The 112215-nt window shown below is 60.0% G+C and carries 111 protein-coding genes, 5 tRNA genes and 1 riboswitch (1 of these 117 only partly in view); of the genes, 69 read left to right on the forward strand and 47 right to left on the reverse strand.

The features are described 5' to 3' along the window. Positions 1 to 134: 134 nt before the first annotated feature. Positions 135 to 773: a TrkA family potassium uptake protein gene (locus tag ACIQTS_RS00005; RefSeq protein ID WP_105657082.1), complete on the reverse strand. Its 639-nt coding sequence runs from the start codon at positions 771 to 773 to the stop codon at positions 135 to 137. A gap of 25 nt (positions 774 to 798) precedes the next feature. Beyond that, positions 799 to 2232, reverse strand: coding sequence for a potassium transporter TrkG (locus ACIQTS_RS00010; RefSeq protein WP_332485933.1), 1434 nt, complete (start codon positions 2230 to 2232; stop codon positions 799 to 801). Positions 2233 to 2437: 205 nt separating this feature from the next. On the opposite strand from ACIQTS_RS00010, the gene ACIQTS_RS00015 reads away from it, so the two are divergent. From ACIQTS_RS00015 to ACIQTS_RS00035, 5 genes are all read left to right on the forward strand, one after another. Next, entirely contained in the window at positions 2438 to 3607 is a 1170-nt protein-coding gene (locus ACIQTS_RS00015) for an acetoin utilization protein AcuC (protein ID WP_400288764.1), read from the forward strand. A gap of 101 nt (positions 3608 to 3708) precedes the next feature. Beyond that, complete coding sequence (locus ACIQTS_RS00020; protein ID WP_402470377.1) at positions 3709 to 4146, forward strand: ArsR/SmtB family transcription factor; 438 nt, start codon at positions 3709 to 3711, stop codon at positions 4144 to 4146. 190 nt (positions 4147 to 4336) lie between these two features. Next, positions 4337 to 5680, forward strand: coding sequence for an NADP-specific glutamate dehydrogenase (gene gdhA, locus ACIQTS_RS00025; protein ID WP_105656957.1), 1344 nt, complete (start codon positions 4337 to 4339; stop codon positions 5678 to 5680). Positions 5681 to 5936: 256 nt separating this feature from the next. Next, positions 5937 to 6161, forward strand: coding sequence for a helix-turn-helix domain-containing protein (locus ACIQTS_RS00030; RefSeq protein WP_013349804.1), 225 nt, complete (start codon positions 5937 to 5939; stop codon positions 6159 to 6161). Positions 6162 to 6300: 139 nt separating this feature from the next. Then, on the forward strand, positions 6301 to 6399 hold the full coding sequence (locus ACIQTS_RS00035; RefSeq protein ID WP_005504750.1) for a 30S ribosomal protein bS22: 99 nt from the start codon (positions 6301 to 6303) through the stop codon (positions 6397 to 6399). A gap of 102 nt (positions 6400 to 6501) precedes the next feature. On the opposite strand, the gene ACIQTS_RS00040 is transcribed toward ACIQTS_RS00035, so the two are convergent. Further along, positions 6502 to 7308, reverse strand: a complete 807-nt coding sequence (locus ACIQTS_RS00040; RefSeq protein WP_105656956.1) for an HAD family phosphatase — start codon at positions 7306 to 7308, stop codon at positions 6502 to 6504. A 62-nt stretch (positions 7309 to 7370) separates the two neighbouring features. Here ACIQTS_RS00040 and ACIQTS_RS00045 point away from each other — a divergent pair, with 62 nt between their 5' ends. Together ACIQTS_RS00045 and ACIQTS_RS00050 are read left to right on the forward strand one after the other, a co-directional pair. Then, on the forward strand, positions 7371 to 7616 hold the full coding sequence (locus ACIQTS_RS00045) for a glutaredoxin family protein (protein WP_332485935.1): 246 nt from the start codon (positions 7371 to 7373) through the stop codon (positions 7614 to 7616). Between the two features lie 27 nt (positions 7617 to 7643). Next, complete coding sequence (locus tag ACIQTS_RS00050; protein WP_332502783.1) at positions 7644 to 8318, forward strand: redox-sensing transcriptional repressor Rex; 675 nt, start codon at positions 7644 to 7646, stop codon at positions 8316 to 8318. Between the two features lie 106 nt (positions 8319 to 8424). Here ACIQTS_RS00050 and ACIQTS_RS00055 read toward each other — a convergent pair whose 3' ends face one another. Then, on the reverse strand, positions 8425 to 9201 hold the full coding sequence (locus tag ACIQTS_RS00055) for a hypothetical protein (protein ID WP_402470383.1): 777 nt from the start codon (positions 9199 to 9201) through the stop codon (positions 8425 to 8427). 174 nt (positions 9202 to 9375) lie between these two features. Between ACIQTS_RS00055 and ACIQTS_RS00060 the strand changes: the two genes are divergently transcribed. The 5 genes from ACIQTS_RS00060 to ccsB are packed head-to-tail and all read left to right on the forward strand — an operon-like array spanning position 9376 to position 14117. Beyond that, positions 9376 to 10038 carry a histidine phosphatase family protein gene (locus tag ACIQTS_RS00060; RefSeq protein ID WP_332485936.1) on the forward strand — a complete coding sequence of 221 codons (663 nt, stop codon included), beginning with the start codon at positions 9376 to 9378 and terminating at the stop codon, positions 10036 to 10038. Between the two features lie 6 nt (positions 10039 to 10044). After that, complete coding sequence (locus tag ACIQTS_RS00065) at positions 10045 to 10668, forward strand: TlpA disulfide reductase family protein (RefSeq protein WP_105656952.1); 624 nt, start codon at positions 10045 to 10047, stop codon at positions 10666 to 10668. A gap of 8 nt (positions 10669 to 10676) precedes the next feature. Continuing rightward, positions 10677 to 11432: a cytochrome c biogenesis CcdA family protein gene (locus ACIQTS_RS00070; protein ID WP_332485938.1), complete on the forward strand. Its 756-nt coding sequence runs from the start codon at positions 10677 to 10679 to the stop codon at positions 11430 to 11432. Next, entirely contained in the window at positions 11432 to 13060 is a 1629-nt protein-coding gene (locus ACIQTS_RS00075; protein ID WP_402470386.1) for a cytochrome c biogenesis protein ResB, read from the forward strand. Before ACIQTS_RS00070 ends, ACIQTS_RS00075 begins: the two co-directional genes overlap by 1 nt. After that, on the forward strand, positions 13053 to 14117 hold the full coding sequence (gene ccsB, locus ACIQTS_RS00080) for a c-type cytochrome biogenesis protein CcsB (RefSeq protein WP_105656949.1): 1065 nt from the start codon (positions 13053 to 13055) through the stop codon (positions 14115 to 14117). Before ACIQTS_RS00075 ends, ccsB begins: the two co-directional genes overlap by 8 nt. A gap of 266 nt (positions 14118 to 14383) precedes the next feature. Here ccsB and ACIQTS_RS00085 read toward each other — a convergent pair whose 3' ends face one another. After that, positions 14384 to 14827, reverse strand: a complete 444-nt coding sequence (locus tag ACIQTS_RS00085; protein ID WP_332502784.1) for a PLD nuclease N-terminal domain-containing protein — start codon at positions 14825 to 14827, stop codon at positions 14384 to 14386. 53 nt (positions 14828 to 14880) lie between these two features. On the opposite strand from ACIQTS_RS00085, the gene ACIQTS_RS00090 reads away from it, so the two are divergent. Then, positions 14881 to 15171, forward strand: a complete 291-nt coding sequence (locus tag ACIQTS_RS00090; RefSeq protein WP_332727162.1) for a DUF4229 domain-containing protein — start codon at positions 14881 to 14883, stop codon at positions 15169 to 15171. 134 nt (positions 15172 to 15305) lie between these two features. Here the strand turns inward: ACIQTS_RS00090 and ACIQTS_RS00095 are convergent, their stop codons facing one another. The 3 genes from ACIQTS_RS00095 to ACIQTS_RS00105 all read right to left on the reverse strand — a co-directional run bounded on the left by ACIQTS_RS00095 (position 15306) and on the right by ACIQTS_RS00105 (position 18383). Next, positions 15306 to 16190, reverse strand: a complete 885-nt coding sequence (locus ACIQTS_RS00095; RefSeq protein ID WP_332502785.1) for a 1,4-dihydroxy-2-naphthoate polyprenyltransferase — start codon at positions 16188 to 16190, stop codon at positions 15306 to 15308. A gap of 75 nt (positions 16191 to 16265) precedes the next feature. Further along, positions 16266 to 17393, reverse strand: coding sequence for an AMP-binding protein (locus ACIQTS_RS00100; protein ID WP_332728230.1), 1128 nt, complete (start codon positions 17391 to 17393; stop codon positions 16266 to 16268). 27 nt (positions 17394 to 17420) lie between these two features. Next, positions 17421 to 18383, reverse strand: coding sequence for a 1,4-dihydroxy-2-naphthoyl-CoA synthase (locus ACIQTS_RS00105; RefSeq protein WP_181148809.1), 963 nt, complete (start codon positions 18381 to 18383; stop codon positions 17421 to 17423). 185 nt (positions 18384 to 18568) lie between these two features. Here ACIQTS_RS00105 and ACIQTS_RS00110 point away from each other — a divergent pair, with 185 nt between their 5' ends. Continuing rightward, a complete protein-coding gene (locus tag ACIQTS_RS00110) occupies positions 18569 to 20008 on the forward strand; it encodes an amino acid permease (protein ID WP_402470390.1) in 1440 nt (479 codons plus the stop codon). A gap of 72 nt (positions 20009 to 20080) precedes the next feature. On the opposite strand, the gene ACIQTS_RS00115 is transcribed toward ACIQTS_RS00110, so the two are convergent. Next, the gene (locus ACIQTS_RS00115) at positions 20081 to 21508 is read right to left on the reverse strand and encodes an MFS transporter (protein ID WP_402470393.1); all 1428 of its coding nucleotides are present in this window, start codon (positions 21506 to 21508) and stop codon (positions 20081 to 20083) included. A gap of 336 nt (positions 21509 to 21844) precedes the next feature. On the opposite strand from ACIQTS_RS00115, the gene ACIQTS_RS00120 reads away from it, so the two are divergent. Genes ACIQTS_RS00120 through ACIQTS_RS00130 form a run of 3 tightly spaced genes read left to right on the forward strand, consistent with a single transcriptional unit; the run spans position 21845 to position 24739 of the window. Beyond that, positions 21845 to 23068, forward strand: coding sequence for a thiolase family protein (locus ACIQTS_RS00120; RefSeq protein ID WP_402470396.1), 1224 nt, complete (start codon positions 21845 to 21847; stop codon positions 23066 to 23068). 1 nt (position 23069) lies between these two features. Next, the gene (locus ACIQTS_RS00125; RefSeq protein ID WP_402470399.1) at positions 23070 to 23864 is read left to right on the forward strand and encodes an enoyl-CoA hydratase/isomerase family protein; all 795 of its coding nucleotides are present in this window, start codon (positions 23070 to 23072) and stop codon (positions 23862 to 23864) included. Positions 23865 to 23866: 2 nt separating this feature from the next. Next, positions 23867 to 24739 (forward strand): 3-hydroxyacyl-CoA dehydrogenase family protein, encoded by an 873-nt coding sequence (locus tag ACIQTS_RS00130; protein ID WP_013349785.1) that lies wholly within the window; start codon positions 23867 to 23869, stop codon positions 24737 to 24739. Positions 24740 to 24819: 80 nt separating this feature from the next. Here ACIQTS_RS00130 and ACIQTS_RS00135 read toward each other — a convergent pair whose 3' ends face one another. Beyond that, a complete protein-coding gene (locus ACIQTS_RS00135) occupies positions 24820 to 25722 on the reverse strand; it encodes a serine protein kinase RIO (protein WP_013349784.1) in 903 nt (300 codons plus the stop codon). A 140-nt stretch (positions 25723 to 25862) separates the two neighbouring features. Between ACIQTS_RS00135 and ACIQTS_RS00140 the strand changes: the two genes are divergently transcribed. The 3 genes from ACIQTS_RS00140 to ACIQTS_RS00150 all read left to right on the forward strand — a co-directional run bounded on the left by ACIQTS_RS00140 (position 25863) and on the right by ACIQTS_RS00150 (position 30926). After that, positions 25863 to 26585 (forward strand): tyrosine-protein phosphatase, encoded by a 723-nt coding sequence (locus tag ACIQTS_RS00140; RefSeq protein WP_402470403.1) that lies wholly within the window; start codon positions 25863 to 25865, stop codon positions 26583 to 26585. Positions 26586 to 26700: 115 nt separating this feature from the next. Then, on the forward strand, positions 26701 to 28824 hold the full coding sequence (paaZ, locus tag ACIQTS_RS00145) for a phenylacetic acid degradation bifunctional protein PaaZ (RefSeq protein WP_402470406.1): 2124 nt from the start codon (positions 26701 to 26703) through the stop codon (positions 28822 to 28824). 326 nt (positions 28825 to 29150) lie between these two features. Next, the gene (locus ACIQTS_RS00150) at positions 29151 to 30926 is read left to right on the forward strand and encodes a carbohydrate-binding module family 20 domain-containing protein (protein WP_402470408.1); all 1776 of its coding nucleotides are present in this window, start codon (positions 29151 to 29153) and stop codon (positions 30924 to 30926) included. 51 nt (positions 30927 to 30977) lie between these two features. Here ACIQTS_RS00150 and ACIQTS_RS00155 read toward each other — a convergent pair whose 3' ends face one another. From ACIQTS_RS00155 to ACIQTS_RS00180, 6 genes are all read right to left on the reverse strand, one after another. Continuing rightward, complete coding sequence (locus tag ACIQTS_RS00155; RefSeq protein WP_402470411.1) at positions 30978 to 31691, reverse strand: nicotinamide mononucleotide transporter; 714 nt, start codon at positions 31689 to 31691, stop codon at positions 30978 to 30980. 216 nt (positions 31692 to 31907) lie between these two features. Further along, positions 31908 to 32525, reverse strand: a complete 618-nt coding sequence (locus ACIQTS_RS00160) for a TetR/AcrR family transcriptional regulator (protein ID WP_013349779.1) — start codon at positions 32523 to 32525, stop codon at positions 31908 to 31910. A gap of 31 nt (positions 32526 to 32556) precedes the next feature. Further along, positions 32557 to 33876 (reverse strand): phenylacetate--CoA ligase family protein, encoded by a 1320-nt coding sequence (locus ACIQTS_RS00165; protein ID WP_402470414.1) that lies wholly within the window; start codon positions 33874 to 33876, stop codon positions 32557 to 32559. 32 nt (positions 33877 to 33908) lie between these two features. Further along, positions 33909 to 34355 carry a hotdog fold thioesterase gene (locus tag ACIQTS_RS00170; protein ID WP_402470417.1) on the reverse strand — a complete coding sequence of 149 codons (447 nt, stop codon included), beginning with the start codon at positions 34353 to 34355 and terminating at the stop codon, positions 33909 to 33911. Positions 34356 to 34471: 116 nt separating this feature from the next. Continuing rightward, positions 34472 to 35485 carry a GNAT family N-acetyltransferase gene (locus ACIQTS_RS00175; RefSeq protein WP_402470420.1) on the reverse strand — a complete coding sequence of 338 codons (1014 nt, stop codon included), beginning with the start codon at positions 35483 to 35485 and terminating at the stop codon, positions 34472 to 34474. Positions 35486 to 35505: 20 nt separating this feature from the next. Then, positions 35506 to 37659, reverse strand: a complete 2154-nt coding sequence (locus tag ACIQTS_RS00180; RefSeq protein WP_402470422.1) for a S9 family peptidase — start codon at positions 37657 to 37659, stop codon at positions 35506 to 35508. Positions 37660 to 37861: 202 nt separating this feature from the next. Here ACIQTS_RS00180 and ACIQTS_RS00185 point away from each other — a divergent pair, with 202 nt between their 5' ends. The 9 genes from ACIQTS_RS00185 to ACIQTS_RS00225 all read left to right on the forward strand — a co-directional run bounded on the left by ACIQTS_RS00185 (position 37862) and on the right by ACIQTS_RS00225 (position 45498). Next, the gene (locus ACIQTS_RS00185; protein ID WP_105656928.1) at positions 37862 to 39328 is read left to right on the forward strand and encodes an amino acid ABC transporter substrate-binding protein/permease; all 1467 of its coding nucleotides are present in this window, start codon (positions 37862 to 37864) and stop codon (positions 39326 to 39328) included. Beyond that, a complete protein-coding gene (locus ACIQTS_RS00190) occupies positions 39325 to 40080 on the forward strand; it encodes an amino acid ABC transporter ATP-binding protein (RefSeq protein ID WP_105656927.1) in 756 nt (251 codons plus the stop codon). Before ACIQTS_RS00185 ends, ACIQTS_RS00190 begins: the two co-directional genes overlap by 4 nt. A 195-nt stretch (positions 40081 to 40275) precedes the next feature. Continuing rightward, complete coding sequence (locus ACIQTS_RS00195) at positions 40276 to 40725, forward strand: DoxX family protein (RefSeq protein ID WP_332489071.1); 450 nt, start codon at positions 40276 to 40278, stop codon at positions 40723 to 40725. 141 nt (positions 40726 to 40866) lie between these two features. After that, complete coding sequence (gene paaA, locus ACIQTS_RS00200; protein WP_105656925.1) at positions 40867 to 41853, forward strand: 1,2-phenylacetyl-CoA epoxidase subunit PaaA; 987 nt, start codon at positions 40867 to 40869, stop codon at positions 41851 to 41853. Position 41854: 1 nt separating this feature from the next. Next, the gene (gene paaB / locus ACIQTS_RS00205; protein WP_105656924.1) at positions 41855 to 42145 is read left to right on the forward strand and encodes a 1,2-phenylacetyl-CoA epoxidase subunit PaaB; all 291 of its coding nucleotides are present in this window, start codon (positions 41855 to 41857) and stop codon (positions 42143 to 42145) included. Continuing rightward, a complete protein-coding gene (gene paaC, locus ACIQTS_RS00210) occupies positions 42142 to 43002 on the forward strand; it encodes a 1,2-phenylacetyl-CoA epoxidase subunit PaaC (protein ID WP_402470426.1) in 861 nt (286 codons plus the stop codon). The genes paaB and paaC overlap by 4 nt, the downstream gene beginning before the upstream one ends. Positions 43003 to 43039: 37 nt before the next feature. After that, on the forward strand, positions 43040 to 43537 hold the full coding sequence (gene paaD / locus ACIQTS_RS00215; protein WP_402470429.1) for a 1,2-phenylacetyl-CoA epoxidase subunit PaaD: 498 nt from the start codon (positions 43040 to 43042) through the stop codon (positions 43535 to 43537). Further along, positions 43534 to 44694, forward strand: a complete 1161-nt coding sequence (gene paaE / locus ACIQTS_RS00220) for a 1,2-phenylacetyl-CoA epoxidase subunit PaaE (protein ID WP_402470432.1) — start codon at positions 43534 to 43536, stop codon at positions 44692 to 44694. Before paaD ends, paaE begins: the two co-directional genes overlap by 4 nt. An 18-nt stretch (positions 44695 to 44712) precedes the next feature. Next, a complete protein-coding gene (locus ACIQTS_RS00225) occupies positions 44713 to 45498 on the forward strand; it encodes an enoyl-CoA hydratase/isomerase family protein (protein ID WP_332489067.1) in 786 nt (261 codons plus the stop codon). Positions 45499 to 45574: 76 nt separating this feature from the next. Here the strand turns inward: ACIQTS_RS00225 and ACIQTS_RS00230 are convergent, their stop codons facing one another. Further along, entirely contained in the window at positions 45575 to 46027 is a 453-nt protein-coding gene (locus ACIQTS_RS00230) for an Lrp/AsnC family transcriptional regulator (protein WP_013349765.1), read from the reverse strand. 226 nt (positions 46028 to 46253) lie between these two features. Between ACIQTS_RS00230 and pdhA the strand changes: the two genes are divergently transcribed. The 4 genes from pdhA (at position 46254) to ACIQTS_RS00250 (ending at position 51171) form a co-directional block, all read left to right on the forward strand. Next, positions 46254 to 47417: a pyruvate dehydrogenase (acetyl-transferring) E1 component subunit alpha gene (pdhA, locus tag ACIQTS_RS00235; RefSeq protein ID WP_105656919.1), complete on the forward strand. Its 1164-nt coding sequence runs from the start codon at positions 46254 to 46256 to the stop codon at positions 47415 to 47417. A 1-nt stretch (position 47418) separates the two neighbouring features. Continuing rightward, positions 47419 to 48501, forward strand: a complete 1083-nt coding sequence (locus ACIQTS_RS00240; RefSeq protein ID WP_105656918.1) for an alpha-ketoacid dehydrogenase subunit beta — start codon at positions 47419 to 47421, stop codon at positions 48499 to 48501. After that, the gene (locus ACIQTS_RS00245) at positions 48502 to 49911 is read left to right on the forward strand and encodes a dihydrolipoamide acetyltransferase family protein (protein ID WP_332489066.1); all 1410 of its coding nucleotides are present in this window, start codon (positions 48502 to 48504) and stop codon (positions 49909 to 49911) included. A gap of 234 nt (positions 49912 to 50145) precedes the next feature. Next, the gene (locus ACIQTS_RS00250; RefSeq protein WP_332498871.1) at positions 50146 to 51171 is read left to right on the forward strand and encodes a hypothetical protein; all 1026 of its coding nucleotides are present in this window, start codon (positions 50146 to 50148) and stop codon (positions 51169 to 51171) included. A gap of 25 nt (positions 51172 to 51196) precedes the next feature. On the opposite strand, the gene ACIQTS_RS00255 is transcribed toward ACIQTS_RS00250, so the two are convergent. Continuing rightward, positions 51197 to 52060, reverse strand: a complete 864-nt coding sequence (locus ACIQTS_RS00255; protein ID WP_402470438.1) for a phosphatase PAP2 family protein — start codon at positions 52058 to 52060, stop codon at positions 51197 to 51199. An 80-nt stretch (positions 52061 to 52140) separates the two neighbouring features. Between ACIQTS_RS00255 and ACIQTS_RS00260 the strand changes: the two genes are divergently transcribed. The 3 genes from ACIQTS_RS00260 (at position 52141) to menD (ending at position 57232) form a co-directional block, all read left to right on the forward strand. Continuing rightward, positions 52141 to 53136: an o-succinylbenzoate synthase gene (locus ACIQTS_RS00260; protein WP_402470440.1), complete on the forward strand. Its 996-nt coding sequence runs from the start codon at positions 52141 to 52143 to the stop codon at positions 53134 to 53136. A gap of 125 nt (positions 53137 to 53261) precedes the next feature. Further along, positions 53262 to 55385 carry a PhoX family phosphatase gene (locus ACIQTS_RS00265; RefSeq protein ID WP_332595038.1) on the forward strand — a complete coding sequence of 708 codons (2124 nt, stop codon included), beginning with the start codon at positions 53262 to 53264 and terminating at the stop codon, positions 55383 to 55385. A gap of 155 nt (positions 55386 to 55540) precedes the next feature. Next, on the forward strand, positions 55541 to 57232 hold the full coding sequence (menD, locus tag ACIQTS_RS00270; protein ID WP_402471205.1) for a 2-succinyl-5-enolpyruvyl-6-hydroxy-3-cyclohexene-1-carboxylic-acid synthase: 1692 nt from the start codon (positions 55541 to 55543) through the stop codon (positions 57230 to 57232). A 71-nt stretch (positions 57233 to 57303) separates the two neighbouring features. Here the strand turns inward: menD and ACIQTS_RS00275 are convergent, their stop codons facing one another. The 4 genes from ACIQTS_RS00275 to ACIQTS_RS00290 form a co-directional block, all read right to left on the reverse strand. After that, positions 57304 to 58086 carry an amino acid ABC transporter ATP-binding protein gene (locus ACIQTS_RS00275; RefSeq protein ID WP_105656911.1) on the reverse strand — a complete coding sequence of 261 codons (783 nt, stop codon included), beginning with the start codon at positions 58084 to 58086 and terminating at the stop codon, positions 57304 to 57306. A 13-nt stretch (positions 58087 to 58099) separates the two neighbouring features. Continuing rightward, complete coding sequence (locus tag ACIQTS_RS00280) at positions 58100 to 58891, reverse strand: amino acid ABC transporter permease (protein ID WP_105656910.1); 792 nt, start codon at positions 58889 to 58891, stop codon at positions 58100 to 58102. A gap of 98 nt (positions 58892 to 58989) precedes the next feature. Then, positions 58990 to 59778, reverse strand: a complete 789-nt coding sequence (locus tag ACIQTS_RS00285) for a transporter substrate-binding domain-containing protein (RefSeq protein ID WP_402470444.1) — start codon at positions 59776 to 59778, stop codon at positions 58990 to 58992. 166 nt (positions 59779 to 59944) lie between these two features. After that, on the reverse strand, positions 59945 to 61282 hold the full coding sequence (locus tag ACIQTS_RS00290) for an isochorismate synthase (protein WP_332503580.1): 1338 nt from the start codon (positions 61280 to 61282) through the stop codon (positions 59945 to 59947). A 290-nt stretch (positions 61283 to 61572) separates the two neighbouring features. Here ACIQTS_RS00290 and ACIQTS_RS00295 point away from each other — a divergent pair, with 290 nt between their 5' ends. After that, the gene (locus ACIQTS_RS00295; RefSeq protein WP_332489060.1) at positions 61573 to 62670 is read left to right on the forward strand and encodes a polyprenyl synthetase family protein; all 1098 of its coding nucleotides are present in this window, start codon (positions 61573 to 61575) and stop codon (positions 62668 to 62670) included. Between the two features lie 83 nt (positions 62671 to 62753). Here ACIQTS_RS00295 and ACIQTS_RS00300 read toward each other — a convergent pair whose 3' ends face one another. The 4 genes from ACIQTS_RS00300 to ACIQTS_RS00315 form a co-directional block, all read right to left on the reverse strand. Next, positions 62754 to 62924: a hypothetical protein gene (locus ACIQTS_RS00300; protein ID WP_332728445.1), complete on the reverse strand. Its 171-nt coding sequence runs from the start codon at positions 62922 to 62924 to the stop codon at positions 62754 to 62756. Between the two features lie 183 nt (positions 62925 to 63107). Beyond that, the gene (locus ACIQTS_RS00305; protein ID WP_332730741.1) at positions 63108 to 63620 is read right to left on the reverse strand and encodes an HIT family protein; all 513 of its coding nucleotides are present in this window, start codon (positions 63618 to 63620) and stop codon (positions 63108 to 63110) included. After that, on the reverse strand, positions 63620 to 64054 hold the full coding sequence (locus ACIQTS_RS00310) for a hypothetical protein (RefSeq protein WP_105656905.1): 435 nt from the start codon (positions 64052 to 64054) through the stop codon (positions 63620 to 63622). Before ACIQTS_RS00310 ends, ACIQTS_RS00305 begins: the two co-directional genes overlap by 1 nt. Positions 64055 to 64072: 18 nt before the next feature. Next, positions 64073 to 65476, reverse strand: a complete 1404-nt coding sequence (locus ACIQTS_RS00315; RefSeq protein WP_402470448.1) for a PucR family transcriptional regulator — start codon at positions 65474 to 65476, stop codon at positions 64073 to 64075. A gap of 114 nt (positions 65477 to 65590) precedes the next feature. Between ACIQTS_RS00315 and ACIQTS_RS00320 the strand changes: the two genes are divergently transcribed. The 3 genes from ACIQTS_RS00320 to gabT all read left to right on the forward strand — a co-directional run bounded on the left by ACIQTS_RS00320 (position 65591) and on the right by gabT (position 68894). After that, positions 65591 to 67198: a sodium-dependent transporter gene (locus ACIQTS_RS00320; RefSeq protein WP_402470450.1), complete on the forward strand. Its 1608-nt coding sequence runs from the start codon at positions 65591 to 65593 to the stop codon at positions 67196 to 67198. Positions 67199 to 67200: 2 nt separating this feature from the next. Then, positions 67201 to 67344, forward strand: coding sequence for a methionine/alanine import family NSS transporter small subunit (locus tag ACIQTS_RS00325; protein ID WP_105656902.1), 144 nt, complete (start codon positions 67201 to 67203; stop codon positions 67342 to 67344). Positions 67345 to 67550: 206 nt separating this feature from the next. Further along, positions 67551 to 68894: a 4-aminobutyrate--2-oxoglutarate transaminase gene (gabT, locus tag ACIQTS_RS00330; protein WP_402470453.1), complete on the forward strand. Its 1344-nt coding sequence runs from the start codon at positions 67551 to 67553 to the stop codon at positions 68892 to 68894. A 94-nt stretch (positions 68895 to 68988) separates the two neighbouring features. Here gabT and rarD read toward each other — a convergent pair whose 3' ends face one another. Further along, positions 68989 to 69927 (reverse strand): EamA family transporter RarD, encoded by a 939-nt coding sequence (gene rarD / locus ACIQTS_RS00335; protein WP_402470455.1) that lies wholly within the window; start codon positions 69925 to 69927, stop codon positions 68989 to 68991. 238 nt (positions 69928 to 70165) lie between these two features. On the opposite strand from rarD, the gene htpX reads away from it, so the two are divergent. Together htpX and ACIQTS_RS00345 are read left to right on the forward strand one after the other, a co-directional pair. Continuing rightward, positions 70166 to 71044: a zinc metalloprotease HtpX gene (gene htpX / locus ACIQTS_RS00340; RefSeq protein WP_402470457.1), complete on the forward strand. Its 879-nt coding sequence runs from the start codon at positions 70166 to 70168 to the stop codon at positions 71042 to 71044. Positions 71045 to 71238: 194 nt separating this feature from the next. Further along, positions 71239 to 71859, forward strand: a complete 621-nt coding sequence (locus ACIQTS_RS00345) for a hypothetical protein (protein WP_402470459.1) — start codon at positions 71239 to 71241, stop codon at positions 71857 to 71859. Between the two features lie 115 nt (positions 71860 to 71974). Here ACIQTS_RS00345 and ACIQTS_RS00350 read toward each other — a convergent pair whose 3' ends face one another. Then, complete coding sequence (locus ACIQTS_RS00350; protein ID WP_105656897.1) at positions 71975 to 72463, reverse strand: YajQ family cyclic di-GMP-binding protein; 489 nt, start codon at positions 72461 to 72463, stop codon at positions 71975 to 71977. A 182-nt stretch (positions 72464 to 72645) separates the two neighbouring features. Between ACIQTS_RS00350 and ACIQTS_RS00355 the strand changes: the two genes are divergently transcribed. Both ACIQTS_RS00355 and trxA read left to right on the forward strand, forming a co-directional pair. Continuing rightward, positions 72646 to 72727: transfer RNA gene (locus tag ACIQTS_RS00355), tRNA-Tyr, on the forward strand. 141 nt (positions 72728 to 72868) lie between these two features. Further along, positions 72869 to 73243 (forward strand): thioredoxin, encoded by a 375-nt coding sequence (gene trxA / locus ACIQTS_RS00360; protein WP_105656896.1) that lies wholly within the window; start codon positions 72869 to 72871, stop codon positions 73241 to 73243. Positions 73244 to 73268: 25 nt separating this feature from the next. Here the strand turns inward: trxA and ACIQTS_RS00365 are convergent, their stop codons facing one another. Continuing rightward, positions 73269 to 74231: a DNA-3-methyladenine glycosylase family protein gene (locus tag ACIQTS_RS00365; RefSeq protein WP_402470462.1), complete on the reverse strand. Its 963-nt coding sequence runs from the start codon at positions 74229 to 74231 to the stop codon at positions 73269 to 73271. 139 nt (positions 74232 to 74370) lie between these two features. Here ACIQTS_RS00365 and ACIQTS_RS00370 point away from each other — a divergent pair, with 139 nt between their 5' ends. Both ACIQTS_RS00370 and ACIQTS_RS00375 read left to right on the forward strand, forming a co-directional pair. After that, positions 74371 to 75735: a pyridoxal-phosphate dependent enzyme gene (locus ACIQTS_RS00370; RefSeq protein ID WP_402470464.1), complete on the forward strand. Its 1365-nt coding sequence runs from the start codon at positions 74371 to 74373 to the stop codon at positions 75733 to 75735. A 27-nt stretch (positions 75736 to 75762) separates the two neighbouring features. After that, the gene (locus ACIQTS_RS00375) at positions 75763 to 76920 is read left to right on the forward strand and encodes a cystathionine gamma-synthase (RefSeq protein WP_402470466.1); all 1158 of its coding nucleotides are present in this window, start codon (positions 75763 to 75765) and stop codon (positions 76918 to 76920) included. 88 nt (positions 76921 to 77008) lie between these two features. Here ACIQTS_RS00375 and ACIQTS_RS00380 read toward each other — a convergent pair whose 3' ends face one another. Beyond that, on the reverse strand, positions 77009 to 77425 hold the full coding sequence (locus ACIQTS_RS00380) for a hypothetical protein (RefSeq protein ID WP_133833604.1): 417 nt from the start codon (positions 77423 to 77425) through the stop codon (positions 77009 to 77011). Positions 77426 to 77733: 308 nt separating this feature from the next. Between ACIQTS_RS00380 and ACIQTS_RS00385 the strand changes: the two genes are divergently transcribed. Next, complete coding sequence (locus tag ACIQTS_RS00385) at positions 77734 to 79653, forward strand: DEAD/DEAH box helicase (protein WP_402470468.1); 1920 nt, start codon at positions 77734 to 77736, stop codon at positions 79651 to 79653. A 92-nt stretch (positions 79654 to 79745) separates the two neighbouring features. Here ACIQTS_RS00385 and thiC read toward each other — a convergent pair whose 3' ends face one another. Beyond that, entirely contained in the window at positions 79746 to 81488 is a 1743-nt protein-coding gene (gene thiC / locus ACIQTS_RS00390; protein ID WP_402470471.1) for a phosphomethylpyrimidine synthase ThiC, read from the reverse strand. Next, positions 81485 to 81592: riboswitch (TPP riboswitch) on the reverse strand. (Overlaps the previous gene by 4 nt.) Before the next feature lie 273 nt (positions 81593 to 81865). After that, positions 81866 to 81937: transfer RNA gene (locus ACIQTS_RS00395), tRNA-Thr, on the reverse strand. 533 nt (positions 81938 to 82470) lie between these two features. Between ACIQTS_RS00395 and ACIQTS_RS00400 the strand changes: the two genes are divergently transcribed. Both ACIQTS_RS00400 and ACIQTS_RS00405 read left to right on the forward strand, forming a co-directional pair. After that, a tRNA-Thr gene (locus tag ACIQTS_RS00400) sits at positions 82471 to 82542 on the forward strand. 47 nt (positions 82543 to 82589) lie between these two features. Then, positions 82590 to 82666: transfer RNA gene (locus tag ACIQTS_RS00405), tRNA-Met, on the forward strand. 82 nt (positions 82667 to 82748) lie between these two features. Here ACIQTS_RS00405 and ACIQTS_RS00410 read toward each other — a convergent pair. After that, positions 82749 to 83525, reverse strand: a complete 777-nt coding sequence (locus ACIQTS_RS00410; protein WP_402470473.1) for a GTP pyrophosphokinase family protein — start codon at positions 83523 to 83525, stop codon at positions 82749 to 82751. Between the two features lie 241 nt (positions 83526 to 83766). On the opposite strand from ACIQTS_RS00410, the gene ACIQTS_RS00415 reads away from it, so the two are divergent. The 7 genes from ACIQTS_RS00415 to ACIQTS_RS00445 all read left to right on the forward strand — a co-directional run bounded on the left by ACIQTS_RS00415 (position 83767) and on the right by ACIQTS_RS00445 (position 88759). Next, a complete protein-coding gene (locus ACIQTS_RS00415) occupies positions 83767 to 84708 on the forward strand; it encodes a DUF2797 domain-containing protein (protein WP_402470475.1) in 942 nt (313 codons plus the stop codon). Between the two features lie 86 nt (positions 84709 to 84794). Further along, a complete protein-coding gene (locus tag ACIQTS_RS00420) occupies positions 84795 to 85070 on the forward strand; it encodes a hypothetical protein (RefSeq protein ID WP_332487064.1) in 276 nt (91 codons plus the stop codon). Between the two features lie 101 nt (positions 85071 to 85171). After that, positions 85172 to 85618, forward strand: a complete 447-nt coding sequence (locus ACIQTS_RS00425) for a MaoC family dehydratase N-terminal domain-containing protein (protein ID WP_105656888.1) — start codon at positions 85172 to 85174, stop codon at positions 85616 to 85618. Between the two features lie 2 nt (positions 85619 to 85620). Then, complete coding sequence (locus ACIQTS_RS00430) at positions 85621 to 86061, forward strand: MaoC family dehydratase (RefSeq protein ID WP_133833607.1); 441 nt, start codon at positions 85621 to 85623, stop codon at positions 86059 to 86061. Continuing rightward, a complete protein-coding gene (locus ACIQTS_RS00435) occupies positions 86037 to 87263 on the forward strand; it encodes an MFS transporter (RefSeq protein WP_402470477.1) in 1227 nt (408 codons plus the stop codon). The genes ACIQTS_RS00430 and ACIQTS_RS00435 overlap by 25 nt, the downstream gene beginning before the upstream one ends. 52 nt (positions 87264 to 87315) lie before the next feature. Next, positions 87316 to 88377 (forward strand): UDP-N-acetylmuramate dehydrogenase, encoded by a 1062-nt coding sequence (locus tag ACIQTS_RS00440; protein ID WP_402470480.1) that lies wholly within the window; start codon positions 87316 to 87318, stop codon positions 88375 to 88377. Between the two features lie 46 nt (positions 88378 to 88423). Beyond that, the gene (locus ACIQTS_RS00445) at positions 88424 to 88759 is read left to right on the forward strand and encodes a hypothetical protein (protein WP_402470482.1); all 336 of its coding nucleotides are present in this window, start codon (positions 88424 to 88426) and stop codon (positions 88757 to 88759) included. Positions 88760 to 89027: 268 nt separating this feature from the next. Here the strand turns inward: ACIQTS_RS00445 and asd are convergent, their stop codons facing one another. From asd to ACIQTS_RS00490, 9 genes are all read right to left on the reverse strand, one after another. Continuing rightward, positions 89028 to 90146 (reverse strand): aspartate-semialdehyde dehydrogenase, encoded by a 1119-nt coding sequence (asd, locus tag ACIQTS_RS00450; protein ID WP_402470484.1) that lies wholly within the window; start codon positions 90144 to 90146, stop codon positions 89028 to 89030. A gap of 112 nt (positions 90147 to 90258) precedes the next feature. Then, positions 90259 to 90486 carry an NF038396 family protein gene (locus ACIQTS_RS00455; protein WP_105656882.1) on the reverse strand — a complete coding sequence of 76 codons (228 nt, stop codon included), beginning with the start codon at positions 90484 to 90486 and terminating at the stop codon, positions 90259 to 90261. Between the two features lie 7 nt (positions 90487 to 90493). Further along, a complete protein-coding gene (locus tag ACIQTS_RS00460) occupies positions 90494 to 91069 on the reverse strand; it encodes a dihydrofolate reductase (protein ID WP_332498260.1) in 576 nt (191 codons plus the stop codon). Continuing rightward, the gene (locus tag ACIQTS_RS00465; RefSeq protein ID WP_105657074.1) at positions 91066 to 91875 is read right to left on the reverse strand and encodes a thymidylate synthase; all 810 of its coding nucleotides are present in this window, start codon (positions 91873 to 91875) and stop codon (positions 91066 to 91068) included. Before ACIQTS_RS00465 ends, ACIQTS_RS00460 begins: the two co-directional genes overlap by 4 nt. A 109-nt stretch (positions 91876 to 91984) precedes the next feature. Then, positions 91985 to 92314, reverse strand: coding sequence for a GNAT family N-acetyltransferase (locus ACIQTS_RS00470; RefSeq protein ID WP_332594902.1), 330 nt, complete (start codon positions 92312 to 92314; stop codon positions 91985 to 91987). A gap of 139 nt (positions 92315 to 92453) precedes the next feature. Beyond that, positions 92454 to 93461 (reverse strand): NUDIX hydrolase, encoded by a 1008-nt coding sequence (locus ACIQTS_RS00475; protein ID WP_332502983.1) that lies wholly within the window; start codon positions 93459 to 93461, stop codon positions 92454 to 92456. After that, the gene (locus ACIQTS_RS00480; RefSeq protein ID WP_105656878.1) at positions 93461 to 95677 is read right to left on the reverse strand and encodes an RNA degradosome polyphosphate kinase; all 2217 of its coding nucleotides are present in this window, start codon (positions 95675 to 95677) and stop codon (positions 93461 to 93463) included. Before ACIQTS_RS00480 ends, ACIQTS_RS00475 begins: the two co-directional genes overlap by 1 nt. A gap of 84 nt (positions 95678 to 95761) precedes the next feature. Next, positions 95762 to 96718 carry a mycothiol synthase gene (mshD, locus tag ACIQTS_RS00485; protein WP_332727211.1) on the reverse strand — a complete coding sequence of 319 codons (957 nt, stop codon included), beginning with the start codon at positions 96716 to 96718 and terminating at the stop codon, positions 95762 to 95764. 52 nt (positions 96719 to 96770) lie between these two features. Beyond that, positions 96771 to 97439 carry a response regulator transcription factor gene (locus ACIQTS_RS00490; protein WP_332487083.1) on the reverse strand — a complete coding sequence of 223 codons (669 nt, stop codon included), beginning with the start codon at positions 97437 to 97439 and terminating at the stop codon, positions 96771 to 96773. Positions 97440 to 97637: 198 nt separating this feature from the next. Here ACIQTS_RS00490 and ACIQTS_RS00495 point away from each other — a divergent pair, with 198 nt between their 5' ends. The 3 genes from ACIQTS_RS00495 to ACIQTS_RS00505 all read left to right on the forward strand — a co-directional run bounded on the left by ACIQTS_RS00495 (position 97638) and on the right by ACIQTS_RS00505 (position 100272). Further along, complete coding sequence (locus ACIQTS_RS00495; RefSeq protein ID WP_105661542.1) at positions 97638 to 98306, forward strand: hypothetical protein; 669 nt, start codon at positions 97638 to 97640, stop codon at positions 98304 to 98306. A gap of 266 nt (positions 98307 to 98572) precedes the next feature. After that, entirely contained in the window at positions 98573 to 99187 is a 615-nt protein-coding gene (locus tag ACIQTS_RS00500) for an FABP family protein (protein ID WP_133833614.1), read from the forward strand. 2 nt (positions 99188 to 99189) lie between these two features. Next, positions 99190 to 100272 carry a folate-binding protein YgfZ gene (locus ACIQTS_RS00505; RefSeq protein ID WP_133833615.1) on the forward strand — a complete coding sequence of 361 codons (1083 nt, stop codon included), beginning with the start codon at positions 99190 to 99192 and terminating at the stop codon, positions 100270 to 100272. 74 nt (positions 100273 to 100346) lie between these two features. Here the strand turns inward: ACIQTS_RS00505 and ACIQTS_RS00510 are convergent, their stop codons facing one another. The 4 genes from ACIQTS_RS00510 to ACIQTS_RS00525 all read right to left on the reverse strand — a co-directional run bounded on the left by ACIQTS_RS00510 (position 100347) and on the right by ACIQTS_RS00525 (position 103491). After that, the gene (locus ACIQTS_RS00510; RefSeq protein ID WP_400288553.1) at positions 100347 to 101375 is read right to left on the reverse strand and encodes a 6-phosphofructokinase; all 1029 of its coding nucleotides are present in this window, start codon (positions 101373 to 101375) and stop codon (positions 100347 to 100349) included. A 254-nt stretch (positions 101376 to 101629) separates the two neighbouring features. Further along, positions 101630 to 101872: a PspC domain-containing protein gene (locus tag ACIQTS_RS00515; RefSeq protein WP_105656871.1), complete on the reverse strand. Its 243-nt coding sequence runs from the start codon at positions 101870 to 101872 to the stop codon at positions 101630 to 101632. Positions 101873 to 101907: 35 nt separating this feature from the next. Continuing rightward, the gene (locus ACIQTS_RS00520; protein WP_133833616.1) at positions 101908 to 102156 is read right to left on the reverse strand and encodes a hypothetical protein; all 249 of its coding nucleotides are present in this window, start codon (positions 102154 to 102156) and stop codon (positions 101908 to 101910) included. Between the two features lie 12 nt (positions 102157 to 102168). Then, the gene (locus tag ACIQTS_RS00525) at positions 102169 to 103491 is read right to left on the reverse strand and encodes a PspC domain-containing protein (RefSeq protein ID WP_402470492.1); all 1323 of its coding nucleotides are present in this window, start codon (positions 103489 to 103491) and stop codon (positions 102169 to 102171) included. A 126-nt stretch (positions 103492 to 103617) separates the two neighbouring features. On the opposite strand from ACIQTS_RS00525, the gene ACIQTS_RS00530 reads away from it, so the two are divergent. Further along, the gene (locus ACIQTS_RS00530; protein WP_402470495.1) at positions 103618 to 104871 is read left to right on the forward strand and encodes a PspC domain-containing protein; all 1254 of its coding nucleotides are present in this window, start codon (positions 103618 to 103620) and stop codon (positions 104869 to 104871) included. Positions 104872 to 104875: 4 nt separating this feature from the next. Then, the gene (locus ACIQTS_RS00535) at positions 104876 to 105544 is read left to right on the forward strand and encodes a LuxR C-terminal-related transcriptional regulator (RefSeq protein ID WP_402470497.1); all 669 of its coding nucleotides are present in this window, start codon (positions 104876 to 104878) and stop codon (positions 105542 to 105544) included. A gap of 74 nt (positions 105545 to 105618) precedes the next feature. On the opposite strand, the gene ACIQTS_RS00540 is transcribed toward ACIQTS_RS00535, so the two are convergent. Continuing rightward, positions 105619 to 106818: a pyridoxal phosphate-dependent aminotransferase gene (locus ACIQTS_RS00540; protein WP_402470500.1), complete on the reverse strand. Its 1200-nt coding sequence runs from the start codon at positions 106816 to 106818 to the stop codon at positions 105619 to 105621. 268 nt (positions 106819 to 107086) lie between these two features. On the opposite strand from ACIQTS_RS00540, the gene ACIQTS_RS00545 reads away from it, so the two are divergent. From ACIQTS_RS00545 to ACIQTS_RS00580, 8 genes are all read left to right on the forward strand, one after another. Then, a tRNA-Trp gene (locus ACIQTS_RS00545) sits at positions 107087 to 107159 on the forward strand. 114 nt (positions 107160 to 107273) lie between these two features. Beyond that, positions 107274 to 107522 carry a preprotein translocase subunit SecE gene (gene secE, locus ACIQTS_RS00550; protein WP_038992215.1) on the forward strand — a complete coding sequence of 83 codons (249 nt, stop codon included), beginning with the start codon at positions 107274 to 107276 and terminating at the stop codon, positions 107520 to 107522. 72 nt (positions 107523 to 107594) lie between these two features. Further along, positions 107595 to 108464: a transcription termination/antitermination protein NusG gene (gene nusG, locus ACIQTS_RS00555; RefSeq protein WP_332487099.1), complete on the forward strand. Its 870-nt coding sequence runs from the start codon at positions 107595 to 107597 to the stop codon at positions 108462 to 108464. 130 nt (positions 108465 to 108594) lie between these two features. Beyond that, positions 108595 to 109026 carry a 50S ribosomal protein L11 gene (rplK, locus tag ACIQTS_RS00560; RefSeq protein ID WP_105657674.1) on the forward strand — a complete coding sequence of 144 codons (432 nt, stop codon included), beginning with the start codon at positions 108595 to 108597 and terminating at the stop codon, positions 109024 to 109026. A 135-nt stretch (positions 109027 to 109161) separates the two neighbouring features. Beyond that, positions 109162 to 109866, forward strand: a complete 705-nt coding sequence (gene rplA / locus ACIQTS_RS00565) for a 50S ribosomal protein L1 (protein WP_105661540.1) — start codon at positions 109162 to 109164, stop codon at positions 109864 to 109866. Positions 109867 to 110423: 557 nt separating this feature from the next. Further along, positions 110424 to 110945, forward strand: a complete 522-nt coding sequence (gene rplJ / locus ACIQTS_RS00570) for a 50S ribosomal protein L10 (RefSeq protein ID WP_105657672.1) — start codon at positions 110424 to 110426, stop codon at positions 110943 to 110945. Between the two features lie 73 nt (positions 110946 to 111018). Next, entirely contained in the window at positions 111019 to 111393 is a 375-nt protein-coding gene (gene rplL / locus ACIQTS_RS00575; RefSeq protein WP_133833621.1) for a 50S ribosomal protein L7/L12, read from the forward strand. Between the two features lie 147 nt (positions 111394 to 111540). Next, a protein-coding gene (locus ACIQTS_RS00580) for an acyltransferase family protein (protein WP_400288541.1) crosses the window boundary here: on the forward strand, positions 111541 to 112215 show its 5' portion. The gene runs 495 nt beyond the window's last position; 675 of the gene's 1170 nt are visible here — the first part of the coding sequence; it begins with the start codon at positions 111541 to 111543; the stop codon falls past the right edge of the window.

Consider the following 112215-nt stretch of genomic DNA (forward strand, 5'->3'; position numbering starts at 1 on the left):
GGGCCCCCCGCCGGGCGCCGCCCCCGCGCGGTGGGCTGGTGGGGGTGCGGGCCGATCCCCCCCCCCCCCGGGGGGGGGGGGGCCCCCCCCCGCCGGGCCCCCCCCCCCACCGCCGTATTCCCGATCCTCGTGCCCTACGGGCGTGCTGCGAAACGCTCGAGCAGGTCCACGTGCCCCGAGACGATCAGGACATCTCGGCGAGTCACCATGGTATCCGGCATGGCGTAGGTGAAATCCTCGCCCGGGGACTTCACACCAACGATCGTCACCCCGTACTTGGAGCGGACTTGGGACTGGGCCAAGGTGAAGCCCTGGGTCTCCTTCGGAGGGTACATCTTCACGATGGCGAAGCCGTCATCGAATTCGATGAAGTCGAGCATGCGGCCACCGACCAGGTGCGCGGCACGCACACCGGCATCGGCTTCCGGGTAGATGACGTGGTTGGCACCAATGCGGGTAAGAATCTTGCCATGGGAGGGCGTAATGGCCTTGACCCACAGATGCTCGATGCCCAGATCCACCAGGTTCACGGTGATCAGCACGGATGATTCGATGGAGGTACCCACGCCCACGACGGCAGAGGAGAATTCCTGGGCGCCGAGCTGGCGCAGGGCGTCAATATTGGTCGCGTCGGCCGCGACCACGTGGGTCAAGGTGCTGGCCCACTGCTGAACGAGCTCCGGGCTGCGCTCAATGGCCAGCACTTCGCGCCCCTGCTTGACCAGCGTTTCAGCGACAGATGCACCGAAGCGGCCCAGGCCGATCACCAGCACCGGGGCATTGTGGTCTATGTTCTTGTCAGCCAATGAGCGGCCTTTCTTCTGGGAGTCTGAACAGCGTATTGCGGTGGCGCATGGTCAACGCGCTGGCGAGCGTAATACTGCCGATGCGTCCGGCAAACATCAACGCGCTGAGCACATACTTGCCGGCCGGAGGCACTTCTTGCGAAACCCCGCTACTCAGGCCCACGGTAGCAAAGGCCGAGATCGACTCGAACAGGGCTCGCGAGAAGCCCACCGATTCGTCGATGGTCACGAGCGCGCCGGTAGCGACCATCACCAGCGAAGCACCCATGGCGACCACGGAGATGGCCACGCGCATGGTGCCCTGCGGAATCTGCCGGCCAAAGGCCTTCGCGTCAGTATCGCCACGGACCTCGGCCAAGATCGCCAAGAACATCACGGCAATGGTGGTGACCTTGATGCCGCCAGCAGTAGAAGCTGAACCGCCACCAGCGAACATCAATGCGTCGGTCAACAAGATGGTCACCTGGTGGATGTCGTTCTGATCCACCAGGTTGAAGCCGCCAGAACGGGTCATGGTGGAGGCGAAGAAGCCATGAATGAGCTTGTCGCTGATGGATAAGCCGCCGATGGTCTTGGGATTGGCCCATTCGAAAATCAGCCACAGGAAGGATCCGGCAAAGAGCAGGATGGTGGTGGTGAGCATGGTCAGCTTGGTGTGCAGGTTCCACTTCTTCATATTGAACTTGTGCGCCAGCAGCACCATGATCACCGGGAAACCCAAGGAACCGGTGAACACGCCGGCCATCAATGGGCCCAGGATCCACAGGTCGGTTTCGTAGGGAACCAATCCGTCGGAGTGCGGGGTGAAGCCTGCATTGTTGAAAGCCGAGACGGCATAGAAGATTCCATGCCAGATGGCGGACAGGACGCTTTCACCCAGCATGTAGAAGCGCGGGATCAGAAAGAGCGCGATGACCGCCTGCAGGCTGATCGCTGTGAGGATCACGATGCGCAGCAATGAGCTTACTTCACCCAGGGCTGAGGCTCCAGAACTGTTCATCGAATTCTGCGCCATCAGCTTGGCTCGCACGCCCAGCTTGCGGGATACCGCCAGGGACATGATGGAGGCCAGAGTCAAAATGCCCAGGCCGCCCATGAACGTTGCGACCAGCATGATCAGCTGACCGGCGAATGACCAGTGCACAGCGGTGGAGACGGTCGTTAGGCCAGTAACGCAAACTGCCGACACAGCGGTGAATAATGCGTCATGCAGCGCGGTGGCTTCCCCCGTGGCCGAGGAAAACGGCGCCGCGAGCAGGGAGGTGAACAACGTGATTGCCAGCAAGAAGGCGCCAAGAGTCAAGCGCGCGGGGGAGCGCACGGTGAAGTCCGCAACTGCGATGCGAACGGTCAGCCATTTCTTGCGTCGCTGTTCGCGCATTTCAGCTGCCCGGGCGCTGGGGCCCGATGCACTGGCTGTGCTCATTTATTACTCGCCGTTTCCTGGGGAACAGTTCTTTGCCATGAGGATTTGAAGTCCTTCTAGTAATTTACGCGTTTCCACCGCTAAACGCTTGTGTTGCCCGGCTAAAGACCCGACAAGCCGCGCAAACTGCCATGAATTCATGAGTTGGGTCACTATCGGGTAGCCTGAAATCGTGTTAGATCCGCAGCATGCCCCACGGCCCACCATGGTGATGTGGGATGAAGAGTATCTGAAGTACAAATTCAGCGACTGGCATCCCATGCACCCTTCACGGCTAGAACTGACCTATCGGCTCAGCGATGAGCTGGATATCTTCGATGCGCCGAACGTCACGATACAGGCTCCGGATATTGCCGACGATGCGGTCATCGGCTCCGTCCATGACCAGAGCTATATCGATCAGGTGCGGCGGGTGAGCAAGGATCCAACACTCGTTGCCGAAGAATTCGGCTTGGGCACCGAAGACGACCCGGTATTCGCCGGGATGCATGAAGCCGCCGGGCGCATTGTTGGCGGTTCGGTAGCAGCGGCCCAAGCCATCATGGACCAAGACGTGGTCCGTGCGGTGAACTTCGCCGGTGGCATGCACCACGCCGCGAAAAGCAAGGCCAGCGGTTTCTGCATCTACAATGACGCTGCTGCCGCGATCCATCGCATGCTGGAACAGGGTGCCCAACGCGTGGTCTACATCGATGTGGACGCGCATCATGGGGATGGCACCGAGTCGATCTTCTGGGATGACGAACGCGTGCTGACCATTTCCATCCATGAATCCGGGCTGTCGCTGTTCCCCGGTACGGGATTCGCCAATGAAATTGGCGGCAAGAACGCCGAAGGCAGCGCAGTAAATGTTGCTCTGCCGGCAATGACCGGGGACTCCGGGTGGATGCGTGCCTTCCATGCGATCGTTCCGCAGCTGGTACGCGCTTTCAAGCCGGAAATCATCGTCTCCCAGCACGGTTGCGATGCGCACCGCGATGATGACATGACCAATTTGAAGCTGTCTGTTGATGCGCAACGCCAGGCGGCCCTGGACATATCCCAGTTGGCAGATGAGCTGTGCGAAGGCCGGTGGTTGGCTACCGGAGGCGGGGGATACAACGTCACCGCCGTCGTGCCGCGTACCTGGACCCACCTGACGGCGATTGTTGCCGGCAAGCCGGTGCCGTTGCGTACCTATGTTCCCGAGACCTTCCGCCGCTACGTTCTGGAAAGGTACGGCCGTGCCATGCCTTACCTCATGGGCGATGACGCTCAGCTGTGGTGGCGCAATTGGGAAGTCGGCTTTGATCCGGCCGATCCGGTAGACCGAACCATCATTGCTACACGCAAGGAGATATTCCCGCTTTTCGGGCTCGATCCATGGTTCGACTAGCCTCGCATGGCTGCGGCCACCGGAGACAGAGGCGAGACTTCACAGCATTTTAGGCATGGAAATCGATTGCCAACCGTTCATATGCCGTTAGGGTTATGTGTGTGGCAATTGATGAAGTGTTTTCGGCGTTGGCTGAACCAACCCGACGAAAGATTATAGAAGCGCTCAAGAACGAGCCGAAAGCAGTGGGCACTCTGGTCACTGAACTGGAGATCTCGCAGCCGACTGTTTCCAAGCACTTGAAGGTGCTGCGCGAAGCTGAACTCGTGAGCATGGCCGCTGCCGGGCAGCGGCGCATCTACAGCATTGATACCTCAGCGCTGGAAGACCTCGTGCGCTGGTGCGCCGATTTGGTACCTGCCCAACCGGAGGGCCAAGAGCTGGTAACCACGCAGGCCGAAGCCGAGGGGCAGCTGGCAGCGGTATCGAATCCAACGGCTCAGCAGATCGGGCGGCGCGTTGGCCAAGGCCTGGAACAAGTTACTGGACGTGCGCAAGAGTTTTTCGAGAAACTTCCGCGGTTCGGGCGTCGGCGCTAGCTCTTGTCCAGTCATCGGCGCTGCAACCGTGCAATATGGTCAATCTTTTAAGTTACGCGCGCAATCCTGTTTTATAACATGAAAATTTTGTTCAGAATGCCCAGCATGGCATTCTCGTGTGCGGGGCAGTGACGCCGGCAATGAGGCCCCTTGTGCGCCTGTGCCTGCCCCAAGTGATGAGGAGAAAAACTTGGATAAGCACTTAGCGACGATTCGCGACGAAGTCTTCCGCCGCAATCCCGGCGAAGCAGAATTCCACCAGGCCGTCACGGAAGTATTCGACAGCCTTGAAGCTGTATCGGTCAAGCATCCTGAATACGCCGAAGCCGCAATCCTGCAGCGTTTGTGCGAACCTGAACGCCAGATCATCTTCCGAGTGCCATGGGTTGACGACGAAGGCCGCGTGCAGATCAACCGCGGCTTCCGCGTTGAATTCAACTCGGCTCTGGGCCCATACAAGGGCGGTCTGCGTTTCCACCCATCGGTTTACCTTGGCATCGTCAAGTTCCTGGGCTTCGAGCAGATCTTCAAGAACTCCCTGACCGGCATGCCCATCGGCGGCGGCAAGGGCGGCTCGGACTTCGACCCGCGCGGCAAGTCCGATGGCGAAGTCATGCGCTTCTGCCAGTCCTTCATGACTGAGCTCTACCGCCACATTGGCGAATACACCGACGTGCCAGCCGGCGATATCGGCGTTGGCGGCCGCGAAATCGGTTACCTCTTCGGCCAGTACAAGCGCATCACCAACCGCTACGAGTCCGGTGTGCTGACGGGCAAGGGCTTGAGCTGGGGCGGTTCCCTGGTTCGCCCGGAAGCCACCGGCTACGGCGCAGTGATCTTCACTGAAGAAATGCTCAAGACCCGCGGCCAGACTTTCGATGGCCAGCGCGTGGTCGTTTCCGGTTCGGGCAACGTGGCAATCCACGCCATCGAGAAGGCGCAGGCACTGGGAGCGAAGGTCGTTACGGCTTCCGACTCGGCCGGCTTCATCGTTGACGAGGGCGGCATCGACCTGGATCTGCTGCGTCAGATCAAGGAAGTTGAGCGCGGCCGCATCTCCGAGTATGCCGAACGCCGTGGCACCAAGAAGGTGAAGTACGTTGCCGGTGGCAGCGTCTGGGACGTTGCAGGCACCGTGGCGCTGCCCTGCGCAACCCAGAACGAATTGGGCGCTGAGGCCGCAAAGAAGATGGTTGCTGCTGGCACCATCGCAGTGGCCGAAGGCGCCAACATGCCTACTACCGCTGAAGCGACCTCGATCTTCCAGGATGCAGGGGTGCTCTTCGGCCCGGGCAAGGCTGCCAACGCTGGTGGTGTTGCTACCTCGGCTCTGGAGATGCAGCAGAACGCCAGCCGCGATGCATGGAGCTTCGAGCACACCGAGCGTCGCCTGACTGAGATCATGGTCGGCATCCACACCAGCTGTGCTGCTACTGCAGACGAGTACGGCATGCCGGGGAACTACGTCGCCGGCGCCAACATCGCGGGCTTCGTGAAGGTCGCAGACGCAATGCTCGCACAGGGCGTCATCTAATAATCTGCAGCGCTGCAATCCGCGTGAATTCATTGGGGACCCGGTGAAATCACGCGGATTGTCTCGTTCAGGCATCAAAAAATGTGATTCAGATGGTCACGTGTGTGTTTCGTGATGCAAAAGTTACAAAAGTGCGATTAGACTAGTACAAAGCGAACGTGAACCTGAACCGCCGATGTTGATCCAAAGTCGTGTAAGTTCATCTTCGCAAAATTAACGCGACGAATAAGAGATCAGCGTCAGGAGAATATCCCGCATGACGGATAAACAGAATTTTGCCGGAGCCCGTTTCATGACTGTGGCCGAAGTGGCCGACATGATGCGCGTTTCCAAAATGACCGTTTATCGGCTGATCCACGCCGGTGATTTGCCTGCTGTTCAGTTCGGTCGCTCCTATCGCGTTCCGGAAAACGCCGTGGAATCATATCTGAATGCCGCGGCCATTGATCCGCAGCACGGTACCGGTTCTTACGGTCGATAGTCCGCGCGATGGTCAGAGCATGACCGAAAAGCGGGTAATCTGTTAAGGAACGTTTAACGTCCGGTCAACCTTGTCCTTGGGCTCGCGCGCAAGCAGGCATTTGGGGTTGACGCATTTATTTAGTTTGTGAGGAACCACTATGGGCTCTGTTATCAAGAAGCGCCGCAAGCGTATGTCGAAGAAGAAGCACCGCAAATTGCTTCGTAAGACCCGCCACCAGCGTCGTAATAAGAAGTAAATCTACTTCTGAGCATTTGCCGCTTGGCAATCATCGCCACCGCTTCACAGTGAAACTGTTGAACGGTGGCGATTGCTTTAGCCAAAGCCGCCCAGCGCCGGCCTAAGAGCCGGAACGGCGCAGAATGGACCGTCGCGCCGCCCAGAGCGCACCAAGCACTCCAGCGGCCTTCAGGCCTAGTTTGGCGGCTCGCTGGCCGGTGCGGAAATCGTAGACCTGCCAGCCGCGGCGCTTGGCGTAGGCGCGAAGCCGCGCATCGGGATTGATGCATACGGGGTGTCCCACAGCTTCAAGCAAGGGAACATCATTGTAGGAATCCGAGTATGCCCATGATTTCGACAGCGAGATGCCGCGAGCCTTCGCCAGGGTGCGCACCGCTTGCGCTTTTTCCGCAGCGTGCAGGATCGGGCTGGCCAGCGCTCCGGTGTAGAAACCGTCTTCGCTGGCCACTACAGTGCCCAATGCACCGGTAAGTTCGAGACGTTGCGAGATGACATTCGCCACTTCCAGGGGAGTGGCAGTGACTAGCCAGACTTCACGGCCCACCGTCCGATGCTGGCGAGCAATGGCTACCGTACCGGTCCATAGCTTGGGTTCGATGTATTCGTCATAGATCTCGTTGCCGATCTTCTCGATCTCGGACACCGGGATCCCTCGGACCATCATCAACGCACGGTCGCGAATCTGGTGAATGTCCCCTAGGTGCTCACCGCGCGCGGCGAAGCGCAACTGCTTGAGCGCGAACCAGAGGATTTCGCGGAATTGGAAGAAGCGGCGCTCATGCAGTTTCCGGGCCAGCAGATACAGCGATGCACCGCGCACAAGGGTGTTATCTACATCGAAGAAAGCGGCGACCGTGTCCGGAGCCAGGGCGGAATTCGGGCTGGGGTGATGATCGATGGAAGACATTTGATCCAGTTTATTTCATTGCCAAGTTTAAGGGCGGTTACGGCTCGTGAGATTATAGGCAGGTGAGTACTTTGAATCAGATCCAGCTGTTGGTTCGAGAAGGCTGCCACCTGTGCCAGGCCGCACGCGCAACCGTGGCCGAGGTGACTGGCCGGTTGAATATGGAGTTTTCCGAACTGGATATTGACCAGCACCCTGAATTGCTGGCCAAGCACCACGAGGAAGTGCCGGTTCTGCTGATCAACGGAGAAGTCCGCGACTTCTGGCACATCGACGCACAGCGTCTGGAACGACTACTGAGCAGCTAGCCGCTGCCGAATAAATGAAAATGCGTTGTGCTCTTCAAGAGCACCGAAAAGTGCGGGAGAACGAAGATGTCAGAGCTTGAAGCCCGGGTCCTGCCTGAGGCCACGCTGGCTCGACTGACCCAGTACTTGCGCGCGCTGAACGCCTTGGAAGCCCAGGGCCTGGAACGCACCAGTTCCGGGGTGCTGGCCAAGGAAGCTGGAGTGAACCCCTCCATCCTGCGCAAAGACCTTTCCTGGTTGGGTTCTTACGGAACCCGCGGGGTGGGCTACGTGGTCCGCGAACTGGCAGAACATATCAGCCGCACCCTCGGCCTGAACCAGGACTGGCGTGTGGCCATCCTCGGCGCCGGTAACCTGGGGCGCGCGCTCAGCGGATATGCAGGCTTCAGGACTCGTGGCTTCAACGTCAAGGCGATCCTGGATATCGACCCCGCACTGGTCGGCAGGCCGGTCGGCGAGCTGCACGTGGAAGCGATCGCGGACTTGGCCGCAGTGGTTGAACGCGAAGAAATCAACATCGCTGTTCTGGCAATTCCGGGCGATGCTGCGCAGGACCTGGTCTACGAACTGGCCGCGCTTTCGGTCCGCTCGGTGCTCTCGTTCGCACCGATGCCGCTTCGCGTACCCGCGGGCATGAACCTGCGGCGCGTTGATCTTTCCACTGAATTGCAGATCCTGGCATACCTCGCCGTTCAAGGCTGAAGCCGCGCAGACGAGAAAAGGCGTAGCCGCGTTATCCTTTGGGTGGATGGAGCGGCTACGCCTTTATTGTCCCTGCAGGGCCTCGCGAAGAGGCTCGGCCATGCGTTTAGCGGAAGCCGGCCAGGCGAGCCTGGCGGCGCTGCGCAATGTATTGCGAAGAAGGGCGCAACCAGGCGAAGACCACGCCTGCAATGCCCAACAAGATGCCCACAACGTAGACAGCGTTGATAATTCCGGCTTGAGTGTCAGCGAACATGCTGATCATTGGAACGATAGTCACCAGATTCAGCAGTGAAAGCGCACCGAGGATCGTGGCGATAATTCGCATGGCGCCCACGCCGCGGCCAACGAAGAAGCCCACCAGGAAATACAGGGCCAAGGTGATGATCATGGAGATAATCACGAAGGTCGACATCATGGAATTGACCTGGGCCATGAAGGCCTCAGGGCTTGCCATCATCTGTTCAACCAGTGGATCCTGCTCCATGCCCGGGGTGCTCTGCATCTGGTTCTGGAACTCTTCTTGCACCAGCGACCACTGCTGGCCAATCATGTTGGCCATCATGTTGGAGTTGGTCATCAGCCAGCTGGCGAGGGCACTGAAGATGCCCGCGAGCATGATCAAGCCAAAGGCGATAGCCAAGGTCCGTGGCCGCTCGGTCGGCGGCTGCACGCCGGCGTAACCTCCCTGCTGGGCATAATGGTCGTAGCCCGGTGCCTGCGGTTGCCCGTAAGGATTCGGATTCTGGCCGTACGGGTTCTGGCCGTACGGCGAGGGCTGCTGGCCGTAGGGGTTTTCGCCGTACGGGTTCTGCGATGAACCCTGGCCGGAAGGGCCCGGGTTGTAGGGCTGGCCCGGCTGGTTAGGATCGTTGTCGCTCATGATGCGTCCTTCTGGGTCGAACAGTCTTATTAACTAAGCGTAGTGGCAGTCGGTTGTGAGCAACCCCTCCGAAAGGATGGTTTTTCCATATGGGATTCCAATGCGTGTCCTGTGAATAGTTGACGGTGGCCACAATATGGCTAATTTGCACCGAATATTTGAGACACTGGAGGCATGCCTTTATCGACCGTCCATTTGTTGCGCCACGGGGAAGTTTTCAACCCTGACCGTATGCTCTACGGCAGGATCCCCGGCTTCGGGCTCTCGGAACTCGGATTCCAGATGGCCGATGGGGCAGGAGAATATTTTGCCAAGCGCCAAGCAGAAGGCGGCAACGTAGTGCGCCTGGTGGCCTCACCGCTCCTGCGAGCCCAGCAGACAGCCGCGCCGACCTCCAGCGCTCTGGATCTGCAGGTCCACACCGACGAGCGGGTTATCGAAGCCGGCAACAAGCTGGAAGGGCTGTCCAAGGTTGCGGAGCACCTGCGTCAGCCGAAGTACTGGCCGCTGCTGGTCAACCCGCTGAAGCCTTCATGGGGCGAACCATATGCCCAGCAGGTTGCTCGCATGCGCCTGGCCATGGATGAGCACCGCAAGGCCGCCCTCGCCGAGCACGGCGAAGGAGCGGAAGTCATTATCGTCAGCCACCAGCTGCCGATCTGGGTTACGCGCCGCGCCGCCGAGAAGAAGCCGCTGTGGCACGATCCGCGCCAGCGCGAGTGCACTCTGGCTTCCATCACCAGCTTTGATTTTGAGGGAGACGAATTGGTCTCCGTGCGTTACACCGAGCCGTGCCCCGAGCTGCTTGCCGGCGCGGCGAATATCCCTGGAGCCTAAAGCAAAATGACAGATCCTGTGCCTAATCCTCGCCACTTGAGCCGCCGCACCATGTTGCGTTCGCTCATGGTTGCCGCCGCCGTGGTGCCCTTGGCTGCCTGCAGCGGCAAGGAAGATGCGCTGACCGCGCAAGCAAACAGCGGCGACGGCAAGAACTACATCGCTGGCGACGGCGCCGTGGAAGAGTACGAAGTTTCCAAGCGCAGCGAACCGGTTGCCCTCAAGGCCACCACCTACCATGGCACCGATATCGACTTCACGCAGTGGCAGGGCAAGCCCGTAGTCATGAACTTCTGGTATGCCGCCTGCGCTCCGTGCCGCATCGAGGCACCGGATCTGAAGGAAATCGCTGAAGGCTTCGGCGAGAAAGTCGAATTCATTGGCGTCAACGTACGCGATGAAGCCGAAGCGGCGAAGGCCTTCGAGCGCACTTTCGAGATCCCCTATGAGTCGGTACAGGATACCTCCGGGGACATCCAGCTGGCGATGACCAAGTACGTCCCGTTGCAAGCGGTTCCATCCACCTTGGTGCTGGACCGCCAGGGCCGTGTCCGTGCCCGCGTGATCGGTGCCGTAGAGCCTGGCACCCTGAAGTCATTGATCGACTCCGCTCTGACCGAAGAGTTGTGAGCTGATCAGTGACCACTAATCCCTTTGCCGACATCGTCCTGGACGGGTCGTTGCTGCTGGCTGCCCCAGTAGCACTGCTGGCCGGGCTGGTCTCCTTCCTTTCGCCTTGCGTCCTGCCGCTGGTGCCGGGCTACCTCGGTTACGTCACCGGGTTGACTGGTGCGGATCTGAAGGAGCACCGGCGCGGGCGCGTGGTCTCCGGCGTACTGCTCTTTGTCCTGGGATTCTCCGTGGTCTTCATCGCAGCGGGCGTGCTTTTCAGCCAGGCCTCCGCGTGGCTCAGGTTCAACGGCTCCTGGGTCACCCAGGCGTTGGGCCTGGTCGTGGTCTTCATGGGCATCGTGTTCATGGGCGGCTTCTCCTGGATGCAGCGTGACCGCAAGATCCACAGGAAACCGCCTGCAGGCCTGTGGGGTGCCCCGGTTCTGGGGCTGACCTTCGGCCTGGGGTGGGCACCGTGCATCGGCCCCACCTTGAGTGCGGTACTGATCATGTCCACCGGTGTGGACGCGAACGTAGGGCGTGGAACGCTGCTGACTGTGTTCTATTGCCTCGGATTGGGTTTGCCCTTCATCCTGATTGCGATGGGGTTGCAGCGCGGCATGCAGGCGCTGGCGTTCTTCCGCAAGCACCAGGTTTTCATCATGCGTTTGGGCGGGGGACTACTCATTGCCTTGGGACTGGTCATGGTGACCGGTCTGTGGGGAACATGGGTAGCAGAACTGCAAAACTGGTTTGCCAATGAAGTGAGGTTGCCAATTTAATGGCGAAACAACAACGGAATTCCAAGGGAACTGGCGACGCGCCTGCCCTGGGATTCATGGGTTCCATGCGTTGGATCTGGACCCAGCTGACATCGATGCCGACAGCTTTGTTCTTGCTGTTGCTGCTCGCCGTTGCTGCGGTACCGGGATCGATCTTCCCGCAGCGCGACGCCAACCCCGAATCTGTAGCCCAGTACCTGGAACAGCACACCACCGCTGGTCCATGGCTGGATCGCTTCCAGATGTTCGAAGTGTATTCATCGGTGTGGTTCTCCGCGATCTACATCTTGCTGTTCGTCTCGCTGATTGGCTGCATCATCCCGCGTGTGAAGAAGCACGCCAAAGCCTTGCGCACCCCGCCGCCGAGGACCCCGGTGCGCCTGGAACGACTTCCCCAGTACAGCTCGCATGAAATTCTGGAAGGCGAGACGGATACGCCCGATGACCAGCAGGTCATCGAGGATTCGTTCAGGATCCTGAAGAAGCGCGGCTACCGTGTCGAACGCCGCGAGGATGCCACCGGGGCCTCGGTTGCCGCAGAGCGCGGGTATACCCGCGAAATCGGCAACCTGCTCTTCCACATCTCGCTGATGGGCGTACTGGCTTCGGCCGCGATCGGCGGGGCCCTGGGCTACACCGGGCAGCGCGTGGTTGTCGAGGGGGAGACCTTCGTGAATTCGCTGGTGGCCTACGACTCCTTCACCCCGGGCACCGGCTTCAATGCCGATAATTTGCCGCCCTTTGCTGTGACTCTGGACAAATTCGACATCATCTTCGACCGCGAATCCGAATCGCATTTCGGACAGCCGCTGGACTTCACCGCCCACGTCAAGGTGCGCGAATCGGCAGATGCCGAGCCAGTGAAGCAGGAACTGAAGGTCAACCATCCGCTGCGGATCAGCGGCGGTGACGTGTACCTGGTCGGCAATGGCTACGCCCCGGTGATCACCGTCAAGGATGGCAACGGCAACGTCTCCTATTCCGGCCCGGCGGTTTCCATTCCGCAGGATTCGGTCTACACCTCGATGTTCGTGCTGAAGGTTCCGGACGCCGAGCCATCGCAGCTGGGCTTCCAGGGCTTCTTGCTGCCAACCGCACTAGTGGATGAGAACGGCTTCGGCATCTCGGGCGACCCCAACGCCATCAACCCCCAGCTGCACCTGAACTCGTACTCCGGGAATCTGGGCCTTGACGACGGCAACCCGCAAAACGTGTTCGTGCTGGACACGGAGAAGATGGAACCGCTGAACAGCCGTGATTTGGATGCCGGCGGCATCATCCTCGAAGCGGGGCAGACCTACGAACTGCCCGACGGCAAGGGCTCGATTACCTTTGAAGACCTCAAGCGCTTCGTCGCATTGGACATCAATCATGACCCGGGTAAGCTGCCAATCGGCATTTTCTCAGGTCTGGCGCTAATCGGCCTTGCGGTCTCGCTGTTCACCCCGCGACGCCGCGTCTGGGTGAAGCTGAAACAAGAAAACGGCAAGCGTAGTATCGAGTACGCACTGCTGGCACGTGGCGAGGATCCGCGTCTGGAACGCGAAGCTGCAGAAATACAGAAGATCTTTGACAAGGCTTGGCCATTGGCAAGCCAGGAGCAGAACCAAGGAGCAGTAAATGGATAACGCTGGGGCATTAGCGCCAATCAATGAAACGCTGGGTGAATACAGCCAGTTGTTCATGCTGCTGGCCGCCATGGTCTACGGAGTGGTCTTCATCATTTTCGCCTTGGACCTGGCAAAGACCAACAAGTCCATCAGCGAAATGGATTCCGAAGCGCTCAAGCGCGACGAGGAACTGCTGGTTAGCGCCGGTGGCGCCGTGGGCACCAAGCCCCGTTCGCGCCGGGGTGCCGCTGTGCGTGCCGACAACGTCGGCGAGCATATCGTGACCGACAAGATGGAGTACACGCAGTTGTCGGCCAAGCGCCCCACGGCTCGCATTGCCGTGGTGCTGATGTGGCTGGCCGCTGCCCTGCACGGCGGTGCCGTGGTTTCCCGTGCGATAGCCGCGCACCGAGTGCCCTGGGGCAACATGTACGAGTTCCTGTCCACCGGTGCATTCCTGGTGGCTCTGGTCTTCTTGCTGGTGCTGATCTTCAAGGACCTGCGCTTCATGGGATCCTTCATCTCCGGCCTGGTCACCTTGATGCTGTGCGGTGCCACCATCGGCTTCCCGACACCGGTTGGCCACCTCGTTCCTGCCCTGCAGTCGCCATGGATCGTCATTCACGTCTCCATCGCCGTCCTGGCGTCGGCACTGTTCGCCATCAGCTTCGCCATGAATGTGCTGCAGCTGGTACAGCATGCTCGCATGAACCGGCTGGCCGCTGGCCAGGACGACAAGCTGCCCTTCATGCGCGTGGTGCCAGGTGCCGGCGCATTGGAGAACTTCGCCTACCGCATCAACACCATCGGCTTCGTGATGTGGACCTTCACTGTCATCGCTGGTGCGATCTGGGCAGAGGCCGCTTGGAGCCGCTACTGGGGCTGGGATCCAAAGGAAGTCTGGTCCTTCGTGATCTGGGTTGTCTACGCAGGCTACCTGCACGCCCGTGCCACCGGTGGCTGGACGGGCCCACGCTCGGCCTGGTTGTCGATCATCGGCTTCCTGTGCGTGGTCTTCAACTTCACCATCGTGAATATCTTCTTCGACGGTCTGCACTCCTACGCCGGAGTCTAGTTCCTAAGAATCCAGCACTGCGAGCGGTTTCCCTTTAGCGGAGAGGCCGCTCGCAGTACTTTAAGCGTTCGTTGCAGGCCCTGGTACTCAAGTGCGGGGCACTGACGGGCGCCTGCCCCCGTCCGTCCCTCCAGCGCCCGTAGAGGAAGCCCCGCGCCCCGGGCCGCCTGCAAGAATGCCCGAAGCTCCCACGAGGCATGAAAAAAGCCCAGCGGCGCTGGCACGCGTGCTGGGCTGGTTGCCGGAATCCCGGCAGAACTAGGTGGTTATTCGGTTTCAGACGAAGAGCTGTCGGTGCCTTCTGGCTTGTTCTTGCGTTCTGCACCTGGCTTCGGTTCCTTGGCCTCAGGCTTGGCTGGTTTCTCGCCATCGGCCTTCTGCACGTCTTCACGTTTAGTGAGGTCTTGCTCACGCGCCTTCGAGTCGGCTTCACGCTGCTGCTGGCGGCGCCAGACCTCCAGCTGGCGCAGGAAATCCTCATCGTCGTCCGGAGCCATGGACTTCTGCGCAGGGGCTCCATTTGACGCAACAGGGCGACCTAGGAGGAACCACAAACCGGCTCCGATTAGCGGAAGGAGGATGACGACCGCAATCCACGCAGGCTTAGGCAATGAACGAATGCTGCGGCGCTCTGCACGAGCGCATTCGATCAGGGTATAAATCGTCAAAGCAACCGAAACCACTGCGGCGAAAATCAATAAGCGGACCATGCTTCCATTCTAGTGATAATCCTGTTCACAGGTTCACCGGTAGAATTGAGACTATGCAGTTTGTGAAATATAGCGTTATCCGCCTAGGCATATTCCTAGCCGTTTTCTTGGGCCTCTGGTTAGGTATGAAGTGGCCAATCTTCGTTTCCGGAATTATTGGCCTGGTCGTGGCCTTCGCGGTGGCCTACCTTTTCTTCAATAAACTTCGGCTAAAGGCGAACGAAGATATCCGCAACGCTTTCAGCAAGACCTCGGCAAACAAGACCAGGATGCAGCTAGCTGATGAAGCCGTTGAGGATGAATTCGACGAATCACAGCGCAAGCAGACCCCTGGCGCCGAGTAAATTTCCCCACGCAGGTTCACCTCGAACTGCATAGCCCAGCCATTAGCGCATGGCCGGCATGACAATTAACGAGATGGGCTGGCCGGATCAATTGATCCGGCCAGCCCATCTCGTTTTTCCTTCTGCAGCGGTGGCTAGGCCAAAACCTCGATGGCGATAGCCAAGGAGAAGAGCACCGCATATACGACATTGACCATGCCGGTCTGCTTAAGCACCAGCACCAGCTTTGGCAGCTGCTGCTCGCGAAGCATCAGCAGCGATGGAGCCACTGCAGGAACGAAGGTGAGCAGGACCAGCCACATCCATGGGAAGGCGCTGGTGGCCAGCAAAGGGAGGAGGATGGCTACCGCCAGCATCAGCACGTAGCTCAAGCGGGCATTGTGTTCGCCAAGGCGCACCGCCAAGGTAATCTTTCCCACCTCTTTATCGGTAGGAATGTCTCGCACATTATTGGCCATCAGCAGAGCGCAGCCAATCAGGCCGGTGCCGATGGCACCCCACAGCGAAGCCATGGTCAGCTGGTTGATCTGGGTGAAGGTGGTACCCAAGGTGGCGACCAAGCCGAAGAAGATGAAAACGTAAATATCGCCCAAGCCGCGGTAGCCGTAGGGGTTCTTGCCGCCGGTGTAGCCCCAAGCGGCGAAGATCGCGGCGACGCCTACCAGCAGCAGCGGCCACGAGGAAGAAATGATGACCAGCACGAGGCCGAAGATGGCGGCTAGCCCGAAGCAGCCGAAAGCGGCATTGCGCACGTTCTTCGGCTCGGTGAGCTTGGAACCGGTCAGGCGCAGCGGGCCGACGCGTTCGTCATCGGTGCCTCGGATGCCGTCCGAGTAGTCGTTGGAGTAGTTCACTCCGACCTGGAGCAGCAGGCCCACCAGCAGAGCCAAGACGAAACGGAACCAATGAACGGTTCCAGTTTCGCCCAGCGCGGCTGCGGTACCGATGACAACCGGGGCAATGACGATAGGCAAGGTGCGCAAACGCGCCCCAGAAACCCACTGGGAAAGTGTGGCCACTTTCTGTCCTTTCAGGGCAAGCGGAAACTCGTACCCTCTAGTTTCCCGCGATTAGGCGTGCAAGGCGAATCGAGACTAGTCGCGAACGCCTAGTTCTTCGATGACCAGCTGTCGATTGAACTTGCCATTAGGCAGCTGCGGCAAGCCAAGAGGGTAGTGGCGCACGTGCTTGGGCACCGCTTCCTTGCCCAAGGTCCGGCGCACCGCTTCGAAGGCATCGGCGGTATTGGTCGGGCCCGCATAGGCCAGGCCAACGCTGTGGCCCCATTGCGGATCGGGCACCGGGACCACGATTGCCTGCGTGAAGAATTCTTCCAGCAGCCCTTCAATCTTCGATGCCGAAAGCTTGATGCCCCCGGTATTGATCACATCATCGATGCGTCCAATGATCTTCAACCGCTGTTTTTCAACGGTGCCCAGGTCATCGGTGACGTACCAGCGGACACCATCGCGTTCAATGAAGTGCTCGGCGGTGGCTTCGGGGGAGTTGGCGTATCCGTCGGCGAGCATGGGGCCGGCGACCCAGATGCGCCCCTCATGCGCTGCCAGCTGCACGCCGGGAAGGGCCGTGCCGTTGTAGACCAGGCCGCCGGAAGTTTCCGAGGACCCATAGGTCTGGAAAATCTTCAGCCCATGATGGCGGGCGCTGACCAGCAGGTCCTTGCTGGCTCGCGCGCCGCCCAAGAGGATGGCGTCGAAACGCTTCAGCGCCTGCAAGGTTTCCGGCGCCGGGTTATCCAGCAGCCGGGCAAGCTGGGTTGGAACCAGCGAGGTGATCCGGCGGGAGTCGATCATTTGATTGGCGGCTTCGGTGAATGCCGTGGCCGAGAAACTGCCCTCGGTGTCCATCACCACGGGCTTGGTGCCGGCGAACAATGAACGCGTCAGCACGCTCAGTCCCGCGACATAGTGCACCGGCAAGGCCAGCAGCCATTGGCCTTCGAAGCCGAGGAACTCGGCCGTGGCCTGCGCACTGGATGCCAACGCCGAAACGCTGAGCACCGTGCGCTTGGCCCGGCCGGTGGAACCGGAAGTCCGCACCACTGCCATGGGCTGCTCGAAACCTGGCAGGTCCTGTGGCGCCAAGTACTCGATGCGCCAGCCGTTGGGGTTGGCCTCATCGAGCAATACCTCAACGGCCGGCCCCCCGTCGTTGGCCGCCGTGGCCAACGCTGCGAGCAGTTCAGAGAGTTGTTCGTGCATATCCGGTCCTCGTTCCGTCGCGGAAGATTAGAAGTAGTAAGGGTAGTTGGACCAATCCGGGTCGCGCTTGCCCAGGAACGCGTCGCGTCCTTCTACTGCCTCATCAGTCATGTACGCCATGCGGGTGGCTTCGCCAGCGAAGACCTGCTGGCCGGCCAAGCCGTCATCGGCCAAGTTGAAAGCGAACTTCAGCATGCGGATGGCCTGCGGGGACTGGCGGGCGATGTCGGCTGCGTACTCCAGGGCCACCTCTTCGAGGCGTTCGTGCTCTACCGACTCGTTGACGGCGCCCATGCGGACCATGTCATCGGCCGAGTACTCGCGGGCAAGGAAGAAGATTTCGCGGGCGGTCTTCTGCCCGACCTGGCGGGCGAGCAATGCCGAACCGTATCCGGCATCGAAGGAACCGACGGTAGCGTCGGTCTGCTTGAACTTGCCGTTCTGCTTCGAGGCAATGGTCAGATCCGAGACCACGTGCAGCGAATGGCCGCCACCGGCAGCCCAGCCGTTGACGACGCAGAGGACAACCTTGGGCATGGTGCGCATCAGGCGCTGGACTTCCAGGATGTGCAGGCGCCCGGCACGCGCCGGGTCGATGGATTCGCGGGTCTCGCCTTCGGCATAGCGGTAGCCGTCACGGCCGCGGATGCGCTGGTCGCCGCCGGAGCAGAATGCGTGTCCGCCGTCCTTTTCGGAGGGGCCATTGCCGGTCAGCAGGACGGTGGCCACGTCGCTGGTCATGCGGGCATGGTCCATGGCGCGGAACAGCTCGTCCACGGTGTGCGGGCGGAAGGCGTTGCGCACCTCGGGGCGGTCGAAAGCGATGCGCACGGTCGGAAGGTCGCGCACGATGCTTCCATCCGCCGCTCGCTGGACTTGGCGATGGTAAGTGATGTCGGTGAAGTCGAATCCCTCGACCACGCGCCAGCGCGTTGGGTCGAAGACATCGGAGACCTTCTCGGGCAATGCGGAATTATTCAGGCTACTCACCCTATGAATGCTAGTCGGTTTCGTCCGGAACTCTAAGAAAGGAGGAGTAGACTTTTCACGGCCCGACTCGCGGTTGCGCGTGGAATCCCCGCCCGTACGACTTGGACCATCCAGTGAATCACCGGATTCATTTCACGATTTTTGCACGGATCCATTGAACGCGTCCGTAGGTCAGGAGTTCATCTATGCCATCTGGTCAGCATCGCCCGGCAACCCCGGAAATCAGTGCCGAGGGCTACAAGAAATCCCTGAGCCGCCGCCACGTCCAGATGATCGCGATCGGCGGAGCCATCGGTGTAGGCCTGTTCATGGGCTCCGGCGGGCGCCTGGCCTCGACCGGTCCGGCGCTGGTGCTGTCCTATCTGGTAGCTGGCGCCTTGGCTTACCTGCTGATGCGGGCACTGGGCGAACTGATCATGTACCGCCAGACTTCCGGTTCCTTCGTCTCGTACGCGGCTGAGCTCTTCGGTCCCAAGGGCGCCTTCATCTCCGGATGGATGTACGTGCTGAATTGGATCATGACCGGCATTGCCGAGCTGATCGCCATCGGCCTGTACTTCCAGTATTTCTTCCCGAATGTTCCGGTAACCGTTTCCGCGTTCTGCGCGTTGCTGCTGCTGGTGGCCATCAACCTCTTCAGCGCCAAGGCTTTCGCAGAATTCGAGTTCTGGGCAGCTTGCATCAAGGTGGCCGCGATCGTCCTGTTCCTGGCCGTGGGTACATACATGGTGGTGACCAACGCACAGGTGGGAGACCACACCGCGTCGGTGGCCAACCTCTTCATCGGCGATGAGAACGGCGAGGGCGGTATGTTCCCCCGTGGTTTCTTCGTCAGCATCCTGGTCCTGAACTCGGTGATCTTCGCCTATAACGCCATTGAACTGGTGGGCATTGCCGCCGGCGAGATGGAGAACCCGGAAAAGGAAGTTCCATCGGCAATCCGTGCGGTGGTTGTTCGCATCCTGGTCTTCTACGTAGGCAGCGTCTCCCTGCTGGCCATGGTGCTGCCATGGAACGAATACGAATACGGGGTCAGCCCGTTTGTCACGGTCTTCGAGAAGATGGGCCTGGGCTGGGTTGGCAGCGCGATGAACCTGGTGGTGATTACCGCTGCGCTGTCCTCGTGCAACTCGGGCCTGTATTCCATCGGCCGCATCCTGCGCACCATGAGCGGCAATGGGCATGCTCCGCAGTGGCTCGCGAAGATGAACAAGCACTTTGTTCCCTCCACCGGCATTATCACCGTGGGCGTGGTCTATCTTGCCGGCGTTATCCTGAACATCTGGCTCGGTGATTCCTTCGCCTTCGACCTTGCCTTGAATACCGCATCCATCGGCGTGCTGTTCACCTGGGCCTCGATTTTCGGATGCCAGCTCATGCTGCGCAAGAAAAAGGGCTCTGTTTCCTCGCTGCCCATGCCCGGGTCGCCTATTACCGGTTGGGTCGGATTGATTTCCTTGCTGGTTATCACCGTCCTGATTTCTTTCGATACCTTGACCGGGGAAAGCGGCGAGGTCTTCCCGGTGGGGCTGTACACGATCGCCACAATTCCGGTGTTCGCCTTGCTGTTGTGGGGCGGATGGCTTTTTGCTCGCAAGCACGCCCGGGTGGGCATCGATTTCTAGGCCGCCAGCGATTATGCGCCAGCCGCCAAGGGGAGCAGTGCAACTGATGCGCCCCCTTGGCGGCTGGATGGCTCAGGACGTTCGGTTTTCATCGCGCTGCACCGCAGCGAGGATGCCGGTGTCCAAGGCATCGGGAATCGCGGTGCCGCGCAGCGACGCGCCGGCGGTCTCCGGCATGAACTTGATGGCGATCGCACCAATCACGCACGCTGCCATCATGTAGATGGCCGGGAAGAGCAGGAAACCGGTGGCATTGATGGCCGCTTCATTGACCATCGCGGCGGTGCCGCCGAAGACCGCCGTAGCGATGTTGTAGGTAATCGCGAATCCTGCGAAGCGCACCTGCGAAGGGAACATCGCCGGGAACGTCGCGGTAATCGTGGCCAACTGCGGAATGTAGAGCAGACCCAGCACGGCGAAGCCGACAATGGCCCAGGCGAAGGACTTGCCCATCAGCCAGAACATCGGTATTGCCAAGACGAACAGGCCAATGACTGAGGCGTACCACATTGGCTTGCGTCCGACCTTGTCCGAAAGCGAGCCCGCAAATGGAATTACGGCCATCATGGCCACCTCGCCGATCAGGATGGTGGCCAGCGAAGCGTTGGGGTCCAGCCCCAACTGGGTTTCCAGGTACGTCGGCATGTAGCTGAGCAACGTGTAGTTCACGACGTTCAGCGCGATGACCAGTCCGGTCATGGTCAGCATGGGGCGCCAGTAGGTGAACACCAGTTCCTTGAGCGACCCGCCCTGCTGGGCTTCGCCGGATTCTTCCATCTCCTGGAAGACCGGCGTGTCCTCCAATCTGCTACGCAGGTACAGGCCGATCAGGCCCATGGGCAAAGCGAGGAAGAATGGGATGCGCCAGCCGTAAGCCATCATGGCTTCCTCGCTGAGCACCACCTGCAGGCCCAGCATCACGGCGGTGCCGAGGGCGAAACCGCCCAAGGTGCCGAATTCCAAGAAGGAACCGAAGAAGCCGCGTTTGCGATCCGGCGCATACTCTGCCATGAAGGTTGCCGCGCCGCCGTACTCGCCACCGGTGGAGAAGCCCTGGATCATGCGCAGCAGAACCAGCAGGATTGGCGCGGCGACGCCAATGGCTTCGAAGGTTGGCAGGATGCCGATGAGGAAGGTGGCCAGCGACATCATGATGATGGTCAAGGCCAGGATCTTCTTGCGGCCCAGCTTGTCGCCCAGCGGGCCCCAGACCAGGCCGCCAATCGGGCGGACCAGGAAGGAGAGGGCGAAGGTGGCCAAGGCCATGAAGGTGCCGCCCTCGGTGGGGAAGAAGTGGGCGGTGATGTAGGTGACGGCCACGGCATAGACACCGTAGTCGAACCACTCGGTCATGTTGCCCATGGCCGATGCCGCAGTGGCCTTGCGAACTTCTTGCCGGCCTTCTTGCGTGTTCATGTCCGGCCCGATGTCATGGTCCAGGTCGGGAGTGAAATTATGTGCATTCGAGTTGTCGTTTGGCTGGCTATGTTCCGGTTGCATTGCTGCTCCGTTGTTTTCAGCTTTCCGTCGACCGATCGCCCTAAGGCCAGATAGGAATTCATCGCCTTGGCCGCGGTCCACGATCCGGGAGTTCCCCGGAGTCGGTTAAATACCAGAGGCTATTCGAATCAATTTCTAAAATCAACCACTGACATGGAATTGATTGCCCGCAATTGCGGACAGAACGGGGGTTGGCCCGTGGCCCGGCCATGTGGTCTCGGCGGCCTTGAAATGCTCAATTGTGAAAATCCGGCGACCCGCGACTTTATTATTGAACGAATGGTCGGTAAGTTTAGGTGTTGAGGGTCACTAACCATTTTGGCATAAGGAGCACAGATGACCGAGGCATTTCTCGTAGGTGGAGCACGCACGCCGGTAGGCCGTTATGGAGGTGCGCTCAGTGCCGTGCGCCCCGATGACCTGGCAGCGCTGACTATTCGCCGAGTCATTGAAGACGCGGGCATCGATCCGGCCGACGTTGATGAAGTCATCTACGGAAACGCCAACGGCGCGGGCGAAGAGAACCGCAATGTTGCCCGCATGGCTGCGCTGCTGTCCGGCCTGCCCGTGACCGTCCCGGGCATCACGGTCAACCGCCTCTGCGCCTCGGGCATGAGCGCCATTACGATGGCCAGCCATATGATCAAGGCAGGAGCTGCGGACATCGTGATCGCCGGCGGCACCGAATCCATGTCGCGCGCCCCCTGGGTGATGGAAAAGCCATCCAAGGCCTTCGCCAAGCCAGGAGCAACCTTCGACACCTCCATCGGCTGGCGCTTCACCAACCCGCAGTTCCTCTCCGGCGAATACTCGCGTGATGGCAAGGCCACCTTCTCCATGCCGGAGACCGCTGAGGAAGTCGCCCGCGTGTACAACATCTCCCGCGAGGACTGCGACCAGTTCGCCGTGCAGTCCCACGAAAAGGCCATCGCCGCCATTGAAGCTGGCCGCTTCGTCGATGAAATCGTCCCGGTGACCGTCAAGCACCGCAAGGGCGAGAGCATCGTGGACACCGATGAAGGCCCGCGCCCCGGCACCACTATGGACGTGCTGTCCGGACTGCGCCCGGTCGTCAAGGGCGGCAGCGTAGTTACCGCCGGCAACGCCTCCACGCTGAACGACGGCGCCTCGGCCATCCTGGTGGTTTCCGAACGCGCCCTGAAGAAGTACGGGCTGACCCCGCGCGCCCGCATCGTCGATGGCCAGGCCGCCGGCCTGGAGCCGGAAATCATGGGCATGGGCCCAGTTCCAGCCACCCGCAAGGTGCTGGAACGTGCCGGGCTGGGCATCGAGCAGATCGGCGCCATGGAGATCAATGAAGCCTTCGCCAGCCAGTCGCTGGCCAGCATGCGCGAGCTCGGCGTGGATCCGCAGATCGTGAACCGCGACGGGGGAGCCATCGCATTGGGCCATCCGCTGGGATCCAGCGGTTCACGCATTGTGATCACCCTGCTGGGCCGCATGGAACGCGAACTGGTCTCAGCGCAGCGCAAGCTGGCGGTCGCCACCATGTGCGTCGGCGTGGGTCAAGGCTCGGCCATCTTGCTGGAAGGAGCCTAGAGTGGAAAGCCTCGCTAGCGAATTCCAGACCCTCAAGGTCAGCGAAACCGATGATCGACTATGGGTCCGGCTCCACCGGCCCGAGGTGCGCAATGCGATCGACCAGGCGATGGTCGACGAACTGCATGCCGTCTGCGATTACCTGGAAAGGAATCCCAAAATCCTGATCTTAGCCGGCACTGCCAGCCAAGCGCCCAGCGCCGCGAATCCCAAGGGGAGCAAGGGGATCTTTGCTTCCGGTGCCGACATTTCGCAGCTGCGAGAACGCCGCCGCGATGATGCACTCGCCGGGATCAACTCTGGGATCTTCGATCGCGTCGCCAAGCTGCCGATGCCCGTGATCGCCGCCCTTGACGGATTTGCTTTGGGCGGGGGAGCAGAACTGGCCTACGCCGCGGACTTCCGCATCGGCACCGAAGAGCTGCGCATGGGCAATCCCGAAACCAACCTCGGCATCATCGCCGCGGCCGGCGCGACCTGGAGGCTCAAGGAGCTGGTGGGTGAACCGATGGCCAAGGAGATCCTCCTGACTGGCAAGGTGCTCACCGGCCGGCAGTGCCTGGAAACAGGACTGATCACGGAAATGCATCCGGCCAACGAACTGGATGCGGCGGCTGAGGCGCTGGCTGATCGCATTGCGGCCCAGGATCCCTTGGCTGTGCGGATCACCAAGTCGGTATTCCACGCTCCGCGTGAAGCCCATCCGGTCATCGACACTTTGGCCCAGGGGATGCTGTTCGAATCCCAAGCCAAGTTTGAACGCATGCAGGCATTCCTTGATCGAAAGAAGAAGTAACCATGAGTGCAACCAATGAAATTGTGATGGGCCAGCTGCCTAAGTACAGCGGAGTACTCGGCGGCGGCCGCATGGGCGCGGGAATCGCCCACGCCCTGCTGACCAGCGGCAGCACGGTGGTTGTCGTTGAGCGCGATGAGGCCTCTGCGCAGGCTGCCTATGAGAGGGTCGCCGAGTCCGTCGACAAGTCCATCGCGCGCGGCGTCGTGTGCGAATCCAAAGATGAGCTCATGCAGCGTTTCTCGGTGAGCACGGACTACGAGCAATTCGCCACCGCTCAATTGGTGATCGAGGCAGTTCCGGAAATCTGGGATTTGAAGGTCTCCTCGCTGCAGGCTGTGGAGCAGGTGCTGGACGCCGAGGCCGTGCTGGCCTCGAATACGTCCTCCCTGTCGGTCAGCGGGCTGGCTAAGGAACTGGCTCGGCCCGGCAAGTTCCTCGGGCTTCATTTCTTCAACCCGGTGCCCGCCTCGACGCTCATCGAGGTGGTCATCGGCGAGCAGACTGATAAGAACCTAGTTGATGCATCGCGCAGCTGGGTACAGGCGCTGGGGAAGACCGCCGTGGTGGTCAATGACGCTCCGGGCTTCGCTTCTTCGCGCCTGGGCGTGGCAATCGCCCTGGAAGCCATGCGCATGGTGGAAGAAGGCGTAGCCAGCGCCGAAGACATCGATAATGCCATGGTCCTGGGTTACAAGCACCCGACCGGACCGCTGAAAACCACCGACATTGTCGGCTTGGATGTGCGCCTGGGAATCGCAGAATACCTCCATGAGACCTTGGGTGACCGGTTTGCTCCACCGCAGATCCTCAGGGATATGGTGGCCGAGGGCAAGCTGGGGCGCAAGAGCGGCCAAGGCTTCTACAGCTGGTAGGAAACCCGCCATATAACCTTCAGCGACAATGGCCTCCGCCGGTCAGGAATGACTGGCGGAGGCCATTGTCCCTCTGGATCCTAGAAGAGATGTCCTAGCAGTGAAGCAAAGAGCTCATCTGGATCATGTGACAGTCCCTTGGAATCAAACCACTCGCACAAATTGACGCAGTCGCGGTGCAAGAAGTCCATGCCTTGCGGATTGCCCGCCAAATCCACGCACTGCGGAACATCGATGACCACTAGGCGCTCGCCAGAAACCAGGAGGTTGTAGGCGGACAGGTCGCCATGGGCAATGCCCAATCCAGCGAACTTCTCAAGGGCGTCAGTGAGTTGATCCCATAGTGCGGGAAGCCGTGGATCAAAGCGCGCAAGCTGTTGCAGGCGGGGTGCTGCCGCCAGCGAATTGTCCGGGTCGGCAATGAATTCCATGAGGATTTCGGTGCCGTCAATCTGTACCGGATACGGCACCGAAATGCCGGCTTCGTAACAGCGCAAGAGGTAGGTCCATTCCGCGTTGGCCCACTGCAAAGCGGCGATGTCCCGGCCGTAGGCGGAATTGTTGCTGATGGCTCGATTATCGCGCGAGCGCCGGGCAGACCTGCCATCGCTATAAGCTTGCGAACGGCTGAATTGAAGGTGGTCGCGGGAGCGATAGCGTTTGGCGGCCAGTAAGCTTGAGCGCTCCTGTGTTGCTCGTTCCAACAGGAAGACGTCGCCTTCTTTGCCGGTTTTGAGGATGCCTAATTCGGTGTCTACGGCACCGGCGTCCTCAATCAGCCATAGCGGGTATGGTTGCGGCCCGCGCATGCCCTTTTCGATAAACGGCCAGGTGGAGTAGCGCTGGCCAGCCGGTGGCTCATCCGAGGATGATTCGTTCCATACGGGCTTGTGCCTGCGGAATTTGAGTTTGGTATCTGCGTCAGCGAAGTTGGACGAGGTTACCTGTGAGCTGGTGGTTGGTTCTCCAGCAGGAAAATGCATGGGGATAAGTCCTTAGAAAAAGAGATCAATGACCGGGAACTGCGGTAAGCAATCATCGTTACCCCTCCTTCAATAGACTGATTGGCAGTTGCCAATGAGTAGAACTCTACAACAGAGAATCAATATGTTGCAATGGGTAAATGAGCCAGGGCCTGAACTATCAAAAGCAAAGCGGAGATCTGGAATGGGAAGGATCCGTGAATGCGCGGCATATTTGCGGAGCCTTTTATCGAATGGGTCGCCACGAGTGGCTTAGTGCCCGGGGCTGGCAGCAAATGCACGAGGGCGGAGTCAGCAAGGTCGTGGACCTGCGCAACCCCAACGAGATCCGCCGGCGGGAGCATGACCCCGCCGTACCCCAGGCAGCGTTCTCCGGCATTGAACTGGTGAACCTGCCGCTGGAGACGCCCGGCAATCCGAGGTTCGAATCGATTGCCGTGCCATATATGAATCACACCGCCATGTACAGGTTGGTGTGCGAAGAATTCGGCGACCAACTGCGTGCAGTCTTCGAGAATTTGGCGAACTCCCAAGGATCAACCGTGATCCACTGTTCGGCAGGCCGCGACCGCTCCGGCTTGATTGCCACCATGCTGCTGGATCTCGCAGGTTCCCGGGATCAGATTCTCGTCCATGATGAGCTGGCGGTGCGGGGTATCAATGAATGGCATCGTGTCTCGCCGCGAAAGCATCCCTACGAGAGCTATCGGGGTGAAGAAGAGCTGCGGGAAATCATTCAAGAAAGAGCCACGGCCCTGTCGGAATTCTGTGCATGGCTTGGTACGGTCCGCTCCTATCTGCTGTCCCAGGGCATGAGCGAGGAGGGTCTCGATCACCTGAGTGATCTCGCACGGAATTCCTGAGTAGCGGGCGGGGTGGAGAATTCTCGCGAACAACAATTTGAGGTGTTCCCGGTCACGCTCTTGCTGATAAGGTTAAGGTTAATACTGACCGACCGTTCAGAAAGGAATTATGTCGATGTCGACAAAACAGATCAGAGTGGTACCCAGCTTTATCGCCGGAGAATGGCGGACCCCGCAGTCCGAGTGCGGAACAGAAGTCCGCGACGCCAACACCGGAGAACTTCTAGCCACTGTCACCAATGACAAGCTGGATGTTGCAGCGGCGGTGGACTATGGCCGTGGCACCGGGCATCAGGAGCTGGCCAAGCTCTCCTTGCATGAGCGCGCACTCAAGCTCAAGGAACTCGCGCTGTATCTGAACGAGCGACGCAAAGACCTTTACGAGATTTCCTTCAAGACCGGGGCCACCAAAATCGATTCCATGGTGGATATCGATGGCGGAATCGGTGTTCTGTTCACATTCTCATCCAAGGGCCGCCGTGAACTTCCCAATAGCAATGTCATCCTGGACGGGCCAACGGAACCGCTGAGCAAGGACGGCTCTTTTATCGGCACGCATATCTACACCGCAATGAGTGGTGTCGTGGTGCAGGTCAACGCGTTCAACTTCCCGGTATGGGGCATGCTCGAAAAGTTTGCCCCGGCGTTTATCGCTGGTGTTCCCACCATCGTCAAGCCAGCGACTCCAACGGGGTACCTCACCGAGGCAGCCGTGAGGATGATGCTGGAATCAGGCATCCTTCCCGAAGGGTCCCTGCAGCTTCTCTCGGGATCAGCCCGCGACCTGATGGACCACCTCGACTACCGTGACATGTTCGCCTTCACCGGCTCGGCCGCCACGGCCAGCAAGCTGAAGTCCCATCCAAATGTCATCGACGGGGGAGTGCGCTTCGCAGCAGAAACCGACTCCCTGAACGCGGCCATCCTCGGCCCTGATGCAGAGGAGGGAACAGCGGAATTCGAGGCCTTCGTCAAGGTCGTCGTCACCGAGATGACCTCCAAGGCCGGCCAGAAATGCACCGCGATCCGCCGCAATATCGTGCCTTCCCATCTGGTAGAACCGGTCATTGCCGCCATCGGCCAGCGAATCGAGCAGCGTGTTGTCATTGGCGACCCCCGCGTCGAGGGCGTGACCATGGGTGCCTTGGCTTCCCTGGAACAGCTGGCTGATGTGCGTGCTGCAGTGCAGGACATGATTGACGCTGGTGGCGAGCTGGCCTTTGGCCGCCTGGATGCCCCAGCCGTACGCGTGGCGCCAGAACGCGACGCCGTGGCCGAATTCGGTGCCTTCATGTCTCCGGTGGTTCTGCGATGGGCCGATGCCCGCAACCCGCTTGTGCACTCCCGCGAGGCGTTCGGACCGGTCAGCTCCGTCATCGGCTACGACAATCTTGACGAAGCCGTGCGGCTGGCCGCCATGGGTGCAGGGTCGCTGGTAGCCACCGTGTGCAGCAATGACACCGACACCGTGCGTTCACTGGCCCTGGGAATCGCCGCCCACCATGGCCGCGTGCACATCCTGAACCGGGAAACCGCGCGATCAACGACCGGTCACGGTTCACCAGTGCCACACCTGGTCCATGGTGGCCCAGGGCGCGCCGGCGGCGGCGAGGAGCTAGGCGGAATCCGATCAGTGAAGCACCATATGCAGCGCACTGCCGTTCAGGGCTCGCCGAATATGCTCACTGCGCTCAGCGGCGTGTGGCATGCCGGTGCTGAACAGCGCCTGGCCGGATGCGAAAAGTTCGGCGGCCAGGAGCAATACACGCACCCGTTCCGCAAGTCGCTGGCCGAGCTGCAAGTAGGCGATGGCTTCGCCTCTGATCTGCGCGTAGTGAACCTTGAAGAGATCAGCGAATTCGCCAAGAAAACTGGCGACACCTTCTACGCCCACACCGATGCAAAGGCAGCCGAAGCGAACCCGTTCTTCCCGGGAATCGTCGCCCACGGGTACCTGCTCGTGTCGTGGGCTGCCGGCCTCTTCGTAGAGCCAGCGCCGGGGCCAGTGTTAGCCAACTACGGATTGGAATCCCTGCGCTTCATCACCCCGGTGGCTGCCGGAGATTCAATCCGCGTGACCCTGACGGCCAAGAAAATCACGCCGCGAGTCACCGATGAATATGGCGAGGTCGCATGGGATGCGATCTTGCACAACCAGAATGATGAGATTGTCGCGACCTACGATGTCTTGACCTTGGTGGAGAAAGAAAACCTCACCTACGCCAACTTCGAAGGCTAAAACGCAACTTCAGCAAGGGTGGATGCCGTCAACCACGGCATCCACCCTTTTGCGTGCTCGGAGCCAGGACAGCTTTGCCGGATATCTATGAAAGCGTTTCCAATTTTGGCAAGATTTGACGTGGAGTGAAAAAATTTTAGGGCAATTTACGCGGACAGTTTCGCGGGTTTAATGTATTTACAGAAATTTACTTATTGGAGAGAGCTAAGAAAACGCTTACAGTTGTGTCGCAGGTCACGCGTTGATGGGGAACGTGTGGTTGAGCGATCCCGACGCTGTCGCGTCGAGCTATCGCAGCCCGATCATCACAACAAAGGAGTTTTTCTGTGGAACTTTTGCCATCACGCGCCAAATCAACACAACGCCAGCACGGAGCCAGGACGGTGAAGCCGGTGGCAGCACTCGGCGCCTCGCTCGCCCTGCTCGCCGCACCGTTGTTCGCAGCACCCGCCCAAGCCGCCACCCCATCCAACGACGGCAAGGATGTCATCCTCAACCTGTTCCAATGGAACTGGAATTCGGTAGCCCAGGAATGCGAGTCCAGCATCGCCCCAGCAGGATATGGCTACGTCCAGGTCTCGCCTCCAGCTGAGCACCTGCGCGGCACTGCATGGTGGACCTCGTACCAGCCGGTGAGCTACAAGGTGGACTCGAAACTGGGCAACCGCGAGGAATTCTCCGCCATGGTCAAAAGTTGCAACGACGCAGGCGTGAAAGTGATCGCAGACGCCGTGGTCAATCACATGACCGGAGCCGGGCAGACCGGTACTGGAACCGCAGGCTCGGCTTTCTCCGATGACAACTTCCCAGAGTATTCGGCCCAGGACTTCAACGATTGCCGCACCAACATCACCAACTATGCCGACCGCTGGCAAGTGCAGCACTGCCGCCTCGTGGGCTTGCAGGATCTGAAAACCTCCAGCAGCTACGTCCAGCAAAACATCGCCGACTACCTGGATGATCTCGTTTCGCTCGGCGTCTCCGGCTTCCGCATCGATGCCTCGAAGCACATCCCGGCAACAGACCTGGAAGCCATCAAATCAAAGATGAAGAACTCCGGTGCCTACTGGGTGCACGAAGTCATCGGCGCCTCGGGAGAGCCAATCCAGGAAAGCGAATATTTGGGCAGCGGCGACTCCCACGAATTCGACTACTCGCGACAGCTCAAGCATGATTTCGACGCGCAAATCGCCAACTTGCGCTTCATCGGCGACGGCAAGCTCACCAGTGACCGGGCCGGGGTTTTTGTCACCAACCACGACACCGAACGCAACGGCGAATCCATGAACTACAAGTGGGGCGCCAAGTACCTGCTGGCCAATGTTTTCATGCTGTCCTGGCCCTACGGGTCACCCACCGTGTATTCCGGATTCGCGTTCACCGACAAGGAAGCAGGCGCTCCGGACGCCAGTGACGCATCGGTACCCAATGCCGACTGCGACTCCTCCGCCTGGACCTGCGAACAGCGGCAAGATGAAATCACCGGAATGGTGGGCTTCAACAACGCCGTCGGCGACGCGGCTGTCAGCAATTGGTGGGACGATGGCGGCAACCAGATCGCATACGGCCGCGGCAATAAGGGCTTCGTAGCCATCAACAACACCTCGGCGGCAACCACCCGCGAATACACCAGCTCGCTGGCCGGTGGCACCTATTGTGATGTGGTGTCCGGAGGCGATTGCTCGAAGACCATCACTGTGGGCGCCGACGGCAAGTTCACCGCGACACTGCCTGCCTACGGTGCCATGGCCCTGCACATCGGTGCCGTATCCGATGGCGGATCAGGAACGCCGGATCCGGTCGAGGACACCACTGATGTCAGCGTCGCGGTCACCGCCCAAACCGTCATGGGGCAGAACATCCGCATCGTCGGCAACCAGCCGGAACTAGGCAGCTGGGATCCGGCCAAGGCGCCACAGCTATCAGCTGCCAGCTACCCGAGCTGGAGCGGAACGGTGGACCTTCCGGCAGGAACGCAGTTCGAATACAAGTACGTCAAGTACGACCAGAGCGGCAATGCCACGTGGGAATCAGGGGCCAACCGCATCGCGACCGTGAATGCGGACGGTTCCCTGAACCTGAACGACAGCTGGCGCAATTAGCCACAAAAAAATGATCCCGCCCCAGTTTACACTGGGGCGGGATCATTCTAGCTACTTTTCGGTTTTGGCATTCAGCTTGTCCAAGGTTGCCTGCTTGGCTTTTTGCAAGGCCAGCTCTTCCTCGTCCAGCTCGACCTGCACCGGCTCGGCAGCCTGGGCAGGAAGGCCGCGCCACAGGAAGAAGCCATACACAGCTCCCAGAGCGATGAATACGAACAGGCCCATCATGCCCAGCATTGGGGAGATCAGGAAGTAGATCACCAGATCGGCAATGGCGGCCAGAGCCAAGACCAGCCAGCCGGTGCGCACGCCGCGAGCGATCATCACGAAAGAGGCGAAGATGGCTGCATCAGCGAAGTAGAGGACCCAGATTTCAGGGGTTGCGCTCATGAAGCCGCCGTTGAAGAGGAACGGGCCGAAGCGCAGGGCAACGAGCAGGATCAAGCCCATGAGCAGGCCGACCGCTGACCAAATGGTTACCGGGGTGCTGGTGACTATGCGGGTGAATTTGCCGTTGAGCTTGAACAGCGAGAAGCGCCACAGGCCGAAGACAGCGATCAACAGCAGCGGCACGGCGTAGAGCAGGCCCATCAGGTCGTACTGCAGCGAGGTGATGACGGGGCCGGTGAAGGCGCCCAGGATCAAGGTCCACCAGCCCAGGTCATTGCGGTGCGCCAGCAGTACTGCAGAAATGAAAACTAGCAGCATGCTTGCCGCAGAGAGCAAGATCTGGACATAGGAACTACTGCTTTCGGCGGTAGCCATGAAAAGGGTTTCTAAGAGGGAATCCACAGCGCTCTTCACTTGGTTGATCGAGAATGACTGGTGCTAAAGCACCCCTTCGATGCTAACGGCGATTTCTGTGAGGAAGACAAGATTACAAGGAGGCATACGCCACATTGCCGCTTGCCCTGTGGCACGCTTAAACGACGCTGGCTCCCACCGATCAGGTGGGAGCCAGCGCAAGATGCAATCCAGCGATTAAGCCGCTGTGGTGTGCAATCCGTTGAAGAGCAATGAAATGGCTTGGTCTTCCAATTCTGGTCCGTTGATCGGACCGTCAGCGCGGTACCAATCCACTACAGAGTTGATCAGGCCGAACAGCAACCTGGCCGTGGCCCGCGGTTCCAAGTCCGCGCGCAGCTTGCCGTCGGATTGGGCTGCGGTGACCAGCTCAGCGAGCTGGCGGTCCATCGCCCGTCGGCGCTGAAGAGCTTGGCGTTCCAGTTCGGTGTTGCCGCGCAAGCGCAGCAGCAGTGTCACGTAGGAACGCTTGGCCAACAGGATCCGGAAGGTAGCGCGCAAGAAGAATTCCAAACGCTCATCGGCGCTGCCCTCATGGGAGCGGACCTCGGCGATCACCGCTTCCAGGGGAATGAGCGCTTCATCCAACGCCAGACGCAGCAGGTCCTCTTTGGAAGGGACGTGGTGGTAAATCGCGGACTTGCTGATACCCAGCCGGTCAGCGAGCTTGCCCATGGAGGTCGCGTCGTAGCCGTATTCGTTGAATGCCTCTACGGCAATGCGCAATACGGTTTCCTGATCGTACCCGGGGCGGCCACGCTTGGCCGGACGGTTCACAATATCGGTAGTTTCCATGATTTATCGATTATCCCATGTGCTCACTGGGTTAGCTGTTGCGCAGATCAAAGATGCGCTTGAGCTTGCCCATGGAACGCTCCAAGGATTCTGGCTCGACCACGTCGATGGCGCAGGAAGAACCGACGTGGATCTTGATCAGCTTGGCCAGCTCCTTGGCCCCGTTGGCGGCGTCCCCGGATGAGGCATCCATGCGGCGCTCCACCTTCACTGCCAGCTGGTCCATGCGGTCTGGACGGGAAAGGATGAGCTGGAAGTGCGGCGAAAGCGATGGCACCTTCAGGATCAATTCCTCGATCTGGCTTGGGAACAGGTTCACCCCGCGCAGGATGATCATGTCATCGCTGCGTCCGGTGATCCGGCCCATGCGACGGTGACCTGGGCGGGAGGTACCTGGCATCAGGCGGGTCAGATCATGGGTGCGGTAGCGGATGATTGGCAGTGCCTGCTTGGTCAGCGAGGTGAAGACCAGCTCGCCGTGTTCGCCGTCCGGCAGCACCTTGGTCTCGTCGAAGGCGTCAATGATTTCTGGGCGGAAGTGGTCTTCCCAGATGTGGCTGCCGTCCTTGCGTTCGCCGTTCTCACCAGCCACGCCAGGGCCCATGACTTCGGACAGGCCGTAGATATCGCAAGCGGTGATGTTGAACATCTCTTCCAGCTCGTGGCGCATTTCCTCGGTCCACGGTTCCGCGCCGAGCACGGCAACCTTCAGCGAGGTGGCACGAGGGTCCAGGCCCTTGCGCTGCATGGCATCGCCAATGGTCAGCAGGTAGGTCGGGGTGCACAAGATAGCATCCGGCTCGAAGTCCTGGATCAGGGAAATCTGCTTATCGGTCTGTCCGCCGGACATCGGAATGACGGTGGCACCGAGGTATTCAGCTGCCGCGTGGGCACCGAGGCCGCCGGTGAACAGGCCGTAGCCGTAGGCGTTGTGCACCTTCCAGCCTGGCTTCACGCCGGCCATGCGCAGGCAGCGGGCACCGAGCTTGGCCCAGTCTTCCAAGTCCTGCTTGGTGTAGCCGACCACGGTCGGCTGCCCGGTGGTGCCAGAGGAGGCATGGATGCGGGCGATCTCATGCTGCGGTACCGCGCACATGCCGAAGGGGTAGTTCTTGCGCAGGTCTTCTTTGTCGGTGAACGGGAACTTGGCCAGATCGGCCAGTTCTTTCAGATCATCCGGGTGCACCCCAGCGGCATCGTACTTCGCCTTGTAGTACGGAACGTTGTTATAAGCATGGTGCAGCGTTTCCTTCAGGCGGGTCAGCTGGATCGCTTCGATCTGCTCGCGGCTCATGGTCTCTTCTGGATCAAGCGGATTCGGAAGGCTGTCGCGGTCGGTGTTCTGAGACATGCTGAAACTTTCGTGTGGAGTGGGCTGGGTGCTTAGCGGCTTTGAGGCTTTGGGACCGTGCGCGAACGTCCGCGGAACTGCGCCACGGTTTCAATTGAGCCGTCGGCCGCTGGCTGGGTCACCGTGATGTCATAGATCCCGCTGCGTCCTTGCTGCGAGACTCGGTTGCCGGTGGCGGTCAGCACTCGTCCGGGTATTGCTGGCTTGAGGAAGTTGACGTCAGCGCCCGAAGCGACCGTGATGGTCTCATCGGAGCCCTCCTGCGGATTGCAGGTCAACGCAAATGCCGTGTCTGCTAAAGCGAAGATCATGCCACCGTGGCCAATACCAAAGCCGTTGAGCATTTCCTGGCGCAGCGTCATCGTGATGACTGCGTGCCCATCGGAGACCTCGACGACTTCGATTCCCATCCACTGGGTCGCGTAGTCATTGTGGAGAATGGCGTGTGGGACCGTATTCTCTACCTGTGTTTCGCTCATCGTCTTCCTTCGCCGAATTATTTACCGAACGATCATTAGGTAATAACATTATGTGAGCTAAGTCAAGTTATGCGACCGTATTGGCGGTACTGTTTCAGCGATGAAGCGCAGCGGATTCAGGCAGTGAATATCCCTTGATGGACGTCAAGGATGAAAGGTTCCTTGATCCGGTTGTAGTCCATGACCAGGCCGTTCTCGCCGTCGCTTGCAGCCAGTGCGCGGGCGGCTTCCCGCTTTACCGCGGCGTATGCCAAACGGTCGGCTTCATGGTGTTTCAGATGCTCGCGGAAAAGCACGAGCCGCAGATACTCGGGGCTTCCTGCACTGAAGACATGGATATTGGCCTCGGGGAGCCGCGAACCGGCAGCGGGCTTGAGCATGCGGTGGCCATACCAGCCAGGTTCACGGTGCCAAAGAAGCATGCCGCTGGATTCCAGCGCCGGAACGTAGGACGCTTCCTGATCCGCGTCGGGGACCAGCAAGACGATGTCGATGATCGGCTTGGCGGGCAGGTCCGGAACGGATGTCGAGCCGGTGTGTTCAATGGCCAACGCGGTGGCCCCCAGGACACTGGCGATTCGATGGTGCAGGCGGTGGAAGTCCCTGGCCCATTGCTTCGATGGCTCGGCAATCTCTATGAGGCCGCGCATCAGCTCTCCACCCACGGCCTCGTATTCCGGATCTTCATCTGGCTGGCCGGTGAGCAGCGGGTAGAAGGGCAAGGTGCACAGGTACCGCCGGGCATCCGGCCAGCGCGGGTCGGCAGAAGACTGCGAAACAACGCAACCCAGCGAGCGGTAAAAACCCACCGCATCCTCTGCAGTGGTGGCCCAAACGTTCTTCTCATGGCAGTCGCGCAGCTCAGCGAGCAGCCTCGAGCCCAGCCCCCGGCCCTGGTGGGATGTTTCCACGGCCAGGTATTCAACGCACACCGCGTATTTGCCGCTGTGCCGGTAGGCGGCCAGTGCCGCAATATCGCCCGCGGCAGTGGCGATGGAAAGCACCTCAAGGCCTTCGCATTCATCGAGCAGCGCTTCGAGCGCCTGCTCGTTGGCAGGTTCGGCGGCCAGCACCAGCAAGCGGCGAATCGCAGGGTCATTGCGGTAGTCGCTGATCTTGATGTGGTGCATGGCCGCCGTTCCTTTGCTACTTAGATTTCGTCGGTGCATCCCAGGGCGTCCAAGGCGAAGGCGTAGTCCCACGCGCGGGCCTTCCAGGACTCGTAACGTCCCGAAGCGCCGCCGTGACCGCCATCCATTTCGGTCTTCAGCACAATCGGGGCCTGTCCGGTACCGACTTCCCGCAGCTTGGCCACCCATTTGGCTGGCTCCACATACAGTACACGGGTGTCATTGAGCGAGGTGACCGCCGCGATCTTCGGGTAATCCTGTGCTGTGACGTTTTCGTAGGGAGTGTAGGACTTCATGTAGTCGTAGACCTCCTTGCTCTCGATCGGGTTGCCCCATTCTTCCCATTCCAGTGCCGAGAGCGGAAGCTCTGGATCCAGGATGGAGGTCAAGGCATCGACGAACGGCACCTGGGCGATGATCGCGGTATACAGCTGCGGAGCCATGTTCGCGACAGCGCCCATCAGCAGTCCGCCGGCCGAACCGCCCAGGGCGGCGATGCGCTGCGGATCGGCCCACCCGGAATCGAGCAGGTACTGTGTGGAATCAATGAAGTCGGTGAAGGTGTTCTTCTTGTGCAGCTTCTTGCCCTGCAGGTACCAGTTGCGGCCCAGCTCGCCGCCGCCGCGCACGTGGGCAATGACAAAGACCACTCCGCGATCCAGCACGCTCAAGCGAGGGATGCCGAAACCAGGATCCATGGAGGCCTCGTAGGAACCGTAGCCGTAGATCAGCACCGGCTGGGGAACCGAGGTATCCAGGTCGGCACGGCGCATGATGGTCAAGGGGATCTTGGCGCCATCGGCCGCGGTGGCCCACTCGCGGGTGGACAGGTACTTGGCAGGATCGAAGTTGTTCACCGGGGTCTGCTTGCGCAGCACCAGCGACTGGTTCTGGAGCCACAGGTCGTATACGCGGGCCGGGGTGAAGTCTGCGGTGTAGCCGATGCGGATCAACGGAGCATCCAGCTCGGCAAAGGTCGCCGAGGCAGTGAACAGCTCATCATCGAAATCCGGTTCAATGGCCGGCTGCTGGGCTTTGGTGCCCAATCCGTCCAAGGCGATCAGCTGCACGCGCTCGCAGGTATCTCGGCGCACCGAGAGCACCACGTGCGAACCGGTCAGCGCGGTGCCTTCGATCTTGACCGTGTCCTCGTGGGCCACCACGGTCTGCCAGTGCGCCGGGTCGGCGTTTTCGCCCAGCTGGTCCAGGGATGCCAGCGACACCATGTTGTTCGGTGCCTGGTGGTCGTGGGTGATCAAGGCCTGGTCGGCGCCCGGCATCAGGTCGATTCCGTGCAGCAGGCGCAAGGAGCGCGGCACCAGCAAGGTCACGGCAGCCGAAGGATCGGCCAGATCCAGCATGCTGGTTTCGGCGTATTCGGAGTTGCCGCTGGAGATCATCAGGGTGTTGCGGTCCGGGCTCAGATCGAAGCCGAGCCACATGCCAGGATCATTTTCCTCGAAAATGATCTTGTCCTGCGTTGGGAGGGTCCCCAGCAGGTGAGCACGAATCTGGTGTGGCCGCCAGGTTTCGTCAACCACCGTGTAGAAGACAGTTGAAGAATCGGGGGAGAAGGCCAGGCCGTAGAACACTCCTTCAATGGTGTCGCTCAGCAGCAGGCCGGTGTTCAGGTCCTTGATGAAAAGGGTGAATCGCTCATCGCCCGCATTATCGACACAGTAGGCAAGCAAGTTGCCTGCTTCATTCAACGCCATGCCGCCGAGCGAGAAGAACGGCTGCCCTTCGGCTAAGGCGTTGCCATCAAGCAGCACCTCTTCGGCAGGCAATGCAGTTTCCGCGTCGATGACCGGGGGAGTCCAGTCGGCAACAAGGTCCCCGGTGTCCGATGCCTTGACGCGGCACTGGATGGTGTAGGGCTTGCCTTCGGCCGAACGGGTGAAGTACCACCAGCCGCGGCGGCGCACTGGAACCGACAAGTCGGTTTCAACGGTGCGTGCCTTGATATCGCTGAACAAGGCATCGCGCAGCGGCTGCTGGCTAGCGGTAATGGTGTCGGTGTACTCGTTTTCTGCGGTCAGATGCGCGATGACATCCGGGTTGGCTTTCTCCCGCAGCCACTCGTAGTTGTCGATGAAGTCATCGCCGTGGAAGCTGCGGGTGGTGGGCAGCTTTGCGGCACGCGGTGCATTGGCGGTCAACGATTCTGGAGTCATACCCCTATTCAATCCCACTACCGTGCTATGCCGGTGCAGCTATGCTCAGCGCGGACAGAACAGCGGTTTCAAACCGATAACGATGCAAGTGCAGGCGAGTCGCGGGGTACCGGCTAGGCTTTATAAGTCCTAGGCTTGCAGGCAGAACGTATCATCTGCACCTTGGGCCATTCGCCCTTCAGTACGAGAAAGCGATACATCAGTGGAAAAGAAAAGAACAGCTGCCCCCACAGGGCGCCTGGCCCGATGGATAGCCGCGGCTGCCATCGGTTTGATGGCCCTGGTCGTCGGGGCACCCTCGGCCGTGGCCCAAGGCAGTGAAAGCGTCGAGGGCCAGACCTACGTCATCGGCACGGATACGACTTTCGCGCCCTTCGAGTTCCGCCAGAACGGCGAACTGACCGGTATCGACATGGATCTTCTGCGCGCCATTGCCGAAGACCAGGGTTTTGAAGTCGAGATCAGGTCCCTGGGCTTCAACGCCGCTTTGGCCGCCCTTTCCTCCAACCAGGTGGATGGCGTGATCGCCGGCATGTCGATTACCGACGAGCGCAAGGAGATCTACGACTTCTCCGAGCCGTACTTCGAGTCCGGCGTGCAGATGGCTGTCGCTGCCGGCAATGACGAGATCACCGGTTACGAGGACTTGGAAGGCAAGACCGTTGTCGCCAAGACCGGCGCCGAGGGCGAAAGCTATGCAAAGTCCATCGCCGAGGAATACGGCTTCGAGGTCAAGTCCTTGGACCAGTCGGCCACCATGTACGAATCGGTCAAGGCCGGTTCTGCAGTTGCCGTCTTCGACGACTACCCGGTGCTGGCCTACGGCATTGCCCAGGGCAATGGCCTGAAGACCGTCACCGACAAGGTCCCGGGCGGTTCCTATGGCTTCGCCGTGAACAAGGGCGAGAACACCGCGCTGCTGGCAGCGTTCAACGACGGCTTGGCCGAGCTGAAGGCCAACGGCGAGTACCAGCAGATCCTGGACTCCTACCTTGCCGACCCGACCGCAGCGGCGCCAAGCAACTTCTTCGACCTGCTGGTCAAGTCCATTCCCGCATTGATGACCGGTCTGTGGCACACCCTGCTGGTGACCGCGATTTCCTTCGCCATTGCCATGGCATTGGGCCTGGTCTTCGGCTTCATGAAGATCTCCGGGAACATCGTGCTGCGCGGCATCGCCACGACCTTCGTGAACATCTTCCGCGGCACCCCGTTGCTGCTCTGGGCCTTCATGTTCTACTTCGGCCTGCCGCAGCTGACCGGCTGGGAGATCAGCGTCTGGACCGCAGGCGTGCTGACGCTGTCGCTGAACGCCGGTGCCTATGTCGCCGAAATCGTTCGCGGCGGTATCCAGTCGGTGGATCCAGGGCAGCTTGAAGCATCCCGTTCGCTGGGCCTGGGCTATGGCAAGTCGATGCAGAAGGTCGTGATCCCGCAGGCTTTCAAGATGATGACCCCGTCACTGATCAACCAGTTGATCATCAGCCTGAAGGACTCCTCGTTGCTGCTGGCTATCGGCTTCACCGAGCTGCTCTACCAGGGCCAGCAGATCTACGCGGCGAACTTCCGTGTCACTGAGACGCTGCTGATCGTGGGCATTATCTACTTCATTGCCATTATGGCGCTGACCAAATTGGCAAATTATGCCGATCGGAGGTTCAACAAGTGAGCACCGTAACCGAGCAAAGCTCCAACGTGAAGATCCAGGTCAAGGACTTGCATAAGTCCTTTGGCTCCAACAATGTCCTCAAGGGCATCGACATGGATGTCCGCGAAGGCGAAGTGGTGTGCGTGATCGGCCCTTCGGGGTCCGGCAAGTCCACCTTGCTGCGTTGCCTGAACAAGCTTGAGGACATTACCTCGGGCAAGGTGGTTGTCGATGGCTTTGATGTCACCGACCCCAAGGTGGACATCAATGAGGTGCGCCGCCATGTAGGCATGGTGTTCCAGCACTTCAACCTGTTCCCGCATATGAGCGTGGCAGAGAACATCATGCTGGCGCCGGTCGAGCTCAAGAAGATGAGCAAGGCGGAAGGCCGGGAGCGCGCACTTGAGCTGCTGGAACGCGTGGGCTTGCGCGAGAAGGCCAACGCCCGTCCCGCCTCGCTCTCTGGCGGCCAGAAGCAGCGTGTGGCCATCGCCCGCGCGCTTGCCATGGCCCCGGGCATCATGCTCTTCGACGAGGCTACCAGCGCTCTTGACCCGGAGATGGTCGGCGAGGTGCTGCAGGTTATCAAGGAGCTGGCCGACACCGGCATGACCATGGTTCTGGTGACCCACGAGATGGGCTTTGCGCGCGAAGTCGCTGACCGCGTGGTCTTCATGGCTGATGGTGTTGTCTGCGAGCAGGGTGCGCCCGAACAGCTGTTCGGCAACCCGCAGCAGGCGCGTACCCAGGACTTCTTGTCCAAGGTTCTCTGAGCCGTACCGCCAAGCCAGCGGAAAACCGTGCTGTCCACGACCAGATGAAACTGGTTGCGGGCAGCACGGTTTTTTCGTGACGAAGCTAACGGGACAAGAACCTTCATATGCTTGAAGGTTCAACTTATCCCCTTGTAGGGTTGGAGCAGTAGCAACACGGGATCTTCCCGTGCCCCAATCCCTAGGAGTTAAAATATGTCCGCTCTGGAAAACAACCCGGGTCTGCAGACCGCTGCGCGTACCCTGCTTCGCTTGGCCTTCGGCTTCCTCTTCCTGGCCCATGGCTGGCAGAAGTACTTCCAGTTCACCATCGAGGGCACCACTGCGGCCTTTGGCCAGATGGGCGTTCCTGCTGCCGGTTTGATTGCTCCAGTGGCGGCAACCCTGGAGATCGCCGGCGGCGCCGCGATCATCCTTGGCCTGCTGACCCGCGTCTTCGCTGGCCTGCTGGGCCTGCAGATGATTGCCGCCCTGTTCATGGTTCATGCCTCAGGTGGCGTGTTCGTGGAAAATGGCGGCTTCGAGCTTGTCCTGGCACTGGCTGCCGGCGCGCTGGCACTGCTCTTGACGGGCCCAGGCCGCATCTCGCTTGATGCGCTGATATTCAAGGGCAAGAACTCGGAAAAGGCTCTGGCTAACGCCTAATCCCCAGCTTCAAGGAAACCCCGGGAATTCTTTTCCGGGGTTTTGTTGTGCCTGGAGGGGGTTGGTGTTGACGTGATCGAACGCACTCTGACATACTGAACGAACGGTCAGTATGTAATTTGTTTTCGATGAGGTGAACCCATGGCCCCGACCACACCGCAGGAGCCGGGACTGAGTGCCGTCCCGAGCTACGAAGAAGAGCAGTCCCAAGCGCGTTTCGACGCCTTGATCGATCAGGACTCCCGCGTCGAGCCACGCGACTGGATGCCTGAGAAGTACCGCAAGACCCTCAGCCGCCAGATCTCCCAGCACGCGCACTCCGAAATCATCGGCATGCAGCCTGAGGCCAACTGGATCACCCGCGCTCCCTCGCTGAAGCGCAAGTCCATTCTGATGGCCAAGGTGCAGGATGAAGCCGGGCACGGGCTCTACCTCTACTCGGCTGCCGAGACCCTGGGCACCACCCGCGACGAGTACAACGAGCAGCTGCTCTCCGGCAAGGCCAAGTACTCCTCGATCTTCAACTACCCTGCACGCACCTGGGCGGATATGGGTGCTATCGGCTGGCTGGTCGATGGCGCGGCCATCGCCAACCAGGTTCCGCTGTGCCGCGCCTCCTACGGCCCCTACGGCCGTGCGATGGTGCGCGTGTGCAAGGAAGAATCCTTCCACCAGCGCCAGGGCTTCGAAATCCTGCTCTCGCTCTCCCGCGGCACCGAGGCGCAGAAGAAGATGGCCCAGGACGCCATCAACCGCTTCTACGAACCCTCGCTGATGATGTTCGGTCCGCCAGATGACCAGTCGCCGAACTCCCAGCAGTCCATGGCCTGGAAGATCAAGCGTTTCTCCAATGACGAACTGCGCCAGCGCTTCGTTGGCATGATTGCCGAGCAGGTCAAGGTCCTTGGCCTGACCCTGCCGGATCCCCAGCTGCACTTCGATGAAGAAAAGAAGCAGTGGATCCACAAGGATTTGAACTGGGATGAATTCATGGCAGTGATCAAGGGCAACGGCCCGGCCAACGCGCAGCGGCTGGAACGCCGCCGTGAAGCGCACCGCGAAGGTGCTTGGGTCCGAGAAGCAGCCGCAGCATACGCAGCAAAACAAGCACGAAGTGAGGTCGCCTAGCATGAGCCAACAGAGCAATTGGCCCCTGTGGGAAGTATTCGTCCGTTCGTCCCGAGGACTCTCGCACGTCCACGCCGGATCCCTGCATGCACCGGATCAGCAGATGGCACTGCGCAACGCCCGCGATCTGTACACCCGCCGCAATGAAGGCGTCTCGCTATGGGTCGTAAAGTCCTCGGACATCATCAGCTCCGACCCCGGTGAAAAGGATTCCTTCTTCGAATCCCCGCAGGGCAAGGACTACCGCCACGCGACCTATTACAAGGCCAGCGAGGGAGTGAAGCACCTGTGAAGCACGAAGAACTCGACGAAGCGCTCGATAGCTTCGGCGACGCGCTGGCCTCGGCCACCCGCGTCACCCCGGGCAATGCCCTGCGTCCGGAGGACATCGCAGTAGACGGCGTCAAGCCAAGCGAAGAGGTCGCGCGCTACGCGCTGACCCTGGGCGACGATGCCCTGATCCTGGCGCAGCGCATGTCGCACTGGATTTCCCGCGCTCCGGAACTGGAAGAAGATGTTGCCCTGGGCAATATCGCCCTGGATATCCTGGGCCACGCCCGCTCGTTCCTGACCTACGCCGGACTGGCCTGGGGCAAGACCGAAGACGAATTGGCCTACTGGCGCGAGGAAGAAGAATTCACTTCGCTGTGGATTGTCGAACAGCCTAACGGCCACTTCGGCGTGACCATCATCCGCCAGCTGATCGTTTCGATCTTCCAGAACCTGCTCTACAAGCAGCTGGCGCAGTCCAAGGACGAAACCCTGGCCGCCGTCTCGGCCAAGGCAGTCAAGGAAGTCGACTACCACCGCGACCACGCCATCCAGTGGACCATCCGCCTGGGCATGGGGACCGAGGAATCAGCGTCCAAGATGCGCCATGCCCTGGAAATCCTCTGGCCGTACGTCGATGAGATGTTCCGCGATGAGGAAGTCCACCAGGACCTTGCGGGCATCGCCGTGCTGCCCTCCACCCTGCGCGGTGCATGGGATGAAGAAATCACTGCGGTACTGGCCGACGCCGGACTGGAGATTCCTGCAACCGGACAGGCCATGGCCTACGGACGCCGCGGCGAGCATTCGGAGCACCTGGGCTACCTGCTGGCAGAGATGCAAGTTCTCGCCCGCAAGCATCCCGGTGCCAGCTGGTAACTACGCAACATTTTTGCCCGAAAAGGGGGAAGCAGTCTTGAGCAAGACGATCGCTGGCGCCAAAGACCTGTTCGCTATCGCCTCCCAGGTGACCGACCCGGAAATTCCGGTGCTATCCATCGCGGACCTGGGAATCCTGCGCGAGGTGGACATGGCCGAGGACGGAACCGTGCAGGTAGTCATCACCCCGACCTATTCAGGTTGCCCGGCGATGGATGCCATCAATGGCGACCTGTACACCGCTTTCGCAGACGCCGGATATGAAAAGGTGGACGTCAAGCTGGTGCTGAGCCCGGCGTGGTCAACGGACTGGATGACCGCGGAAGGCAAGGCCAAGCTCGAACAGTACGGGATTGCCCCACCGACCGGCCAGGGCCACGCAGGCCGCGTCACCCTGGGCATGAGCGTGAAATGCCCGCGGTGCCACTCGCTGAACACCCGGGAGTTGGCCCGCTTCGCCTCGACTTCCTGCAAGGCGCTCTACACCTGCAAAGACTGCTTGGAACCCTTCGACTACTTCAAGGTGCTCTCATGACCGAACAAACCACTCCCACCCGACGCCGGGCATCCTTCCATCGGCTCACCGTCTCGAATGTGCGCCGGTTGACCAAGGACTCAATTGAAGTCAGCTTCGCCATCCCTGGCGACTTGAGCGAGGAATACGACTACGTCGCAGGCCAGTACGTGGCGTTGCGCAAGGAAATCCCCAACGCCGAAGGCGAGCTGGTCGAATTGCGCCGTTCGTACTCGATCTGCGCCGCCCCGACGGGCGACGAGATCAAGGTGGCGATCAAGCGCGACCTGGGCGGCCTGTTCTCCACCTGGGCCAACGAGTCCCTGGCCGCAGGGGACCAGATTGATGTGATGAGCCCTGCCGGCGCTTTCATTTCCAAGCACAAGCTCACCCAGATCAATAACCCGTCGACCATCGACACTAAAGCGCAGGACCGTTTCGTGGCCGTCGCCGCCGGCTCGGGCATTACCCCGGTGCTGGCCATTGCCCGCACGATCCTCGAAGCCAATGACCACACCCGCTTCGACTTGATCTACGCGAACAAGGCCGCCATGGACGTCATGTTCCTGGAGGAACTGGCCGACCTGAAGGACCGCTACACATCCCGGCTGGCACTGCACCACGTGCTCAGCCGCGAACAGCGCATTTCCCCATTGCTTTCGGGCCGCATCGACGCCGAGAAGCTCACCACGCTGCTGACCAGCGTGGTCCAGGCACCGAATGTTGACGAGTGGTTCCTCTGCGGCCCATTCGAGCTCGTCCAGTTGGTCCGCGACCAGCTGGCCAGCTTGGAAGTTCCCGCCGAGAAGGTCCGTTTCGAGCTATTCACCACCGGCGAGCCGACGAAGCCGCAAGGGCATATCGGCCGTCCCGTGGTGGCGGACGAGAATGAGGAAAGCTACGAGATCAGCTTCAACCTCGACAGCCTGAAGGGCGAGGTCAAGTCGCCGGTGCGTGCCAACGAAACCGTGCTGAACGCTGCCTTGCGCGTGCGTCCGGATGTGCCGTTCGCTTGCGCTGGCGGCGTGTGCGGCACCTGCCGTGCCAAGGTCACCTGCGGTACGGTCACCATGGCCGAGAACTACGCGCTGGAACCCGACGAAGTCGAAGCCGGCTACGTACTGACCTGCCAGTCGCACCCAACCAGCGAAAAGCTGAGCGTCGACTTCGACGCCTAGAAAGGCCAGGACGAATCCATGATCGAACTGACGATTGAAGATTCCATCGCGCGGGTGGTGCTCAACGCTCCGCAGAAAATGAACTCGCTGGATGAAGCGGCCTTGGCGCAGCTCTCGGAAGCCTATGACAAAGCGGCTGCCGCAGTGGCTGCGGGCACCGTGCGCGCGCTGGTACTGACCGGCGAGGGACGCGGATTCTGCGCAGGTCGCGACATCTCCGGGGTAGATCCCGCGGACGATGACGTGATCGGCTATCTTGACGGCAAGGTCCAGCCGCTGCTGGAGAAGATGTCCAGCTTCCCTGCGCCAACCTTCGCGCTGGTGCAGGGTGCCTGCTTGGGCGTGGGTTTGGGGCTGGCGATCGCTACCGACGTAGTCTACGTCGCGGAAAACGCCAAGATTGGTTCCCCGTTTGCGAACCTTGGCGCGACCCTCGACTCCGGCGGGCACTGGCTGTTCACCGAGCGTCTCGGGGCACACCGCACGCTGGATCTGATTTACACCGCCGAACTGATCTCCGGTGCTGAAGCGGTGCGTTCCGGGCTTTTCTCCCGGGCATTCCCAGCAGAGGAACTGGCAGAGCGCAGCGAAGAAATCATTGCCAAGGTAGCCCAGGGTGCAACTCAGGCATTCGTCGCTTCCAAGCAGCTGGTCAAGGAAATCCGTGACCAGCGTGCGGGACTGTGGGAATCGATGCGTACCGAGAACCGGGCGCAGGCAGCCCTGTGCGACACCGCTGACTACGCCGAAGGTTTCAAGTCCTTCCAGGAGAAGCGCAAGCCGGTGTTCACCGGCCAGAAGTAGTTTCGCAGCAGACACGAGAAGAGCACCTGGAAATGGTATCCAGGTGCTCTTCTCGTATCTTCTGGTGAACTGCTGCCTATCGGGTGTCGGTGTCTTCGAAGATCAGCAGGGTCTGCGTATCCAGGACCGTTGGCAAAGACTGCAATTGCTCGAAGACCACGCGGCGCAGATCCAGATTGTCCTTGGCTCGCACCAGCAGGATCACATCGAAATTGCCTCCGACCAGGCCCACATGATGCACCTCGGGAATGGACGCCAAGTGATCGCGCAGTTCGCGCCAGGAATGCTGGCGGAGTTTCAAGGTCACGTAGGCGCTGGCCTTGAGTCCTGCCTTCACCGGATCAATCACCGCCGTATAACGAGTGATCACCCCGGCATCTTGGAGCTTTGCGATACGGGAATAGGCGTGGGCACGCGATACATGCACCTTTTGTGCCACGGTGGTGACCGACTGGCGCCCGTCGCTGGTTAGCTCAGCGAGGATCGCATGGTCGACATCATCGAGTTTTAACTCCGCTTCCGCGGCCATTGGTACTCCTTGTTGACGTGTCGGACGTCTCTGTTCCAAACACAATCTATCGAAACTTTTCGTCTACGAGTATAAGGATACCAATCGCAACTTTCCACGATTCCACGCCGGACTGGATACAGAATGCCACGCATACCCATAATTGATTGCAAATGATGTTTAGGTGAAGTGAGTCACAAGCAGTTGTGCTCATGGACCGAGCCAGAACCACGAAAGGTGGGAGAACATGAGCACTGAAGCGCATGCAGATCGCATCTCTGATGTCAGCAAGAAGTTCGGGATTACCCCCGAAGACTACATGCTGCCAGCACGCCACATGATCAACCTGTTGAACCCGGACGGAACCCTGCGCCCAGAGGACCAACAGGGTACTGAACCTGGCCACGAGTACCCGCTGCCAAGCCCGGCCCGGCTGCTGGAAGCCTATGCGGCCCTGGTCACCGGCCGCCGCGTCAACGACCAGAACTCCGCACTGGTCCGCCAGGGCCGCATGGCTGTCTACCCCTCCAGCCACGGGCAGGAAGCCTGCCAAATCGCAGCAGCCCTGTGCCTGGGCGAGAACGACTGGCTTTTCCCAACCTACCGCGACACGGTAGCGGTGCTGACCAAGGGCGTAGCCCCGATGGAAGTCATGACCAGCTTCCGCGGCGAATGGCACTGCGGCTACGACCCGAAGGCGTATAACTGCGCACCGATGTCCACCCCGCTCACGACCCAGCTGCTGCACGCAGTGGGTGTCGCCCACGCTGCCAAGCTGCGCGGCGAAGACACCGTAGTGGTGGCCATGTGCGGCGATGGCGCCACCAGCGAGGGCGACTTCCACGAAGCGCTGAACTTCGCCGCGGTCTTCAACCTTCCGGTGATCTTCTTCGTGCAGAACAACAAGTACGCCATCTCGGTTCCGCTCTCGCAGCAAAGTGCCGCCCCGTCCCTGGCCCACAAGGCTGTTGGCTACGGCATGGCCGGCGAGCGCGTGGATGGCAACGACCTGATGGCCTTGATGGCAATCATGACCCGAGCGGTGCGCATGGCCCGCGAAGGCAACGGCCCGCTGCTGATCGAGGCCCACACTTACCGCATGCAGGCGCACACCAACGCAGATGACGACAAGCGCTACCGCGAGGACTCCGAAGTCCAGGAATGGATCGCCAAGGATCCGGTGACCCGCATGAAGGCGTACCTGGACGATGCCGGGCTCTTGACCGATAGCACCGTCGCCAAGATCACCGCAGACGCCGAGTCGGTCGCCAAGACCTTGCGTGATGGCATGAACCAGGAAGCCAACACCGATCCACGTGAGCTGTTCGAGCACGTGTACTCGGCCAAGACCCCGCAGCTGGCTGAACAGCAAGCCATGCTCGTCGACGAACTAGACCGTGAGGAGGCCTAGGATGACTGCCACTACTTCGCGCTTGAACCCGAACGTCAGCGCTGCCACCGCACGAGCCGCAGCCAAGGCCGCCAATGAGCACCAGCCGGTGACCTTCGGCAAGGCGCTGAATACCGCCTTGGCTGATTCGCTGGTTGCCGACAACTCGGTAGTGATTTTCGGCGAGGATGTGGGAACCCTTGGCGGCGTTTTCCGCATCACCGACGGGCTGACCGCACGCTTTGGTTCCGAACGCTGCTTTGACACCCCGCTGGCCGAATCCGGCATTGTCGGCATGGCCGTGGGCATGGCCATCAACGGCATGCGCCCGGTTATCGAGATGCAGTTCGATGCATTCGCCTACCCGGCGTTCGAGCAGATCGCTTCGCATGTCGCCAAGATGCGCAACCGAACCCAGGGCAAGCTGAACCTGCCGATGGTCATCCGCATACCGTACGCCGGCGGCGTGGGCGGCGTGGAGCACCACTGCGATTCCTCGGAAGCCTACTACGCCCACACTCCAGGGCTGAAGGTCTTCACGCCCTCGTGCGTAGAGGATGCCTACCTGATGCTGCGCGAAGCCATCGATTCGGATGATCCGGTGGTCTTCTTCGAGCCGAAGAAGCTGTACTGGTCCAAGGAGCAGGTGGACTTGGCGCAGCTGGCCGAGCAGTACGAGGCCAAGAAGAGCGCTAGGACCGAGGGCCAGGCGCGCATCGCCCGTCCGGGCAGCGATGCCACGCTGATTACCTATGGTCCAAGCGTTTCCACCGCATTGGAAGCTGCCAAGTTGGCAGCCGAGGAAGGTATCAGCCTGGAAGTTCTCGACATCCGGAGCATTGTGCCCTTCGATGACGAGACCGTCTGCGCATCGGTGCGCAAGACCGGACGCGCTATCGTGGTTGCCGAAGCCCAGGGCTTCGCCTCGGTAGCCAGTGAAATCGTGGCCCGGGTGCAGGAGCGCTGCTTCCACTCGTTGGCCGCTCCAGTGCTTCGCGTGACCGGATTCGACATTCCATACCCGGCCCCAACGCTGGAAAAGTTCCATCTTCCAAGCGCCGAACGCATTCTCGACGCGGTTGACCAGCTTCAGTGGGAGGCGTAAATGAGCATCAAGACTTTTCTCTTGCCAGACCTTGGCGAAGGCCTGACCGAAGCCGAGCTGGTGCGCTGGATGGTTGCCGCCGGTGACGTTGTCGCAGTTGACCAGCCCATAGCGGAGGTGGAAACCGCGAAGTCGCTGGTGGAGATCCCTTGCCCGTTTGAAGGCGTAGTGTCGACCCTGCATGGGGACGCTGGCCAGATGATGCTGGTGGATGAGCCTTTCATCTCCGTGAACACCGGTGGCGAAGAAGCTGAAGCGCCTGAAGCCGAACGTGCGCAGTCCTACCGCGAGGAAGAGCGTGCTGGCACCCAGGCTCCTGCCGAAGAATCAGCAGAAGCCGATGAGGGTAGCGGCAATGTGCTCATTGGCTACGGCACTTCCTCTGCCCAGCGCAAGACCAGCCGTCGGCGCAAGCCGCGCGGCGGGGTAGCCGCGCCAGCGGCACAGGCACCGGCCGAAGCGGCCCGCGTGATCAACCCGCTGGTACGCAAACTGGCGCGGGATAACGCCTTGGATATCAGAACGGTTCGAGGCTCTGGTCCAGAAGGGCTGATTCTGCGCACCGACGTGGAAGCTGCCTTGTCGGCTGATGCGGGGCTGCCTGCAGCTGCGGCGGCCGCTGCCCCGGCAGCACCGACCCCGGCTTCCGCAGCCGCGGTGCCCGCTGCACCAGCCCAGGCTGGCGGGGCGGATTCGAAGACCGGCCTGCCGGTCGCATCTTCCCAGGTGCTCTCGGGCGTGCGCAAGACCATCGCCACCGCGATGAGCACTTCGCGCCGCGAGATCCCCGAGGCTACCGTGTGGGTGGATGTCGATGTCACCAAGCTGCTGAAGCTGCGATCGAAGATCAAGGAAGCCGAAGGCCAAGCTCCAAGCGTCATGGCACTGATCTCCCGTTTCGCGGTGGCCGGCTTGCGGCGCTTCCCTGAACTGAACAGCCGCATTGAGGCTGAAGCTGATGGGGGCTTGCGCCATACCCTCTTCGAGGGCGTGAACCTCGGGTTCGCAGCCCAGACCGATCGCGGCCTGGTTGTGCCAAATGTGCGCAACGCCCACAAGCTGAACGCCAAGGAACTGTCAGCCGAGTTCGCTCGACTGGCTACGGTGGCCCGCGAGGGCAAGGCCGGTGTCGCCGACCTGTCCGGCAGCACCTTCACCATCAACAACTACGGCGTGTTCGATGTTGATGGCTCCGCGGCCATCATCAACTATCCGGAAGCGGCCATTCTGGGGCTGGGGCGCATCATCGAGAAGCCGTGGGTGGTCAATGGCAAGATCAAGGTCCGTTCCATCTGCGAGATGACACTGAGCTTTGACCACCGGGTCTGCGATGGCGGAACCGCTGCCGGCTTCATGCGCTATGTTGCCGACGCGATGACGGATCCAAAGACTGCGCTGGCTTCGCTCTAGCGCCTACTGTGCGCAGTGCTCGCTCTCAAGAGTGATCTTGATGCCCGTCGAACCTCACGAGGATTGACGGGCATCACCCTTTTTGCTGATATTTCATCTATGTTCGATCATTTATCAGCATGTCAAATATAGGTTGCTAGAATCGAACCAATTATTATTTCTATGCTGGAAATATGTTGGGTTGCTTTCCAGCCGCTTATGACGCGGGCTAGGCAGCAGGAACAGGGGATTGAGATGTCAACAGCGGGGACCGGAATCAAGAACCGGCCATTCATCTACCTGCTGCTCCTGCTACCGACGGCCATTGTGCTGGGCGCCTACGCCCTGCTCGCCGGCAAACTGCCGGAAATGACCGCCACTCACTGGAGTTCGACCTATCCGGACGGGTTTACCCGCACCGCGGTGTTTGTTCCCGTCTGCATCGGGCTATGCATTCTTGGTGCCATCACCGGAGTGATTTCCTTGGCGCTGCGCAGCAAACCGGCACTGTTCATGGTGCTGCTCTTCGCCGGCGGGTTGCTCTCCTGGAGTGCAGCTGGCGTATTCGTCGGCTCGGCGGTGCCTACAGCGCTCGCCGAGACACCTGAAACCGCAGTGCTGGGCGGCATGATGGTTGTGCTGATTGCCTGCTCGCTGCTGGGCATTGCGCCACTGTGGGTCAGCGGCATCTACCAGCAATACACCAGGCAATCCGTTGAGGCCCGCCAGGCACGAAGTGATGCAGCGCAGGGCATCCAGCGGCCTGTTGCGGCGGGGACACCAGTCATGGCACGGCAAGAATTCAATCAAACGATGGCAGCACCGTGGTGGATGCGGCTGCTATGCCTGGTGGTGTTCGCGGCGCTTTTCATTGCTGTTGCGTTGCCGCTGCTGACCGGTGACAGCCAAGATGGCGACTGGGTGGGCTTCATCGTTGCCATGACCCTGTCGGCCGTGGCGTGCGTATCGATTCTGGGTTTGATCTGGATTCGGGTATCGATCAGCGGTGATCGCTTCCGGGTATCATCAGCGGTCTTGGGGTTCCCGATGCGAACCATCAAAATCGACGAAATTGAATCTGCGACCAGCGAAAAGATCGTTCCCATGATGTGGGGAGGCTGGGGCTGGCGAATCATTCCAGGCGGTTCGGCCATCGTGATGAAAGAACACGAAGGCCTCGTTTTCGAACTCAAGAACAAGAAGCGTTTCGCCGTGACCATCCCGGAATCGCAGCAAGCCGCAGACCTGCTCAATGCCCGCATGGCCTGCGGTAAACAGTAGCGAACAACGTTTCTGGGCCTGCGCCCTACTTATTGAAGGTGCGCATGGGCCCGATAACCACCGAGCGCAGCACCAAGCCGGATACCAGCGAAGCGGCCACGACATGGATGATCCCCAATGCCGCGTAGACCAATTGCAGGAACTCCGGGATCTTCTGGATATGCGGGTGCGGCAGGAGGAACGAGAGCCCGATTACCGCAGCCCAGACAACCAGGCTGCCGGCCCCAACTTTCCTCGACCAGGTGCCCTTTGGCAGTTCATGGCTCAGCGGCTGGATGCGTTGGAGCACTACCGAGGCCAAGACCATCCAGAATCCGGCCACCACGAAACCAGCTGCAATGTCACTTGGACGGTGCCAACCGCAGATCAAAGTGGCCACCCCGGTCACCGTCGCGAACAACCACGCGATCGGCTGGACTACCGGACGCAGTTTCGGTGGTGAAACCAGGTACATCAGTCCCATTGCGGCGGCAGCGGCGGTGGTGTGTCCTGACGGAAAAGAATTTCCTGTGGTGCCGAAGTTGAAATCCGGGCGAGACAAGATCTCGTGCTTGAGCAATTGCGTGCTGCCCGCTGCGGCTGCGGCCGCGATGACCGCCACGATGGCCCGCAGGAAGCGCCGGTCGCGAATCACGCGATACAGCAGGAAAACTGCCGCAATGATGCCGCAGATTGCCGGCAAGAGATTCAGGAATTCACGGATCGGATTAATCAGGTCCGTCCGGGGCCACCATTGCGACCACGCTATGAATCCAGCCTGATCGGCCCATTGCCCCACACGCTGCTGGACGAAAAATAAGTATTCGAGGCAGAACAGCGAAATCAGCAACAGCAGAGCCCACCACCACCTGATATGGTGCGGGCGCGCGGATGCTGGATTGCGAGGCATATCTCTAGGGTGTCATATCCGGCACGGGGAACGGCACAGTTCAGGCATGTAACTATGCCCACCCTCGATAGGCTTAGAGCATGAGTGTTGAACTTCCGCCCCTTGAAGATCTGCTGGCAAATTCCCATGTTGTCCGGTTGCCGATGCGTGTGAAATTCCGTGGTGTCACCCAGCGTGAAGCGCTGCTGATCAACGGGCCGGAAGGTTGGGGCGAGTTCTCTGCATTTACCGAGTACGGACCGGCCGAAGCCTCACGGTGGCTAGCCGCCGGAATCGAGGCCGCTTACCAGCCGTTCCCGGAACCGTTGCGCACCAGCATTCCGGTCAACGCCACCTTGCCTGCAGTTGCGGTCAAAGATGTCGGAGCGGTTCTCGAACGCTATGACGCGCCGCACACCATCAAGATCAAAGTGGCAGAAAAAGGCCAGGGGATTGAGCAGGACCTGGCGCGTGTAGCTGAGGCCCGTCGACTCTACCCGCAAGCAGCGCTGCGCGTGGACGCGAATATGGGATGGGATATTGCCCAGGCGGTCCCGGCCTTGAAGGCCCTGAGCGAGTACGACCTGCAATACGCGGAGCAACCAGTGCCTGGCATTACCGGGCTGGCAGAAGTCCGCGAGCAACTGCGCAACGCCGGCAACCCCTTGAAGATCGCCGCTGATGAAGCGGTGCGGAAGCACACCGACCCCTTGGAAGTCTCGCGGTTGGGCGCAGCAGATCTAATGGTCATCAAGGCCCAACCGCTGGGCGGCATCGGTGCGGTGCTGCAAATTGCCAAGCAAGCCGAACTGGATGTTGTCGTGTCCAGCGCCCTGGATACTTCGGTAGGGCTGGCCCAAGCCGCCGCCTTAGCCAGCGCGCTGCCAGAACTGCCCTATGCCTGCGGCCTTGCGACGGGCACCTTGTTCGCCGAAGACGTATGTGCCGAGCCGTTGCTGGCCACCGCTGGGTACTTGCCGGTGCGTCGCATTGAGCCGGATCACCAGAATTTGGATGGCTTGCGTCCGCAAGAGGCGCGCGTGCGCTGGTGGCTGCAACGCCTGGAGTCCTGTTATGCCGAGCTGACTAGGGGATAACCCCAGGCAAGAATCTATTTCCCCGGCGTTAACCTTTGCGTTGCATTTAGAACACTTCCAAGTGAAAACCTCAGTTCGAGTCATTCCCCTGACAATGAGCCACATACTGAGGAAGTGAGCGGATCATGAATCCAACCCGTACCCTTTTGCCAATGCTGGGCCACACCCGCGGCGGTCGTTCTGCAGCTACTTGCCACTTCAAGTGCGCCGACGCCTGCACCAAGCCAGATTGCAACACTTCGTCCAACGGCTACTTCAAGGACATTGCCGACAAATCGCTCTCCCGCCGCAGCATGCTGGGCCTGGGAGCCGTCGGTGCTTCAGCGCTGGTCATCGGCCCGCAGCTTTTCGGTGCAGCCGACGCTACCGCGGCACCACTGGTGCCAATGAAGCCGGGCAAGGGCGGGCACCTTTCATTCGATGCCATTGAGCCGGTGTCGCGTTCGGTGGATACTGTTTCCGTTCCCGAGGGCTACGACTGGAATGCCATCATCCGCTGGGGCGACCCGCTCTTCAAGAACACCGCGGAATTCGATGCTTCCAAGCAGTCCGCCCGCAAGCAGGCTGAGCAGTTCGGCTACAACTGCGACTACCTGGACATCATTGTCGACAAGTACTCGGGACGCACCGGCGTGCTGGTTGCCAACCACGAATACACCAATGAAGACATGATGTTCGACTCGGCTTGGTTCGAAGCGAACCAGGAAGAAGCCCGCAAGATCGCGATGAACGCGCATGGCTTCTCCGTGGTCGAGGTCAAGCGCAAGAAGAATGACAAGAAGTGGAGCTACGTGCAGGGCGGCGAACGCAACCGCCGCATCACCGCCAGTACTGAATTCCGGGTCGATGGCCCAGCCGCAGGCAGCGACCTGCTCAAGACCGCCGCAGATCCAACCGGTACCAAGGTTCTTGGCACCTTGAACAACTGCGCCGGAGGCACCACCCCATGGGGCACCGTACTCTCCGGTGAAGAAAACTTCGACCAGTACTTCCGCGGCAAGGGCACCGCCGAGGAATCCCGCTACGGCATTGGCGCCGCCGCGACCGGCCGTGGCTGGGAAGAAAGCGACCCGCGCTTCGGCCTGCACAACGAAGGCTTCGAAAACGAAGCCAACCGTTTCGGCTGGGTAGTCGAAATCGATCCGCAGGACCCTTCGTCCACCCCGGTCAAGCACACCAACCTGGGCCGTTTCAAGCACGAGGGCGCCAACGTTCGCATTGCCAAGAACGGCAAGGCTGTTGCCTACTCCGGCGATGACTCGCGCTTCGAGTACCTGTACAAGTTCGTCTCGAAAAACACTTTCTCCAAGCACGATCGCAAGCACAATATGGGCTTGCTCTCCGAAGGCGACCTGTACGTTGCCAAGTTCGCCGGCAACTCTCCAGCAAGCGAGATCGACGGCAGCGGCGCAGTTCCGTCTGATGGTGCTTTCGACGGCATGGGAACCTGGCTGCCACTGGTGAAGAACGGCGAATCCAAGGTGGAGGGCATGGGCATCGACGAGGTGCTGGTCTACACCCGCCAAGCAGCTGACAAGGTCGGCGCCACCAAGCTGGACCGTCCCGAAGACGTAGAGCCAAGCCCGGTATCCGGCAAGGTCTACGTGGCACTGACCAACAACACCGACCGCGGCAAGGACGGCAAGGAAGGCGCAACCGAGGTCAGCCCACGGGTACGCAACCGCGACGGCCACGTTCTGGAAATCACCGAAGCCGGCAACGACGCCACCGCCGCGAAGTTCACCTGGAACATCTTGCTGGTTGCCGGCGATCCAAATGTGAACGGATCGACCTACTTCTCCGGCTACCCAACGGACAAGGTCTCGCCGATTTCCTGCCCGGATAACCTGGCATTCGATTCCAAGGGCAACCTGTGGATCTCCACCGACGGCGCCCCTGGCACCATCGGCTACTCCGATGCACTGCACAAGGTCACCCTGACCGGCAAGGATCGCGGCCGCGTCGAGCAGTTCCTGGCCGTGCCAACCGGCGCAGAGACCTGCGGCCCGCTGATCCATGACAAGGACAACTCGGTCTTCGTCGCGGTGCAGCACCCGGGTGAAGGCGGCAGTTTTGCCAGCCCTACCTCGCTGTTCCCGGACTTCGTGAAGAACGCAGGAGGAGCCGGCAAGGGCGAGTTCTACGGCCCGCGCCCATCGGTCGTCCAGGTCTTCAAGCAGGATACGAAACCGGGCAATGGCAACGGCAAGGGCAAGGGACACGACAAGGGCAAGGGTCACGACAAATAAGTCGGACTAGCCTGCAGTGCAAGGGCGTCGGCAGGATCCTCTCCGGGATCCGGCCGGCGCCCTTTGCCGTTCCAAGTCGGTTGACCGGCAGGTCAAGGCATAGACTTGGATCATTGCCTTCAGCTTTGGAATCTAAGGAGTCACGCGGCGTGGGAATGCAGCAACCTGGCGAGCAACGCGCCATCACTACAGCTCGCCATGTGCTCTCCGCCCTGATCAGTGCCGGGATCAGGGATCTGGTGATTTCTCCCGGCTCGCGCAGCGCACCCTTGGCCTATGCTGCAGCCGAGGCAGAAGCCGCGGGGATCCTGGATATCCATGTGCGCATCGACGAACGCTCCGCGGCCTTCATGGCACTGGGCCTCGCCCAAAGCACCATGCGGCCGGTCGCCCTCGCCGCCACCAGCGGCTCGGCCATCGGGCAAATGCTGCCGGCAGTAATGGAAGCCAACCACACCGCGACACCACTTCTGGTCCTTTCTGCCGACCGTCCCGATGAACTGCACGGCACCGGAGCCAGCCAGAGCACGCGCCAGAAAACCCTCTTTGGCGAGCACGTTCGCCTGGCCGCCAATGTCCCCGCTGGGACCGATCCGCAACACGAGGTCCAACGCGCATTACTGGCCTTGGCCGGTGACCAGCACACTGCCGCAGGTCCGGTCCAATTGAATCTGCAGTTCCGGGATCCGCTCACCCCCGCACAGGACGAGAGGATCGAGAGCCAAAGCTGGACGGCAGTTGAGCCGGGGCAGTGGCAGGCACACGACCAGCTGGACAGGGCGAGCTTGCCGGTCCAGCAGCTGGAGCCACGCCGGAGCGTTGTCATCGCCGGGCATGGCGCCGGAGAAGAGGCGCAACGTTTCGCCCAGGCTTTGGGGCTGCCATTATTTGCCGAACCATCTTCTAACGCACGCTTCTCGGCCAATGCCATCGGCCACTATCGTCCGCTGATAGCGGTGGGCCTGGACCGCATTGAACGCGTGGTGCTCTTTGGCCGTCCGACGTTGAGCCGCCCGGTGGGCCAGCTCCTGGCCAACCCGGCGATCGAATCGGTGATTTGGCAGCCTGCGCCAGTGGCCTGGTATCAAGCGGGACGGCGACGCGAGACACCGGTCAGCTCGTGGAGCGAATTGCGGGAGTTCGCCGGAACCGGTGCAAAGGGGTGGCTGGAAGCGTGGCAGCAGCTTGATGCCCAAGCTTTGGAAGTACGGCAACGCCTGAGCCGCGAATCGCTGATTAACGGGGTAGATGTTGCCGAAGCTATTTGGGATCACGCGCCGGAAGTCCTGCTGCTGGGCTCATCCAACATCGTTCGCGACTTCGACCTGGCGGCCCGACCAGCACCCGAACCAACTATGACCGTGCATGCCAACCGCGGTCTTGCCGGAATCGATGGGACCATTGCCACCGCCCTAGGCCTGGCCCGGGGAAGCAAAAAGCGGACGCTTGCGGTGATGGGAGATATTACCTTCGCCCATGACGCCAGCTCGCTGTCCTGGACCCCCGGCGAAGAGCAGCCAATGGTGGATATCGTGGTCTACAACGACGGGGGAGGAGCAATCTTCTCCACCCTGGAGCATGGTGCCGTGGATGCCTCAGGCCGGTACGCCAATGCGGTGGAACGGTTCTTTGCCACACCGCAGCAGCTGAGCCTGCCTGCGCTCGCCGAAGCTTATGGCTGGCAGTACGCCAGGGCCGCAAGCAAGGAAGAGCTCAGCGCCGTCTTGACTTCAACGCAGCCGGCGAACCTGCGCCTGATTGAAGTGCCTGCATCGCGGAGCAGCCTGCGCGCTGAGAATCTTGAATCAAATCAACAGATCGGGCAGCTAGCCTGGCCAGAGCTGTAGGGAAAAAAGAAATTCCCCTGCGTCGACCATCGGCAACGATGGGCAACGCAGGGGAATTTTTGCAGTTGAACTCAGATATCCACGTGCGTGGGATCGAGCACGCGACGCAGGAAGTCCTGGGTACGTGGCTGCTGCGGATTGCCAATGACATCCACGGCCTTGCCTTCTTCCACCACGACGCCACCGTCCATGAAGAACACGCGGTCAGCAACTTCCTTGGCGAAAGCCATCTCGTGGGTGACCACCAGCATGGTCATACCCGCTTGGGCCAGATTCTTCATAATGGACAGGACCTCGCCCACGGTCTCCGGATCCAATGCACTGGTTGGCTCATCGAAGAGCATCAGCGTTGGTTCCATGGATAGCGCTCGGGCAATGGCCACGCGCTGCTGCTGGCCACCGGAAAGCTGGTCAGGGTAGCGATCGCCGAAGTCGCCCAGGCCTACACGCTCCAGATTGCGCAACGCGACCTTCTGGGCTTCGGCCTTCTTGCGCTTGAGCACCTTGATGGGGGATATCGTGCAGTTCTCCAGCACGGTCAGGTGCGGGAACAGGTTGAACTGCTGGAAGACCATGCCTACCTGCTGGCGCATCTTGTCCAGGTTCACATCGGGATCGGTGACGTTGAAGCCACCGACCATAATGGTTCCTCCGTTTGGCTGCTCCAGCAAATTCACGCAACGCAGCAGGGTGGACTTGCCTGAACCGGAGGGGCCGATCAGGCAGACAACCTCGCCCGGAGCAACATTCAAGTCAATGCCCTTGAGCACTTCGTTGCTACCGTAGGACTTGCGCAGTCCGGTGATTTCCACGCCCGAAGCATGGACTGAAAGTTCATTGGTGTCAGTCGACATTTTCAAGTCCTATCTATCGCTTGGTCTTGGCGGCGCGGGATTCAAACTTGCGGGCCACCAAGCTCAGCGGGATGGTGATCACCAAGTAGAACAGGCCGGCGACAACCAGCGGGGTGATGCCGGCATCGATTTGCGAGATGCCGTCACGGCCAAACTTGGTCATTTCGTACTGGGCCATCGACGCACCGAGGATGAATGCCAACGAGGTGTCCTTGGTCAGCAAGATGATTTCGTTGGTCATGGGCGGCAATACGATCTTGAACGCCTGCGGAATCACGATGGTGACCATGGCACGCCACGCTGGCATGCCCAACGAACGTGCAGCTTCGGTCTGTCCCTTTGGCACCGCCTGCAGGCCTGCACGCAGGGTTTCCGCGATGTAGGCGGCGGAGACCAGGCCCAAGGCGCACATGACATTGACCGGCTGCGGCCACTGGGTTCCGAACGCCTGAGGCAAGCCGAAGCCGAAGGCCAATAGGACCAGGATGGCTGGAATACCGCGGAAGAATTCGATAAATGCGGTGGCGAACCAGCGATAGGGCGCGAAGGACGCCATTTTCATCAGGGCCAGAAGCAGACCCAGGATGAGGCCGAAGGCGAAGGAGATGATCGTGTAGAAGATCGTGTTCTTCAGACCGACCAAGATCATGCCAGGGAACATCGGTCCCAATTTGTCGAAGGAGAAGAAGGCATAAATGGCCTTGTTCCAATCAACGGCCAAGACCAGTGCGATGATCGCGATGATGAAGATGGCGATTTGAATGGTCTTGCTCATGCGGGCGCGCTGACGTGTAGTCATTGCCATGCTTGATTACCTCTCATAAAGGAAGCGGAAGCTGGACTGCCAACCTGTGGGTGCAGTCCATGCCCCCGCTTGCCTTGGAATCAGTTGATGCTCGAGAATTACTTCTCGCCGAACCACTTCACAGTCAGTTCTTCCATGGTTCCTGCATCGGCCAGCCGCTTGAGGGTGCCATTGACCAGTTCCAAGGTCTTTGGCTGCTCCTGTGGAACCGCAATGCCCAGCTGCTCGCCGGTCTTGAAGTCGGCCACGACGCTGAAGCCGTCCTTATCCTTGATCGCGTAGCCCAAGACCGACTGGTTGCCCAGCAATGCATCCACCTGGCCAGCCAGAAGTGCCTGGGTTTGCAAACCGGCATCCTCGAAGCCAACGATGTTGCTCAAGCCCTGTTCCTTGGCGTACTTCTCGCCGGTGGTGGCCTGCTGGACGCCGACCTTCTTGTCCTTGGCGGATTCAAGATCCTTGATTTCAGAACCGTCAGCCGAAATCAGCACCAGATCGTCATCCATATAAGGGGTGGAGAAGCCCATCTTGGCCGAACGCTCTTCGGTGATCGATACCGAGGAGATCGCGATATCGCACTGGGTGCTGAACAGACCGGATTCGATGGAGTCGAAGCTGGCATCGATGACGTTCAGATCCAGTTCTGCATCCTTGGCAATCTCGGCAGCGATATCCATATCGAAGCCGACGTTCTTGCCGTCCTTGACGAACTCGAATGGTTCGTAAGGAATGTCTGAGCAAATGGTGAGTTTGCCTTCGTTGAGCGGGAAGGAACCAGCTTCGGCTTCACCTTCGGAACTGGAGCCGGAACCGCAGGCGGTGAGAGCCAGCAGTGCAACGGACGTGACGGCAACAGCGGAGGCGAACTTCTTCTTGAGACTACGCATAGGATCAGAACCTACTTTCGGGTTATGCGAGTGGATCAGTGCGTAGCCACAATCATAACCGGGGCAACACTAGGCTGAGATTCACCTCACACATGTCGCGTCGAGACTAAGGATTATTTATGCTCAGTACGATCCTAGCGGCCTTGATCCGCTGCGCAGCCTGCGCCTACTCGGCTCCGAGGGCTTGGCGCATGGGGCGCATCTTCGCCCATGATTCGGCTAGTTCATCCTCGGGCACCGAGCCCGGAACAATGCCGCAACCCGCGTACAGGCGCATCAGCTTTTCGTCTTCCAGGATTCCGCCACGCAGCGCGATGCCGAATTCGCCATCGCCACGGCTGTCAACCCAGCCCACGGGGCCGGCATACGGTCCGCGGTCCATGCCTTCCAGCTCGCGCAAGAGCACGCCAGCCTTCTTGGTCGGCGTGCCGCACACGGCAGCGGTCGGATGGAAAATCTCGGCAACATCCAGTGCGGTAGGCAGAACGCCGGCGGCATCGGCGCGCAACTGGGCGCGTACGTCGCTGGCCAAATGCCAAACATTGGGAAGCTGCAGAATAAAAGGTTCTTCCGGCGCGCTCATGCCGTGCGAAATGGGATTCAAGGAAGCCGTGAGCGAATCTATGGCCAGCTGGTGCTCGTTGCGCTGCTTCGGATCTTCAAAGAGGTTGCGGTGCGCGAAACCGGGGTCCTCAGCGCCAGCGGCCGCGCGGTCCAGCGTGCCAGCTAATACGCGGGCCTCGGCCAAGCCGTCGGTAACGCGCACCAGCATCTCCGGGGTAGCGCCTACCAGGCCGTCCACTGAATAGGTCCAGCAATTGCCATAGTGCTCGGTCAGCGCATCGACCACGCGGGCAAGATTAATCGGGGTGGAACTATGTGCCAACACATCGCGGGCCAGCACCAGCTTGGAAATTCCGCGTTCCTCGAAACGGCCCAGCGCCTGATCCACGGCATCAAGATAGGAACCGGCGGTCAGCTGCCCGCTGGTCAGTTCAATGCTGCCCGGTTCGCTCGCAGGCAACGACGCATCGGCCATCGCGGCTTCGGCGCGGGCCAAGGCCTGCTGGTAGGTCAGCCCGTCGAGTTCCTCTGCGCTGCCGGTGATGGTAATCCAGGACTTTTCCTCATCGCGTCCGATCATCAGCTGCGGGATCACCATGCGCGATTCGAAGACGCTGGTGAAGGAGAACGCAAAAGAACCGAAGGACACCAGGCCGCTGCCGGGGCGGGCGATCGGGTCAATGATCTGTGCCTGTTCGATGACCTGTGCAAGCCAGGCGCGGGCACGTGCAAAGCGCTCTTCGCCGTGGGTGTGCAAGCGGGCCGCGGTGCCAAAGCCAACCAGACCGTGGCCGTTGCGGGTCCAGACCATGCTTCGGTGACGCAATGAGTCGGCAACTAGTGTTTCGGGGGCATCAAGGTATTCAAAGGTGATGCTGGTGAGAACAGGAGCCGACGGCTGATGAGCACTGGCGCTAAGAACGGGCGAATCTGCAGACATGATAAGGCTAAGCCTACCGCGCAATGCCGGGGGAAAAAGCTTGCGGGTGTCCGTGGTCACCCCTGTGAGATCGGCCGGGTCTGGTGAGAAGTGCCGGGGGAACCCGGTAAACTCTAAATCGACCTCCTAGGTCGCTGGTACCAGACCGGTATGCCCGGTCTGGCCATGCCAGCAATGTGCAGTGGAAAGCATCGGCTAGAGTGAAGAGATGTTTGCGTGCATCTTGCAGGCAGATTGCCTTCGCATACCGCGATGGCCAACCCGATGAAAGATAAGTAAGCCGTAGAACAGTGACTGATTCGAAGAGCAACTGGACCGCAGCCGGACACGACGTGTCCGACTCGATTGAGCTGAATCCTGAAACCGCTGCATTAGCTGCGGCCATCAATCTTCCCTCGGGCTTCGCTTTGCTGGCCGAGGACCCGGACTTCGGTCCGGCTATTTCCATCGGCATGGCAAAGGTGGAGAAGCTGCTGCGCGACGCGCTGGCCAACTCCGACCCCTTGATCGACGCATCCAGCCGCCACCTCGTTGAGGCCGGAGGCAAGCGAGTGCGTCCCCTGCTGGTGCTGCTGACTTCCCTGCTGGGCGACGGCGTGAATGACGATGTCATCAAGGCCGCTGCCGTAGTGGAACTCACCCACCTGGCAACCCTGTACCACGATGACGTCATGGACTCTGCTCCAATGCGCCGCGGTGCACCAACAGCTCACGAGGTGTGGGGTAACTCGGTGGCGATTCTCGCCGGCGACCTGATCTTCGCCCGTGCATCGGTCTTCGGATCCGAGCTGGGCCCAGAAGCAGTCATGTGGCAGTCGCGCACCTTCGAGCGCTTGTGCCTCGGACAGCTGCATGAATCCATCGGCCCGCGCGAGGGCGACGATGCCATCGAGCACCACATCCAGGTAATCAGCGACAAGACCGCGTCGCTGCTCTCCACCTCCGGAGCCTTCGGCGCCCGTTTCGGTGGCGCCCCGCAGTACATTGAGGTACTGCGCGAGTATGGCGAAAAGGTTGGCGTTGCCTTCCAGGTCGCCGATGACGTGATCGACTTGGCATCCACGGAAGCCGACTCAGGCAAGACTCCGGGCACCGATTTGCGTGAAGGCGTGCCGACCCTGCCAATTCTGCTGCTGCGCCAGGCAGCAGCCGAGGGCGACGCGCAAGCGCAGCAGGCTGTCGAACTGGTTGATGCGGACCTGGCCACCGATGAAGCACTGGCGGCCGCTGTGGAAGCTGTCACCTCGCACCAGGCAATCCATGATGCATGGAAGGCCGCACGCCAGTGGGCCGATGACGCGATTGCCGTCTTGGCTCCACTGCCCGAGGGCACCGTGAAGCAGGCGCTGATTTCCTTCGCGGATGCGGTTGTTACCCGCGAAGCCTAGGCAAGCTCGAACAAGCAAAACCCCGGAAGACTGCAAAGGTCTTCCGGGGTTCTGTTTTGCCCGCGGCTGCTGCCAGATCCCTGCTAGAGCTGGTCGTTGCAGTTCTGCCCGTCGTCGGTTGACGCTTTACTCCCAGGAGGATTCTTGCTGGCGGTAAAGAATCTGACGGCGAGAATGACCAGGCCAATGGCCACGAGGGCCGGGATGATGTAGAAAATAATCAGTTCGTAGGTATTCGGGACCAGGGGATTCATGTCTTCATCTTATGAAGGTCCTGACAGATGCAGTACCACCTCAGTGATGATATTCCTGTAAACCGGGAGCATAGCCCTAGTGCTGAGCGGAAAATGCCTGAGGTCTCCCATAAGTGGCAAGCAGGCCCCGGCAACGAATTCTCGTTCCCGGGGCCCGCGCGCGCCAGCGTCATGCCCTCGTGCTTATCGGACGATGTTGTCCGGGACCAGCGGCTGCGGATGCTCGGGGGAAAAGAGCGCTTGGCGCAGCTGCTGCGCTTTGCCGGCCCGATCCTGGATCGATACCCGGTGGCGCAGCTGCCGATAGAGCTCGTCATCGGCGTAGCGCGGGAAAACGTGCTGATGGTAATGCCAAACATGCTGATTGCCCGCAGGCTCATTATGCTGCCGAGTGCTCGTGCCTTCGGGATTCCAGGCGAGCTTCATCGCCAAGGCAACGCGCTTGGTCTCCCGCATGATCGCGGCGCCGGTCTGCTCGTCCAGATCGTAGAGCGCTTCCAGATGCGCGGTCGGAATGATCATCACGTGCCCGCCGTAATTGCCGAACCCATCACAAGCCATGATTGCTGCCACCAGATCTGTCTGGTAGATCAGATCCGTGGGCGCGCACAAGTTGTCCTGGCTGAAAGGCTGGTCGTTGACCAGCTCGCAGAAGGGACACTGGTAGTTGGCTGGTTCATGGGAACGGTGGAGCACTAGTCCTCCAATTCGGCGGCCAGCTCTTCAAACACCCAGGTGTACATGTCCAGGGTGAATTCGCTGAAGGTGCCTTCCTCGCTGGTCCATTTTCCCTTGGCATTGCTGCGGCGGTAGACGATTGGATCCGGAACATCGAGCTGGGATGCCTTGAAGCCCCACACGAACTTCTCTTCCTCATCTTCCAGGAACAGGAGGTAGCCGTCTTCGATTTCCAGTTCTTCAGGGTCGAAGAAGTAGTGGTAGGCCTCCATGAAATCCTCATTGTTGCCCAGAGCACGATAGAACTCTTCAAGGACAAATGGAATTGAAACCTCGGACTGCGCCAGCCCTTCGCGCAATTCTTCGGCGCTCAAGCCATCGGCTTCGTTCCACTGGTCTTCCAAGTACTTGGGAACCAGGGAACAGAACTTCTCTAGAAACATGTCTGCCATGTCTTTATCCTATCGAGATTAGCCCAGCTCAAGGGCACTCAACGCGATCCAGAGCTGGACTCGGTCGCTAGTCACATTAGGGTCGTAGCCAGAAAGATCGGAAATCTGCTGGATCCGGTAGCGCACCGTATTGCGGTGCAGGCCCAAGGACTCGGCCACTGCCCCCACCGAGCCATCGCGGTTGAGGTATTCACGCAAGGTCAGCAATAGGTCAGAATCGTGGGAGGCGTCGAATTCCTGCAACGGTCCCAGGGCTTCGATGGCCAAATCCTGCAGCGGAACATCGTGGGCGGCGAGCAAGAGCGAGGTGAGAGAAAGCTTGGTGGGTTCGTTGACCCGCTCTCCGTGGCGCAGGGACTCCAGGGCCTCGAAGTAGCTCCAGCGGATGCCGGTGGTATTCGGGTAGCGCCCGCCGTAGCCCACCCGAGCCGGAAGGCCGGCCGCGAGCAGATACTCATCGAGGTGCTTGATGGACAGCTGCAGCTTGCTGTGCGCGACAATGATCGCCAAGCGGCCATCTATGATGGCTGAGACCTGCGAGGACAGATCTGCGGGCAGTGGCAGAGTTTGCAAACGCTCGACCTGTGATGGAGCCTGCACCAGGATGACCGAGTGCTCACGCTGGGTATTCAAGCCAAGTGCCCCAAGGCGGCCAGCGGCATCGGCGCCAACCAGGGCGCCAGTGGCGAGGTCCTCGAGCACCTGGCCGTTGGCATGGCGCTGCGAGGCGCGCAGGCGGGATTTATTGGCCAGTTCCAGCCCGATCAGCGACTGCGCGTAATCGACTACTGGATGGTGGACATAGGGTTCTGCAATATGCAGGGTGCACTTATCACGCAGGCCCGTGGCCACTGGGCGCTCATTCCAGGAACGTGCAGGGTCATAGTCCCCGCTGATCACTTCGCCGTGCAGAGTCAGCGCTACCTGGTTGCCGAGCATTCGCTCGAGTTCCTCGAGCATGCTGTCCAGATCCGAGGAAAGCAGTGTCTGGGCCAGCTTCTGGTGGGATTTCAGCAGACTTTCAACACGCTTGAGGTGGTCGGAATTCAGCGCTTCGGCGATCAGCCGGGTAATTGCGGCAAAGGGTATCTGATAGGGCACCTCGAAGACAGGAAGCCCTACTTCGCGGGCGGCTTCAACGGTCGCTTGCGGTACTGAAGCGTGTTCCAGACCTGTACCGAAACCCAAAGCGACGGCATCGTTGGCCGCAAGGACTTTGACGAACTGCCGCTGTGCGGCTTTTGTCTTCTGGCGCACGCCGGTGGTCAACACAATTTCTCGCCCGGTCAGGAACTGCGACGGGTCAAGCAGCTCGGTCACCGCGCCCCAGGTGATGACCATGCCATCGCGGTGGGTGTGTTCAGTCAGCGGTCGAAGATCGAGCTCGTCATGTTCCAGAAGACCGCGTAAACTAATTGCCATATAGCCATTCTAGAGGGATGGCGAAAAGTTCCCGATTTAGCAATATGCTCAAAATGTGGACACGCGACCCCTAGAAATGACCACAATGTGAAAGTTTTGCAGTAGCTTAGACACATGAGCACTCCATCTTCATCACAGGGCGCTCCACTCGCAACCGAGAAGCGTGAGACTTTCAGCTCCCGAAAGTTGTTCATCCTTTCAGCGATTGGTTCGGCCGTTGGTCTGGGAAACATCTGGCGTTTCCCTTACGTCGCCTACGAAAACGGTGGCGGCGCATTCTTGATCCCATACCTGGTCGCAATTCTCTGCGCCGGTATTCCGTTGCTGTTCCTCGACTACTCCATCGGCCACCGCTACCGCGGCTCTGCTCCGCTGGCGTACCGCCGGGCCAACCGCAAGGCCGAGGTCCTGGGCTGGTGGCAGGTACTGATCTGCTTCATCATCGCCATCTACTACGCGGCCATCATTGCGTGGGCGGCCATGTACTGCTGGTTCTCCATCACCAAGGCTTGGGACAAGAACGCCGCCGGCGCCGCCGGGTTCTTCATGAACGACTTCCTCAAGGTCTCGGAAAACGTCAACGTCGGCTTCGACTTCGTCGGCAACATCTTCATCCCGATGTTCTTCGTTTGGCTGGTGACCATCGTGATCATGGTCGCCGGTGTGAACAAGGGTATTTCCCGGGCAAACGCCGTCTTCATGCCGCTGCTTATCGTCATGTTCCTGATTCTGGTAGTCCAGTCGGTCTTCCTGCCGGGAGCTATCGATGGCCTGAACGCATTCTTCACCCCTGACTTCGCGGCACTGTCAAACCCTGCGGTGTGGGCTGCGGCCTTCGGGCACATCTTCTTCTCGCTGTCCGTGGCTTTCGGCATCATGGTGACGTACTCGTCGTACATGAAGCGCAAGAGCGATCTGACCGGTTCGGGCTACGTTGTTGCCTTTGCCAACTCCAGCTTCGAACTGCTTGCAGGTATCGGCGTGTTCGCGGCACTTGGCTTCATGGCCTACAACGCCGGCAGCTCTGTGGACGAAGTTGCCACCTCCGGCATCGGCCTGGCCTTCATTGCCTTCCCGACCATCGTTTCCGAGGCGCCCCTGGGCGCGCTAATCGGTGTGCTGTTCTTCGGTTCGCTGGTCTTCGCTGGCCTGACATCGCTGATTTCCATCCTTGAAGTTATCGTGGCAGCTTTCCAGGACAAGCTGGGCTGGAAGCGTGTTCCGGCGACCCTGGTCGTGGGAATTCCTGTGGCCCTGGTCTCGCTGGTGCTGTTCCCGACCACCACGGGCCTGTATCTGCTGGACACCATGGACGCTTTCGTGAACCAATTCGGCATCCTGGCCTGTGCTTTGGTCATGGTGATCGTCTTCGGTGCAGGCCTGGGTATGCTGCCTAAGCTGGCCAAGCACCTGAACCGCCACAGTTCCATCAAGCTGGGTACCGGTTGGAAGGTCCTGGTTGGCGGCATCGGCCCAGCAGCTTTGGGCTACATGCTGATCAATGAAATCCAGAGCAAGATGGCTGAGTCCTACAGCGGTTACCCGGTTTGGTTCAACGGTGTCTTCGGTTGGGGCATGGCTGGAGCGCTGATTGTTGGCGCAGTCCTGCTGTCGCTGGTTCCATGGAGCAAGAACTCGAAGATCGATGATCCCGAATTCGACCAGCATCGTGCGAATGTCGAGGCAGAAGAAGTTCCTGAAGCGTCCGGAAAGGAATACTAGCCATGAGCGCTATCGCGATTGTCTTCATGATTATTTCCATGCTCACCATCTGGGGCGGCCTGGCGATCTCGTTGATTAGCCTGAACCGCCACCCTGAAAAGCACGACGACGATGTGATCGAGCCAGCTGGCTCGGCAGGCAACTAGAACCTGCAAGCAGCATCTGGATCGAAGGCCTCTTCGTTTCAAGCCCCGGCTTGGAATGAAGAGGCCTTTTCCTGTGCAAATGCACTATGCGACACGAAACGTGTTGTGCCGATCCGCGTAGTGGCCGGGCAGCCGGGAGAATACTCTCTAGTTATAGAGACAACAGGGCCAGTGAGCTCACGAATAAGTTCTGGAAGGACAATCACATGGACGTTACCTACCGCATTGACCAGAAGCGCAAGATCAACGGTCCGTTCCCCGGCCCGAAGTCGCAGGAACTGACCGCACGCCGAGCCAAAGCAGTTGCTGCCGGCGTAGCTTCCAGCCTGCCGGTGTACGCGGCAGAGGTTGATGGCGGCATCATTGTCGATGTCGATGGCAACCAGCTGATTGACCTGGGCTCCGGCATCGCCGTAACGACCATTGGCGCCTCGAATCAGGCAGTAGCCAAAGCCGTCGCCGAACAGGCCGGGCGCTTCACCCACACCTGCTTCATGGTCGCTCCGTACGAGAACTACATCGAGCTGGCCGAGAAGCTGGCTGCCATCACTCCGGGCAACTTCGAGAAGCGTGCAGTCTTCTTCAACTCCGGTGCCGAAGCGGTAGAGAACGCCATCAAGGTAGCCCGCATTGCCACCGGCCGCCAGGCAGTAGTCGCCTTCGACCACGCCTACCACGGCCGCACCAACCTCACCATGGGCTTGACCGCCAAGGCCGCCCCATACAAGCGCGGCTTCGGCCCACTGGCACCGGAGATCTACCGCATGCCAATGAGCTACCCATACCGCGAAGAGAACCCGAACATCTCCGGCAAGGAAGCAGCCGAGCGCGCGATCCTGGCCATGGAAAAGCAGATCGGCGGCGACCAGATCGCTGCGATCATCATCGAGCCGATCCAGGGCGAGGGCGGCTTCATCGTTCCGGCCACCGGCTTCCTGCCGCGCATCGCCGAATGGGCCAAGGAAAACGGCATTGTCTTCGTTGCTGACGAAGTCCAGGCAGGCTTCGCACGCTCCGGTGCTTGGTTCGCCTCGGACATCGAAGGCATTGAGCCTGACATCATCACCCTGGCCAAGGGCATCGCCGGCGGCATGCCGCTGTCTGGCATTATCGGCCGTGCCGAACTGCTGGATTCGGTGCACGGTGGCGGCCTGGGCGGCACCTACGGCGGCAACCCGGTTGCTGTGGCCGCGGCTCTGGAATCCATCAAGTTCATGGAAGAGCAGGACTTGGCGGGCCGCGCCCGCGAGATCGAAGAGAAGTTCTTCACCCGCTTCGGTGCGCTGCAGAAGGACATCAAGGAACTGGGCGACATCCGTGGCCGTGGCGGCATGGTTGCAATGGAATTCGTCAAGGCTGGTGGCAAGCAGCCGGACGCCGAGCTGACCAAGGCCATCGCAGCCGAATGCCTGGCCCAGGGCGTCTTGATCCTCACCTGCGGCACCTACGGCAACGTGGTTCGCCTCTTGCCTCCGCTGGTGATCGGCGACGAGCTGCTCGAGGATGCATTCAACGTATTGGAAGATGCGATCCGCAAGGCTGTCGCCTAAGTAGCTCAAAACTGGTCCTAAACAGCGAATGCCTCGAACCTCCCACGGGAGATTCGAGGCATTCGCTGTATCGGCGGTGAGTGCAACCGGGCGTTCAGACCAACTTTTTCGGTTCGGGCATGGAGCCAATGCGTGGAATTCGCATCATGTCCACGAGCACGAAGAGCACCGCAACCCATACCAAGGCGAAACCAACCCAGCGTTCGAATGGCATGTGCTCGCCAAAGACCAGCAGGCCCAGGATGAACTGCAAGAGCGGGGCGAGGAATTGCAATGAGCCCAGGGTGCTCAAAGGCAGGCGGCGAGCTGCACCCCCGAAGAGCAGGAGCGGTACTGCGGTGATGATGCCGCTCGCTGCCAAAAGCGAGAGGCCAGGAACATCAGCCGAGAACAGCGCAGACTTCCCGTCAACGGCCAGCCAAACCAGATAGCCGATGGCCAACGGGGTCAGCAAGACGGTTTCAATGGTCAAGGACCCCAGCGCAGTTCCGCTTTGGCCCACTTTGTTCTTCACCAGGCCATAGAAGCCAAAGGAGAAAGCCAAGCCGAGGGAAATCCAAGGGACCTGTCCCAAGCCGATCGTCAAGACAAGTACAGCAACGGTGGCTATGGCAACAGCGATCCATTGCAGCCGACGCAATTTTTCTTTCAGGACGACGACACCCAGAAGGATTGCCACAATTGGGTTGATGAAGTAGCCCAGCGAGGCTTCCAGCACATGTCCGGTCAAGACCGCCAGTGCGTAGAGAGTCCAGTTGGCTGCAATCAGAACACTAGCCAGTCCCAACTGCCAGATGGTCTTGGAATCCTTGAACATCGCAAGGAACTGCTTGACCTGGCGCGTGAACGCCAGCAGCAACAGGCAGAAAACCAGCGAGAAGATCACGCGAACGCCAACGAATTCGAAGGCCGAGATGTCAGGCAGCAATAGGAAGTAAGCCGGTAGCATGCCCCAAATCAGGTACGCGGCGGTGCCTTGGATCAGTCCGTAGCTATGTTCTGAACGGATCGGTTTAGCGGTACTTACGGACATGCAGGGCGCACACTTTCAGAAACAAAATGGATCAAGGGAGCGGCCCACCGGGAAATAAGTTGTGGAACCGCATCTTAAAACTACAACGTTCCCGCCGTCTGGATATTCCCCTGGGCCGGCGGTGCCTGCCATTCCACACGGCTCTGTGATATTTTCACCGGAACATAAATGGAATTCCAGTCGTTGACTAGACTAGAGAACACCAACTTGGTTTGCTTCATTGAGGGAGTGCATCGCCGTGCATGGACATAACAACGGACTCAAAACCGCCTTTTTGATGGGCGGAATGTTTGCCCTGCTGCTGGCCATTGGCTCGCTGATATCCGCGGGCACCGGCCGTTCAATGTTCATTTGGATATTTGCCTTGATCGGCCTCGGAACTACTGCCTACAGCTATTGGAATAGCGACAAGCTGGCTCTGCGCTCGATGCATGCCTACCCGGTCAGCGAAGCGGAACAGCCGGGAATGTACCGAATCGTGCGTGAGCTGTCGATGAACGCGCAGCAGCCGATGCCGCGACTGTACGCTTCGCCAACCACTTCGCCGAACGCCTTTGCCACCGGCCGCAACCCGCAGAATTCGGCGGTGTGCTGCACCGAAGGCATCCTGCAGTTGCTGAACGAACGCGAATTGCGCGGGGTGCTGGGCCACGAGCTGATGCATGTCTACAACCGGGACATCCTCACTTCTTCGGTCGCCGCCGCGGTTGCGGGCGTTATCACCTCCGTTGCCCAGTTCCTGATGTTCTTCGGCGGCGGCAACAGCAATGACAACCGCGGGGTGAATCCGATCGCCTTGATTGCCCTTTCCCTGCTGGCGCCACTGGCAGCGTCGATCATCCAGATGGCCGTGAGCCGCACCCGCGAATATGATGCAGACGAGGACGGAGCCAAGCTGACCAATGACCCGCTGGCGTTGGCGAGCGCGCTTCGGAAACTGGAATCGGGGATTACGCAGGCTCCGCTGGCTTCCAACGACCAGAAGCTGGTCAACAGCTCGCACCTGATGATCGCCAATCCATTCGGCTCGCGCCTCAATCGCATATTCTCCACCCACCCGCCAATGGAGGATCGCATCGCACGGCTTGAAGCGATGGCTGGCGGACGCGGATACTAAGTGCAAAGCAGCTCCTGGGCTAAAGGCCGCATCTCATATGGAGATGCGGCCTTTAGCTTGTTTTGGGCCTTTACCGTTGAACTAATAGTTACTTCCCCTCCTACTAAAGGATGAGGCGATAATCTTCGTCTTCCCTAGTCAACCGAGGATGGGCTGATCGTAGCGGCACCGAAAAGAAGACCCTCTGCCGTCTGATGATGGAGCAAGGAACAAGGATGCGAGACGACAACGCGGCACTTCTGCCCAGGCTTGGGGATGCCATAGCCGGTCAACTGGCCACCGGAACGGTCAAAGGATTGGCTTGCCTGCTTGCGGCCTGGATTTGCTCATCATGGATTGCCCTCCACACTGCTTTCGGCACATTCGCTATCGCGCTGGCGATCTCGTATCTCCTCTCGGAAATCCTCGGCGCCATCATCGTTCGACCGATTGTCCTGAAAGAACGCCGTCCCAACCCCGGGGGGGGAGTGCTGTACGTCGTCCTTCCATTCGTGGTGTCCATCATGGTCAGCTTTGCTGCGGCCTATGCAGTTACCAGCTCATTGCGTGACAGCAGTTTTGTGACAGTGCTCGTTGCCGCATGCAACGCCGCTGAGATCCTCTGGATCAAACCATGGGTGCCGGGACCTTCGCCGGAAGAGATGGCCGCGAAGTTCAATGAATTCAAAGCCATGACCAAGGACCACTTCGCTGATGATGTGGCCGAGGTCAAGCGGCGGGCCAGGGAAAGGACTCGCGAACAGTACTACGCGAAGAAGGCCCGCGAAGAAGCAAAGAGGCTGAAGAAGCAGAAGCGCGACGAGGATCAGCGCTGATCCTTCCCGGGTCCATGATCCAGTGGTGCGCAGAATGGCAGCGAGGGCTGCTTCCCATGATGAATGGGAAACAGCCCTCGCTGTGTATCACGCGATTTCTAACGCTGGGTCAGTCCTAGCGGAAGTTCACGAACTGCAGATCCGCTTCTTCGAAGTCGCGCAGCAGAGCCATCGTGGCCTGCAGGTCATCGCGGGACTTGGAAGAGACGCGAAGCTCGTCACCCTGAATGGTTGACTTGATGCCCTTAGGCGCCTCATCGCGAATCAGCTTGTTGATCTTCTTAGCGACATCCTGGGCGATGCCCTCCTTGATGCTTGCTTCGATGCGGTATTCCTTGCCGGATGCAAATGGCTCGCCGGCATCCAATGACTTCAGGGAAATGCCGCGCTTGACCAGCTTGGACTGGAAAACATCCAGTACTGCGTTGACGCGCTCTTCCGAGTTGGCCTTCATCAGGATCTTCTCACCGCTGAAATCAACTTCAGCGCCAACGCCCTTGAAGTCGTAGCGCTGGGCAATTTCCTTCTGGGCCTGGTTCATCGCGTTGGCGACTTCCTGGCTATCAACCTTGCTTACGACGTCGAATGTGGAATCACTAGCCATGTGAATACTCCTAGTTGAAACGGGTCTGATTCGCTTCATAGCCTACCGGTTTTGCCCCCTGGATTTGGGGTGTGATCAGGCTTACAGCAAAAATGCCCCTCTCGATTTCACAACATCGAAAAACTCCTGTAGAGTTATTTCTCGTTCCGACAAGAGCAAATGTTCTTGAAGCGAACGTACTCGGCAGATTACCCGAGTGGCCAAAGGGGGCTGACTGTAAATCAGCTGGCAACGCCTTCACTGGTTCGAATCCAGTATCTGCCACAAAATAACTCCCGGATCCCAGGATCCGGGAGTTTTTTGCATGCGGAAGGAATGCATGGCAACCCGGATCTTTCCTATTCCCGGTTCCGAACAAGATCACCTTTCTACGTATTTCAAATAAGGATCGGCTACCGTATAACCATGGCAACGAAAAATGTGAGCGAAGACGACTTCGCGAAGTTGATTGAAGACAACGACATCGTCCTCGTGGACTTCTGGGCCGACTGGTGCGGGCCGTGCAAGCAGTTTGCACCGGTTTACGACCAGACCTCGGACAAGTTCAGCGACGTCGTTTTTGCCAAGGTGGATACCGAAGCTGAGCAGGGTCTGGCACGTGCAGCTAACGTGACCTCGATTCCTACCATCATGGCGTTCCGCGAACAGGTCCTCGTGTTCTCGCAGGCTGGTGCGTTGAACCAGACCCAGCTCGAAGATCTCGTCACCGCGGTCAAGGGCATTGACATGAGCGAAGTGCACAAGCAGATCGCCGAGGAAGCCGCGCAGGCTGATTCCTAAGAACCATTAGAGGCTTCGGGCTCCTTTACCTCCGCCGGTGATCCAGCGGTGCGTAACGGGGCCCGAAGCTTTGTTTTTTCTGCCCCGAAAGCACCAGCAAGCGCACTACGCGTTGACGGTGCGGGGCGTATGGCGCCAATAGCTCCAGCATCTGCCCATCGCCGATTCGGGAACCGGTAAGCACCTGGCCCACGAAATCAGCCAGATGGAAATCTCCCACCGAAATATGGTCACTGGATCCGTGGGAGCGCTGCAGGGTTTCGGCAATTGTCCAGGGGCCAATGCCCGGCACCGAACCCAAGGCGGCTTCCAAGGTGCCCGGAGCCTTGGCGGTGGGCCGTGCATGGTCCATTGGCTTCTCTGCCCACCACTGCAAACTGCCGGCAACCTGCAGCAGGCGTGCCATGGTGTTAGCCCGCTGTCCTTCAACGCGCGCCTTTTGCCAGTCCCAGCGCCTCATCGAGGCTAGCTTTTGCGGTCCGGGGAAAATCATCAGGCCCTCGGGAGCCGGACCCGGAGCCCGCTGTCCCAGGTGGCGGATCAGCCAGCGCCAGGCATAATTCGCTTCAATCCCGGTCACCCGCTGTTCCAAGATCGCCCCGGCGGCGTGCTCAAAGATCCTGCCGGTGCTGGGAAGAACGAAGTCCGGATGCAACGAGCGGGTGCGCGCGATAATTTCGGGGAACTGCCCTTCTTTGATCCTCGCGTCGAAATCGCTCCAGTCATCGAGCGCCCCTAGAAGGTTCGGCGCTGAGCCGATGGCCCAGTGGGCTCCGGGACCCCATGCTCGAAACGTTGCCGGGGCGGTGGGCGCGGGCTTGCTGATTTGCAGCGTGGCATCTCCGAACGGTGTTCCAAAGGCCAGCCATGCTTCGCTCTGGGACAGGCGGATGGTCGGATCGCCCAGTCCCCGGCGCAGGATTCCCAAAGTCTTGAGCAAGGACACGGGGCGGTGCGGATCGTAATCGGCGCTCAACGGCTTCTCCATGAATCGCATCCTATAGCCTCGTGCCTGCAGTAGCTTGCGGCAGGCTTGCCTAGCACTGATGAAAAGTGCCCGTCCACTGCGTGACGTTTCGCTACGTGCCGGAACGACATGTATGACAACCGCCGGTAAAGTTCTTGACATGAAGTATGCGTCCACAGTCCTAGATCTGATCGGCAATACCCCTTTGGTGAAGCTCAATCGAGTCACCGAGGGGATCAAAGCCACTGTATTGGTGAAGCTTGAATACTTGAATCCGGGTGGTTCCATCAAGGACCGCATCGCATTGAAGATGGTCGAGCGCGCCGAAGAATCCGGCCAGCTCAAGCCCGGCGGAACCATCGTGGAACCAACCAGCGGCAACACCGGTGTCGGCTTGGCCATGGTGGGCCAGCTCAAGGGCTACAACACCATCTTCGTCACCCCGGATAAGGTCGGCGAGGAAAAGCGCGACGTACTGCGCGCCTACGGTGCCAAGGTAGTAGTCACCCCAACCGCGGTGGCCCCGGATTCCCCTCAGTCCTACTACGGCGTATCGGACCGCCTGGTTACCGAGATCGACGGCGCCTACAAGCCCGACCAGTTCGCCAACCCGGCAGCACCCGACAGCCACTTCGAAACCACCGGACCGGAAATCTGGAACGACACCGACGGCAAGCTGAGCCATGCGGTCATCAGCGCAGGAACCGGCGGCACCATCACCGGCACCGGACGCTACCTCAAGCAGGTTTCCGCCGGCCGCGCCTCGGGCCCGGTCAAGATCATTGCCGCTGACCCGGATGGCTCGGTCTACTCCGGTGGCACCGGACGCCCATACTTCGTCGAGGGCGTCGGCGAAGATATGTGGCCAGGGAACTACGACCCATCCGTGCCGGATGCCGTGGAACCAGTCACCGACGCTGAGGCTTTTGAAATGACCCGCCGGTTGGCCAAGGAAGAAGGCCTGCTGCTGGGCGGTTCTTCGGGCATGGCAGTGGTCGCCGCGCTGCGTGCAGCCAAGGACCTGGGCGAAGACGACGTAGTTGTCGTGATCGCCCCGGATGGCGGCCGCGGCTACCTGGCCAAGATCTTCAACGACCAGTGGATGCTGGACCAGGGCTTCACCACTGATGAATACTCCGCCTTGGACTTCATCGGCGCGGCACTTGCCAAGCAGGGCACCACCACGGTGGCTTTGGATACCACCCTGGCCGAAGCGGCCAAGGCACTGCGCGAGCAGGGCGATGACGCATTGGTCGTGTCGACCTCGCCGCTGCCAGCGCGTATCGGCGAGATCCGCGGTGTCATTGGCGCGGGGGACATCACCGACGCACTGCTGGCTGGCGCAGAACCAACCAGTACGCTCGCAGACCTGGGCGACTTGGCCAAGCCATTCATCGGCACCGCAGACACCCCGGAACATGCACAGGAACTGCTCAAGAGCCACCCGGCCGTACTGCTGACCAAGGGCGGCGAAGTGATCGCCGCGGCTACCGCAGCCGATCTCTTGGCCTACTCCACCCGCTAGAGACAACACCTCAAAGGATTGATATCGATGACTGAAAACCATCAGGGAGCAAACACCCGCTTTGTCCATGCGGGCCAGGAATTCGAACCGGTCACCGGCGCGGTAGTTCCGCCGCTGCATTTCTCCTCGACCTACGCGCAGGACGGCATTGGCGGCCTGCGCAACGGCTACGAGTACGGCCGCGGCACCAACCCGACCCGCGACGCGCTGCAGGCGCAGCTGGCCGGCGCAGAATTCGGCACCCACGCCTTCTCCTTCAGCTCCGGCCTGGCCGCCGAGGACTCGCTGATCCGTGCGATCCTGCGTCCGGGCGACCACATTGTGCTGGGCAACGACGCCTACGGTGGAACCTTCCGCCTGATTGACCGCGTGCTGGGCGACTGGGGCATCGGCAACACCCCGGTGAACATGGCTGACGAAGCAGCGATGGCTGCCGCTATCGAAAAGAACAAGGCCAAGCTGGTGTGGGTTGAGACCCCTTCGAACCCGATGATGACCATCACCGACATCGCCAAGGTCGCTGAAATCGCCCATGCTGCCGGCGCATTGCTGGTCGTGGACAACACCTTCGCCAGCCCATTCCTGCAGCAGCCGCTGACGCTGGGTGCTGACATCGTGGTCCACTCGACCACCAAGTACATCGGCGGCCACTCCGATGTGGTGGGCGGTGCGGTGATCGTCAAGGATGCGCAGCTGGCAGAAAAGATCGGCTTCATCCAGTTCGCTGTGGGCGCCGTCTCGGGCCCGATGGACGCCTTCTTGACCACCCGCGGCCTGAAGACCCTGGGCGTTCGCATGCGCGCCCACTCGGAGAACGCTGCACAGGTTGCCGGGTGGCTGCGTGAGCGCAGCGAAGTCGAGCGCGTGCTCTACCCGGGCTTCGAAGACCACCCGGGCCACGAGATTGCCAAGAAGCAGATGTCCGGCTTCGGCGGCATGGTGTCCGTCCAGTTCACCGGCGGTGAAGCGGCGGCCCGCAAGATTGCCGAGAGCACCAAGCTATTCACCCTGGCAGAATCCCTGGGCGGCATCGAATCGCTGATGAACTACCCGTCGGAGATGACCCACGCTTCGGTGAAGGGTACCGAGCTGGCGGTTCCGGTGAACCTGTTGCGCCTGTCCGTTGGCATCGAAGACCCTGCGGATTTGATTGAAGACCTGGATAAGGCCTTCGCCAACCTGTAAGAACCAAGCGCGAAGGACCTGGGTTCCGCTGCCCGCAAAGGGCAACGGAACCCAGGTCCTTGGTGCTTTGAACGAAGTTCCGGATCGGCTACCGGCGGCGCTTGGCCGGTTTGGGATCCACGATCTTGAAATACCTGTTGCTCGCTGGCATCCACATCAAGGCCACGCTGAACATGATGATGGCCGCCAGCAGCGAATAGCGGCCGAATCGCAGCAACAGCGGCAGCGCGGTAATCAGGCCCAACCAGGACAGCTGGGCGCGCGCGGCCCGGTCCCCGGTGAATAAGCGGTAACCCAGCACACAGCAGGCAAGGCCGGCAGCGGCGAAAAAGATCATCAGCGCAATGGCTCCGAAATCCAGCGCGGAATCCTGGATATGCTCGTAAGCCAGGAAGCCTCCGAAGCCGAGAAAAAGCACTCCGGCTAGGAGCCATAGCATTTGGGCGATGAACAATCCGCCTGGGGTGGGCTCATCTGGACGTCGCGGAAAAAGTGGTTTCTTCACGTTCTCAACCCTACGTGCTTTGGTGCGGTGCCCGATCTCACACGCTCTCGACACTGACAATAGTGGCCTGTTCAAGCTAGCATTAAGTGTTCGCGAACATCAGGGTATCCCTCTCGCATCCAGCCCAATTTTTGAGGCCGGAGCCTTCTCGTGTTGTATTTTCCGCAAAGTGTGTGCGGGTCTTTATGTCATAGGGGAGCGCTTGATGAGCGTGACTTGTATCTGACTGTGCAGCCTATACGTCGTTTCTTTGGGGACGGCCAAGGCCTATCCCCTAACGAATGAGGTAATTCTTCGTGTCTTCTGACATGCCCGTAAACACCGACGACAACCAGACCCCGGAAGAGCCAACCGTGCTCTTCTCCGAACTTGGCCTGGATGCCCGCGTGCTTGCATCGCTTGCCGACCTTGGCTACGAAAAGCCATCGCCAATCCAGGCAGCGACCATTCCACTGCTTCTCGAAGGCCGCGACGTTGTCGGCCTGGCCCAGACCGGTACCGGCAAGACCGCTGCTTTCGCGCTTCCTGCCCTGTCCCGCATGGCAGAGCTGGCTGACACCAATGGTCCAGCCAAGACCCCGCAGATCCTGGTTCTGGCTCCAACCCGCGAGCTGGCCCTCCAGGTCGCCGAAGCCTTCACTTCCTACGCCAAGTACCTGCCGAACTTCACCGTTCTGCCAGTGTACGGCGGCTCGCCATACGGCCCGCAGCTCAACGGCTTGCGCCGTGGCGCCCAGGTAGTCGTTGGTACCCCAGGTCGCGTTATCGACCACATCAACAAGGGTTCCTTGGACCTGTCGAACCTGCAGTACGTTGTCCTTGATGAGGCCGACGAAATGCTGCGCATGGGCTTCGCCGAAGAGGTCGACAAGATCTTGGAAGCTACCCCAGAGGACAAGCAGGTTGCCCTGTTCTCGGCAACCATGCCACGCACCATCCGCCGCATCGCTTCGGAATACCTGCGCAACCCGCAGGAAGTTGCCGTGAAGTCCAAGCAGTCCACCGGCACCAACATCACCCAGCGCTACCTGCAGGTCATGGGCGCCCACAAGCTGGACGCCATGACCCGCATCCTGGAATCCGAGTCGTTCGAAGGCGTTATCACCTTCGTCCGCACCAAGATGGCTACCGAGGACCTGGCCGACAAGCTGAAGGCCCGCGGCTTCACCGCGGCTGCCATCAACGGCGACATCCCTCAGCAGCAGCGTGAGCGCACCGTTGAGAACCTGCGCTCGGGCAAGATCGACATCCTGGTTGCTACCGACGTGGCAGCTCGTGGCTTGGACGTTGAGCGTATTTCGCACGTTATCAACTTCGACATCCCGCATGACACCGAGTCCTACGTGCACCGCATTGGCCGTACCGGCCGTGCCGGCCGCTCGGGCGACGCGATCCTGTTCATGACCCCGCGCGAGAAGTACTTGCTGCGTGCCATCGAGAAGGCTACCCGCCAGCCGGTGACCCAGATGCAGCTGCCTTCGCTGGATTCGGTCAACGACCGTCGTATCCAGAAGTTCACCGATCGCATCGACAAGACCATCAGCGGCCAGGACCTGACCACCTTCCGCGAAATCGTGGAGAAGTTCGCTTCCGAGCACGAAGACCTGGACCAGCTGGAAATTGCAGCTGCACTGGCTCTGATGGCCCAGGGCGGCCGCCCGCTGCTGATGACCGAACCAGTCATGTCCCCTTCGAAGAAGGCACGCATGGATCGCCCAGAGCGCGGCGACCGTAGCGAACGCGGTGACCGTGGCGATCGCGGTCCACGTGCCCGCAAGACCGCTGCCGAAGGCAACGCCATGTACCGTCTGGCCGTAGGCCGACGCAACCGCGTGCAGCCGGGCTCGATCGTTGGCGCACTGGCCAACGAGGGCGGCTTCGATTCTTCGGAAATCGGCGGCATCGAGATCCGTTCGGACCACACCCTGGTCGAGTTGCCAGCAGAGCTGAGCAAGGACCAGTGGCGTGCACTGTCCAAGACCCGCATCGGCGGCGAAGCCATCGAGCTCGAGCTCGACAATGGCCGCAGCCCGCGCCGTGACGACGAAGGCGACCGCGGTGGCTTCCGTGGCGGCCGTGGTGGTGGCTTCGGCGGCGGACGCAGTGGCGGCCGTGGCGGTTTCGGTGGCGGACGCGGCGGCGGACGTGGCGGCTTCGGCGGCGGCGGACGCGGCGGCAAGGATCGCTTCAGCGACTCGGGCCGCAGCGGTGGACGTCGCGACTACTAAGCCAGTCGCACGCAGCTGAACAGCATTGAATAACGCCCTTGGGGCAAGCCGAAAGCTTGCCCCAAGGGCGTTTTTCGTGCGCCGCAGGCTATTTACGGAGCAGGAGTTCCCACCGGGATCCCGTCCCCGAGATAGACCGTGCCGCCGCTTTCCAGGAACTGCCTGCTTTTCTGCGCCATCCCGGCCAGGGCGGCTTGCGCCTCGGCCGAGCCGTACTCGTCGCGGATATCCTGGGAGATGCGCATGGAGCAGAACTTCGGCCCGCACATGGAGCAGAAGTGGGCGGTCTTGGCCGGCTCGGCCGGCAAGGTCTCATCATGGAATTCCTGTGCGGTGACCGGGTCAAGGGACAACGCGAACTGGTCATTCCAGCGGAATTCGAAGCGCGCCTTGCTCAGCGCATCATCCCGCGCTGTGGCGCCCGGGTGGCCCTTGGCCAGATCGGCGGCGTGCGCAGCGATCTTGTAGGTGATCACCCCGGTCTTCACATCATCCCGGTTGGGCAGTCCCAGATGCTCCTTGGGAGTGACGTAGCAGAGCATCGCGGTCCCGTACCGTGCGATCTCCGTGGCGCCAATGGCGCTGGTGATGTGGTCGTAGCCCGGGGCGATGTCGGTGACCAGCGGGCCCAGGGTATAGAACGGCGCCCCATCGCACAGCTGCTGCTGGCGTTCCACATTCTCGCGCACCAGATGGAACGGGATATGCCCCGGGCCTTCGACCATCACCTGCACATCGTACTTCCAGGCGCGCTTGGTCAGCTCGGCCAGGGTGTCCAGCTCGGCGAACTGGGCGGCGTCGTTCGCATCTGCGATGGAACCCGGGCGCAGCCCGTCGCCCAGCGAGAAGGCCACGTCGTACTGCGCGAAGATCTCGCACAGCTGATCGAAGTGGGTGTACAGGAAATTCTCCTGGTGGTGCGCCAAGCACCAGCCGGCCATGATGGACCCGCCACGCGAGACCATGCCGGTGACCCGGTTGGCAGTCAGCGGGATGTAGCGCAGCAGCACCCCGGCGTGGATGGTCATGTAGTCCACGCCCTGCTCGCACTGCTCAATGACGGTGTCGCGGAAGATCTCCCAGGTCAGTTCGTTGGCTTCGCCGTTGACCTTCTCCAACGCCTGGTAGATCGGCACGGTGCCGATGGGGACCGGGGAGTTGCGGATGATCCACTCGCGGGTGGTGTGGATGTCATCTCCGGTGGACAGGTCCATAACCGTGTCCGCGCCCCATTTGGCCGCCCACTGGAGCTTGGAGACTTCTTCTGCGATGGAGCTGGTCACCGCCGAGTTGCCGATATTCGCATTGATCTTGACCAGGAACGCCTTGCCGATGATCATCGGCTCGGATTCCGGGTGGTTGATGTTCGCCGGGATGATGGCTCGCCCGGCCGCGAGCTCGCTGCGCACCAGCTCGACATCGCATTCCTCGCGCAGGGCCACATAGCGCATTTCCGGGGTGATGATCCCGGCACGCGCATAGTGCATTTGCGTCACGCGGGCTCCGCCAACGGCCTGCAGCGGCGGGGCTGAGCGTCCGGCCCATTCCGCGCTGGCCGTGCCGCGGCGGACCGCTGAGCGTCCGTCGTCGTGCAGGTTGCGTTCGCGGCCTGCATAGGTTTCCACGTCCCCGCGTTCCAGGATCCACCGCTCGCGGAAGGGTTGCAGGCCTTGGGTGGGCTCGCTTCCCGGTCCGCTGGTGCGATATACAGCCAGCGGCTCGTTGGACTGTCCATTGGGGGAGTCTGCCAATTGGATCTGCGTGACGGGAACAGAAATTCCCGCAGATTCACGGTAGGCAAGGGTGTGGGCAGGGTGCTGTTCAATTTGTTCCACTGGGGAAACTCACTTCCTTCGCCGGCATTACCCGGACAGGTTCAACGGTCGCGGACGGCGATAGCCCGATCTCAGCCCTTGCCAGGGCACCCGTGTGGTCGCGAACAACTTAGCACGCTTGCGAGGGTTAAACGCAAACCCAGTGGTCAGGGCCTGACATCAAGGAAGTGGGAAGGGCCGGCTGTGGCGGGCCAAGATGCTTTTCATTGGCCGGAGACTCTTGCCGGGGGCACCTGGAATCCGGGGCGCAAGACGCAGCCGGTAGCCGGTGCTGCAGCTTGGGGTGTGCCCTGGGCCATGCTCGCAGTGGCTACACGGCATCTGCGGGATAAACGAAAAGAGAGGCAATCTGGAACCAGATTGCCTCTCTTATTTCGAGCCCCCTGCCGGAATCGATCCGGCGACCTCGTTCTTACCAAGAACGCGCTCTACCACTGAGCTAAGGGGGCAACAGGTAAATACTTTACACAGGTTTTTGAGGTTTGCAAAATCCGTCGGGAATTTGTTGCTGAGGTCACAATATTCCTACTCAAGACCGGAATGGGCGGCAAGGAGCTGTTGCCTTCCTGGCGGTTTCCAGCACCCCGGTTCGCGGCCTGGGATCCAACTGCCGGCCGCTGGAGCCGTGCCTGCGTGCCAGGGTGGATCGGGTGTTGCCCAAGTGCCGCTCGGTCACGGGTTCTGGAGCGGGAAAAGGTGGCAGCGTTCCGAAATTCCAAGCGGAGTAATTCGATGTTTGGCCACCGGGAAGAATCCGCGGGATTCTATCCTGCGCACCCGGGCAAATCCGCGATTGACCACGAGGAGCACTCCCGTGAGCATCGTCACCAGGGCACTTTTTGTCCCACCCTTCGTCCCCGGGGTGGCGAGTGAGGGGATAAATAGCCATTGACTAATGGTTTTACAGAATTTTCCGGGTCTTTTCCGGGGTGATCCGCCGATTTTTCTTTGCCGGGAAATCCGTGTAGAGTATTTACTCGTTGCCCCCTTAGCTCAGTGGTAGAGCGCGTTCTTGGTAAGAACGAGGTCGCCGGATCGATTCCGGCAGGGGGCTCTGAGTGAGAAGCTTTCTTGGCTTCTACTGGATTGCTTCTCACTTGTGGCGGCGTAGCTCAGCTGGTTAGAGCGCACGACTCATAATCGTGAGGTCCCGGGATCGAGTCCCGGCGCCGCTACCAAATCAAAGATCCTCGGCTTCGGCCGAGGATCTTTTTTGGTTTCCGGCCCCGAAGCAGCATTGTCGTTCGAGGCCATGAACGGCTAGTGATCCAAGTCCTTCTCCTGGTTCCCGTCCTTGGCTTGCTGAGCCAGCGACAGCAGCCCCTGGATCGCTGTCGTATCGAAATCCGCATCTTGGCTCGGTGCCTGATTGGCATCATGGCCGTGGACTTCGGTATGTAAGCGCTGCATCTGCATGTCGAGTTTCGTCGCCATGGCCGCCGCGTCGGCAAGCTCTTGCACGAGATGTTCTGGAACTTCGCCCTCGTACTTGTAGAAGATCTTATGTTCCAGGCTTGCCCAGAAATCCTGGGCAATGGTACGGATCTGCAGCTCCACCACGACATCGACCGGGCCATCGGACAAGTAGACCGGGATCTGCACGATCGCATGGACACTTTTATAGCCGTTGGGCTTCGGGTTCTTGATGTAGTCCTTGATTTGGAGGACCTTCAGGTCATTCTGCGAGGTTAACGTGTTCAGGACCTTGTAGATGTCCTTGACGAAACTGCAGGTAATGCGCACGCCGGCAATGTCGCTGATGTTCTCGCGAATGGCAGGCAGGGACGGGGAGATGTTTCGGCGGGAGACCTTGCGCATGATGCTCTCCGGAGTTTTCACCCGGGAAGTGACGTGCTCAATTGGATTGTAATTGTGCAAATACAAGAACTCTTCACGCAAGATCGAGACCTTGGTCAGCACCTCGTCCACCGCAAACTGGTATTCCATCATGAAACGCTGGAAATCATGGCGGAAAGCTTGCGTCAATCGCTGCAGCTCGGCCGGCGAAGGGGCGGTCTCGGCAGCTGTGATGGCCACTGCACGAGTCTTGTCATCAAATGGGACAGAAATCCTGGATCACCTCAGCAGATTATGGCCCGGCCCGCGGTACGGTTCCGGTGCAGTTCCAGCTTAAGGGCTTCTCCTAGGAATTAGGCCAGAACGAATCGGGAATTCGTCCAGCAAACTTTCGGGCTGCAGGCACCGGCCAACCTGCCTTGCAGGAGCTAGCCATGTCCGGTGAACTATCGTTGAAGAGGTAACTTCGAGGAAGGCATCGATGGAATTCGCCAGCGACCACCGGCAGCTCTGCCACGGCATCAGCTTCTCAGAGCATGAATGCGCCCCCATGCTCCGGCTTCGGCAAGCGGAAAAATGGAGCACCGAATACCTGGAAGCCAACCGTTCACTAAGCCTGCGCATCGGCGAACTGAAATTCTGTCTGGGCTACATCACGATGAAAAGCGATGGCTCTCGCAACACCTTGCCTTGCCCGAAGAACAAAGCGCTGCGTACCGGAACCCAGTGCGAACGCTGCCGCCGGCTGGATCATTCAAAGTTCATGCATCATTTCCACAAGACCGGCGAAGCCCCGGAGGGCATGCGCAAGTACCTGGAGCAGCCGCACTTCTTGTATGTCGCAAGCTTCGCCCATGGGGCGACCAAGGTCGGTACCACCTCGACCCAGAGCAAATGGACTCGCTTGGCGCAGCAGGGAGCGGTCATTGCCCGCTATGTTGCCCGCGCCGCTGATGGCGCCGCTATTCGAGTGCTCGAAGACCTGGTCACTGAACACGTGGGCCTGAGCCAGCAAGTCCGGCAGAAGTCCAAGATCAAGGGACTGGCCAGCTGGGAACTGGACTACGCCCAGCTGGACCAGATCAACTCCGAAGCGGCAAGCCGGACCCGGGCCTTCCTTGGCGCCCAGCGGGGTCTGGAGACCTACGGCGTGCAGCTGCGCGACGAGCTATGGAAACAACCGGCCTTCGCCCGCCCGGTCGTTGACGCCTGGGATACCCATTCGCTGCATGCCTGGAATACGGCACTGGGCGGGAACACCGTGAATCTGCGCATCCGCGGCGTGCTGGGGCAAAGCATCCTCGCAGACAGCGGCGAAGGCACCACCGTGCGCCTGCTGGATGCCGCCGAGTTGAAGACCCGCGAGGTCGCCATCGTGGAGAACTTCGGAGATTTCAGGGAAGAGCAATCCGCCCTGTTCTGAATCAGGCCCAGCGTTGTCGGGGGAGTCACGGGAAATGCCCCGGCCTCAATGAGCGGACACAGCCGGAGCTGAACTAGACTTGAACCATGACCAACACTCCTTGGGAATCGGCCTCATCACGCTATAAGAAGCTCGTCTTCGCTGCCATGGGCATCATGGGCGCAGGCATCATCTTGGCCATCATCGGCGCGAACATTCCATCGCTGCCAACGGTCTACACAGCAATCGGCATCATGGTCATCGGCATGCTCTGCCACATCGCCGGACTGGTTGTCCGCGCCAGGGATGCGCGCCAGTGGCGTATTGCCAATGGCCTGGCGGCCCCTCGAGCCAAGAAGCGCCCGGCGGACGGGCAGGACTAGGGCTCCGCAAGAATTCCACCGTGTGACCGCTTGGCTGCGCCCGGGTCCCGTATCCGGCGGCAGCCTCGCCTGGCCACTTCCAACAACGTTCAGGAGAATCCATGGGCATCAACCCCGACCTGGTAGGGCGCATCTACCCTGCCGGCGAGTCCTACCAGGTAGGGCGCGAAAAGATCCGCGAATTCGCCAAGGCCACCAAGGCCGCCAACCAGGCGCACTACGATGTGCAGGCCGCTCGCGAGCTGGGCTATAGCGATGTCGTTGCCCCTCCGACCTTCGCGATCATCATCGCCCAGCGCGCTGACGCGCAGCTGATTGCCGACCCTGCCAGCGGCATCGACTTCTCCCGCGTGGTGCACGCCGACCAGCGCTTCACCCATCACCGTCCGATCGTTGCCGGCGATGAACTGCTTGCCGAGCTCTACGTGGACCAGGTCCGTGAAATGGGTGCCGGTGCCATGATCACCACCCGCGCGGAAATAACCACCGTGGCTGGCGAGAAGATCGCAACCACCGTTTCATCGCTACTGGTACGAGCTGAGGACTAAGCATGATTGAATTCGAAAGCCTCGAAAAGGGCCAGGTCATTGGCTCGCACACGGTGCAGGTCAACCGCGCGGACCTCGTCCGCTATGCAGGTGCCTCGGGCGACTTCAACCCGATTCACTGGAATGAGCGCTTCGCCAAGGAAGTGGAACTGCCATCGGTGATCGCCCACGGCATGTTCACCATGGGATCGGTCATCGACCTGGTCTCCCAGTGGGTCGGCAACCCGGGAGCCATCATCGACTACCAGACCCGCTTCACCAAGCCGGTAGTCGTCGAAGATCCCGAAGGAACCAACCCGGCGAATCACGAAGGTACCACCATTTCGGTGGAGGGCAAGGTCGGCGCCTTGGACTCCGAAGCCCGCACCGCCCGCATCGATTTGGCAGTCTCGGCCCATGACAGCAAGGTACTGCTCAAGTGCCAAGCCGTGGTGCAGCTCTAGGCATGCAACTTCCCGGTGAAGCGCAGAGGCCTGTAACCCAGTGGCGCAACGCGCTGATGGCGGCCTACCTGGCCAGCGGCCTGCTGATCTCGGCCCTGGTTTCGCGCTTGCCCGCAGTGCGTGATGCCCTGCAGCTGGACCACGCCAGCGTTGGACTGCTGCTGCTGTGCATGAGTGCAGGATCCTTCCTGTCCGTCTCGGTCTCAGGACAACTGGTTCTGCGCCTTGGGGCCACCCGCGTCATGCGCATCGCCGCGACAATAGCCGGCTGTTCACTCATTCTTGTAGGCGTGGGCGCAGGAATCTTTGGCAGCGCCCTGATCTGCGGCATCTTCCTCTTCGCCCAGGGCCTGGGGACCGCATCATGGAATGTCGCCTCCAATGTCCAAGGTGCGGCCATGGAACGGGCCTTGGGCAAGAGCATCATGCCTGCCCTGCACGGTTTCTTCTCCATCGGCACCGTGATCGGTGCCGGCGCTGGTGCGCTAGGTGCCCGACTGCAGATCCCGTTGCAGTACCACTACGGCTTCATGGGCCTGGTTATCGTCTTCACCGTGCTCTACAGTGCCCGATTCTACGGAGAAGACTACAGCCGGACCCCGCGCACCAGCAGCGGGACCTCGCTGAAGAAGGCATGGACCGAACCGCAGACCGTCCTCTTGGGCGTTCTGGTTCTGGGCATGGCCCTGGCTGAAGGCGCAGCCGGCGACTGGGTGGCCATGGCACTGGTGGATGGATACCACACGAAGGAAGGCGTGGGAGCCATCGGCTACGGCGTCTTCGTTACCGCCATGACCCTGACTCGGCTGCTGTCCGGCGATCTGATCTTGCGCCTGGGCCGTGTCGTCATGATCCGGGCCAGCGCCATCAGCGCCCTGGTCGGGGTACTGCTCTTCGCCTTTGGCAACAACCTGCCGCTGGCCTTCGTGGCCTTGGCCATCTGGGGCATGGGCGTGGCCCTGACCTTCCCGCTGGCCATGAGCGCGGCATCGGATGATCCTGTTCATGCCGCGACCCGCGTCTCGGTAGTGTCCACCATCGGCTACGGCGCCTTCCTCGGTGGCCCGCCGCTTTTGGGACTGCTGGCTGAAGTCATCGGCCTGCTACCTGCTTTGGGTTCCATTTCCATCCTGGTGGTCGTAGCCTTCTGCTTGTCCTCTAATGCCGCCGGAAACCGTACCGGCGACGCAGGCAAAGCGTAGAACGCCGGCCGGCCGCACCTATTCGTTCCCATACGGAAAGTAAACTGAAGCAATGCTGAAGAATCTGACCACGACCCACGTTGGTGGGCCAGCCCAGCAATTGGTGACCGCTACCAGCGAAGCTGAACTGGCTCAAGCCGTTGCGGCAGCAGACACCGCAGGGCACGACGTTCTGCTCATTGGCGGGGGTTCCAACCTGGTGATCTCCGACGAGGGGTACCCGGGCGTCGCAGTGCAGATCGCCACCCGCGGACTGCACCTGGACGAGCAGCCTAATGGCAAGGTGCTGCTGCGCGCTGCCGCCGGCGAGAACTGGGACACGACCGTTGAATACAGCCTGGCTGAGGGCCTGAGCGGACTGGAAGCGCTCTCGGGCATCCCCGGGTGCACCGGTGCCACTCCGGTGCAGAACGTCGGGGCCTACGGGGCAGACATTTCCCAGACCCTGGCGTGGGTGCGTGCCTACGACCGCCAGAGCAACCAGGTACTCAAGCTGGATAACTCCGAGCTTGGTTTCGCCTACCGCGATTCGGTCATCAAGCGCACGAGCACCAACGGATCCCCACGCTACGTGGTCCTGGAAGTGGCCTTCCTGCTGACCCGTGAAAATGAATCGGCTCCTATCCGCTATGCAGAGCTGGCCCGCCGGCTCGGAGTTGAAGCTGGCGAACGCGCCGACGCGCTCGAAGTGCGCCAGACCGTTCTGGACTTGCGTCGTTCCAAGGGCATGGTCTTTGATGCCAGGGATGCCGACTCGCACTCCACGGGTTCCTTCTTCACCAACCCCATCGTTGAATCCAGCGTCATGGGCAAGCTTCCCGAGAACGCTCCGAGCTACCCGGCGGAACAAGCTGGCTTCCTCAAGCTGTCCGCCGCATGGCTCATCGACCAGGCCGGTTTCGGCAAGGGCTACGGCTTGGAGGGGACCGACGGGTTCGCGCTCGCTGGCGGCCGAGCTTCCCTGTCCACCAAACACACACTGGCCATCACCAACCGCGGGGAAGCCACCGCCCAGGACATTGTGGCCATTGCCCGGTCAGTTCGCGCCGGCGTGCAGCAGCGTTTTGGCATTGAACTGGTCAATGAGCCGCTGCTGATCGGCCTAGCTCTCTAAGCGAGCAGCATGCCAGCCATCGCCGGAACACGGGAGGAAAACAAGGGTGCACTTGTCATCGCGAAAGCTCGCGCTGGAGGATATCGACCTGCTGGAAGCGAACTTCCAATCCGTGCAGGGCGCCGGTGAAGCCCAGTGGCTCGGCTTCTGGGATACGAACAAGCTGCGCGCCCGTGTCGGCCAGGACCAGTTGATCGGCAACGCCGATGGCGCGCTGGCAGTCTGCTTGGGGGAGCAAGTAATCGGCAAAGTCGATTGGTTCACCGTTTCGTCGTGGGGCCGGGCCAACACCTCGGCCTGCTGGGAAGTCGCCATCGGCATCTTTGCCCAGTACCGCGGCCAGGGCCATGGCACGCAGGCGCAGAAGATGCTCGTCGACTAACTTATTCACCCACTACCCCCGTCATCGGATCCAGGCTACGACAGCCGCAGAAAATGCGTCTGAGCAGAAGTGCCTGGAGAAGCTGGGGTTCACCCGCGAGGGTGTCATCCGCCAAGCGCAGTGGCGCGCCGGTGCGTGGCATGACCAGCTGATCTATTCGGTACTCCGGGATGAGTGGGCCCACTAGAGCTCATCTGCAAGGGAAATGGCCAAGCCCAGAACAGAAATTTCTGTTCTGGGCTTGGCCATGGCTTTGCCTCGGAGGTGCCTAGAGGCGGCCCTGGGCGATAGCGAGCATGCGGCGCAGCGGCTCGGCAGCGCCCCACAGCAGCTGGTCTCCAACGGTAAAGGCCGAGATGTACTCAGGACCCATTTCCAGCTTGCGGATACGGCCGACCGGGATATCCAAGGTACCGGACGCCGCGACCGGAGTCAGCTGGTCCATGGTGGCTTCCTTCTCGTTGGGAACGACTTTGGCCCACTGGTTGTCTGCTGAGAGCAGCGACTCGATTTCGGAGACCGGCAGGTCTTCCTTCAGCTTCAGCGTCAGTGCCTGCGAGTGCGAGCGCATGGCACCGATGCGGACGCACAGGCCGTCCATGATGATCTGCTTGTCGCCGGGGGTCTGCAGGATCTTGTTGGTCTCCACGCCTGCCTTCCACTCTTCGCGGGACTGGCCGTTGCCCAAATCAGCGTCGATCCATGGGATCAGCGAGCCGCCCAGTGGTACGCCGAATTGCGCGGCATCCAGGTTTCCGCGCTGGGTTTCCAGGACCTTGCGGTCGATTTCCAGGATGGCGCTGGCTGGATCAGCCAACTCGCTGCCCACCGACGCATTGATGTCGCCGAACTGGGTGAGCAGTTCGCGCATATGGCGTGCGCCGCCGCCGGAAGCGGCCTGGTAGGTCATCGCGGTGCCCCACTCGACCAAGTTGTTCTTGAATAGCCCGCCCAAGCCCATGAGCATGCACGAGACGGTGCAGTTGCCGCCGATGTAGTCCTTGACGCCAGAGGCCAGGGATTCATCGATCACGGCTCGGTTGACCGGGTCCAAAACGATGACCGAATCATCATTCATGCGCAGCGAGGACGCCGCATCGATCCACAGGCCGTCCCAGCCGGACTTGCGAAGCTCGGTGTGGACCTTGGTCGTGTAGTCCCCGCCCTGGGCAGTGACGATGATCGGCAACTTGGACAGCGTTTCAATATCGAACGCGTCCTGCAGCAGCCCAGCACCCTTAGCGAATGCCGGGGCGTTGCCGCCGGCATTGGAAGTCGAGAAAAATACCGGGTCAATCTGGGCGAAATCGCCCTCGTCGAGCATGCGCTGCATCAGCACGGAACCAACCATGCCTCGGTAACCTACAAAACCAACAGATGAAGTCATGTATCCATGGTAGGGGCGTTTATCCGGCAGAGCCCGGTTCGTTACACCAGTTAAAGCAGAATCACACCCAAGCCCCAGCAGGGTTCAGGTGTGACTCGGTGCAGCCAAAGTTTTACTTTTCCTCAAGCAGCAGCTTGCGGTTCTTGATCGCCCACATGGCGGAGAAGATAAAGATCTGCGTCGGGACCAGCAGCATGATCAGGCCGAATACCTTGTGGCCGCCGAGAACCATGAAGAAGCCGAGTACGGCCACCACCAAGGCCAGCAGCGGGAAGAGCATGTATCCGAGAATGAAGAGTGCTTCGGGGTGCTGCTTGAGCTCTCCGATGTATTTTTTCATGGTCGTTCTAATCCTTTTGGCGAAGCCAGGTTTCAAAGCGGTAGCGGGTACCGGTGGAGGAAGTGTGCCAGTGGGCAGCTTCCGAATCTAGGGACGGATCGGATGCGCCCAGAGCGAAGTCAGCGGTGAGCTTCGGTGCGGAGGTATCTCCAGCAGGGGAGGCATCGAGCTTGGTAATCACCGCGACGTCCAGCAGCGCCAGTGCCTGGGCATAGACCTTTCCGCCGCCAATGATCCATACTTCTTCGCCGCCGGCGCTGCGCTGTGCCAACGCGATGGCTTCTTCCAAGCTGGAGACGGGGAGTGCGCCATCCTTGCGCAGCTGCGCGTGGGCATCAGCCTGCGTGGTCAGTACGATGTTGGTGCGTCCTGGCAATGGACGGAACTTCGCCGGGAAGGAATGCCATGTGGCACGACCCATGATTACTGGATGACCAGCGGTCGTGCGCTTGAAATGGGCCAGGTCCTCGGGAACGTGCCATGGCATGGCGCCGTCAGCGCCAATAATGCCGTTCTCGGCTTGGGCCCAAATGGCGCCAACCAGCGGTTCAACGTCGTGTGCGTGGCGAGGCTTGGGAGTCATACCGCTACGGCTCCCTTGATCGTCGGGTGGTGCTGGTAGTCGTTGATGCTGAAATCTTCCAGCGTGTAGTCGAAGATCGACTCGGGCTTGGAATTGAAGCTGAGCGTCGGGTATGGGTAAGGATCGCGGGAGAGCTGCTCCTTGACCTGTTCCAAGTGGTTGGTGTAGATATGCACGTCGCCACCAGTCCAGATGAACTCGCCTGGCTCCAGATCGAGCTGGTGGGCAAGCATGCGCGTGAGCAGTGCGTAGGAAGCGATGTTGAACGGTACGCCCAGGAACATGTCTGCACTGCGCTGGTAGAGCTGGCAGGAGAGCTTGCCCTCGGCCACGTAGAACTGGAAGAACACGTGGCATGGAGGCAACGCCATATTCTGGATCTCTGCGACATTCCACGCCGAGACGATGTGGCGGCGGGAGTCCGGATTGTTCCGCAGCGAGTCGACCAGCTGGGAGATCTGGTCAATGTGGCCGCCATCGGGAGTTGGCCAGCTGCGCCACTGGACACCATAGACCGGTCCGAGTTCGCCGGCTTCGTCAGCCCATTCATTCCAGATACGCACGCCCTGGTCCTGCAGCCACTTCACATTGGATTCGCCGCGCAGGAACCACAAGAGTTCTGCTGCCACGGATTTGAAGTGCACGCGTTTGGTGGTGACCAGCGGGAAAGAATCCTTCAGATCGAAGCGGATCTGGCGGCCGAATACCGACAGCGTTCCAGTTCCGGTGCGGTCTTCCTTGGAGGCGCCGTTCTCCAGCACGTCTCGAAGCAGATCTTCATAAGGGGTTGCGATTGGAGTCGTCATCATACCTGTCGTGCTGGTGGTCGGCGCTGGCATATTCACACGTCCCAGTTTAGATCAAACGGAAAGTTCCTGGAACTAAGCGCATTGATGATGCTGCTCGCACTCGAGCCTAGCTCGCAGCCACCATGTCGTTATACTCCGGGTAGCGGCGCAGGTAGTCCTGGACGTAGCTGCACTCCGGAACGATCTTCAGCCCCTTGTCGCGGAACTTGTCCAGGACCAAGGTCACCAGCGCGCGGGCGTATCCACGACGGCCAAATTCCTCATTGACTATGGTGTGCTGGATGGTGGCGATGCCATCTTCTTCGTAGTAGCCGAGGAAACCGACAAAAGTGGAACCGTGCCACAGCGAATAGCGGCCGCGGCTGGCATCGTGATCCAAACGCAGTCCATGGTGCACAATCTTCTCGACTGGCTGGTTCGGTTGCTGGGCAGTCATGGCATTACCTCATTCTTGGCTGTGACGTGTCTCCTATTCATAGTCTCATCCCTAACCGGAGGTAGATGCAACGGCTGGTGCCACGCCCTGAGAGAACGCTGAAGCCCGGCATGCAATGCCGGGCTTCATCCGCATCAGACTAGTCGTGATACGGCGTATGAATCTCAAAGGAAACAATTCGCGGGCTGCCGGATTGGACCTGCTGCGCAATGATCAGGGACCCCGGTTCCAAATAGGGATCCTGGTCCGGCAGGGCCTTGGCCAGTTCATCAGTGGAGTTCTGGGCAAGAACCTCCAGCACGAAGGGCAGCACCGGGCGATGGGTACAAATCACCTGGGAACGGTACTTGTCGAAGAGCTTCTGCACGGCCTTGCGTGCCCGCTCCGGATTGCGTGTCGCCGCATGTTCGGTCAGGGCCTTAACGCTCTTGAGCTTCAACGCGTGCAAGGCGGCATAGGGCGTGATCGTCTGGACGCATCGCATCCACGGAGAAGAGGCCACGTGCATCGGCTTCCAGGCTTCGAGCATCCGGGAAACTGCCTGCGCCTGGCGTCGTCCCGTCGCCGCCAGCGGGCGGTCTCCTTCGGCACGAGTCCAGTTGCCGCGAGGCTTGGCCTTTGCATGGCGGACAATGAGCACCGGGTGCGTATCGAGCACACCGGCTTCATAAGCCAGGACCAGATCGGCCAGCGGCTGGTTGTCCGTGGCAATGGACAGCATTTTGGCAGCCTTCTTGGGACTGGTCCAAAGAGCCTCGTCGCATTCTGCGCCATCAGGCTCAATTACCGTCTGCGCATCGGTCTTGGCTGCCCAATAGTAGACAACCTTGGTTTTCTGGCCCACGGAGTAGGCGGTGGCTGAAAGCGGGATGCCCAAGGTGATGCGCAACCCGATTTCCTCGCGGACCTCGCGCAGCGCACACTCGGCGATGGATTCACCCTGATCCAGTTTGCCCTTGGGCCAGGACCAGTCATCGTACTTTGGGCGGTGGATCAGGAGAACTTGGAGTTTGCCGTCCTTCACGCGCCAGGGGATTGCCCCGGCGGCCACGATGTCGTATTCGCCAAGGCGGATTTCCTCGGCATCTGCAGAACGGATGATGTCACGAGCCCTGGTGCGGGTATCGCGCAGCTCTGGTTCGGTCACTAGCTATTACGTCCACTGTTTCGTCGGCGGGCATGTTCTTCAACTAACCAGAACTGGACGTCCGAGAGCGCCTTGCCATCCTCGTCCTGGTAATGGCGAATCCAGTCGCCATCGGAGTTCAGGTGCCACGAAGCGGTCTTGTCGTCCATGTAGCGGGCCAGCAGGGTGATCATGCGATCAATGTCCTCCTGGTTGCGCAGCGAGACCAGGGCTTCCACGCGACGATCCAGGTTGCGGTGCATCATGTCGGCGGAGCCGATGTACACCAGTGGATCTCCGCCGTTTTCAAACATGAACACGCGGCTGTGCTCAAGGAACCGGCCCAAGATGGAACGTACTTCGATGTTCTCGCTCAGTCCCGGCACTCCCGGGCGCAGGGCGCAGATGCCGCGAACGATGACTTCCACCTTGACCCTTGCCTGGCTGGCCCGGTACAGCGCATCGATGATGGCTTCATCCACGATGGAATTGACCTTGATGACGACCTTTGCCGGCTTGCCGGCCGCGGCGTTGACTATCTCCTTCTCGATATGCGCCAGCAAGCCGGTGCGTACCGAGCGCGGAGCAACCAGCAGGCGGTTGTAGGTCGAGCGCGGGGCGTAGCCCGAAAGCTGGTTGAACAGCTTGGAAATATCCTCGCCAACTTCGTCGTCGCAGGTGAGCAGGCCGAAGTCTTCGTAATACCGCGCGGTGCGCGGGTGGTAGTTGCCGGTGCCGATGTGGCAATAGCGGCGCAGCTTGTCGCCTTCGCGGCGAACCACCAAGGAGAGCTTGGAGTGGGTTTTCAGGCCCACGATGCCGTAGACCACGTGCACGCCCGCCTGTTCCAGCTTGCGCGCCCAAGAGATGTTGGCCTGCTCGTCGAAGCGGGCCTTGATTTCTACCAGGGCCAGAACCTGCTTGCCAGCTTCGGCCGCATCAATCAGCGCATCGACGATGGGCGAGTCGCCGCTGGTGCGGTACAGGGTCTGCTTGATGGCCATGACCTTCGGATCAGCTGCGGCCTGTTCCAGGAAGGCCTGCACGCTGGTGGAGAAGGAATCATAGGGATGGTGAAGCAGGATGTCGCGGCGCCGAACGGCCGCGAACACATTGGCGGCTTTGGCAGTTTCTGATTCGTTCAGGTAGTTCGAGGTATGGCCAACATGCTTGGTGTAGTGAAGCTCTGAACGGTCCAGCGACGCAATAACGCCCAAACCGCGCAGGTCCAATGGGGTGGGAAGCTTGAAAACCTCGTCCTCTTCAACACCGAGCTCGCGGGTGAGCAGCTCCATGATTTCAGGGTTGATGTCATTGGCGACTTCCAGGCGAACGGGAGGACCGAAGCGGCGGCGCAGCAATTCCTTCTCCAGCGCCTGCAGCAGGTTCTCTGCATCGTCCTCTTCAACTTCCAGGTCCTCGTTGCGGGTGACACGGAAGAAGTGGTGCTCGACGATTTCCATCCCCGGGAACAACAGCTCCAAGTGCACCGCAATAAGTGCTTCGAGCGGGATGAACCGGGCCGTACGCAACGAAGAGTGCGCCGCGCGGGTGCCGTCGATGCTGATCAGGCGGGCGATGGTGTCTGGCACCTTCAAGCGGGCAAAGAGTTCCTTGCCGGTCAGCGGGTTGCGGACCACCACAGCCAGATTCAGCGACAGCCCGGAGATGTACGGGAATGGGTGAGCAGGGTCAACCGCCAGCGGAGTGAGTACCGGGAATACCTGGGAAACGAACCACTTGGAAAGCAGGTCACGCTCGGATGCCGAGAGGTCTTCCCAGGTGGTGATGCGGATACCCTGCTCGGCCAAATCGGGGTATACCGAGTCGGCGAAGACTTTGGCATGGCGGGTCTGCAGCGCGTGGGCCGAGGATAGCAGCAACTCCAACTGGTCTACCGGGTTCATTCCGTTAGCCGCCGGCACCGCCAGTCCAGCGTGGATGCGGCGCTTCAGCCCGGCAACGCGAACCATGAAGAACTCATCAAGGTTCGAGGCGAAGATGGACAGGAAGTTCACCCGTTCAAGCAAGGGCAGATCGGTGTCTTCGGCCAGCTCCAGAACGCGGGCGTTGAAATGCAGCCAGCTGAGCTCACGGTCAAGGAAACGCTCATTTTTGAATCCGCCATCAGGATGCAGATCCGGTAGCGAATCTGCTGGCTCTATACGATCTTCATTGACCTTCGAGGAAGGAACATCACGTAGCTGAGTACCAGTTTCCTTGGGGTAGCTATTCATCGGCTGAACTCACTTCTTTCCTGCAAGTGGACGCTAAAGACACCGCTGGCGGCAGTCGCGATAAATCAGGGACTGCCGGTACCCCTAGTCTATCTTCTGCGGACCGTACATAATGTCCGCATCCCAAAGTGTGAAGCCCAGCGAGCGGTAGAGCTTAACTGCAGCTTCATTATCGGCATCCACGTACAAGATCACCGCATCGACGCCCAGTTCCAGAAGGTAGTTGATGCCGGTGGTGGTCAAGGACCGGCCCAGGCCTAGTCCCTGCGCTTCGGGAACGACTCCGACAACGTAAACCTCGCCGGTGGGGCGGACCGCGTCTGCGGTAGCAGGATGGATTTTGGTCCAGTGGTAGGCGAGCAGATTCTCCTCCGCGTCAAAGGCCAAGAAGAAGCCGGATGGGTCGAACCAGTCCTCGGACATGCGCGCTTCGAGGTCATTGAGGGTCAGCGAACCTTGCTCGGGATGATGCACGAAGGACTTGGCGTTAGCTTCCAGCCATTGCGGCTCGTCCTCGCCTACACGGAAGGTGCGGACCGTAATCCGGCGATCAATCGCAGGCTCTTCAAGGTAATCGGTGCCTTCGCGGCGCATCCGGAACAGCTCGCGTACGCGGTCCAGGCCCACACCTGCGGCCAGCTTCTTGGCTGCATCGTGGTCGCCGTGCGCCCACGCCTGGATCTTCGAGAGATCCAGCAGCTCACCGAGCTTGCTCAGCAGGGCCCGGCCAATGCCAGCGCGGCGATGCTCGGGGTGGACTACCAGTTCCAGGACCCAAGGCTGATCCGGGGATTCCCGAACCGCGATGGCAACGCCGGCCAACGTCGACTCCGCGCCTTCGCCGGCTTCAGCCAGCAGGGCAAGCAGATTCTGGCTAGGCTCATCGGCTGCCAATGCCACCAGGGTCTGGTCGCTCAACGGCGGGTTGCCATCGGCTTTCTGCGCATCGAGGGCTAGCTGGCGCACGTCGGATAGCGCCCGTTCATCAAGCTCACCGGGGACGTGCTGGATGGAAACAGTGTTCTGTGGCAGTTCGCTCATGCATTTCACGATAGTCGTAAAATGTGCGAAGTGGGTAGGAGTTATCTGAAAGTTATGATTCGGTGTGGAAGCGGTAGCCGACGTTGCGCACCGTTCCGATGAGCTGTTCATGATCGGTGCCGAGTTTCGCGCGCAAACGTCGCACATGCACGTCTACGGTACGGGTGCCTCCGTAGTAGTCGTATCCCCACACTTCATGCAGCAGCTGTTCGCGGGTGAAGACTCGGCCGGGGAACTGTGCCAGGTACTTGAGCAGTTCGAACTCTTTGTATGTCAGGTCCAGCATGCGGTTATCGATACGGGCGGTGTAGCTCAACTCATCGATGCGCAGGCCCGAAGTGCTTTCAGTGGCCACCGGTGCGGGGGCGGGAACCGTGGCTCCGGAGAGCATCAGGCGGATGCGTGCATCAAGCTCGGCAGGGATGGCGGAAGGCAACAGGAAATCAGTCGCAAACCAATCCGAGTTCAAAATGCCCAGTGCGCCTTCGCTGACAACCAGCAGCAAGGGCAGATTCAAATTGGCGTGCAATAACTGCGCCAGGGAGCGTGCCGGAATGAGATCTGTCCGGGCATCGAGGATGACCGCGTCGCACTCAGGGATTTGGCTCAGCGACTCCGTTGTTGCAGGGAAGAAAGAAATCTCGTGCAATAACAGTTCGAGTGCCGGAAGAACTTCAGCGGCATTTTCGGCATGATTACTTAATAGCAGTAGGTGAGCCAATCGGTCTTCCTCCTGCCAGATAGTTGCGAAAAAATCACTTTTACGTGTCACAGTATAAGGAATGAATCAGTTGAAGCACGCATGTGAACACGCAAGTGCGGACACATTACCGTCAGGAATCAGAATTTGAGAATCAAGGTTTTATTCAGTGGACTCGTTGCAGCGGCACTGCTTGTCGTTGTTGCAAGTCTGGATTCGATGAGCTGGCTGATGGGTGTGCTCACCGCGGTCTTGCAGCTGATTTTCGCCTATACCTGGCCACGAATGGTCCGCTCCGATGCGCCTTGGCCGATCACCATCATCTTGGCGTTGTGCTCTTTGGCGGCTACGGCTTCGACCATGTTCATGCCAGGCGGGTCGGTGATGTCACATAGTGTCGAAGCAATCGCCGTTGGCGTGCTTCTGGTATTTATCAGCCAGGTATTGCGCGGGGCAGAAGCCGAAGGCCGGCTGGCCGGTGTGGTTTCTGGCGTGACCGGCATAGTCCTGGGCGTGCTGGGTTCCGCCTGGGCCGCTAGTGCTTATGTGCCCTACGGCTTTGGGCTGGCCGTCACAACCGTGGTCGCTCTGCTTGGGGCTGGTGCGGTTGCCGTTACCCGCCTGCCAAACCGGATGACCATGATCCTGGCGCCTGTGGTCGCTGCCGCATTGGGCGCGGCCTCCAGCGCGCTGCCAATCGATATGCTCTGGTACCAAGGGGCGACCCTGGGACTGCTGACCGGCTTGCTGGTGGGTTCATTACGGGCATTGGCCTTGGTCAGCCGCAGCGTACGAAACATGAGTGGAATCCTTGGCCTTGCCTGCGCCATCTTGCTGATGAGCGGTGCGGTCAGCTGGTACGCGATGGAAGTGCTGGCTTTCATTTAGCGGTGAGCGGTTCAAATATGATGCTAGCTGCGTCACGCGTGTCGAAGTTCTCCTGCCTCCCGCGCTAAGATGAAGCCATGAATGAAAATTACCTTGCAATCGAAATTTTCTTCCAGGCACTTGTAGTGATCGCCGGTCTCGGAATGGCTGGGTTCGCAGGCTTGGTAGTGAAGCGCCTCTTCCAGGGCCAGAAGTAGAAACAGCGCACACAACAACGTGTGCGCTGTTTTCATTTCATCACTAACTGACTTAGGAGCGAGTAGTCCATGGCTTTTGACCTACCTACGGACCTCACCCCGGAACTTGTACCTTTCGCATGGCTCATCGGCACCTGGGAAGGTGCTGGCCGTCTTGGCGAAGGCGAAGCCGAGGACGAGTTTTTCTGGCAGCAAGTCACCTTCCGTGACGTTGGCGGGCCGTACCTTGAATACCGCAGTGAAGCCTGGCTGACCGAAGCCGATGGCACGAAGCTGCGGATCCTAGCCGTTGAAACCGGCTTCTGGTCCTTGGACCGTGAACAGCAGGAAGCCGATGCCGGTCCTGGCATGGAGCCCGGTGACATCTTCCCGGTACTGCGTTCGGCCGACGATGTGCAGAAGCTGCATACCGAAGACGGCTTCAAGATCCAGGCGCAAATTGTCCGACCAGACGGCATCTCAGAGCTGTATTACGGCCTGATTAATGGACCACGCATTCAGCTGGCCACCGAGAGCTTGCTGCGCAGCAAGAACGCCCAAGCTTACGCGTCCTCAACCCGGATCTACGGTCTGGTCAATGGCGAGCTGTTCTGGCGCTGGGATGTTTCCAAGGGCAATATGGATCTTCAAGCGCACGCCTCGGCGGCGCTCAAGCGTGTCACCTCGGAAGGCACGGTGCACTAATCATGGCCACTGAATACCGTTCGGTCCTGCTGGACCGTGCTGCTGCAGTGGAAGCTGGCGGCGTAGATGCCGGCGTCGCAGCCCACTACGGCGCTCCTACCCGCGAAGCTCGCAAACTCGCTGAGGGCCAGGCAATTGCCGATCTGAGCCATTTCGATGTTGTGGAGATCCGCGGCGAAGACCGCCAGAGTTGGCTCGATACGCTCAGCAGCCAGCGCATTTCCAGCCTGAAGCCAGGAGACAGCACCCAGACGCTGCTGCTTTCGGTTCAAGGACGCATTGAGCACGAAATGAAGGTGCTGGCCACCGCAGATCGCTTGCTGCTGATCGTTGAACCTGGTGCCGGAGCAGCGTTGGCGCAGTTCCTGAACTCAATGCGCTTCATGCTGCGCGTTGAGGTCAATGATCTTTCCGAGAGCTACGGCGTATTGGCGGCTACCCGCAAGATTGGCACTGCCGGGAGCCTGGTCTGGGAGAACCCATGGCCCGGAATCACCGACGGTGGTTGGGCCTATTCCCGTGAGGATCACCCGGGCAAGGAACGTCCGTGGTTCTTGCATATCGTGGAGTTGGAGCAGCTTGCCGTCGCAGTAGCTGACGAAGAGCTGTCAGGCATGATGGCTGTCGAGGCCTTGCGTATCGCCGCGTGGGAGCCGCGCTTCGGTGCCGAGATAGACGACAAGACCATTCCCCACGAGTTGGATTGGCTGCGTACCGCGGTGCACATGGACAAGGGCTGCTATAAAGGCCAGGAAACAATTGCCCGGGTGCACAACATCGGCCACCCGCCTCGTCGCATGGTTTTCTTGGACCTCGACGGTTCCATGCACACGCTGCCTGCCACCGGCGCCGAAGTGAAGCTGGGGGAGCGCACGGTTGGCCGGATCACTTCCGCGACTTTGCACTATGAAGCCGGGCCAATCGCCTTGGCCGTGGTCAAGCGCAACGTTGACCCGGAAGCGGTTCTGTCCGTGGTGGACGGCGAAACGAGCTACCCGGCAACGCAGGAAGTCATTGTGGCGACCGACGCCGGCCAGGTCGCTGGGCGCTTTACCGGGTTCCTGAGAACCCCGCCGCAAGGCTAAAGGCCAAAGAGAAGGGCGTGGGTTGGAATGCTGTGAACAGCATTCCAACCCACGCCCTTGGTGTATCTCCAGGCCTAGCCGAAGAGCACGGCGGCCTCTTCGTAGCGTTCCATGGGGACACGCTTGAGGTTGTTCAGTGCGGCACGCAGCGGTACGCGCAGCACCTTGGTGCCGTGCAACGCCACCATGGTGCCCCACGCCTCGGCATGGATGGAATCCACCGCAGCCATTCCCAAACGGGTGGCCAGGACACGGTCAAAAGCGGTGGGGACGCCGCCGCGCTGAATATGTCCCAGCACGGTTGCACGCGTTTCGATGCCGGTACGTTCCTCAATGACCGGGGCGAGCATCTCCCCGATGCCGCCAAGGCGGGCGCGTCCGAAGGAATCGAGACCACGTACCGAGAACGCTTCTTCCATGCCTTCTGGCACAAAGCCTTCGGCCACAACCACCAACGGGGCGCGTCCGCGCTCATGGGCTTCGTTCACCCACTGGCAGATCTGCTCCATGGTGGTGGAAACCTCCGGGATGAGCACCGCGTGCGCACCGGATGCCATCCCCGCGTGCAGTGCAATCCAGCCTACGTGGCGGCCCATTACCTCGGCCACCATGCAGCGGTGGTGGGAATCGCCGGTGGTGCGCAGGCGGTCAATGGCTTCGACCGCAATCTGGTTAGCGGTATCGAAACCGAAGGTGTAATCCGTGGCGTCCAAGTCATTATCGATGGTCTTGGGAACGCCAACGATAGGAAGGCCGGCTTCGCATAGGCGCTGGGCGCCAGCTAAGGTGCCTTCCCCGCCGATGGCAATCAGCGCATCGATGCTAGTGGATTTGAGAACCTTGGAAATGTTCTCCGCGCCACCAAGTTCCCCTTCAAACGCATTGGTGCGTGAGGTGCCCAAAATGGTGCCGCCTTGCTTGGCGATGCCACGCACAGCGGTTCGCGGAAGGTCGAAGAAGTCGCCTTCCTTGACGCCGCGCCAGCCGTCGCGGAAACCGACGAATTCGTCGTCGTAGCTTTTGATGCCATTCAGTACCGCACCGCGGATGACGGCGTTCAGACCGGGGCAGTCGCCGCCTGAGGTCATGATTCCAATGCGCATTGGCCCTCGCTTAGTAATGGGAAAGCCTTGTGCGACAGCTGGAGCGTGCAGGCCCCGTGATAACGCTGTAACAGCAAAGAGTTCCATTCGGATTTCAGTCAATATCCGCGCGCCATTGAGCATCTACTCTGCGTGCCATTGTACGTGCTTAAAGCCACTAGGGCGAGTCTCATGTCACGGAAGTGCACGAGCCTCGCCCTAGCCGGATAGCGATGCCAAGCATCGTTCCCGAGCAGGCCAGCCGGGAACGGTATTTAGAATTTGCGAAGCCAGTTCTGCAAGATGATGGTGTTGTCCTGCGCTGGGATCAGGATCCACGCCAGGATATATGCAGCAACACCCATTACCGGAAGCAAGAACGAAAGCAGTAGGGCGATACGCACCAAGGTGACATCCCACCCGAACTTGTCGGCGATGCCCCCGGCGACGCCACCGGCCAATCGGCCTGGCCCGCGACGAAGCGGCATGGAACGAAGCGAGTTGAAGAATGCGTCCATCAGAGAACTCCTAATTGTTGGAAAAGCTTGGAGGCTTAGAGATTGGGGTCGGTGGGAACCGGTGGTTCGGCTTCGGATTTGCGGGCCTTGCCGGCCGATGCCAATCCGGAGAAGATCATGGCTACGCCGGCCAAGGCGACGATAGCGATGAAGAACAGCGGCATGTCAAAGCTCCACTGCAAGACCAGACGGCTGAGCGATGCCAGGGCGACAACGATCAGAATCAGGCCGAAGACCAAGGTTCCGGTAGGGAATTTCCTAGCGGGAGTAGAAGAAGTATTCATGGGGCTCAGTCCTTAGAAATCCGTGTTGCTGGGGTTCAGGATGCTGGGATCATCCACGGTCGTGGAGAACGAGGAAAAAACTCCGTCTACTTCAATGGTCAGCATTGGTGCATTTCCCGGCAAGGACCGCCGGTCCTGCGGCAGTTCCATATCCATTCCGGAAAGGAATGCGCCGTCGGTCTCGATCTTCACCGGAACATTGTCCGGCAGCAGCAGATCCATTCTGGAGAAGACCGAATCGATCTCCACCGTGGTGGGTTTGGTGATACTGCCCAGATGGGTCAGGTCAACCGTTGAGCTGCTGAAAACAGCGCTGTATTGGCTGTCGCTGCCGGTAGCCGATCGAACGAACCCGCGGGCAGATTCCTCGAAAGACGTAGCAGAGAAGATCACCGTCAGGACCAGCAATGGAATGGCCAAACCCAACAGGCCTCCACTGGTTCGCCCGGAGAGGGCCGCTAGGACAATGGTGATGCCAACAAGCAACAGGCCGCAAGCCAAGGCCACGGTCCAGCCCGAACCAGGCAAGGCCACGATATCCAGGTAGTCGGCCAGCATGACCACGGCGACCACCAGCACGGTAACGCCGAAGACGGTGGTGCCAAGCCAACCCGGAATCGGGCGGCTGATCGGCTTGCGATTCGCCTTGGCACTGTAGGCCTTCGTGTATGCGGGATCCGGCGAATAGCTATTTTCGTACTGGCCCGCTGGACCAGAATCACCTGAATTCATGGGGTGCTCCTTCATCGGCGCATCCGGGTAGTTCGTCCCGAACCCGCTAGCTACGCTCGCATTGAAACTCTGGGTGCCGTCCTCACGCCAAGGATGCTCCAACGCGGTGCTCTTCTCGGCAGCCCTTGGCGAGGCAGCAGAGCTGTCACCGGTCGCTGCCGGATTGCGGGCTTGGTCCGGACGCGCAAACCGGGTGTTCTTCCTGCTGAAGATAATGAATGCGATAGCCGCAACAATAGCCAGGGGCCACAGGACCGGTGCCAGCGAATCCAAGAACCAGGGAGCAGGGAAGATGCCCAGCGCAAAGATGATCACCGCGCCAGTCATGCCGCTTGTCCAGTTCCGGTTCACGGCACTTTCCAGATGCATTTTGCCTCCCGCATCAGGAAGCAACGCCCAAGCCAGTCCATAGAGCACCATGCCCAAGCCGCCTAGGACACCGAGCACCACGAAGATGCCGCGGATCAGCACTACATCGACCTTGAAATATTCGGCGACACCAGTTGCAACGCCACCGAGCCACTGCGAGTCCTGGCGAGTGATCGGTGATTTGCGCAGCTGGTCGTAAAAGCCGCGACGACGTTGAGAGCCTTCGTTGTTCATAGTCCAATGTTCTCGTGTGGCAGGGGTCCCGCGCTATGAGGGGATACCCTGAACTTCCCCTAGGGGTGCCCCTAGATCCGGTGATCAACCGGGAAGAAACGACAAGAACGTGCTTGACTTAGAACTATGGAAAGTCCTGAACGGCGTTTGATGGTGCGCAGCGAGAACCGGCCAATCGCCGGCGTCTGCGGCGGCCTCGCGGAGCACCTGGGCATCCCGCTGGGGTACGTGCGTATTGGGTTCCTGGGATTGTCCGCACTGGGCGGCATCGGCATTCTGCTCTACGCGTGGCTTTGGGCATTCGTCCCGAGCGCCGAAGAGGCGCACGCTGACGAGCTTCGCTCCTGGGGCACCAGATCACGCAGCCTTGCTGAAGAAATGAACCGGGTGCAGCAAGGCATCTTCCGTCCACGCGAAGGTTGGGAAAGGAACTCCACCTGGCGTGACACGCTGATCGGTGCGGGCCTGCTGGCGCTCGCCGTCCTGGCTTATGGACAGTGGACCGGCTGGAATATCCGCTGGGATCTGATCTGGCCTACCTTGGGCGTGATTGCCGGTATTGTGCTGGCTTGGATCCAGTTCGATGAAGGTATCACCGAGCACAAGAAGCGCCCGTCATTGCCTTTCTTGCTGCGCCTGGCTTTTGGCCTGGTCCTGGTCATCGGCGGTCTGCTGGCCCTGCTGGGCAATACTGTCGGAGCCACAGACCTGCTCGGCGGCTTGTGGGCGGCCTTGGCGATCATTGTCGGCGCAGTCGTGGTGTTGCTTCCCTGGGGCACTCGGCTTTGGCGCGATTTCATCGCTGAACGGAGCTCGCGCCAGGCGGCGGCCCAACGTGCAGAGTTCGCGGCCCACCTGCACGACTCGGTCTTGCAGACCTTGGCAGTGATTCAAAAACGCAGTGAAGACCCAGCGGCGGTGAGAACCTTGGCACGCGTCCAAGAGCGTGAACTGCGCCAATGGCTGTACGGCAACCATGACCTTGATGATGAAGATGTAATCGTTGAGATCCAGCACGAGGCAAGCCACATCGAACAGCTGCTACTGCGTGATGTAGAAGTCATATCCGTAGGCAATGCTCAGGGCTTTGCCGGGCAGCAGGCACTGGTGGCCGCTAGCCGCGAGGCGATGATGAACGCAGCGAAGCATGCCGAGGGCAAGATTTCGGTATTCATCGAATGCTCGGCCGAACAAGTAGAAGTGTATGTGCGTGACCGCGGCACCGGTTTTGAAGTAGATGGAATACCGGCGGACCGGCACGGCGTCAGGGAATCAATCATTGGCCGCATGCAACGCGCAGGCGGCATGGCGCATATCCGGAGCGGTGAATCCGGAACCGAGGTGCAGCTGAGCATGCCACTGAACATGGAGGAAGAATAGAAACATGAACGCTGAGCACACCACCGAGAACTACCGTGTAGTGCTGGTGGATGACCACGCCATCTTCCGTTCCGGTTTACGTGCCGATTTGGCCCAGGACATCCAGATTGTCGGGGAAGCTGGCACCGTGGAAGGAGCCATCGAGGTGATCACCGAACAGCAACCGGATGTGGTGCTCCTGGATGTGCACCTGCCCGGTGGCCGCGGCGGGGGCGGGGCCGAAGTGCTCAAGGGGTGCACCGGGCTGCTGGGATCCACGCGTTTCCTGGCATTGAGCGTTTCCGACGCAGCACAGGACGTAGTGACGGTCATCCGTGCCGGTGCTCGCGGGTATGTCACCAAGAGCATTTCCGGGGCCGAAATTTCCGATGCAGTACGTCGCGTGGCCGGGGGAGATGCCGTGTTCTCGCCACGCTTGGCCGGGTTCGTCCTGGACGCCTTTGGCAGCAGCGGTCCGGTGGCAGAAATTGATGAAGAGCTGGATTTGCTCTCTGACCGCGAATTGCAAGTCATGCGTTTGATTGCCCGGGGATATAGCTATAAGGAAGTAGCCAAGGAACTGTTCATCTCGGTAAAGACCGTGGAATCGCATGTGTCCAATGTGCTGCGCAAGCTCCAGCTATCCAACCGCCACGAACTTACCCGTTGGGCTGTGGACCGCAAGATCCTCTAAACGGCACTGCGGCAAAGCACAGAAGCCGGGCAGTCCATCATGGACTGCCCGGCTTCTTTAGCGGCGCGGTTTTTCTACTTGGCTTCGCCCAGCAGCTTGGCCATCCGTGCGACGCCTTCTTCGAGATCAGCATCACCCAGTGCATATGACATGCGGATATAGCCGGAAGGGCCGAATGCTTCACCTGGAACGACGGCAACTTCTGCCTGTTCCAGGATGAAAGCAGCAAGTTCTGCACTGGTGTTGTTCACAACGCCGCGGATTTCGCGACCCAGCAGGCCTCGAACATCCGAATACGCGTAGAACGCGCCTTCCGGAGTAGGGCAGTGCAGGCCGTCAATCGCGTTCAGTGATTCGACGATGGCCAAGCGGCGACGGTTGAAGGCAACCTTCATGTCGTTCACGGCATCCAGCGGCCCGGCAACAGCAGCCAGGGCGGCTCGCTGCGATACGTTGGAAACGTTCGAGGTGGCGTGGGACTGCAGGTTGGTGGCGGCCTTGATGACATCCAGCGGACCTGCCATCCAACCCACGCGCCAGCCGGTCATTGCGTAGGTCTTTGCCACGCCGTTGAGGATGACAACTCGGTCTTCGAGCTCTGGGACCAAGGTCGCGATGGAGCTGAAAGTTGCATCGCCGTAGGTCAAGTGCTCGTAGATCTCATCGGTAACAACCCACAGCCCCTTGGAAGCAGCCCACTGGCCGATCTCGCGGACCTGCTCCGGGGTGTATACGGCACCGGTGGGGTTCGAAGGAGAAACGAACAGCAGCACCTTGGTGCGTTCGGTCAGTACGGATTCGAGCTGTTCGACGGTAACCTTGTAGCCCTGCTCCGGGCCGGCAAAGACCGATACGGCCTTGCCTCCGGCGAGCTGGATGGCTTCGGGATAGGTGGTCCAGTACGGAGCCGGAACGATGACCTCGTCACCTGGATCAAGCAGGGTTGCGAAGGTGTTGTACACCGCCTGCTTGCCGCCATTGGTGACCAGAACCTGGTTGGCCGTGAGCTCGTAGCCCGAATCGCGCATGGTTTTGGCGGCGATTGCTTCGCGCAGCTCGGGAAGGCCGGCTGCAGGGGAGTAGCGGTGGTTCTTTGGATCCTGGGCCGCCTTGACTGCTGCTTCGACAATGTAGCCAGGGGTTGGGAAGTCGGGTTCACCGGCACCGAAACCGATTACTGGTCGACCTGCTGCTTTAAGAGCCTTCGCCTTGGCATCTACTGCGAGAGTCGCGGATTCGGAAATTGCGCCGATGCGGCGAGAAATGCGAGACATTGGGGATTCGTCCTGAAGTCTATGGGGACAGCTGTTACACCTCAGTTTAGTTCGCAACCTTGCACTTCAGCATCACAATTTTGAAAATGACACAATAAGGTGCGCAACGGGGCGCGGGAATGCGTTCTGCGCCACACCGGAGGTTGTCAGTTCGACATTTCCGATTTCGTTGCGTAAAGTTATTTCTCGTTGCCGAGACATCGCAACGGACGAAGCTGAATGTTTTATCCGCTAAGATGTTCTAGGTGGGAGCGGTAAAAAGCTCCGAAGGGTAGTGGCGCAATTGGTAGCGCAGCGGTCTCCAAAACCGCAGGTTGCAGGTTCGAGTCCTGTCTGCCCTGCGCAATAGCGATTTATCGCTTAGCGAATTATCTCATCACGGTGTGTTGCAGTCGAATAGACTATGGCACACCGTGATTGTTTCAACTGGCCAAATTTTTGAAACGAGGAAGAACATGACCGAATCTGCTCTCAGCTCCGGTAAGGGTGGGCAGAAGTTGGGTTTCTTTGCCCGGATCTTCTTGTTTTTCCGCCAGGTAATCGCAGAACTTAAGAAGGTCGTCACCCCGACCCGCAGTGAACTAGTGAATTATTTCCTGGTTGTTGTCGGTTTCGTGGTCGTGGTGATGCTGATCGTGACGGCCCTGGACTTCGTCTTTGGGCAGGGTTCGATCCTCCTGTTCACCAACAAGGTCGAACAGTAATTTTGTTGCCTCGGAGGTATGATTACCCCGAGGCAATTTAGTGTCATTCAGTCAAAGAAAGCAGGAGCTGCAGTGTCCGACAAGGAACTCGAACCGCAGATTAATGACGAGGTCGAAAACGAGTTCGTTGAAGCCGCCGGCGATCAGGTTGAGCCAGCTGTAGAAGCTGACGTCGACCCAACCGAAGCACCAGCACAGGACGCTGAAGACGCTCAGGTAATCGAAGGCGCAGCTGAAGAAGCTGAAGGCGAAGACAACGAAGCCGAAGCTGAAGAAGCCGAGGGCGAAGACAACGAAGCCGACGCTGAAGAAGCCGAGGGCGAAGACAACGTAGCCAAGCTCAAGGAAGAATTCCGCGCTAAGCTCCGTCGTCTTCCAGGTGACTGGTTTGTCATTCACACCTACGCTGGTTACGAAAACCGCGTGAAGGTCAATCTTGAGACCCGTATCCAGACCCAGGACATGGATGAGTTCATCTTCGATATCCAGGTTCCAATGGAAGAGGTCGTCGAGGTCAAGAACACTCAGCGCAAGATCGTTCGCCGCGTGCGCATCCCGGGCTATGTCCTGGTCCGCATGGAGCTGACTGACGCGTCGTGGGGTGTTGTTCGACACACTCCAGGTGTCACTGGATTCGTTGGCAACGCCCACGATCCAAACCCACTGAGCCTTGACGAAGTGTTCTCCATGCTTGAGCACACCATCGTTGATCCAGTAGAGCAGCCATCGGCGTCCAAGCCAGGCCGTGCTCCAATTACTGAGGTCACCGTGGACTTCGAAGTCGGCGAATCGGTTATCGTCAATGACGGACCGTTCGAAACGATGCCGGCAACCATCTCGGAGATCAAGCTGGATGCCGCACAGCTGGTTGTACTGGTTTCGATTTTCGAACGTGAAACCCCAGTGACCTTGAACTTCAACCAGGTCACCAAGATCCAGTAGTATTAAGTCTTCGTGCCCCGCATCGGTCGCTTATCGATGCGAGGGTACGCTTGGCTGTCGCGCCACGATAGCCAGATCCCCGTGCCACGCTCCTGTGCCACGGGAAACGCAAGAGTAAGAAGGACCCGACATGGCCCCAAAGAAAAAGGTCACCGGACTCATCAAGCTGCAGATCCAGGCAGGTGCTGCTAACCCAGCTCCTCCGATCGGTCCAGCCCTTGGTCAGCACGGCGTCAACATCATGGAATTCTGCAAGGCTTACAACGCAGCGACCGAGTCGCAGCGCGGTAACGTTGTTCCAGTTGAGATCACCGTATACGAAGACCGTTCGTTCACTTTCATCACCAAGACTCCTCCTGCAGCTGAGCTGATCAAGAAGGCAGCTGGCATTGCAAAGGGTTCGGGTGTTCCGCACACCGACAAGGTTGCTAACCTGACCCAGGCTCAGGTTGAGGAAATCGCCACCACCAAGATGGCTGACCTGAACGCAAATGACCTGGCTGCTGCAGCCAAGATCATCGCCGGCACCGCCCGCTCCATGGGCGTGACCGTAGAAGGCTAATCCCGCCTTCCGCTGTTCACACGCTGGATAGCACTCAAGAATTCAATCTAAGGCGAAACGCTCATCCGATCGATTCGCCCGTGGCAGGACCCCGCGCGGTCCATATGACCACGACTGCATAAGGAGAAAACGCAGATGGCAAAGCGCAGCAAAGCATACGTAGCCGCCGCGGCTAAGATCGATGCCGACAACAACGTCTACGCTCCAGCCGAGGCAATTGCCCTGGCTAAGGAGACCGCAGGCGATAAGACCAACTCGACCGTTGAGGTTGCTTTCCGCCTGGGTGTTGACCCACGTAAGGCTGACCAGATGGTTCGCGGTACCGTAAACCTTCCACACGGCACCGGCAAGACCGCCCGCGTGGTTGTTTTCGCTAACGGTGACAAGGCAGAAGCAGCTCGCGAAGCTGGCGCCGACTTCGTTGGCTCGGACGACCTGATCGAAAAGATCCAGGGCGGCTGGACCGACTTCGACGCAGCAGTTGCAACCCCTGACCTGATGGGCAAGGTTGGCCGCTTGGGTAAGGTACTGGGTCCTCGTAACCTGATGCCAAACCCTAAGACCGGCACCGTGACCATGGATGTGGCCAAGGCTGTAACCGACATCAAGGGCGGCAAGATCGACTTCCGCGTCGACAAGCACTCGAACCTGCACTTCATCATTGGCAAGGTTTCGTTCGACGCAAAGCAGCTGACCGAGAACTACGCAGCAGCTCTGGAAGAGGTTATGCGCCTGAAGCCTTCGGCTTCGAAGGGTCGCTACATCTCGAAGGCAACCATCGCTACCACCTTCGGTCCAGGTATTCCTGTTGACGCGAACGTAACCCGCGTTGAGGCCTAAGTCTAGTAGCTAACTAGCTTGGGGGAGCATGCCGATAATCGGCATGCTCCCTTCCTTTTTAAGCGAGGAATCTGCGCGATGGCCACGGCTGCTGGAAAGCGTATTCATGTTTCGTACCAGCCGGTAGCCGATGATAAGCTTTGACTACCGAGTATCTCGGTCATCCGCGTATGGATCCCCCAAGGCCCTACGCGGATGAGATACGAAAGTTTCCCCAAAACTTTTGTATCGGCGGGACTTACTACTAGCGTTCCCCAAGCGTTGGTAAATGAGTCCCGCCATTCTAATTTAATTCCCCTAGTGACCAGGATCATGAGATTGGCTCCGGCTTCGATTTGCTGTGGGCTGGAGTGCTCCTATAAACTAGAAATACCGAAGACCGTCGGTCGAGCATTTGGTTTCCAACTGCTCCTAAAGATCCGCAAGGATGACCAACGCAGGTTACATAGATTTTTTGACTTTGAATAAGTTGAAACGCCCTGTGCTCCTGCGCGGGGCTATTTTTATGGCCTCGCCGGTTTTGAAACGGTACCGAACAAATCCCCGGAAGGAGTGTTATGGCAACCCCAAGCAAGACTGCAGCGATTGAAGAAATCACCGCGGAATTCAATGATTCGTCGGCGGCTGTCTTGACCGAATACCGTGGGCTTACCGTTGCACAGCTCAAGGATCTGCGCCGCTCGCTTGGTCAGGAGACCAAGTACGCAGTCGTAAAGAACACCTTGACCGCAATCGCAGCGAAGAACGCTGGCATCGATGCTTTCGATGAACAGCTTTCTGGTCCAACCGCAATCGCCTTCATTAAGGGCGATGCAGTTGCTGCCGCTAAGAGCCTCACGGAATTCGCCAAGACTAACGAAAAGCTGGTCATCAAGACCGGTTGGTTCGAAGGTAAGGCACTGGACCAGAGCGGCATCGCTGCTTTGGCTGCGCTGGAATCCCGCGAAACTCAGCTCGCCCGCGTTGCAGCAGTGCTGCTGGCTCCAGCTTCCGCTGCTGCCCGCGCTGTCGAAGCTCTGCGTGCAAAGCTCGACGAGAACGGTGGCGAAGCTGCCGAGGAAGCTCCGGCAGAAGCCTAAGCTTTCGAGTTCTCTCGCAACGTAAACCCAAATTCATCGGCCCTCAAGGCCAAAAACCGAAAGGACGCCCACCATGGCGAAGCTCAGCAACGAAGAGCTGCTTTCCGCATTCAAGGAAATGACCATCATCGAACTGTCCGAGTTCGTTAAGGAATTCGAAGAGACCTTCGACGTAACCGCTGCTGCTGTTGCAGTTGCTGGTCCAGCTGCAGGCGGCGAAGCTGCTGCTGAAGAGAAGACCGAATTCGACGTAGTCCTCGAGTCGGCCGGCGACAAGAAGATCGCAGTTATCAAGGAAGTTCGCGCACTGACTTCCCTGGGCCTGAAGGAAGCTAAGGAGCTCGTTGACGCTGCTCCAAAGGCTCTGCTTGAGGGTGTTGCAAAGGACGCTGCCGAGAAGGCTAAGGAAGCTCTGGAAGCTGCCGGCGCTACCGTCACCGTTAAGTAAGTACAGCGGTCACTCGCAACTTATTGCCAAAGGTCCACAGACGAAAGTCTGTGGGCCTTTGGTCGTTAAGCTGGGAAGTCCATAGCAATTGTTTTATAACGTTTCTATTAACAGCGTTTATTCAAGTTCATTGTTTACAGTGAAAATGTGTCAAAAACCGTAGCTACCCAGAACCAGAAACCAGCACCGCGGCTAGGGCTCCTAGACGCATTGAGGATTACAGCTGCGCTAATTGTCGTCCTGTACCACTACACCGCATGGGGACATGATCACTGGGGGAGGCAGGCCGCAGAGTTCTGGCCAGTACTCTCCGAATTCACCCGCTACGGACAGCTGGGTGTGCAGTTGTTCTTCCTCATATCGGGCTTCGTAATCCTGATGTCCCTCCAGGGAAAGAACGTCATTGGTTTCATCGGCTCGCGTGTGGGCCGCCTCTACCCGGCCTACTGGCTCGCGGTACTCGCAGCAACAGTACTCTCGCTTGGGATCTGGCCCTCCGGCAACGAGGGACGCTCGGCCAGTGATATTCTGCCCAACCTGAGCATGATGCAGGCTGGATTCGGCGTCACCGATATGGACGGTGTCTATTGGACGTTATGGGTCGAGTTGCGTTTCTACGTGTTGCTCGCAGTGCTCTTGTCCATGGGCTTCGTGAAGAACAAGCACATCCTCTTGCTCTCTGCCATTTGGCCCGCTCTGGGCCTGTATCTGCATTTCACAAGCTTGGACAAGCTGCAGGAATGGATTGCCGGGCAGTATGCGGCCCTGTTCGCAGCCGGCATGGTGCTCTTCTTGATCTATCAAAGCGGCCACAGCATTCTG

The organism is Glutamicibacter sp. NPDC090743 (assembly GCF_044769125.1).
Lineage (GTDB): Bacteria > Actinomycetota > Actinomycetes > Actinomycetales > Micrococcaceae > Glutamicibacter.

What these genes read in the sequence shown, in the direction of transcription:
- ACIQTS_RS00010 (WP_332485933.1), bottom strand. Translation starts at nt 2,232, where the DNA reads ATGAGCACAGCCAGTGCATCGGGCCCCAGCGCCCGGGCAGCTGAAATG.
- ACIQTS_RS00015 (WP_400288764.1), top strand. Translation starts at nt 2,438, where the DNA reads ATGGTGATGTGGGATGAAGAGTATCTGAAGTACAAATTCAGCGACTGG.
- ACIQTS_RS00030 (WP_013349804.1), top strand. Translation starts at nt 5,937, where the DNA reads ATGACGGATAAACAGAATTTTGCCGGAGCCCGTTTCATGACTGTGGCC.
- ACIQTS_RS00035 (WP_005504750.1), top strand. Translation starts at nt 6,301, where the DNA reads ATGGGCTCTGTTATCAAGAAGCGCCGCAAGCGTATGTCGAAGAAGAAG.
- ACIQTS_RS00040 (WP_105656956.1), bottom strand. Translation starts at nt 7,308, where the DNA reads ATGTCTTCCATCGATCATCACCCCAGCCCGAATTCCGCCCTGGCTCCG.
- ACIQTS_RS00055 (WP_402470383.1), bottom strand. Translation starts at nt 9,201, where the DNA reads ATGAGCGACAACGATCCTAACCAGCCGGGCCAGCCCTACAACCCGGGC.
- ACIQTS_RS00060 (WP_332485936.1), top strand. Translation starts at nt 9,376, where the DNA reads ATGCCTTTATCGACCGTCCATTTGTTGCGCCACGGGGAAGTTTTCAAC.
- ACIQTS_RS00065 (WP_105656952.1), top strand. Translation starts at nt 10,045, where the DNA reads ATGACAGATCCTGTGCCTAATCCTCGCCACTTGAGCCGCCGCACCATG.
- ACIQTS_RS00075 (WP_402470386.1), top strand. Translation starts at nt 11,432, where the DNA reads ATGGCGAAACAACAACGGAATTCCAAGGGAACTGGCGACGCGCCTGCC.
- ccsB (WP_105656949.1), top strand. Translation starts at nt 13,053, where the DNA reads ATGGATAACGCTGGGGCATTAGCGCCAATCAATGAAACGCTGGGTGAA.
- ACIQTS_RS00085 (WP_332502784.1), bottom strand. Translation starts at nt 14,827, where the DNA reads ATGGTCCGCTTATTGATTTTCGCCGCAGTGGTTTCGGTTGCTTTGACG.
- ACIQTS_RS00090 (WP_332727162.1), top strand. Translation starts at nt 14,881, where the DNA reads ATGCAGTTTGTGAAATATAGCGTTATCCGCCTAGGCATATTCCTAGCC.
- ACIQTS_RS00100 (WP_332728230.1), bottom strand. Translation starts at nt 17,393, where the DNA reads ATGCACGAACAACTCTCTGAACTGCTCGCAGCGTTGGCCACGGCGGCC.
- ACIQTS_RS00110 (WP_402470390.1), top strand. Translation starts at nt 18,569, where the DNA reads ATGCCATCTGGTCAGCATCGCCCGGCAACCCCGGAAATCAGTGCCGAG.
- ACIQTS_RS00115 (WP_402470393.1), bottom strand. Translation starts at nt 21,508, where the DNA reads ATGCAACCGGAACATAGCCAGCCAAACGACAACTCGAATGCACATAAT.
- ACIQTS_RS00120 (WP_402470396.1), top strand. Translation starts at nt 21,845, where the DNA reads ATGACCGAGGCATTTCTCGTAGGTGGAGCACGCACGCCGGTAGGCCGT.
- ACIQTS_RS00130 (WP_013349785.1), top strand. Translation starts at nt 23,867, where the DNA reads ATGAGTGCAACCAATGAAATTGTGATGGGCCAGCTGCCTAAGTACAGC.
- ACIQTS_RS00135 (WP_013349784.1), bottom strand. Translation starts at nt 25,722, where the DNA reads ATGCATTTTCCTGCTGGAGAACCAACCACCAGCTCACAGGTAACCTCG.
- ACIQTS_RS00140 (WP_402470403.1), top strand. Translation starts at nt 25,863, where the DNA reads ATGAGCCAGGGCCTGAACTATCAAAAGCAAAGCGGAGATCTGGAATGG.
- paaZ (WP_402470406.1), top strand. Translation starts at nt 26,701, where the DNA reads ATGTCGACAAAACAGATCAGAGTGGTACCCAGCTTTATCGCCGGAGAA.
- ACIQTS_RS00155 (WP_402470411.1), bottom strand. Translation starts at nt 31,691, where the DNA reads ATGGCTACCGCCGAAAGCAGTAGTTCCTATGTCCAGATCTTGCTCTCT.
- ACIQTS_RS00160 (WP_013349779.1), bottom strand. Translation starts at nt 32,525, where the DNA reads ATGGAAACTACCGATATTGTGAACCGTCCGGCCAAGCGTGGCCGCCCC.
- ACIQTS_RS00165 (WP_402470414.1), bottom strand. Translation starts at nt 33,876, where the DNA reads ATGTCTCAGAACACCGACCGCGACAGCCTTCCGAATCCGCTTGATCCA.
- ACIQTS_RS00170 (WP_402470417.1), bottom strand. Translation starts at nt 34,355, where the DNA reads ATGAGCGAAACACAGGTAGAGAATACGGTCCCACACGCCATTCTCCAC.
- ACIQTS_RS00175 (WP_402470420.1), bottom strand. Translation starts at nt 35,485, where the DNA reads ATGCACCACATCAAGATCAGCGACTACCGCAATGACCCTGCGATTCGC.
- ACIQTS_RS00180 (WP_402470422.1), bottom strand. Translation starts at nt 37,659, where the DNA reads ATGACTCCAGAATCGTTGACCGCCAATGCACCGCGTGCCGCAAAGCTG.
- ACIQTS_RS00195 (WP_332489071.1), top strand. Translation starts at nt 40,276, where the DNA reads ATGTCCGCTCTGGAAAACAACCCGGGTCTGCAGACCGCTGCGCGTACC.
- paaA (WP_105656925.1), top strand. Translation starts at nt 40,867, where the DNA reads ATGGCCCCGACCACACCGCAGGAGCCGGGACTGAGTGCCGTCCCGAGC.
- paaB (WP_105656924.1), top strand. Translation starts at nt 41,855, where the DNA reads ATGAGCCAACAGAGCAATTGGCCCCTGTGGGAAGTATTCGTCCGTTCG.
- paaE (WP_402470432.1), top strand. Translation starts at nt 43,534, where the DNA reads ATGACCGAACAAACCACTCCCACCCGACGCCGGGCATCCTTCCATCGG.
- ACIQTS_RS00225 (WP_332489067.1), top strand. Translation starts at nt 44,713, where the DNA reads ATGATCGAACTGACGATTGAAGATTCCATCGCGCGGGTGGTGCTCAAC.
- ACIQTS_RS00230 (WP_013349765.1), bottom strand. Translation starts at nt 46,027, where the DNA reads ATGGCCGCGGAAGCGGAGTTAAAACTCGATGATGTCGACCATGCGATC.
- pdhA (WP_105656919.1), top strand. Translation starts at nt 46,254, where the DNA reads ATGAGCACTGAAGCGCATGCAGATCGCATCTCTGATGTCAGCAAGAAG.
- ACIQTS_RS00240 (WP_105656918.1), top strand. Translation starts at nt 47,419, where the DNA reads ATGACTGCCACTACTTCGCGCTTGAACCCGAACGTCAGCGCTGCCACC.
- ACIQTS_RS00245 (WP_332489066.1), top strand. Translation starts at nt 48,502, where the DNA reads ATGAGCATCAAGACTTTTCTCTTGCCAGACCTTGGCGAAGGCCTGACC.
- ACIQTS_RS00250 (WP_332498871.1), top strand. Translation starts at nt 50,146, where the DNA reads ATGTCAACAGCGGGGACCGGAATCAAGAACCGGCCATTCATCTACCTG.
- ACIQTS_RS00255 (WP_402470438.1), bottom strand. Translation starts at nt 52,060, where the DNA reads ATGCCTCGCAATCCAGCATCCGCGCGCCCGCACCATATCAGGTGGTGG.
- ACIQTS_RS00260 (WP_402470440.1), top strand. Translation starts at nt 52,141, where the DNA reads ATGAGTGTTGAACTTCCGCCCCTTGAAGATCTGCTGGCAAATTCCCAT.
- ACIQTS_RS00265 (WP_332595038.1), top strand. Translation starts at nt 53,262, where the DNA reads ATGAATCCAACCCGTACCCTTTTGCCAATGCTGGGCCACACCCGCGGC.
- menD (WP_402471205.1), top strand. Translation starts at nt 55,541, where the DNA reads ATGCAGCAACCTGGCGAGCAACGCGCCATCACTACAGCTCGCCATGTG.
- ACIQTS_RS00275 (WP_105656911.1), bottom strand. Translation starts at nt 58,086, where the DNA reads ATGTCGACTGACACCAATGAACTTTCAGTCCATGCTTCGGGCGTGGAA.
- ACIQTS_RS00280 (WP_105656910.1), bottom strand. Translation starts at nt 58,891, where the DNA reads ATGGCAATGACTACACGTCAGCGCGCCCGCATGAGCAAGACCATTCAA.
- ACIQTS_RS00285 (WP_402470444.1), bottom strand. Translation starts at nt 59,778, where the DNA reads ATGCGTAGTCTCAAGAAGAAGTTCGCCTCCGCTGTTGCCGTCACGTCC.
- ACIQTS_RS00290 (WP_332503580.1), bottom strand. Translation starts at nt 61,282, where the DNA reads ATGTCTGCAGATTCGCCCGTTCTTAGCGCCAGTGCTCATCAGCCGTCG.
- ACIQTS_RS00300 (WP_332728445.1), bottom strand. Translation starts at nt 62,924, where the DNA reads ATGAATCCCCTGGTCCCGAATACCTACGAACTGATTATTTTCTACATC.
- ACIQTS_RS00310 (WP_105656905.1), bottom strand. Translation starts at nt 64,054, where the DNA reads ATGGCAGACATGTTTCTAGAGAAGTTCTGTTCCCTGGTTCCCAAGTAC.
- ACIQTS_RS00315 (WP_402470448.1), bottom strand. Translation starts at nt 65,476, where the DNA reads ATGGCAATTAGTTTACGCGGTCTTCTGGAACATGACGAGCTCGATCTT.
- ACIQTS_RS00320 (WP_402470450.1), top strand. Translation starts at nt 65,591, where the DNA reads ATGAGCACTCCATCTTCATCACAGGGCGCTCCACTCGCAACCGAGAAG.
- ACIQTS_RS00325 (WP_105656902.1), top strand. Translation starts at nt 67,201, where the DNA reads ATGAGCGCTATCGCGATTGTCTTCATGATTATTTCCATGCTCACCATC.
- gabT (WP_402470453.1), top strand. Translation starts at nt 67,551, where the DNA reads ATGGACGTTACCTACCGCATTGACCAGAAGCGCAAGATCAACGGTCCG.
- rarD (WP_402470455.1), bottom strand. Translation starts at nt 69,927, where the DNA reads ATGTCCGTAAGTACCGCTAAACCGATCCGTTCAGAACATAGCTACGGA.
- ACIQTS_RS00345 (WP_402470459.1), top strand. Translation starts at nt 71,239, where the DNA reads ATGATGGAGCAAGGAACAAGGATGCGAGACGACAACGCGGCACTTCTG.
- ACIQTS_RS00350 (WP_105656897.1), bottom strand. Translation starts at nt 72,463, where the DNA reads ATGGCTAGTGATTCCACATTCGACGTCGTAAGCAAGGTTGATAGCCAG.
- trxA (WP_105656896.1), top strand. Translation starts at nt 72,869, where the DNA reads ATGGCAACGAAAAATGTGAGCGAAGACGACTTCGCGAAGTTGATTGAA.
- ACIQTS_RS00365 (WP_402470462.1), bottom strand. Translation starts at nt 74,231, where the DNA reads ATGGAGAAGCCGTTGAGCGCCGATTACGATCCGCACCGCCCCGTGTCC.
- ACIQTS_RS00370 (WP_402470464.1), top strand. Translation starts at nt 74,371, where the DNA reads ATGAAGTATGCGTCCACAGTCCTAGATCTGATCGGCAATACCCCTTTG.
- ACIQTS_RS00375 (WP_402470466.1), top strand. Translation starts at nt 75,763, where the DNA reads ATGACTGAAAACCATCAGGGAGCAAACACCCGCTTTGTCCATGCGGGC.
- ACIQTS_RS00385 (WP_402470468.1), top strand. Translation starts at nt 77,734, where the DNA reads ATGCCCGTAAACACCGACGACAACCAGACCCCGGAAGAGCCAACCGTG.
- ACIQTS_RS00415 (WP_402470475.1), top strand. Translation starts at nt 83,767, where the DNA reads ATGGAATTCGCCAGCGACCACCGGCAGCTCTGCCACGGCATCAGCTTC.
- ACIQTS_RS00420 (WP_332487064.1), top strand. Translation starts at nt 84,795, where the DNA reads ATGACCAACACTCCTTGGGAATCGGCCTCATCACGCTATAAGAAGCTC.
- ACIQTS_RS00425 (WP_105656888.1), top strand. Translation starts at nt 85,172, where the DNA reads ATGGGCATCAACCCCGACCTGGTAGGGCGCATCTACCCTGCCGGCGAG.
- ACIQTS_RS00430 (WP_133833607.1), top strand. Translation starts at nt 85,621, where the DNA reads ATGATTGAATTCGAAAGCCTCGAAAAGGGCCAGGTCATTGGCTCGCAC.
- ACIQTS_RS00440 (WP_402470480.1), top strand. Translation starts at nt 87,316, where the DNA reads ATGCTGAAGAATCTGACCACGACCCACGTTGGTGGGCCAGCCCAGCAA.
- asd (WP_402470484.1), bottom strand. Translation starts at nt 90,146, where the DNA reads ATGACTTCATCTGTTGGTTTTGTAGGTTACCGAGGCATGGTTGGTTCC.
- ACIQTS_RS00455 (WP_105656882.1), bottom strand. Translation starts at nt 90,486, where the DNA reads ATGAAAAAATACATCGGAGAGCTCAAGCAGCACCCCGAAGCACTCTTC.
- ACIQTS_RS00460 (WP_332498260.1), bottom strand. Translation starts at nt 91,069, where the DNA reads ATGACTCCCAAGCCTCGCCACGCACACGACGTTGAACCGCTGGTTGGC.
- ACIQTS_RS00465 (WP_105657074.1), bottom strand. Translation starts at nt 91,875, where the DNA reads ATGACGACTCCAATCGCAACCCCTTATGAAGATCTGCTTCGAGACGTG.
- ACIQTS_RS00470 (WP_332594902.1), bottom strand. Translation starts at nt 92,314, where the DNA reads ATGACTGCCCAGCAACCGAACCAGCCAGTCGAGAAGATTGTGCACCAT.
- ACIQTS_RS00480 (WP_105656878.1), bottom strand. Translation starts at nt 95,677, where the DNA reads ATGAATAGCTACCCCAAGGAAACTGGTACTCAGCTACGTGATGTTCCT.
- mshD (WP_332727211.1), bottom strand. Translation starts at nt 96,718, where the DNA reads ATGAGCGAACTGCCACAGAACACTGTTTCCATCCAGCACGTCCCCGGT.
- ACIQTS_RS00495 (WP_105661542.1), top strand. Translation starts at nt 97,638, where the DNA reads ATGAGCTGGCTGATGGGTGTGCTCACCGCGGTCTTGCAGCTGATTTTC.
- ACIQTS_RS00500 (WP_133833614.1), top strand. Translation starts at nt 98,573, where the DNA reads ATGGCTTTTGACCTACCTACGGACCTCACCCCGGAACTTGTACCTTTC.
- ACIQTS_RS00505 (WP_133833615.1), top strand. Translation starts at nt 99,190, where the DNA reads ATGGCCACTGAATACCGTTCGGTCCTGCTGGACCGTGCTGCTGCAGTG.
- ACIQTS_RS00510 (WP_400288553.1), bottom strand. Translation starts at nt 101,375, where the DNA reads ATGCGCATTGGAATCATGACCTCAGGCGGCGACTGCCCCGGTCTGAAC.
- ACIQTS_RS00515 (WP_105656871.1), bottom strand. Translation starts at nt 101,872, where the DNA reads ATGGACGCATTCTTCAACTCGCTTCGTTCCATGCCGCTTCGTCGCGGG.
- ACIQTS_RS00520 (WP_133833616.1), bottom strand. Translation starts at nt 102,156, where the DNA reads ATGAATACTTCTTCTACTCCCGCTAGGAAATTCCCTACCGGAACCTTG.
- ACIQTS_RS00525 (WP_402470492.1), bottom strand. Translation starts at nt 103,491, where the DNA reads ATGAACAACGAAGGCTCTCAACGTCGTCGCGGCTTTTACGACCAGCTG.
- ACIQTS_RS00530 (WP_402470495.1), top strand. Translation starts at nt 103,618, where the DNA reads ATGGAAAGTCCTGAACGGCGTTTGATGGTGCGCAGCGAGAACCGGCCA.
- ACIQTS_RS00535 (WP_402470497.1), top strand. Translation starts at nt 104,876, where the DNA reads ATGAACGCTGAGCACACCACCGAGAACTACCGTGTAGTGCTGGTGGAT.
- ACIQTS_RS00540 (WP_402470500.1), bottom strand. Translation starts at nt 106,818, where the DNA reads ATGTCTCGCATTTCTCGCCGCATCGGCGCAATTTCCGAATCCGCGACT.
- secE (WP_038992215.1), top strand. Translation starts at nt 107,274, where the DNA reads ATGACCGAATCTGCTCTCAGCTCCGGTAAGGGTGGGCAGAAGTTGGGT.
- rplK (WP_105657674.1), top strand. Translation starts at nt 108,595, where the DNA reads ATGGCCCCAAAGAAAAAGGTCACCGGACTCATCAAGCTGCAGATCCAG.
- rplA (WP_105661540.1), top strand. Translation starts at nt 109,162, where the DNA reads ATGGCAAAGCGCAGCAAAGCATACGTAGCCGCCGCGGCTAAGATCGAT.
- rplJ (WP_105657672.1), top strand. Translation starts at nt 110,424, where the DNA reads ATGGCAACCCCAAGCAAGACTGCAGCGATTGAAGAAATCACCGCGGAA.
- rplL (WP_133833621.1), top strand. Translation starts at nt 111,019, where the DNA reads ATGGCGAAGCTCAGCAACGAAGAGCTGCTTTCCGCATTCAAGGAAATG.